Raw genomic sequence first — 86,976 nt, forward strand, 5'->3', positions numbered from 1 at the left:
GAGCCCGCCCGGCCAAGGTACTGGCAGCGTAGAAGTGGGCGTGGTCGACGTGAACGGCAACCCCTCCGACACCACGGAGCTTGAGTACGAAGACACCACGGCCCCCGAAGCGCCGGTTGTTGGCATCACCGACAACGGTGACGGCACCCTGACCATTGCCGGCAGCGGCGAGCCAGGCGCGACCGTGAACGTGACGTTCCCGGATGGCAGCACTGGCAGCGTGGTGGTGGATGCCTCGGGCAACTACAGCATCGACAGCCCGGCGGGTGTAGGCCAGCCGAATGGCGACGTCGTGGTCACCCTCACCGACGGTACCGGCAACCTCTCCGAAGAGACGGTTGTGGTGTATGAAGACACCAGTGCTCCAGAAGCCCCGGTTGTCGGTATCACCGACAACGGTGATGGCACCCTGACCATTGCCGGCAGCGGCGAGCCAGGTGCGACCGTGAACGTGACGTTCCCGGATGGCAGCACTGGCAGCGTGGTGGTGAATGCCGAGGGCGACTACAGCATCGACAGCCCGGCGGGCGTGAGCCAGCCGAACGGTGAAGTTGTGGTTAGTGCCACTGACATCAATGGCAACCATTCTGAAAACACTGTGGTTGCGTATGACGACACCCGCGTTCCAGAGGCCCCGGTTGTCGGCATCACCGACAACGGTGACGGCACCCTGACCATTTCCGGTCGCGGTGAGCCAGGCGCGACCGTGAACGTGACGCTCCCGGATGGCTCCTTTTGGGATGGCGCCCTCTTCGGCATAGTGGTGGATGCTGCAGGCAACTACAGCTTCACCAGCCCGGAGGGTAAGATCCAGCCGAATGGCGAAATCGTGGTCAATGTTACTGACGTTAACGGCAACCTCTCCGAAAACACCGTGGAGGTTTATGTCGATAGCATCAAGCCTGCCGCTCCAACGGTCTTGTTCACCAACAACGGGGACGGCACGATCACGATAACCGCCTACGGCGAGCCAGGCGCGACCGTGAACGTGACGTTCCCGGATGGCAGCACCGGCAGCGTGGGTCCTTCGGGCGGCTACACCCTCACCAGCCCGGCCGGTGTTCCCCAGCCGGAAGGTAACCTGGTGGTCAGCTTGACCGACATCAACGGCAATACCTCGGATGACACCGTGGTGTTTGTCGACATCGTCGCCCCAGACGCACCGGCCTTCAACGCACTGGCAGGCATCCTTGATCATGGCTCACCTGTGTTGAGCGGTATGGCAGAGGCGGGCGCAACGATTATCATCTACGACAACGGCTCGGAAATCGACCGCGTTATAGTGGCTGAAGATGGCAGTTGGTCGTACACGCCATCACCTGCGTTGAGTGATGGTGTACATCAGTTGTCCGTTGAAGCGGTAGATGGAGCGGGTAACGTTTCTGTGCGGACGGAGCAACTGATCGAGGTCGACTCCACTGCACCCACGCAGACGGCTTCGATCACCTTCATGACCAAGGACAGTGGTTCCGTTCGCACTGATTTTAATACCCACGATGGCAGTGCCGGACGCCTGATACAGGGCAAGCTGAGCGCAGCACTGAGTGGACATGAAAGGCTGCAGATGTCCACTGATGGTGGTGCCACATGGGTGGATGCGGTGGTGAACGGTCTGGACTGGGTACTGCAGGACCTCAACAGTCATGCCGGGAACTGGTCAATTCAGACGCGCGTAGTGGACAGTTTTGGACGCGAAGGCGTAACGACGTCAACCGCTGTGACTGTGGATGCTACTGCTCCTACTGCGCCGACCACGCTTACTAGGCAGGGCGGTGATTTATATCCCACCTACCAGTACATTACTGTGGACGGCTTGGCCGACCCTAGCGTCAGAGTGGGCGATAAGGTGGTGCTCGTGGGCGACACTTTCCGTCTCGAGCATATCGTGACGTCTGCAGAGAAGACTGCGGGCAAAGTAAATATCGACGTCCTGCAGTCTTCAAAGTATTCCGTACAGATTGTGGACATATTCGGCAACGCCTCGGCTTTCAAACATACTGCCGAGACTTCCTCGCTAATGACAAACTTTGAAATTGATGCCAAAGCAAAAGTTGTCGTTAATGGTCCGACGGCGCTCAGTATCGGCATTGTGACATCGAGCGAGGGCTATGTCGGTGTCGGGGCACGCTACGGCGTGACGCCAGGAGGAGGAGCGACGGGCCTCTATTTCGGCAGCTCTCTTTCATCGTCCAATACCGGTTGGGCAGAAATCACGTTGGCACGCTACGCTACCAGGATTTATTTCCCCAATTCTTTACAAGGCCTCCCGGGAAGCGGCACCTCCGTCAGGCTTGAGTACTATGATACGGAAGGCGTTATGCGATACTCCTTCTCCCCCACTACTGGCGCCTCCACTCCCCCCACGTTTGACACGGGTGGAGTAGGTGCGCCGATTGCTTCCATTAAAATAATCTCAACAGCCGAATTTCAGGGCTTCAACATCGTGTCCATGGTATTCAACTGGGCTCCGCGGGGGGATGAGAATCCGATTGAGAACATCCTCAGTGATGTGGGCTATCAAGGCACTGCGGCTGACGACACGTTCAATATCTCGTTTGTTGATGGCTTCACCGGTTCGGTGGATGGCAACGGTGGGACCGATGTTCTGCAGATCAAGGGCGCCCTGCAGACATTTGATCTGACCGCGCTTGGCAACAAGATGAGCTCCGTCGAGGTGATCGACATCACCGGTACGGGTGACAACACGCTCAAGCTGTCATTGGGTGATGTACTGGGGCAGGGCAGCATGGACCTGTTCCATGCCAGTGGCGATGTCCAGATGATGGTCAAAGGCAACGCGGGTGATGTGGTTATGCTCGATGATCTGCTGCCCAATGGCATGGATCCAGGTGATTGGGCCAATACTGGGTCGGTGGATGTAGGGGGCGTAACCTACGCCAGCTACCAGCACTCTACGATGGATGCAGAGCTGTTGGTTCAGCAGGGGGTGACGGTGAATCTGGTCTGATACCTGTCATTGATTTGCCAATGCTGTAGCAATTGACCGCGGGTAGATTCCCTGCTCGCGGTCATAAGATGTTCCCCACACCCTGCGAGGGCTAGTCTTTCGCAGGGTGTTTTATTTGGAGGGGCGGAAGCATGAACAAGCCTGCACTTCGTTGCATTCCCGTCGCCAGGCCTCAATGATCACCTTGGAGTGCGGTAAACTAGTGAACCAGTGCTCCTTCAGGCATTCATCACGAAGCGTCCATTAAACGATTCAATGTAAGCTTTTTGGTTGAATTTTCCTGGTTCAATTAGAGATAGCTGCACACCACATGATGGACCCGTGTCTGCATAGCGCGGCCACAGAACTCCTTGCCGTTATCTGTGCGGAGGGTTTTGGGCGGGCCACGTGACATAGCGAGGCGATAAGGATACGTGTCGAAGAGTGCTCACCAATCGCTCGCTCCGGCAAGATGGCGACAGCCTCATGGTTGGCATCATCCACTACGGTTAGACTATTGATGACCCGCCCCTTAGCCGTGCGATCAAACACAAAGTCCATCGATCATACTGAATTAGCAGTTTGTGAACGGCCCAGTGGTTGCCGATCCGCAGTCGGTATCTTCTTGCGTTTGCGCCTCTTTACCTGCAGGCGAGCATCGGCATAAAGACGTTCAACCCGCTTGTTGTTGACCTGTTCGCCTGCCTGCCGCAGCTTCAGATAGATCATCGCTGCACCAAAGCGACGATACCGATGTGCCAGCGCTACGATGTGAATCGCCCCGGCTTTCGTTTTTACACACTCTGGGCCGTTAGCTGCCTGTTGTGAGCGGCTGAAAACGATTGTTGCCCTTCGCCATTGGCAGCAACCGCCGATTGCTACCTGTGTGAGAGGTTGTGAATGGCGCTCAAGTCGAGCACGTCAGCTACGAGGCTGTGCATGATGGCAACACGACGAAAGGGGAACCGGGAAGGGAAATTGTGTAAGCAGACGTGGGGCAAGTGCCTTGCTGGGCAACAAAACTAACCCCCTGGTGCGCAGTAAGGGACAGGTCCCGCCCGAGGCGTGGGGGCTATTCTCAAGCCGAATCCTAGCATGAGCATGAGGGCAGGCCAAAGGGATCAGCCGCTATCGATAGCCAGCGCCCATTGCTGCCGGTGGCGATGGTCAAAAACGGCCAGTGACATCCTGCATGGCGGCCGCTTCTGCTTGGTGTCGTAAAGGTTTGGCAGTGGCTCCGGACTCGGATTTCACATAATGGCGTGTAAAAAAACGTTTTCACCAGTCAATGACAGGCAGTTTGGACAAGCCGATTTTTCGGAAGAATCGGTCGGTTGCTGCCGACGGTGATCCCAGAACCCTAGGTCAGCAAGAAGCAAGGTCATTGAGCTCAAGCTCAACACGCTTCAAAAGCGCGGATACATCTTCCCCCTCCAATAAGTAACTTTTTGCCAAAAGAGTAATAGGATGGATGCCTAAGGCCTTCGCGAGATCTTCAACCTTTTCGATTGAAGGGCTTTTCTTCCCATTCTCAACCTCACTTACATACGCTTGGCTGGGGGCTAGCGTCTCCTGCGACAGCCCCATGCGCAGTCGACTTTTTCTTAGCGCTAATCCAAACGCGATCTTCCGTTCCATTTGTACAACTCACAAAAGGAACGATGAAGCCGGTCAAGCACGGAAAGGACTATATTCGATAGCGATATTATGACGACGGAGGTGCATCGTGTTCCGCACTTATGACTGGGCTGAGGCCATTTCAGTCCCTTTTTTTGAGGATGATTTTCGCGTTTGGACATATGTCGAGTACGACGTCGGCGGGGTTTGGTTTCACGTCCAGATCGAGGAACGTGAATGCACAAGATGGCGTCGTTTCAATCTCATGATCAGCGGTGAATTCGCTTTGCGGTCTTTGATTGCACGACAGTCTGAACATCTAGCAGTAGTCGACGTTCAGCTAGTTAGCTCTAGTGAGGTCAACAACAGCGGGCGACTACTGATGGAGCCACTAGTGAAAGCTGAACGACTGTTCCAAAAAAGTAAGAATGGCATTCTTTACGAGGTCGACAGTGGTAAGTGCTACCTAGTAGGCGATCCAACTATTGATCCAGCTCGGTCTGATGGCTATGACCTGATTTTTGATTCATCCATGTGTCTAGGTTCTCAGTTTTCCGACCACAAAAAATAGTGTAAATACAAGGCGAAATTAGATTTTATTGTCCGTAAATCGTCTATATCGGGTAGAACGTCCAAAAAACTAGCTTTATGCACAATTATGAAAAAATTCATAATTTGGCTCGAGAGACGTCTGAGGCGGCAAAAGGCAGGGTGTGCAGGGCGTGGGGGAAACAGTATGGATAAAAAATATCCCCATGACCTCTTGGTCCATCAGGACAATTGAATCGCCGCGGATAGCCGCCTCCCTGCCGAAAGCACTTTTTCAGTTATAGGCTTCAACAACTCTAAACAGCTCATAGATTCTCCAGGGAGCGTCCTCCAATCTAATATGCAACGCTCACAAAGCCTAGACCACGAACGAGCATTTTTATTTGACCGGAAGTGTGCGTTTCTCCGCCAGTCGCGTTGCGTTCGTCCACCGAACAAACCGGATAAAATCGCCGGCGATCAATGATGATGGGTGACCATGTGCAGTTGCGCAGCTTGCGAATTCGACCTATTTCTGCCGCTTTCTTGATGGCAGGTCCACTACTTCAAGGTTGCTTAATTTAGCCTTGAGTACACGGTTCTCGTCCAAAAGCACTTCATTGACGAACCTGAGCTTGACGACTTTGGCCCGCAATTGCTCGATATCATGACGGTGGGCTACGGACTCTTGCGGTACGCAATTAAGTCTTGTTGTTCACATCACGCATGGCGCGACTGGAGCGATCTTGAACCTCTCGGATATGCGGAAAAACCACCTTGGTTTGGTTGGGGGGGGGCTTTTTTTGCATTGATTGACACGCTAAAGCGCTTTCATGTCAGGTCATCGTGACAACGTGTCAATGCATTGTGACAAATGGGGTCGGGCATCAGGCTCTTGCCGGGTCCGGCCAAGGCTTCCAGGTATTCGATAATCAGCGTCGAGTCGATCAACACCTCACCGTCGTCCAGCACCAGGGTGGGCGCCTTGACCACCGGGTTGATCTGCTGGAATTGCTCGAAATGCCGAAACACCGAGACCGGCTGGTGTTCCAGGTCTATCCCCAAGCATTTGGCAGAAATGGCGACGCGCCGCACATAGGGCGAATCCAGCATGCCGATCAGCTTCATTTAACCGCTCCTCCTTCAGATGTCCGTTTCAGGACGGACTACCTTAGCTGAGGTTCAGCGACCTGCAACTGGCGCCGGGCTAATCCTCGAAGCCGACTTGTTCGTGAATCTCATCGACCTTCAATTCAAGGCGATAGGCCACGGCGATAAACAGCGCCTGGCATAAACACAGTGTGGCACTCAGGGAACGGAAGGCAAACGAGCTGCCTTCGTTGACCAGCAGCACCGTGTTGGCGCGCTTGGCCAAGGGCGAGAGGTTGCTGTCGGTGATGATCAGGGTTTTCGCCTGATTGTGTTGGGCAATACGCAGGCAGTGCTGGGTTTCCTTGCCATAGGGCGTGAAGCTGATGGCGATCACCAGGTCATTGGCGCGCACGCTGCGCATCTGCTCGCGGTAGCTGCCGCCGAGCCCCGAGACCAGATGAATGCGCTTGTTGGTGTGTTGCAGGTTGTAGACCAGGTAATCGGCCACCGCGAACGAACGGCGCACCCCGACCACGTAGATGTTGTCGGCATTCACCACCAGGTCGACAGCCTTGTCGAAGGCCTGGTCATCGAGTTCCAGCCCCAGCCGTTCAATGCCTGACAGGGTCGCATTGATGCACTCGCGCGCCAGGTCGCCGCCGCTGGCCTTCTGCGACTTGTTGGCAATCATGCTGCGAATGCGCTGCTGGTAGTTCTGCACCGGCGTGGTCTTGTGGGTATAGGCCTCGCGGAACAGTGCCTGCATTTCGCTGAAGCCGCTGAAGCCGAAACGCTGGGAAAACCGCACGATCGCCGACGGGTGCACTTCGCACTCGCGGGCGATGTCGCTGATGCGGTCGACCATGATCCGGTCGCTCTGCTGGCTCATGTAGCTGGCGATGCGCTTGAGCTGGCGCGGCAGGCTTTCGTATTCGTTGGTGATCAGTTGCAGCAGACGCTCGGCGTTGATCGGAGGGCTGGCGAGATCGCTGTCGGGCGTGCTCTCGGTCGTCGCCGGCTGATCGGTGCGGGTCATAAGGAATCCTTCTGGCTTGTTCTTATAGGGACGACAGAAAGCGTCATCCCCTGACAATAGGTTGGCTGTGCGCAGTCTACAGGGTAGGCCGGAAAAAAATCTTGAGCTTGCGGTCAGTACGAGGTGTGCTGAAACGATGCACTGCCCCTGGAGCACCTGTGGCCAAGTTTATTGGAAAAAATATTCCACGTAAAAATTATTTGGAATAATTATTGATTGTTCGGCCCCGGACGTTTTAGTCTGCATCCCACCAAGAGTGTTCGGCGCGGCCATCGCCCCGAACGCAGGCTGATAAAAATAACAGGAGCCAGCATGGGCCAGACTCGTTTTGCCAGTGGGCGTCAATTGGATCTGATTTGCCTGGGGCGCCTAGGCGTCGACCTCTATGCACAGCAAGTCGGCGCGCGGCTGGAGGATGTGAGCAGCTTCGCCAAATACCTCGGCGGATCGTCTGCCAACATCGCTTTCGGCACCGCTCGGCTGGGCCTTAAATCGGCGATGCTGAGCCGGGTAGGGGACGACCACATGGGCCGCTTCCTGGTTGAATCCCTGACCCGCGAAGGTTGCGATGTCCGCGGCATCAAGGTCGATCCAGAGCGCCTGACCGCCATGGTCTTGCTGGGTCTCAAGGATCGCGAAACCTTTCCCTTGGTCTTCTACCGCGAAAACTGCGCCGACATGGCGCTGCGGGCCGAAGACATCAGCGAATCTTTCATTGCTTCCAGCAAAGCCTTGCTGATCACCGGCACCCATTTCTCCACCGACGGCGTCTACAAGGCGAGCATCCAGGCGCTGGATTACGCCGAGAAGCACAACGTCAAACGGGTGCTGGACATCGACTATCGCCCGGTACTGTGGGGCCTGGCTGGCAAGGCCGACGGCGAAACCCGTTTCGTCGCCGACCAGAACGTCAGCCTGCATGTGCAGAAAATCCTTCCGCGTTTCGACCTGATCGTCGGCACGGAAGAAGAGTTCCTGATTGCCGGTGGCTCCGAAGATTTGCTCACCGCGCTGCGTAATGTGCGGCGCCTGAGCGCGGCGACCCTGGTGGTCAAGCTCGGCCCGCAAGGTTGCACGGTGATTCACGGAGCGATCCCGGACCGTCTTGAAGACGGCGCCATTTACCCCGGCGTCCGGGTGGAAGTGTTGAACGTGCTGGGGGCCGGCGATGCCTTCATGTCGGGCTTCCTTGCCGGTTGGCTGGAGGACGCGAGCGACGAGCGCTGCTGCCAGTTGGCCAATGCCTGTGGCGGCCTGGTGGTGTCGCGCCATGCCTGCGCGCCGGCGATGCCGACCCGCGCCGAACTCGACTATCTATTCAACAGCCCGGTGCCGATTACCCGGCCGGATCAAGATGCGGTGTTGCAGCGTCTGCATCAGGTCAGCGTGCCGCGCAAACAGTGGAAGCAGCTGTTCATCTTTGCGTTCGACCATCGCGGGCAACTGGTGGAGCTGGCGCACAAGGGCGGTCGCGACCTGAGCGCCATCGGCGAACTCAAGCAACTGTTTATCAAGGCTGTGGAACGGGTCGAAGCCGATTTGCGTGAGCAGGGTATCGAGGCCGATGTCGGGTTGCTGGCCGATCAACGCTTCGGCCAGGATTCGCTGAACGCCGCCACCGGTCGTGGCTGGTGGGTGGCGCGTCCGGTGGAAGTGCAGGGGTCGCGGCCATTGGCCTTCGAACATGGGCGCTCCATCGGCAGCAACCTGATTGCCTGGCCGCAGGAGCAAATCATCAAGTGCCTGGTGCAATTCCACCCCGACGACGAGCCGCTGCTGCGCCTGGAACAGGAAGCGCAGATCAAGGGTTTGTATCAGGCGTCCCAGGTCAGCGGTCATGAGTTGCTGCTGGAAATCATCCCGCCCAAGGATCATCCGTCGACCCATCCGGACGTGCTGTATCGCGCCCTCAAACGGCTCTACAACCTGGGCATCTACCCGGCGTGGTGGAAGATCGAAGCGCAGAGCGCCGAGGAGTGGAAGCAACTCGACGAGCTGATCCAGGAACGTGATCCGTACTGCCGAGGCGTGGTGTTGCTGGGGCTGAATGCACCGGCAGCGGCACTGGCCGAAGGGTTTCAACAGGCCAGCCAGAGCCAGACGTGCCGCGGGTTTGCAGTCGGCCGGACGATTTTCCAGGAGCCGAGCCGCGCGTGGATGGCCGGTGAAATCGACGATGAAGCGCTGATCCGTCAGGTGCAGGGCACGTTCGTTGAACTGATCGATGCCTGGCGCACGGCCCGGAGTTGAATATTTTCAATATGTGAACACTGAACCTGTGGGAGTGAGCCTGCTCGCGATAGCGGACAGACAGTCAATATTAAAGTCGCCTGACACACCGCTATCGCGAGCAGGCTCACTCCCACAGGGTTTCGCGCCGCATTCAATGGTTATGTAAAACAATAAAAGGTGCAGCCATGCCCGCTATTCGAATTGGCATCAACCCGATCTCCTGGAGCAACGACGACCTGCCGTCCCTCGGTGGCGAGACGCCGCTGAGCACCGCCCTGAGCGAAGGCAAGGAAATCGGCTACGAAGGTTTCGAACTCAACGGCAAATTCCCCAAGGACGCCAAAGGTGTCGGCGACGTACTGCGCCCTTATGACCTGGCGCTGGTGTCCGGCTGGTATTCCAGCCGTCTGGCCCGCCGCTCGGTGGCCGAAGAAATTGATGCCATTGGCAGCCATGTCGAGCTGCTGGCCAAAAACGGCGCCAAGGTGCTGGTGTACGGCGAAGTCGCCGACTCCATTCAAGGCCAGCGCATTCCGTTGGTGGAACGCCCGCGATTCCACACCGAACACGCCTGGCAGGAGTACGCCGACAAGCTCACCGAACTGGCGCGCTTCACCTTGTCCCAAGGTGTGCGCCTGGCCTACCACCATCACATGGGCGCCTACGTCGAATCCCCGGCCGACATCGACAAACTGATGGCGCTGACTGGCAGCGAAGTCGGTCTGCTGTTCGATTCGGGCCATTGCTACATGGGTGGCGGCGAACCGTTGCAGGTGCTGCGCAAACACATCGAACGCATCTGCCACGTGCATTTCAAGGACGTGCGCAAACCGGTGGTGCAACTGGCGCGCAACAACCTGTGGAGTTTCCCGGACTGCATCATCAACGGCACCTTCACTGTGCCCGGCGATGGTGACATCGATTTCGGCGCCTTGCTCGACGTGCTGCTGGCGGCCGGTTACCACGGCTGGCTGGTGGTCGAAGCGGAACAGGACCCGGCGGTGGCGCCCAGTTATGTCTACGCCAAAAAAGGCTACGACACCTTGCGTGCGCTGCTCGACGAGAGGATTGCGCGATGAGCCTGCTGGTCAAAAGCAACGCCCGTGGTCGGACCATGGTCGAGCTGGGCAAAGGTGAATTGGAATACGTCGGCTTCGCCGCTTATCGCTTGAGTCTGGGCGAGACCTTGCCGGTGTCGGCCGGTGATAAGGAACTGTGCCTGGTGCTGCTCAGTGGCCGGGTCAGCATCAAGGGTGAAGCGCCGGGGCAGGGGGCGTTCGACTGGGACAACATCGGCGATCGTCAGTCGGTATTCGAAGACAAATCACCCTTCGCGGCGTATTTGCCACCCGGCAGTCAGGCGCAAGTGGTCGCGCTCAGCGATGTGCAAATCGCTGTTTGCGCCGCGCCCGGTTCAACGAGCAATGGCCTCGGCCCACGGCTGATCAAACCCGACGCAATGAAGCGCAGCGTGCGCGGCAAAGGCGCCAACACCCGTTACGTCTGCGACATTCTGCCGGACACCGAGCCGGCCCATTCGCTGCTGGTGGTGGAAGTGCGCACGCCGTCCGGGCACTCGTCGAGCTACCCGCCGCACAAACACGACACTGACGATTTGCCGCACCAGAGTTTTCTCGAAGAAACCTATTACCACCAGATAAACCCGCCCCAGGGCTTCGTGTTCCAGCGGGTGTACACCGACGATCGCAGCATCGATCAGGCCATGGCCGTGGAAAACAGTGACCTCGTGGTTGTACCCAAAGGCTATCACCCGGTCAGCGTGCCGTATGGCTACGAGTCGTACTACCTGAACGTGATGGCCGGACCCAAACGCGTCTGGCAGTTCCATAACGATCCGCAGCACAGCTGGCTGCTTGACCTGTGAACTGAACGCCTGAATTCCAACTTCTGCACGGAGAACACGATCAATGAGCAACGCCCCGATCATCGGCCATTACATCCACGGTCAAGTGCAAGACATCAATAGCGAACGGTTCAGCAACGTCTTCAACCCGGCCACCGGCAGCATTCAGGCACGCGTCGGGCTGGCCAGCCAGAAGACCGTCGACGAAGCGGTCGCCTCGGCCCTGAAAGCCTTTCCGGCCTGGTCCGAACAATCGTCCCTGCGCCGTTCGCGGGTGATGTTCAAGTTCAAGGAATTGCTCGACCAACATCACGATGAGCTGGCAGAAATCATCAGTCGCGAACACGGCAAAGTGTTTTCCGACGCCAAGGGCGAAGTCACCCGGGGCATCGAAATCGTCGAGTACGCCTGCGGTGCGCCGAACCTGCTGAAAACCGAGTTCAGCGACAACATCGGCGGCGGCATCGATAACTGGAACCTGCGTCAGCCGCTGGGCGTGTGCGCTGGCGTGACGCCGTTCAACTTCCCGGTGATGGTGCCGCTGTGGATGATCCCGCTGGCGCTGATCACCGGTAACTGTTTCATCCTCAAGCCGTCCGAGCGCGACCCGTCCGCCAGTGTGCTGATGGCCCGTCTGTTGAGCGAAGCCGGGTTGCCGGACGGTGTGTTCAACGTGGTCCAGGGCGACAAGACTGCCGTCGACGCGTTGCTGCAACACCCGGACATCGAGGCGATTTCCTTTGTCGGCTCGACGCCGATTGCCGAGTACATCCACCAGCAAGCCACCTCCCGCGGCAAGCGTGTGCAGGCGCTGGGCGGGGCGAAGAATCACATGATCGTCATGCCGGATGCGGATCTGGATCAAGCGGCGGATGCCTTGATCGGCGCGGCTTACGGCTCGGCCGGCGAGCGCTGCATGGCGATTTCGATTGCCGTGGCGGTGGGCGATGTCGGCGATCAGTTGATTGCCAAACTGCTGCCGCGTATCGATCAACTGAAAGTCGGTAACGGCCTGAAGGGCGACAGCGACATGGGGCCGTTGGTGACGGCCGAGCACAAGGCCAAAGTCGAAGGTTTCATCGACGAAGGCGTGGCCCAGGGCGCGCAGCTGATTGTCGATGGTCGCAACTTCAAGGTGCCGGGCGCCGAAAACGGTTTCTTCGTCGGCGCGACACTGTTCGATAACGTCACGACCGAGATGAGCATCTACCAACAGGAAATTTTCGGCCCGGTGCTGGGCATCGTTCGGGTGCCGGACTTCGCCAGTGCCGTCGCGTTGATCAACGCCCATGAGTTCGGCAACGGCGTGTCCTGTTTCACCCGCGATGGCGGCATCGCCCGGGCCTTCGCCCGCACGATCAAGGTCGGCATGGTCGGCATCAACGTGCCGATTCCGGTGCCGATGGCCTGGCATTCTTTCGGCGGCTGGAAGCGCTCGCTGTTTGGCGATCACCACGCTTACGGCGAGGAAGGCATTCGCTTCTACAGCCGCTACAAAAGCGTGATGCAGCGCTGGCCCGACAGCATTGCCAAGGGCCCTGAATTCAGCATGCCGACGGCCAACTAATTCACCTGTGCGGAGAACAACAATAATGAGCAAGCCCCTGCGTTTCGCCCTGAACCGTATGGTCGCCCCACGTTTGTCCCTGCCCGCGTTCATCGAGCTGGCGGTGACCCTCAAGGCCGACGCCATCGAAATTCGCAACGACCTTAAAGGCGTCGAGATCGAAGACGGCACCGCCCCCGAGCGCGTCCGTGAGTTGTGCGCCGCCAAAGGCATCACGGTGCTGTCGATCAACGCGCTGTATCCGTTTGATGTGTGGAATGACGAGCGCCGTGCGCACGCCTTGAAGCTGGCCGCTTATGCCCGTGATTGCGGCGCCCGAGGGCTGGTCATGTGCCCGCTCAACGACCGTGCCGACCCGCGTACCGAGGCCGCACGTGCTTCGGGCCTGCGCACGGCGTTGACTGAACTGGCGCCGATCCTGCGCGATCACGGCATCCTCGGTTTCATCGAACCGCTGGGTTTCGAAGAGTGCTCGTTGCGGCGCAAACGCACGGCGGTCGACGCGATCAAGGCCATCGGTGGGCTGGATGTGTTCCGTCTGGTGCATGACACCTTTCACCATCACTTGGCCAGCGAACATGAATTCTTCCCCGAGCTGACCGGGCTGGTGCACATCTCCGGCGTCGAAGATGCCGAGGCGCCACTGGCGACAATCCGCGACGGCCATCGGGTGCTGGTGGGCGAGGGCGATATCCTCGGCAACGCGGCGCAGATCGAGACCTTGCTCGCTACTGGCTACAGCGGCTACCTGTCGTTCGAGCCGTTCGCCGACAGCGTCCATGGCCTGGCGGATATCCAGACGGCGATTGGCGCGAGTATGGATCACCTGCAGAAATCCCAAGGTTAATGGAGAACCCTGTGGGAGCGGGCTTGCCCGCGATGGCGGCAGCACATTCAACATTGATGTGTCAGGTAGATCGCTATCGCGGGCAAGTCGGGTCGCCGCACTGCCGCTCCCACAGTTGATCGCATTCAACAGCCCACACCGGATTTAGCTTCAAAGGAAGGTGCAAGCATGACCACAACACGACTGACCATGGCCCAGGCCCTGGTGAAATTCCTCGATAACCAGTACATCGAGGTCGATGGGGTTCAAAGCAAATTTGTCGCCGGGATCTTTACCATTTTCGGCCACGGTAATGTGCTGGGCCTGGGGCAAGCACTGGAGCAGGACAGCGGCGACCTGATCGTCCATCAGGGGCGCAACGAGCAAGGCATGGCCCACGCGGCCATCGGTTTCGCCAAGCAACACCTGCGGCGCAAGATCTACGCCTGCTCCTCATCGGTAGGCCCGGGCGCGGCAAACATGCTGACCGCCGCTGCGACGGCGACCGCTAACCGCATTCCCTTGCTGCTGTTGCCCGGCGACGTTTACGCCTGTCGCCAGCCAGACCCGGTGCTGCAACAGATCGAACAGTTCCACGACCTGAGCATCAGCACTAACGACGCGTTCAAGGCCGTGAGCAAATACTGGGACCGCATCAACCGTCCCGAGCAACTCATGACGGCGGCGATCCACGCCATGCGTGTGCTGACCGACCCTGCCGAAACCGGCGCGGTGACCCTGGCCTTGCCGCAAGATGTGCAAGCCGAGGCCTACGACTACCCCGATTATTTCCTGCAAAAACGCGTGCACCGCATCGAGCGTCGTCCGGCGACAGAAGCGATGCTCGGTGATGCGCTGGCGCTGTTCAAAGGCAAGCGCAAGCCGCTGATCATTTGCGGTGGCGGGGTCAGATATTCCGGTGCCAATGCGGCGTTGCAGGCGTTTGCCGAGCGCTTCGATATTCCCTTCGCCGAAACCCAGGCCGGCAAGAGTGCGGTGGTGTCCAGTCACCCGCTGAACATCGGCGGCATTGGCGAAACCGGTTGCCTGGCGGCGAATCTGTTGGCCAAAGACGCGGATCTGATCATCGGCATCGGCACCCGCTACAGCGATTTCACCACCGCGTCGAAATCCCTGTTCCAGCACCCCGACGTGCAATTTCTCAATCTGAACATCAGCCCCTGCGATGCCTTGAAACTCGACGGTGTGCAACTGCTGGCGGACGCCAGAGTCGGCTTGCAAGCCTTGGCTGAAGCCTTGGGCGATTATCGTTCTGCGTGGGGCGATCAACCGCGTCAGGCCAAGGCGCAACTGGACGAGGAAGTCGACCGCCTCTATCAGGTCGAATACCAGGGCAAAGACTTCATCCCGGAAATCAACGACCACATGGACCCGGCGGTGCTGCGCGAATTCATCGAGCTGACCGGTTCCTGCCTGACCCAGAGCCGCGTGCTCGGCGTGCTCAATGAGACCCTCGCCGATGACGCCGTGATCGTCGCCGCCGCCGGCAGCCTGCCCGGCGACTTGCAGCGCAGCTGGCGCAGCAAGGGCGTGAACACCTATCACGTCGAGTACGGCTATTCCTGCATGGGTTACGAGGTCAACGCCGCACTGGGCGTGAAACTCGCCGAGCCGGATCGCGAGGTCTATGCGCTGGTCGGCGATGGCTCTTACATGATGCTGCATTCGGAACTGGCGACCTCGATTCAGGAGCGACGCAAGATCAACGTGGTCCTGCTGGACAACATGACTTTCGGTTGCATCAACAATTTGCAGATGGAACACGGCATGGACAGCTTCGGCACCGAGTTCCGGTTCCGCAACCCGGAAACCGGCAAGCTCGACGGCGGGTTCGTGCCGGTGGATTTCGCCATGAGCGCGGCGGCTTATGGCTGCAAAACCTACAAAGTGCACACCGTTGAAGAGTTGCACGCCGCATTGGCCGATGCGCGATTGCAGACGGTGTCGACGCTGATCGATATCAAGGTCCTGCCCAAAACCATGATTCATGGCTACCTGTCGTGGTGGCGAGTCGGCGTGGCGCAAGTCTCCACCAGTGCCCGCACCGATGCGGTGGCCAAGACCCTGAATGAACGACTGGCAAAGGCCCGTCAGTACTGATTGCTCTACAAAAATTCCAACAGGAGAACAGACATGTCTTTGAAGCTTGGCGTCATCGGCACCGGGGCCATCGGCCAGGACCATATCCGTCGTTGCAGCCAGACCTTGCTTAATAGCCAGGTCGTTGCGGTGACCGACATCAACTTGCAGCAAGCCGCGAAGGTCGTGTCCGACCTGAAACTGACCGCCGAGGTCTATCCCGACGGCCACGCGCTGATCCAGGCGCCGGAGGTCGAAGCGATCCTCGTCACCTCCTGGGGCCCGAGCCACGAAGCGTTCGTGCTGGCGGCGATTGCGGCAGGTAAGCCGGTGTTCTGCGAGAAGCCGCTGGCGGTCACCGCTGAAGGCTGTCGGAAAATCGTCGAGGCCGAAGTGGCCCACGGCAAACGCCTGGTGCAGGTTGGTTTCATGCGCCCGTATGACGAGGGCTATCGAGCACTCAAAGCGGTGATCGACGGCGGGCAGATTGGTGAGCCGTTGATGTTGCACTGCGCGCACCGCAACCCGACCGTAGGGGAAAACTACAAGACCGACATGGCGATCACCGACACGCTGATCCATGAGCTGGATGTATTGCGCTGGTTGCTCGATGACGATTACGTCTCGGTGCAAGTGGTGTTCCCGCGCAAGAGCAGCAAGGCCCTCGCGCATTTGAAAGACCCACAGATCGTGCTGCTGGAAACCGCCAAGGGCACGCGCATCGATGTGGAGGTGTTCGTTAATTGCCAATACGGCTACGACATCCAGTGCGAAGTGGTGGGGGAGACCGGCATCGCCAAACTGCCGGAGCCGTCGCAGGTTCAGTTGCGCAGCGGGGCGAAGTTGTCCAACGCGATTCTGATGGACTGGAAGGATCGGTTTATTGCCGCGTACGACGTCGAGTTGCAAGCGTTCATCGATGGTGTGCGGGCCGGGCAGGTCGGTGGCCCGTCGGCGTGGGATGGCTTCGCCGCTGCCGTCGCAGCAGATGCGTGCATCGAAGCCCAGAACAGTGGCCAGATCGTCAAAGTCGCACTCCCTGACCGCCCACACTTCTACGGCTAACCCCCGGTAATGATCGTTCCCACGCTCTGCGTGGGAATGCAGCCCGGGACGCTCTGCGTCCCAAAAGCGGACGCAGAGCGTCCATTGATGCATTCCCACGCAGAGCGTGGGAACGATCATCAGGAGAACAATATGCGTATCGGACTTGTCGGTTACGGCCATGGCGGCCGGTTTTTCCATGCTCCGCTGATCAGCAGTTTGCCGGCGGCGACGTTCGTGGGTGTGGTCACCCGTTCAGCGGAGCGCCGACAGTTGCTGGCGGCCGAGTACCCTGGGGTGCCGGCGTTCGACAGCATCGGCCAACTGGTGGAGGCCGGGATCGATGTGCTGGTGGTGTCGACGCCACTCAAGGGCCGCCCGGCATTGGTGCTCGATGGCATTGAACACGGTTTAGCGGTGGTCAGCGACAAACCGTTTGCGGCCGATGCGCAACAGGCGCAAACCCTGATCACCATGGCCGAGCGCCAGGGCGTGCAGCTCAGCGTCTACCAGAACCGGCGCTGGGATTCGGACTTCCTGACTGTGCGCAAACTCATCGAATCCGGTGCGCTGGGCCAGGTGACCCGTTTCGAATCGCGGATCGAGCGTTACTCGCCGCAGGCGGTGAACAACGGCAGTGGCGGTGGTTTCCTGCGTGATCTCGGTAGCCATCTGGTGGATCAGGCGTTGCTGTTGTTCGGCCCGGTGACACGGGTCTACGCCGAACTGGATTACCTGGAAAAAGGCCAGGTTTTCGATAACGGCTTCTTTATGTCGCTGACCCACGCCAGTGGCGTCACCTCCCACCTGGGTGGCAGTTGCCTGCAAAACACCCCCGGCCCGCGCTTTCGGGTGACCGGCAGCCAAGGTTGTTACAGCGTCGATGGCCTGGACGGGCAAGAAGCATCGGCGCTCGCCGGGCTCTCGCCGAAAACCGAAGGTGAGCGCTGGGGCGTTGAAGAGCATCGCCGTTGGGGCTGGTTCGAGCAGGGCGAAGTGCGCGAGCGGGTTCCTTCCGAGCGCGGCTGCTGGAATCAGTTCTATTTACAGCTACAAACCGCGTTGCAGAGCGGTGGCCCACTGCCCGTGGATGCCCGTGATGCACTGGCGACCACCCGCGTGCTAGACGCTGCGCGACTGAGTGCCGAGCGGCATCAGGCGGTGGAATTGAGCCCGTTCAAGAGTCATGGAATAAAATTAGAATAAAATTCTAAAATGAGTTGATATAGAAATTATATTCTAATAGAGTCATTTCCAGCGACCTGCCTCGCCACCTGTTTCAACCCTTTTCCCGCTTGCCTGCTTACTGAAATCGTCACGCCTCATCCATAAAACCAACAAGAATGTGGAGAAAGACTTTTCATGAAGACCAAGATCCGCTTCGCCTCACTTGCCTTGTCCCTGATGTTCGCCAGTGGCGCGGCGCTTGCCGATATGAAGATCGGCGTCAGCATGTCCCAATTCGATGACACCTGGCTGACCTACCTGCGCGAATCCATGGACAAGAAAGCCAAGTCCTACCCAGAGGGCGTGCAGCTGCAATTCGAAGACGCCCGCAGCGACGTGGTCAAGCAGTTGAGCCAGGTCGAAAGCTTCATCAGCCAGAAGGTCGATGCCATCGTGGTCAACCCGGTGGATACCGCCGCCACCAAAAAAATCACAGAAGCCGCGGTCAAGGCCGGCATCCCGCTGGTCTACGTCAACCGCCGCCCCGATGACCTGAAGCTGCCCAAAGGCGTGGTCACTGTCGCCTCCAACGATCTGGAGGCCGGTGAAATGCAGATGCAGTACCTGGCCGACAAAATGGGCGGCAAGGGCGACATCGTGATTCTGCTGGGCGACCTCGCGAACAACTCCACCACCAACCGTACGAAGGGCGTCAAAGACGTTCTGGCCAAATACCCGAACATCAAGATCGAGCAAGAGCAGACTGGTATCTGGTTGCGGGACAAGGGCATGACCCTGGTCAACGACTGGCTGACCCAGGGCCGCAAGTTCGACGCGGTCATCGCCAACAACGACGAAATGGCCATTGGTGCTGCGATGGCCCTGCAACAGGCCGGCGTCGAGAAAGGCAGTGTGCTGATCGCCGGTGTCGACGGAACGCCGGACGGTCTGAATGCGATCAAGAAAGGCAACATGGCCGTCTCGGTGTTCCAGGATGCCAAGGGTCAGGCCGACGGTTCGATCGACACCGCTGTGAAAATGGCCAAAAACGAGCCGGTCGAACAGGCCGTGTGGGTGCCATACCGCTTGATCACCCCGCAAAACGTCGACACGTTCAAATAGCCCCGTCCGTTCAATAACAACAATAAACACGCAAGGTTGCGACCGCGACCTTGCTGATGGAGTACCTGATCATGTTCGCTTCAGCGACTGCTTCGAGCACCCCGTTGGTGGGTATCCAGCCAGCTGCAACACCTGTCGATGAGCCGTACCTGCTGGAGATCATCAACGTCAGCAAGGGATTTCCCGGTGTGGTGGCCTTGTCCGATGTACAGCTTCGGGTACGTCCCGGTTCCGTGCTGGCGCTGATGGGCGAAAACGGCGCGGGCAAATCCACCCTGATGAAAATCATTGCCGGCATCTATCAACCGGACGCCGGTGAATTACGCCTGCGCGGCAAACCGGTGGTTTTCGAAACGCCACTGGCTGCGCTCCAGGCCGGGATCGCGATGATCCACCAGGAACTCAACCTGATGCCACATATGAGCATCGCCGAGAACATCTGGATCGGCCGTGAGCAGCTCAACGGTTTCCACATGATCGACCACCGTGAAATGCACCGCTGCACAGCGAAACTGCTGGAACGCCTGCGGATCAATCTCGATCCAGAAGAGCTGGTCGGCAACCTGAGCATTGCCGAACGGCAGATGGTCGAGATCGCCAAGGCCGTGTCCTACGATTCCGACATCCTGATCATGGATGAACCGACCTCGGCCATCACCGACAAGGAAGTCGCGCATCTGTTCTCGATCATTGCCGACCTCAAGAGTCAGGGCAAAGGCATCATCTACATCACCCACAAAATGAACGAAGTGTTCAGCATTGCCGATGAAGTGGCGGTGTTTCGCGACGGCGCCTACATCGGCCTGCAACGGGCCGACAGCATGGACGGCGACAGCCTGATTTCGATGATGGTTGGCCGCGAGCTGAGCCAGTTGTTCCCGGTGCGTGAAAAACCGATCGGCGATCTGCTGCTGTCGGTGCGCGACCTGAAACTGGACGGCATTTTCAAGGATGTTTCCTTCGACCTGCACGCCGGCGAGATCCTCGGCATCGCCGGGCTGATGGGCTCAGGGCGGACCAACGTCGCCGAAGCGATTTTCGGCATCACCCCGAGCGACGGTGGCGAGATTCGCCTCGACGGCGAAGTGGTGCGCATCAGCGATCCGCACATGGCGATCGAGAAGGGCTTCGCGCTACTGACCGAAGATCGCAAGCTCAGCGGCCTGTTCCCGTGCCTGTCGGTGCTGGAGAACATGGAAATGGCGGTGTTGCCGCATTACGCCGGCCACGGTTTCATCCAGCAAAAAGCCTTGCGCGCCTTGTGCGAAGACATGTGCAAGAAGCTGCGGGTCAAAACCCCGTCGCTGGAGCAGTGCATCGACACGCTCTCTGGCGGTAATCAACAGAAAGCCTTGCTGGCGCGCTGGCTGATGACCAACCCACGAATCCTGATTCTCGACGAGCCGACTCGCGGTATCGACGTCGGCGCCAAGGCCGAGATCTACCGGCTCATTTCTTATCTCGCCAGCGAAGGCATGGCAGTGATCATGATTTCCTCGGAATTGCCGGAAGTGCTTGGCATGAGCGACCGGGTGATGGTCATGCACGAGGGCGACCTGATGGGCACCCTCGACCGCAGCGAAGCGACCCAGGAACGAGTGATGCAATTGGCCTCGGGTATGTCCGCAGTTCACTAAATCAAGGGTGGACGCAGTTTAGGGGTGAGTAGGGATTCTGTGGCCACAGCAAGCTCCCTCGCCACAGGGTATGTATTCGATGCCGGATTTTTTAGAAGGGTGAGTGTTTATGAACGCGATACTGGAAAACAAGCCAGCAACCGCACCGGTCAAGAGTCGCCGGCGCTTTCCAACCGAGTTGAGTATTTTCCTGGTGCTGATTGGCATCGGCCTGGTCTTTGAAGTGTTTGGCTGGATCGTGCGCGACCAGAGCTTCCTGATGAACTCCCAGCGTCTGGTGCTGATGATCCTGCAGGTGTCGATCATCGGTCTGCTGGCGATCGGCGTGACCCAGGTCATCATCACCACGGGTATCGACCTGTCTTCCGGCTCGGTGCTGGCACTGTCGGCGATGATCGCTGCCAGCCTGGCGCAGACGTCGGACTTCACCCGGGCGGTGTTCCCGTCGCTGACTGACTTGCCAGTGTGGATCCCGGTGATTGTCGGGCTCGGGGTAGGGCTGCTGGCGGGGGCGATCAACGGCAGCATCATTGCCATTACCGGTATCCCGCCGTTCATTGCCACCCTCGGCATGATGGTCTCGGCCCGTGGCCTCGCGCGTTACTACACCGAAGGTCAACCGGTGAGCATGCTCTCGGATTCCTACACGGCGATCGGACACGGCGCGATGCCGGTGATCATTTTCCTGGTGGTCGCGGTGATCTTTCACATCGCCCTGCGTTACACCAAGTATGGCAAGTACACCTACGCCATCGGCGGCAACATGCAGGCGGCGCGCACCTCGGGGATCAACGTCAAGCGGCATCTGGTGATCGTCTACAGCATCGCCGGTTTGCTGGCAGGCCTGGCGGGTGTGGTGGCATCGGCACGGGCCGCGACCGGGCAGGCCGGGATGGGCATGTCCTATGAACTGGACGCGATTGCCGCGGCAGTGATCGGCGGCACCAGCCTGGCCGGCGGAGTAGGGCGCATCACCGGCACGGTCATCGGCGCACTGATCCTTGGGGTCATGGCCAGCGGTTTCACCTTCGTCGGCGTCGATGCCTACATTCAGGACATCATCAAAGGCCTGATCATCGTGGTGGCTGTGGTCATCGATCAGTACCGCAACAAGCGCAAACTCAAGCGCTGAGCCTCAGACTAAAGCAGCCAACGCGCCACGCCTGACCCGCGTGGCGCAACCATTTGTCTTCTATATACAGCCGCTCGATTGAATTTCTTGCTATAAACGCACTCCGATAACCACCGCAAAGGCTGCCTTAGAGCACTTTCAGGGCTTTGTCGGACAAATTCGCTGTCTTTTCAGTTGCTGAGGCCTCAAGTCGGCCTTAGACTGCCGCCCCTCGTAAATTGAGTGCCGGGTGGCGCTTGGAATTAAACGGCGCCGTTCCGATGGCCGACCCAGGTCCGCCGGAACGCTCCCTAATTCGCCTTAATGCACGTTTTTTTATAGAGATATCAATGACAAAGGACAAGTTGCTGGCCATGCCGGCGGATGACTACATGAATGCCGAGCAACATGCTTTTTTCTTTGAGCTGTTGCAGAACATGAAAGTCGAAACCCATGAGCGCATCGAACAGAACCGCATCGCCATCGAAAGCCTGGACACTCCGGCCGATCCGGCCGACGCTGCTTCTGTTGAAGAAGAGCGCACCTGGCTGGTGAACGCGATCGATCGCGACCAGCGCATGCTGCCTCAGTTGGAACAGGCTCTGGAACGCATCAAGGAAGACAGCTTTGGCTGGTGCGACGACAGCGGCGAGGCCATTGGCCTGAAGCGCCTGCTGATCAGCCCGACCACCAAGTACTGCATCGAAGCTCAAGAGCGTCACGAACAGATCGACAAGCACCAGCGTCAGGCCTGATTTCGTAACGCCCCGCATCGCGGGCAAGCCTCACTCCTGTCAGGAGCAAGGCTGGCCCGCGATGCTTTTTTTCGTCTGTGAAAAACCCCCGCACTTCTATTGATCTGCTGCAATGCCCACTACTAAGGGACCATAGATAATGGCCTTGTAGTGGCGTTTAATGCCGATACAACAATCAGAATAATGGGTGACGAAGATGACGCGTGACGGATCTCTGGTTGCAGCATCGTCTGCACCCGTGCTTTTGCCGAAAAACCTTTGGTTGACGCCGACCCTGCAAAGCATCGCCCTGATGCTGTTGTTGTGCGGCATGACGCTGGGCGGCTGGTCGCTTTACCTTGGCCTGCCATTGGCCGTGCTGATTATCTGGCTACCTCGCTTGCGCTCGCGCGCCCTCCCTGAGGCAACCCCCGTCGACAGCGCCAGTGCAATTGCCGAGTTGACTCGCGATCTTTCCTACACCACCAGTCATAACGCGTTGTCTGCCGCCGGTGTGGCCTTTTCGGTCAAGCAACTGGCCGACAAACTGCAGTCGCAACTCGGTGCTGCAGCGCAAATTGTCAGCAACGCCGAAGTGATGATCGCGACCGAACAAGCCACCTCGACACTCAGCCGGGAAGCCCTCAGTGCGGCCAGTGAGGCTCATCGGAGCAGCGCGGCAGGGCGTACGGAGCTGATCGAGTCGATCGCCCGTATGCATCAACTCAGTCAGCGCGCCAGTAACAGCCGGGAACTGATCGAAGCTCTGAGCCTGCGCAGTGATGATATCCAGCGGGTCACCCTGGTGATCCAGTCCATCGCCAGCCAGACCAATCTGCTGGCATTGAACGCGGCTATCGAGGCGGCCCGGGCCGGCGAGCACGGTCGCGGATTTGCGGTGGTGGCCGATGAGGTTCGCGGTCTGGCCGCGCGCACGGCAACGGCTACTGGCGAAGTCGGGGACATGGTCGCTGATATTCAGCAACGCACCGCGCAAGTGGTGGAGCAGATCCGTCAACTGTCCAGCGACCTCGACACCGGGGTCGAGCAGGTCGAGCACACCGGTCAGCATCTGGAGAACATTGCGCGTCTGGCTGCCGGCGTCGAAAGCCAGGTGGGGGAAATCGCCAAAGGCGCCGACACCAACCGCGAACAACTCGATAGCCTGTTCCACGCCATCGAACAGATGCGCAGCGACCTGGCGATCAGCGATCAACAGACCCAACGCCTGGCCCAGGCCGCCGTGCAAATGGAAGGTCAGGCCGAAACCATCAGCGAACGCCTCGCCGAAGTCGGGCTGGATGACTATCACCAGCGGGTTTATGACCTGGCCCGCGAAGGCGCGAGTCAGATTGCGGCACGCTTTGAAGCGGATATCGACGAGGGCCGCGTGAGCCTCGATGACCTGTTCGACCGCAATTACCAAACCATTCCCGGCACCAGCCCGGCCAAATACCAGACCCGCTTCGATCGCTACGCCGATCAGGTCTTGCCGGCGATCCAGGAACCCTTGTTGCCGCGTCATGAAGGCCTGGTGTTCGCCATCGCCTGTACGCAGCAGGGTTATGTGCCGACCCACAACAAGGTCTTCAGCCAACCCCTGACTGGTGATGCCCAGGTCGATACCTTGCAGAACCGCACCAAACGCAAATTCGCCGACCGCACCGGGATCCGCTGCGGCAGCCATCAACAGGCAGTACTGCTGCAAACCTACACCCGCGACACCGGGGAACTGATGCACGACCTTTCGGTGCCGATCATGCTCAAGGGCCGGCATTGGGGTGGTTTGCGGTTGGGTTACAAGCCGGAAAGCCCTCGTTGATAGCCACCCACTGATCGTTCCCACGCGTGGGAACGATCAATACGCGCAAGCGTTGAGGAAACAGGCCGGCCCGTAGGCCGCCTCGCTTTTGCTTTTGCGATGCACGCCCCCTCGAGAGGCTGAGGGCAGGTTCTGCGCAGTGGGCTAACCCGGCCATGACCATTGTTACCGGTTGAACAACAAAGCTGTGCAGTTGCATTGCTGTTTCCTCACCGATGAACTCATTACCATGCCCACATAGTTAGGTTGCTAATGAAGTTCGAGAGGTCAGCATGCAAAGCAGAGTCGATGTCGCGGTCATGATAGGCAGCGGTGTGCCTGCCAGTTTGCGTTCGCTGGGCAAGAGCATCTGTTGGGTGGTGCTGCTTAATGGCGAGCGCCGCGGAACGGCATTCTCAAGTCGCGAAGAAGCGCAGGCGTGCAGGGCTGCCTGGTTGGCGCAACTGAACGCCAAAACACCCGACAGCCTGCATGGAATCAGAGGCTAATGGATCTGATGCATACGCAGGTTCAAATCGTCGACCACCCGCGCCCAATCCGCGTCTTCACGCAATTGTTCTTTCAGGAAGCCTGCTTGCTGCGGGGTCCAGAACTCGGCATCGATGAGTTTCTTGTCGTCGGCCAGGGGTGAATGGCTGGCAATGAAATCGTCGATGGCCTTCTCGCTGGAGTCCAGACCGAGTTGGTCGAACAAACCTTTCAAGTCGTGTGTAGGTGAATCCATCTTCATCTCCTTGAGAGTATTCAGTCGCATCGAGTGCGCAATCGGCAGTGCAGCGTCATTGCATCTGAGGGAACCGCGCGCCAAGAGTTCGATAGGGGTTTAGCAGCTTTCTGTGGATTTGCCACCGTGATAGCACTGGGCTATTGCCTGTCGGGGGGTCCACCGATTACGATGCCGTCGCGTTTTTGGCGTCACTGAGCCGCCATTCAAAGAGTTCGAACAAGGATGTAGGCGACACTCGGTCCCTCAGGTTTACCGCCGTTCAGTACTGAATTGCCCATCCCTTGCACGATTTTCTTTCGAGCCGACGCATCCCCGATCCCGCATGAAAAGGATGTATGCAGTGAAGCGTCTTGTTTATCTGATGGCCGTCGCGCTAGGCCTGTCGTTGACGGGTTGTGTGTCTTTCACCCCGCTGGGTCCCATCGGCGAACCCTTGAGCCCCGCGCCATCCACTCTTGATCGCAGTGCCGAGATCAGTGACGTGGTGATTTCCGCCCCCGAGCTGGACGATAAGGTGCGTGTCGCCGGTAGCCGGCAGTTGACCGAGCAGATCAGCACCTATGTCGATAAAAGCGATTACTTCAAGCGAATCGTAGTATTCCCGGCCAAGGCCGGTCAGGACGACGTGGTGCTCAAGTTCAACCTGACCTCGCTGGCAGGCAAACGCACCATGCATCCGGCTTATATTCCCGGTGCGCTGGTGACCTTGACCCTCTGGATCTGGGTTGACGGTCCGATCTACGTCGACAAATACGACCTCGCGGGCGAACTGGTCATCGAAGACCGTCAGGGCAAGCAACTGGCCAGGTCGGTCGAGCAGGTCAAGCTCGACAAGAATGTCGGCCTGTGGAACGCCGATTACCTCAATCCCCGCCTGGGCGGTACCCAGTTGCGTGAGTTGATCGCTCACTTGCTGGCGAGTGCTACCCCTCAATTGCGTACACCGTCAAAGGAATTGGCTGCACATGAATAAATACTTTTTGGTTTTGCTGTTGATGGTCAGCAGCGCCCTGACGGGCTGCATTTCCTACTCCCAGCATGACTTGCCACCGGTGGATCAATGGCCACCGACCCAGGCCAGGCAAGACAAGCCCAGTGCTTATCTGCACGTGACGACTCAGCAGCAGTTCAACGGTGAACTGTCGGGGGGCGTGGGCAATGCGGCGCTGGTGGAAAAGAACATGCTGGAAACCTTTAAGGAATCCGGACAGTTCAAAAACGTGACCACCGACAAAGTCGACTCGAATCTGTACGTCACGAGTACCTTGACCAACAACGAGCAGGGCAATATCGCCAGTGCCTGGCTGACGGGGTTCACGTTGTTCGTGATCCCGACGACGTTCAGCAATACCTTCACGCTGGAAACGGTGTTCAAGGATCAGGAAGGCAAGGTGCTGGGTAAAATCGTCAAACAGGAGAGCACTCGCACCTGGATGCAGATCCTGCTGATTGTCGGGTTGCCGTTCAATGAACGAGGGGACGTGTTGCTCAAGCATCTGACCCAAAGCACGCTGGATGAAGCGGTCAAGCGCAAGCTGATCTGATCATTTGTCGACATGAAGGCGTGCAATCTGTGCAAGGTTGGCACGCCGCAGACACCTCACGGGCCGGGGTGTCGATTCTGCCGGCGAGGCAGGCCCTGGTCTGCTACAGCACGCTGACGGTCATGAAAATCGCGCTGATCCAGCGCGGCTCCCGGACTTGTGCACCCCATCTCAGGCCTTCAAGGCCCCTTCATCGACGGCAACCTTCAGCGCCTTGGCGGCATCCTGGGCGGCAACGGCAGCGACGTCCGAGGTCTTGAACCAGCGATCCTTCTCGACCTGGTGATACGTCACGGTAGTCAGCGGTGGTTTGGCGCGCATGATAATGACTGCCTGGAATTCGCCTTCGACTTCTCTGGCTTCGCCCCGGATAAAAAATTCACCGATATCAAATTCCGTCACGTAGCAGCCTTCCCTTGAAAATATTCTGTTGTTTTGAGCGCAGCCCACCCTGGGGGCGGGTTTCATTGGTCGGGCAGTATGGCAGTAGTTGCATGCCGGCGGCTGAGATAAGTCGCCGGCATGACGAAGCGTCTATGGAAATGAACGTGGCGGGACCGTCAACCGCGTAACTCGAGCGAGCGGGCAAGGGCACAGGCGTCGTTATGATTGCCGCGGAAACCTCTGACGCGGCCGGTGGAAATTTCCTTGATATGAAAAAAGGCATTGCCGGCCAGAATGACCTGAAAGCGTGGCCGGGCAAGCTGTTCAGGGTAGTATTCATACGGTTGAAACATCCCGGGGGGCAGGGGCGTCGAGCTGTTCGTGTCAGGCGCCTGAGGGTAAGCAAAATGTGTCAGCGTGCACATATGAAGTCCTTTTCGTTGTTTTACCGACGTGCGTACGTGGTTTTGGGTAGTCTCGATGAGCATCGCTGCTCTAGAATCACCGTCAGTGTCTGGCGATCGATGTTCATCTAAAGCAATTTTTTGCTGGCGATATGTCGGAAAAGTGCTTTTGTTAAAGAGATTTTTCCCTAAGGTTGGTAGTCCCGTTTTTCTGGCCGTCGGAAGGGATTTTTCCTTCAACCTCTGACGAACGCCGGGCAAGACGACGTGAGTGTGGTTCCAGTAGTCTTCTCAAGCCTCGCGATGGATGAGCCCTCTGCTCGTTTCAGGATTTCAACCCGGGTCTTTTTGCGACACCTTCGGCATTGCCGCTTTTTTCTGCTGTGCGCTGTTTTCCTGCGTGCAGCATCATTTTCAAATGTGGGGATGTTTCCTTGGCAGTAAGTAATCTCGATATGCATGCTTTGTTCGTGCTGGGTGATTTGCGCGCAAAGCTGGTTAAACAGTTCCAGTCACGTTTTGTTTACATCACCGAACAGAACGCTGAAGGCATTTATATTGCCGAGATCGACACCGAAGAGGCGTTGGTGGTCGATGACAAACCAGGGCTTAAGCTCAAGGTCGGCGATCATTTCAGCGCCTCCGTATTGCCCAGTCGCGAAGGCGGCAAGCTGGACATCAAGTTCCGTGAAATCAAACTGACGGTGTACGGCCTGGGTGATTACGCGTTCGTCACCACCGCTGATGGCCACGGGATCGTATTCAAGGAAGGTCATGGCGTGGTGATGGTGTTCGCCGCTCACCAACAGTTGCAGGAAGGCCTGACCAAAACCTTGAAAGCCGTGACCGCCAAGGCTGCCAAGTGGCGCAAAGGGGAACTGGTGACCTTCAAGGCCAGCGAATAGTGACCCTGGCCCGCGTCGACTTCCACGAACTGCACCAGGCCCGTGCGCAAGCCGAAGCCCAGCGACTGTTCGACCAAAAGGCTGTTTTGCAAGGTGCATGGCTGGGTTGGGTGGCGTCACAGATCTATACGTTGCGTCCGGCGGAGTACGCCAGCATGGTACGAAGAGCGTTGGCGCACTTGCAGGAACTTTCCGAAAATTGATTGACCTCCCTCGAAAGCAGGAACCTCTACTACAGTCAGTTGACTGAGTATTCAGAGGCTTTGCGGTCTTCTGCCAGGCCATCCCGCTATTGCTGTGAACAGCACGAGGTGCAAAAGCATGAACGGATTTCGACGGTTGCTGGCCGCTACCCTGGCCACTTTCGGATTGTTGGTGTCACCCGTTCCGGGGTTCGCTGCCCAGGCGCCGATCCACTTCGCCGACCTGAACTGGGAAAGTGGCAGCCTGATCACCGATATCCTGCGGATTATCGTCGAGACGGGCTACGGGCTGCCGACCGATACCTTGCCGGGGACGACGATTACCCTGGAAACCGCACTGGCTAACAATGACATTCAGGTGATTGGCGAAGAATGGGCCGGTCGCAGTCCGGTCTGGGTCAAGGCTGAGGCCGAAGGCAAAGTCGCGAGTCTGGGCGATACGGTCAAGGGCGCCACCGAGGGTTGGTGGGTGCCCGAATACGTGATCAAAGGCGACCCGGCGAAAGGCATCAAGCCGCTGGCGCCGGACCTGCGCAGTGTCAGCGACCTGCCGAAATACAAGCACGTGTTCAGTGATCCGGAAACCCCGGGCAAGGGGCGCTTCCTCAACAGCCCGATCGGCTGGACGTCGGAAGTGGTCAACAAACAGAAACTCAAGGCGTATGGGCTGGACGACAGCTATGTGAATTTCCGCAGCGGTTCAGGAGCAGCGCTGGATGCGGAGATCAGTTCTTCGATTCGGCGCGGCAAACCGGTGCTGTTCTATTACTGGTCGCCAACCCCTTTGCTCGGCCGCTTCAAACTGATTCAGCTTGAAGAGCCGCCGTTCGACGCTGATGCCTGGAAAACCCTGACCGACGCCGACAACCCGAATCCGAAACCGACACGCTCGCTGCCCTCGAAATTGTCCATCGGTGTGTCGACGCCATTCCAGAAGCAGTATCCGCAGATCGCCGAGTTCTTCAGCAAGGTCGACTTGCCAATCGATTCATTGAACAAGGCGCTGGCCGAGATGAGCGAAAAGCACACTCCGCCACGTCAGGCGGCGCAGGCGTACATGAAGGCGCACCCGGACGTGTGGCAGGCCTGGGTGCCCAAGGATGTGGCCGACAAGGTGTCCGCAAAATTGAAGTAAAGGATGGGCCATGGCGACGCAAAGTCATCGATCAGCGCTGATGGCCGTGCGCCATTGCTGACGAATACCCTTACAAAATCGTTCAAGGAAGTTCATTGTGCTGCGACATTTCACGCTGGAAGTCCGAACATGAGCCTATTGATCGCGCAATGGATGGCTGCCATCTTCCTGTTGATCAGTCTGATCCACCTGTATTGGGCGGCGGGCGGCAAGTTGGGTAGCGAGGCGGCGGTCCCGCGAATATCCGCAGAGGACAGCGCGCAAGCCCGGCCGGCCTTCAAGCCTTCAGGCTTTGCCACGTTACTGGTGGCGGTCGGGTTGCTGCTGATTGCGATGCTGGTGTGCATGCGAGTCGGCCTGTATCTGCCGGCGGTGCATCACTGGTCGCTGCAATGGGTGATCAGCGCGATTGCAATGCTGATGTTCGCCAGGGCGATCGGCGACTCGCATCTGATGGGGTTCTTCAAGCAGGTGAAGGACTCGAAGTTTGCCCGACTCGACACCTGGGCTTATTCGCCGTTGTGCGTGGTGTTGGGGGCGGGGTTGTTGGCAGTCGCCTGGATTTGATCTGAGGTAATGCAAGATCAAAAGATCGCAGCCTCGTTTCACTCGACAGCTCCTACATAGGTTATGCATTCCTCTGTAGGAGCTGTCGAGTGAAACGAGGCTGCGATCTTTTTTCGCGTTTAACTCCCGCTCTCCGTGCGCCGACTGCTCACCTCGGCCGGCACATCATCCCCCGCCATACGCTTGCGAAACAGCGCCGCCCGCGCCAGCAACAGCGTGGTCACCGGCACCGTAATCGACAACAGAATCGGAATCAGCCAGGCATGCAGCACCGGCCCGGACTTGAGTGCCGAAAAATAAATGATCGAGGCCAGCGCCACGCACCAGGCGCCCAAGGTCGACGCCAGCGCCGGCGGGTGCATGCGCTGGAAGTAGTCCTTCATCCGCACCAGGCCAATGGCGCCGATCAGCGCAAACAGACTGCTGAGCACCAGCAGGATTGCCACCGGAATTTCAACCCACAGAGACAGTTCTGCGCTCATTCGATCACCTCGCCGCGCAGCAGGAATTTCGCCAGGGCAAACGAACCGACGAAGCCGAACAGCGCAATCAGCAGCGCCGCCTCGAAGTAAGTGTCACTGGCATAACGAATGCCCAGCGTAAGCATCATCAGCATCGCGATGATGTACAGATAATCCAGCGCCAGAACCCGGTCCTGGGCCGACGGCCCCTTGAACAGCCTGATCAGGGTCAGAATCATCGCCAGGGAAAAGAAGAACAGGCTCAGCAGGATTGCGTTCGACAGCAAGGCGCTCATTCGAAGATCTCCATCAAGGGGCGCTCGTAGGTCGCCTTGAAGTGCTGGATGAACAGCGCTTCGTCATCCAGATCGAAGACGTGCAGCAGCAGGATGCTTCGATCCAGCGCCAGTTCCGACCAGACCGTGCCGGGGACCACGGTGCAGATCATCGACAACGCGGCCAGGCCGTTGGCATCGCGCAGGTCCAGCGGCACCTTGATGAAGCGTGAGCGCGGTGGTCGGCGGCCGGCGTTGAGCACGCCCCAGGCCACGGCGACGTTGGACACCACCACATCGCGCCCGACCAGAAAGAACAAACGTACAATCACCTCCGGCCGACGAATGCGGATCGGTAGTGGTCGCAGTTTGCGCATCATCAACGGCGCGCAGAACCCCAGCACCGCGCCCAGCAGCAGATTGCCGGGACTCATCGACAGGTTCAGCACCAGCCACAACAACCACAGGGCCAGCGACAACCAGGGAGCAGGAAACAGACGCTTCATGGTGTCAGCTCCGCTACCGCGGCTTTGGCTTCCGGGCTTGGAATCGCACGGGTACCGAGCACCGCCATCACGTATTGCTGCGGGTTGTTCAAGGTTTGGGCGGCCGCCTGGGTGTAGCGCAGCAGCGGTTCAGCCTTGAAGGTCAGCGCAATGCTCAACCCCAGCAGCGCAATGATCGGCACGCATTCGAAACGTCGCAGCAACGGTGAAGGCCGCTCCTCGGGCGTCCAGAACCGCTGGATGCCCAAGCGCGAGAAGGCAATCAACGACGCCAGCCCGGACAGGATCAGCAACGCGAGCAAGCCCCACGCCGCGTTCGAGATCGGCTCATCGCTGCCATTGCCCAGGCCCAGCGGATTGAGCAGGGCGCTGAGCAAACCGAGCTTGCCGATGAATCCCGAGAGTGGCGGCATGCCGATGATCAGCAGCGAGCAGGCAATGAAGCTCAACCCGAGGAAAGCCATGGTCCAGGGAATCACCTGGCCGACCACGGCTTTCTGCTCGTCATCGAGGTTGATGCCTTTGGGCGGCTGCAAGGATTCCATCGGTCGCGGCAGATCGCCGTCATCGAACAACGGCATTTCATTGGCCGAACGCGAACGCTCGATCAACTCGGCCAACAGGAACAACGCGCTCAACGCCAGGGTCGAGCTGACCAGGTAGAACAGTGCCGCGCCGATCAGGTTCGGCTGGGCGAAACCGATGGCCGACAGCAGAATCCCGGCGGACACCAGAATGCTCAGGCTGGCCAGGCGCTCAAGCCGTTGTGCGGCGAGAATCGCCACGGCGGCGCAGACGATGGTCGCCATGCCGCCGTAGATCAGCCAGTCGCCGCCAAAGTACGCCGACGCGCCAGCCTGACCGGAGAACAGCAGGGTCCACAGACGCAGCAAGGTGTAGACGCCGACCTTGGTCATGATCGCGAACATCGCCGCTACCGGTGCGCTCGCTGCGGAATAGGCCGGCACCAGCCAGAAGTTCAGCGGCCACATCCCGGCCTTGGCCAGGAACGCCACGGCCAGAATCCCCGCGCCGGCATGCAACAGGCCGCGATCGGCTTCCGGCACCAGTGGAATTTTCAACGCCAGGTCGGCCATGTTCAGGGTGCCGGTGACGCCGTAGATCAGCGCCGCGCCGATCAAAAACAGCGACGAGGCCAGCAGGTTGATCGAGATGTAATGCAGTCCCGACGACACCCGCGACCGACCCGAACCGTGGAGCATCAGGCCGTAAGAGGCCGCCAGCAGCACTTCAAAAAACACAAACAGATTGAACAGGTCCCCCGTCAGGAACGCGCCGTACAGGCCCATCATCTGAATCTGGAACAGCGCGTGGAAACTCGAACCGGCGCCGTCCCAGCGGGCCATGGCGAACAGCAGGGCGCTGACGCCGATGATCCCGGTCAGCACCAGCATCAGCGCCGACAGCCGATCGACCACCAGCACGATACCGAACGGCACTTGCCAGTTGCCCGGCAGGTACACGCCGATGGAACCGGGGACGTCCGTCTCCTGAGTCCATTGCAGCAACAGCACGGCAATGCCCAACCCCACCAGGCTGGAAAACAGGTTGATCCTGGCCTTCAGCGGACGGTGCTTTTCGCCCAGCATCAGCATCAGGGCGGCGGTCAGCAGTGGCAGCAGAATCGGTGCAGCGATCAGGTGCGGCATCAGATTCATTCTTTAGGCTCCCGGCCATCCACATGGTCGGTACCGGTCAGGCCCCGGGAAGCGAGCAGCACCACCAGAAACAACGCGGTCATGGCGAAGCTGATCACGATGGCGGTCAGCACCAGTGCTTGCGGCAGCGGGTCGGTGTAGTGCAACAGATCCTGCGGGACGCCGTCCTTGATGTTCGGTTCCTTGCCGATGAACAGACTGCCCATGCTGAAGATGAACAGATTGACGCCGTAGGACAGCAGGCACAGGCCCATCACCACCTGAAACGTCCGTGGCCGCAGGATCAGCCAGACCCCGGACGCGGCCAGCACGCCGATGGCGATTGCGATGACTTCTTCCATCAGACGGTTCCTTGCATGGCGACGGATCGAGGCAGGGCAGCGGTCTTGTGACCCCGTACCGATTGGTGAGCGAGGGCGGTGAGGATCAACAGGGTCGAACCGACCACCACGGCGTACACGCCAATATCGAAGAACAGTGCACTGGCGATGTGAATGTTACCGAACACCGGCAGTTCGAAATGCCAGGTGTGGGTGGTCAGGAACGGATACCCGACGGCCATCGCCCCGAGCCCGGTGACCGTGGCAAACAGCAAGCCGGTGCCCATCCAGCGCAGCGGTCGCAGGCTCATTTGCGCTTCGACCCACTGGGTGCCGGCGACCATGTATTGCAGGATGAACGCCACCGACATTACCAGACCCGCGACAAAACCGCCGCCCGGTTGATTGTGGCCGCGCATGAACAGGTAGACCGACACCACGAACGCGATCGGCAGCAGCAGACGCACCAGCACCGCCGGCACCATCATGAACCCGAGCGCTGTATCGCTGGCGTGACGCGGGTTGACCAGATCGGTGACCACGTCCGGTGCCAGCAACCGCTGCTGGGCCGGTAACTGCAGGCTTTCTTTCGGAGGTCGGAAGCGTCGGAGCAGGGCGAATACGGTCAGGGCCACGGCCACCAGCACGGTAATTTCACCGAGGGTGTCGAAGCCGCGGAAGTCCACCAGCATCACGTTAACCACGTTGCTGCCGCCACCTTCGGGCAGGGCGCGGCTGAGGTAGAACGAGGAAATATCGTTCGGCGTTTGGCGCGTCAGCATCGCATAGGCCAGCAGCGCCATGCCGCCACCGACCACGGTCGACAGCAGCAAGTCGCGGATACGGCGAATGCGCGCCTTGCGCAGGGTGCTCGGCAGCGGCGAGACCTCTTCGATCCGGCGCGGTAGCCAGCGCAGTCCCAGGAGGATCAACACCGTGGTCACCACTTCCACGGCCAATTGCGTCAGCGCCAGGTCCGGCGCCGAGAACCAGACGAAAGTGATGCAGGTCATCAGGCCGCAGACGCTGACCATGGTCAGGGCCGCGAGACGGTGATACTTGGCCTGCCACGCCGCGCCGAGGGCGCAGGCAATCGCCAGCAGCCAGAGGGTCACGAACACGATCGAACCCGGAATCTTCGGCCGGTCGCCCCAGCTCAGGCTACTGTGGAGCATCGGGATCAACCCGGCCAACACGGCCGCGAACACCACCAGGAACAATTGGGTTTGCAGGCGCTTGGTGCTGATCCGCCGCTCGAGACGACGGGCCAGGCGCATCATGATCACCAGGCTGTGTTCGAACAGGCGCTTGCCGTTGAACCGGCCAATGACCGGCGGGTACTTGAAACGCCCGAGTTTGAGCTGATTGCGCAACAGCAGATAAAGCACGATGCCGCAGGACATGGCGATCAGGCTCATGATCATCGGCGCGTTCCAGCCGTGCCAGATCGCCAGGCTGTATTCAGGCAAGGTGCCGCCTACCACCGGCAGGGCCGCCGCGGCCAGCAACGGGCCGACCACCTGCGCCGGGAAAATTCCCACGACCAGGCAGGCGAACACCAAAAACTCCACCGGCGCGCGCATCCAGCGTGGCGGCTCGTGTGGGGTGTGCGGCAAGTCGGTGGCGGTCGGGCCGAAGAACACGTCGACGGTAAAGCGCAACGAGTAGGCAATGCTGAAAGTGCCGGCGATGGTCGCGACGATGGGCAGCGTCATCTCGATCCAAGCCGTGGCATTGATGAACACGGTTTCGGCGAAGAACATCTCTTTGGAGAGGAAGCCGTTGAGCAGCGGCACACCGGCCATCGAAGCGCTGGCGACCATGGCCAGGGTGGCGGTGAACGGGATCAGCTTGATCAGGCCGCTGAGCTTGCGAATGTCCCGGGTGCCACTTTCGTGGTCGATGATCCCGGCGGCCATGAACAGCGAGGCCTTGAACGTGGCGTGGTTGAGAATGTGAAACACCGCGGCCACGGCGGCCAACGGACTGTTCAGGCCCAGCAGCAGAGTGATCAGGCCCAGGTGACTGATGGTCGAGTAAGCCAGCAGTCCCTTGAGGTCGTTCTGGAACATCGCGCAGTACGCGCCGAGCAACAGGGTGCAGGCACCGGCGCCGCTGACGATGTAGAACCATTGTTCACTGCCCGACAGCGACGGCCAAAGCCGTGCGAGGAGAAATACCCCGGCCTTGACCATGGTCGCCGAGTGCAGATAGGCCGAGACCGGTGTCGGTGCCGACATGGCGTGGGGCAGCCAGAAGTGGAAAGGGAATTGTGCGCTTTTGCTGAGGGCGCCGATCAGGATCAGGGGCAGCAGAATAGGGTAGAGGGCGTGTGCGCGAATCAGATCGCCGGCGGCCAGGACCTTGTCCAGGTCATAGCTGCCGACCACATGGCCGAGCAGCATGACCCCCGCCAGCAAGCACAAACCGCCTGCGCCAGTGACCATCAGCGCCATGTAAGCACCGCGTCGTGCATCGGCGCGGTGGTGCCAGTAGCCGATCAACAGGAATGAAAAGAGGCTGGTCAACTCCCAGAAAAACACGATCTGGATCAGGTTGCCGGAGATCACCAGCCCGAGCATGGCGCCCATGAACGCCAGGAAAAACGCGAAGAAGCGCGGCACCGGATCGTCCGGCGACATGTAGTAGCGGGCGTACAACGAAACCAGAGTGCCGATGCCCAGCACCAGCATCGAGAATAGCCAGGCGAACCCGTCCATGCGTAGGACGAAGTTCAAGCCCAGGCTGGGCAGCCAGAAGAATTCTTCGCGGATCACGCCGCCATCGGCGATTTGCGGGTACAGCAGGGCGACCTGAACGGTGCCTATCAAGGCAACCAGGCCAGCCAACAAAGATTCGGTGTTACGCGCGTTGTGCGGCAGCAAGGCTGCCAGACAGCTGCCGATAAAAGGCAGAAGCAGTAGAACTATCAGGGACATAGGCTTCTAATCTGCGGAAGTTTGTGAAGCATCATACGTGCCAGTTCCCGGATCACCAAACGCCAAGCTGTCGCAGAATCCTACAAGGTAGACGGAAAAAGCCTGATTCCCGTTGTTTCCAAGGGGGGACTTTGATCGTTCCCACGCTCTGCGTGGGAATGCAGCCCAGGACGCTCCGCGTCCCTTCTAGAGCCGAACGCGGAGCGTCCGTTGAGGCATTCCCACGCAGAGCGTGGGAACGATCAATGCTCGGCTTCGCCTTCCGGGTCGCCCTCGGTCTCAGGCGTAACAGCCTTACCCTTGGTCTTCAACTCACTGACAATCACCGCCGCCACAATCAATCCCGCACCCACCAGCGCAATCGCCGGCAACCGCTCCCCGGCAATCCTTCCGACAATCCCGGCCCACACCGGCTCACCGGCATAGATCAGCGTTGCCCGGGTCGGCGAAACGCTCTTCTGCGCCCAGTTCATCGCCACTTGAATCGCCGCACTGGCTGCGCCCAACCCCAGTGCGCTGCATAACAGCAGCCATGAGAAATCCGGAATCATTTCCTGAGTCGGCACCACCATCAAAAACGCCAGCACCGAGGTGACCGCCAATTGCACCACCGTCACCCGTCGCACATCGACCTGGCCGGCATAGGTGCTGATCAGAATGATCTCCGCCGCAATCGCCACGGCGCTGATCAACGTGGCGATTTCGCCAGGGCTGAAATTGAACGAAGCGCCGGCCGGTCCCGACAGCAACATCAACCCGGTAAACGCCAACATGATCCCGATGCTCGGCATCAACCCCGGACGCCGTCCCAGCACCAGCCATTGCAGCAACGGGACGAAGGGCACGTACAACGCGGTAATAAACGCCGACTGGCTGCTGGGAATGCTCTGCAACCCGACGGTCTGCAAACCATAACCGAGCATGATTGCCACACCGATAAAGGCCCCGGCCTTGAGTTCGAACAGGGTCAGTTCCCGCAGGTGTCGCCAGGAAAACAGCGCAACAATGATTGCCGCTGCGGCAAAGCGCAGGCCGACGAAGAACATCGGCCCGCTGACCGTCATCGCATGCTGCACCAGCAAGAAGGTCCCGCCCCAGACCATGGTGATCAGCACCAGCACGCACTCGGCTTTGCTGAACCGCGAGAAACGGGAGGAAGTGTGAGGGGGATTCACCGACGTCATGACCTTGCGCGCTACCTGAGGGGGACGCACAATGCGCCGAATGTTGCGCAGTATACTGCCCAACCCCATTAAGTGAGCAATATAGTGCACAAAGATTCTACCCCGCGGGCTTCGGTCCTCCAGCACGTCAGCCAGAACGTTCGACGCTTGCGCCACGCCGCCGACATGAGCCAGGCGACGCTGGCGGAAAAGTCCGGGGTCAGCCGCCGGATGTTGGTGGCCATCGAGGCCGGCGAAAAGAACGTCAGCCTGACCACCCTCGACCGCGTGGCCGAAGCGCTGGATGTCGCATTCAGCGACCTGATCCAGGCCTCGGACGCACGCGATCCGAGTCGCATCAATGAAGTGGCCTGGGCCGGGAAAATTCCTGGCAGCAAAGCCGTTTTGTTATCCAAAGCCACGGCTGTCCGCGAAGTGGAACAGTGGGAATGGTGCCTGCAACCGGGGGAAATTTACCCATCGCAACCGGATGCCGAGGGTTGGAGTGAGCAGATCTTTGTGTTCGAAGGCTGCCTGACCCTGATGCTGGGTGATACACCCCATGAGATCGCTGCCGGCGAGTTCTACATGTTCGCCAGCAACCAGCCCCACGCCTATCGCAACGATGGGGCAGTGGCGGCGCGGTTTGTGCGTAATGTGGTGATTTGATCTGCGCTGATTCCACATCAAACATATATAGACCTGTTACTTCTTACAGTAGACGATTGGCTTTGGATCCAGACAATGATGAGTGCGCCGGCGGATGGCGGTCCACTCCTCAACATTGGGTTCACGTATGCCTATTCATCACAGAAAGCCGTCAGCGCTTTTACCTGCACCCGTGCTGCCGGTGGCCTGCGGCGACATGGTCTTTCTCGAAGATGTCTTAGCCGGCGCTCAGGTCAAGATTGTACTGAACCGGAGTGTTTATCCGGGCATCCAGGTGACCCTCGAATACAGCAATGGCGGCACTTCCAAAACATTAACGACCCCACTTACTGGAGATGGGGCATCATTTGTGATTCCTGCTTGCGCGTTTATTAACAGTTTTGGAATGCGGATTCGATATTGGGTCGACGATCCATTCCAACAAAGCGAAGTGCTCGATTTAGGCGTGTCGATGCGCTTGTGAGGCAGGCCTGGCTGTTGGCAGGGCAGCAGCGATTGATCGCTGCCGGCCACTTCTACAAGTTTGCCAGCAACAGCTCCGTGCCTATCGCAACGAGGGGGCGGCGTGGTTTGTGCGAAATGTGGTGATCTGATAGTTGGTAACCGTTCATCGGAAATGATGAGATGCCTGTTATTTATGACAGTAGACGTGTAGCGCGATTGCTCTTCAAATGGAGTTCAGCGCGCTGCTCACAGTTCTTGCCTGATGGGCAGAAGAACTTTTTCTAACGTCAACGGAAGGAAACTTAAAAATGGCATTGGAACGGCTTGAAATCCAAGAGGCTGTAGGAAAGGAAATCAAACTGACGAATGTTCCGGTTCAAGGCGCTACCGCACGCATTCCGCTTCCTCCATTTCCGGATCCTAATGGCAGTATCGAAGTGTTAATTGCTGACCAGGTTGTAGCCCAGCAACCCGTTGGGGAACCAGAAAGCGGTTTTTATAAAGTCCTGGTGCCAAGGAGCGGCTTACTGAATCACACAGGACTGAATAAGGCGTTTTCATACATCTTGTACAATGAAGATGGTAACGCCGGTTACTCTGAATCAACCAGGTATGACATCTTGCATTCTTGACGAGTTGCTCAAAAGCAGTTGTTCGACTTTGCTGATGATGTCGAACAATTGCTGTCATTAACGTTTAACTGGCCACAGTGAATCTGGAGTTTGTTTCGCGTGCTCTTGCAAATCGATTTAGTTGTTTGTGATAAAGAATTGACATAAGTAAAAATCAATTGGCACGACCTCTGTCTTGGCTCTTGGGTGTTCACCCGTCGCCGGGGGCGCGCCATGACAATTTCAGTCTCGCCCTCTCGCAGCGCCCACGTCATCCATTCTGACGCCGAAGCTATCGCCCACAGACGCCGAACGCAGAGGGTCTATACAAAGATTCGTCAGCGATATTTTCCTGTCCTACTTTGGTACTGCTTGACGAACCTTCCATGGCTTTGGCGCCTATGATCGTCCCGGAGACTTTCGAGATCGTCGCCCAGCTCAATCGCGCCGAGTCGGTGAGCTTCCTGATGGCCGAGCAAAACATTATTGTGGCGCTCAAATACGCATCGGCGGCATGACTTCCATTTAGGTAAACACTGAGCAGTGAGAACGCCATGACTGAAACCCAAAGCGGACTGGCCACCGACGCCATCCGCCATGCGGACATCCTGATCGTCGGCGGCGGCCTCAGCGGCGCGATGCTGGCGGCGCAGTTGCTGCGCCTGCCGGGCAAACGCCAGGTGCTGGTGATCGAACCCCGCGCCGAACTGGGACGGGGCGAGGCGTACAGCGCGGTCGAACTGGGCCATACGCTCAACGGCAATGCGGCGCGGATGAGCGTCGATCCGGACAACGCCGATGACCTGACCCAATGGCTCACCGAATACATCGCGGCCGGTGGTTGGCCGGAGTCTGACGAGCAACATGTGCCGGTCAGCGAATTGTTCCCGCCCCGGGGGATTTTCGGCCTGTATGTGCAGCAGCGGCTGGCCGAAGCGCAAGCGGTGGGGGCGTTGAACGGGTCAACGGTCGAGCATGTGCGGGCCGAGGTGGTTGACCTGCAGACCGGGGACGATTCTGTGTTGCTGACCTTGAGCGACGGGCAACACTTGCAGGGCGCATATGCGGTGTTGGCCACGGGGATGTTCCCCGCTGCGCGTACGCCACAGACCGAGTCCAGCGGCTTGAATGCGGCGGCACTTGATCCATGGGACGTCGCGGCCATGCAGCAACTCGATCCGCAGTCGACCGTACTGATCATCGGTTCGGGCCTGACCATGGTCGATGCCGTGGTGTCGCTGGAACAGGCCGGGCATCGCGGGCCGATCGAAGTGTTTTCGCGGCATGGTTTGCTGCCTCATGTACGTCGGCAGCCACCGGCCTGGGTGGATTTTCTCGCCGAGGATCAGAGCATTCGTACACCGCGACAGTTGATGCGCGAGCTGCGTCGGCATTGCCGGGACGCCATCGCTCAAGGCATCGACTGGCAGGCACCGCTCGACACCGTGCGCGCGCATATTGGCCGTTTGTGGAATCAGGCAACGGACGTGCAGCGTCGACAGTTCGTGCGGCATGTGCGGCCGTGGTGGGAAAGTCATCACCATCGCTCGCCGCCGTTGAGTGCCGAACTGGTGGCGCGGTTGCACAAGGAAGGGCGGTTGCGGATTCAGGCCGCGTCGTTCAAAGGGCTGGAGCCTTTCTCCGGCGGTGAAGTCAGCATCCGTATTCGGCGTCGAGGTGAAGCCGAAACTACCGTTGTCAGCGGCGCGGCGTTGATTAATTCCAGCGGCATCGAATACGACTGGCGACGCGTCGCCCGACCTCTGCCACAGCAACTGCTCGCCCGCGGACTTGTCCGGCCGGGGCCGTTGGCGCTGGGGATTGCGGCGGCAGTCGATGGCGCGGTGTTGGGCGCCGATGAGCAAGTCGCCAGCCGTCTGTTCGCCATGGGCCCACCGTTGCGTGGCATGTGGTGGGAAAGCACCGCAGTGACCGACGTCGCGAGCCAGGCCAAGGCACTCGCCGCTCGCCTGACAACAACGCCGTCCCTGTAGCAGCTGCCGAGCCTGCGAGGCTGCGTTCGAGCGCGCAGCGGTCGTAAACCTGAATGCACGATCCGGCTGAAAAAACGCATCACCTGATTCTGCGACCGCTGCGTCCGAACGCGGCCCGACTCGAACGCAGCCTCGCAGCCTCGGCAGCTGCTACGAATATCTCGAGCCTGTATTTCAACACTAAAGACAACAAACCCCGGGGAGATCGGATCTCCCCGGGGTTTGTTGTTTCAAGCGGCGCAAAGCCATTGATCAATAACGCTGATACTTCGAACCGAATTCAGGGCGGTTTTCAGCGACATAGAGTGTGCTCGCTTGGCTGTCTTTGTGATCAACACCGACGGCGTTCACGTTCAGTGTGGCCGGTTGGCTGACTTTGGCCGCTGCAACGACCTGCGGGGTGGCGTGTGGGGCGGCGATGGCGGAGGTGGCGCCAAGAACCGAAAGGGCGAAACCAAGACCGATGATGCTTTTCATGAAGTTGCTCCAGAGTGTGGGGAGAAGATGGGGGTCACTCTAGTGCTGGAGCTGCGCGATGAAAAAACACTCTGACGCATAGTTGTTATCGAGAGCGATGATTCATTGTCTGAACGCATTCCCACGCAAAGCGCGGGAATGATCATGGGGATCGCCAAGCTCAGCCAAAAGCCCTGGCAATCAATATCGTTGATATTTCGAGCCGAACTCGGCGCGGTTTTCCGCGACGACCACACCGCTGCGTACGGCGTTGTTCGGGCTGATTAGCGCCACACGTTCGCGCAGCTCTTGCAAACGGTCGGCACCGCCTTCGGCCACACGATTCTCGATCAGACGATCGGAACCGCCTTCAACCAACAGTTGTTTAACCTGGCCAGGGGACGCGGCATTGCCAGTGGTGGCAGAAGCCAGGCTCGACAGACCGAGACCACTAACCAGGGCCAGACCGAGTGCCAGGGACGAGACTTTCGAGAAGTTGAACATGGGTAATTCTCCGTGCGTTTAGTTTGAGTGGGTCGGTAGCTGTTGCTATCCGGTGATCACAGTTAAACGCTCGGGTGTATCGGTGATGTGTGCTCGAACACGCCGAAGTCGGTGTCTGCGTATCTGTCGCGGGTTCTTATACAGACGGATACAAAGCCCTATGAAAAAGTCTCCTCAGGTTTGCTTGGGGGAAGCTTCATGATTCTGCGCCCAGCAATTCCACCGGGTAGGAGAACACGTAGCCTTCGCTGCGCACGGTTTTGATGTAGGTGGATTCCCGTGAGTCATCCATCAGTCGCTGGCGCAGACGGCTCACCAGCAAATCGATCGAGCGGTCGAACAGGTCGGCGTCGCGACCCTGGGTCAGGTTGAGCAACTGGTCACGGCTGAGCACCCGTTGCGGGTGATCGAGGAACACCCGCAGCAGACGGTATTCGGCGCCACTGAGGGCCACCATCGTGTCGTCTTCGTCGAGCAAGTGCCGGGCGGTGGTGTCCAGGCGCCAGCGGCCGAAGCCCAGCAACCGGCCAGTCTCGGTGATCAGCAGGTTGGGCGGCAGCATCCGGGTACGGCGCAACACGGCGTTGATCCGCGCCAGCAGTTCACGGGCGGCGAAGGGTTTGGTCAGGTAGTCGTCGGCGCCCATTTCCAGGCCGAGGATGCGATCGGTTTCGTCGTCGCGTGCGGTGAGCATCAGGATCGGCGTGGCTTTGTGTTTGCCCGAGCGCAATTCGCGGCACAGCAGCAGGCCGTCATCGCCGGGCATCATGATGTCCAGCACGATCAGGTCCACCTGATTGGTTTCCAGAAAGCTGCGCATCTGCCGGCCATCGGCAATCACCGTGGTGCGCAGCCCGTTCTTTTTCAGGTAATTGCCGACCAGCTCGCGAATTTCCCGGTCGTCGTCGACGATCAGGATGTGGTCCACATGTTCCATCGCTCAGCCTCTTGTTGTTGGTTTTGTATCGCACTGTATCTGATGCCCCCGGAGACACCTTACGCCTTATTAATTCCGGTTCTACGACACATGGCAGATACCTCGGGCCGATTAAATGGGTTCCATCGAGACAAGATGACTTGCCTCACAACCACTGCCCATTGCCACCCAGAGGAAATCACCATGAACTGGAACGCACTGATTGCCGCCAGCTTCTTTGCAGTCCTGAACGTTGCAGCGTTTTCGGCCCAGGCCGATGTTCAAGCGCCGTCGCAAGAAACTTCTCACGGCACCCACCTGGATATCAAGAAAGTGATTTCCGTCGTCGATAACGGCGATGGCAATTGCGGCATTGTCGATGCCCGCCTGACCTATCTCGATTCCAGCGGTATGCAGAAAGCCCTCGATTACAGCAAATTCGCAGAGTGCGGCAATCAGGGCGGCTGATCTTTCTTCTACGCTGATCGCTGTCAAAGACGATGACCGCGCAGTCTGCTCATCAGCCCGTATTGGCTGACTCACATCGTCCAGAACAGCAGGTCAATGACTTCCAGGGAAACCACCATGAAGATGAATGTGTTGAGCAAAAAAAACGACTCGCGTCGTCGTTTCTTTGCCCCATCGGTCCTCGCTTTCGCGCTGATGCAGGCAGGTGCCTTTGGTGCTGCCCATGCGCAGGCCGCAACGCCAGAGCCAGTGTTGGCCAGCGCTGGCACCCTCAAGGCGGATTCGTTTGGCCCGCTGAAGCATGTCAACGCCGGATTGCTGAATGTGGCTTACGCCGAAGTCGGCCCCGCCGATGGTCCGGTGGTGATTCTTCTGCACGGTTGGCCTTACGACATTCACAGCTACAGCGAAGTGGCGCCCTTGTTGGCGGCCAAAGGCTACCGGGTGTTGATCCCGTATGCACGGGGCTACGGCGACACGCATTTCCTGTCCGACAAGACTGTTCGCAACGGCCAGCCCGCCGCGTTGGCCAGTGACGTCATCGACTTTATGGATGCGCTCAAGATCAACAAGGCGGTGCTCGGTGGCTACGACTGGGGCGCGCGCTCGGCGAACATCGTTTCGGCGCTCTGGCCGGAGCGGGTGGAGGCGTTGGTCTCGGTGAGCGGCTACCTCATCGGCAATCAGGCGGCCGGCAAGAATCCGTTGCCGCCCAAGGCCGAGCTGCAATGGTGGTACCAGTTCTACTTCGCGACCGAACGCGGCCAGGCCGGTTACGAAAAAAACCGCCACGACTTCGCCAGGTTGATCTGGGAGCTGGCCTCGCCGAAATGGACGTTCGACGACGCGACTTTCGACCGCAGCGCGGTGGCCCTGGACAACCCCGATCATGTGGCTATTACGATCTTCAACTATCGCTGGCGGTTGGGCATGGTTCAGGGCGAACCTCAATATGAAGCGCTGGAGCAGCGGCTGGCCAAGGCGCCGGTGATTACGGTGCCGACCATCACTATGGAAGGTGACGCCAACGGGGCGCCACATCCGGCAGCCGAGGATTATGCCAAGCGTTTCACCGGCAAATATGAATACCGACTCATCAACGGTGGTATCGGCCACAACTTGCCGCAGGAAGATCCGCAAGCCTTTGCCAAGGCGATCATTGATGCGGATCATCTATAAACCACTGTGGGAGCGAGCCTGCTCGCGAATGGCGGAGTGTCAGTCAACATCATGGTTGAATGACACACAGCTATCGCGAGCAGGCTCGCTCCCACAGGGTTGTTTGATGGTGCCTGTTACGCAACCACTTGATAACACGGCACATACGCCGCGCCACCTGGCAGCTTCATCCGGTGCTGGGCGACGAAGGCCTTGAGCAGCTGATCCAGCGGTTGCATGACAGCCACATCGCCACGGATCTGGTACGGCCCGTGTTCTTCGATCAGGCGGATGCCCTTGTCCTTTACGTTGCCGGCGACGATGCCGGAGAACGCGCGGCGCAGGTTGGCGGCCAGTTCGTGGGCCGGCAGGTTGCGGCTCAGTTTCAGGTTGGCCATGTTTTCGTGGGTTGGATCGAACGGGCGCTGGAAGCCTTCGTCGATCTTCAGCAGCCAGTTGAAATGGAACGCGTCATTGCGCTCGCGACGGAACTGTTTGACCGCTTTCAGGCCTTGAGTCATTTGACGTGCGACTTCAGCCGGGTCGTCGATGATGATCTCGTAGTGTTGCTTGGCGGCTTCACCCAGGGTGGCGCCGACAAACGCATCCAGTTGCTCCAGATACGGCGCAGCATGTTTCGGACCAGTGAGGACCACGGGGAAGGGCAGGCCGGCGTTGTCCGGGTGCATCAGGATGCCGAGCAAGTACAGGAACTCTTCGGCCGTGCCGGCGCCGCCCGGGAAAATGATGATGCCGTGGCCGACGCGAACGAAGGCTTCCAGGCGTTTTTCGATGTCCGGCAGGATCACCAGTTCGTTGACGATCGGGTTGGGCGCTTCGGCGGCGATGATGCCCGGCTCGGTCAGGCCGAGGTAGCGGCCGCCGTGGATTCGCTGTTTGGCGTGGGCGATGGTCGCGCCTTTCATCGGGCCTTTCATCACGCCAGGGCCGCAACCGGTGCAGATGTCGAGGCTGCGCAGGCCCAGTTCGTGGCCGACTTTCTTGGTGTATTTGTATTCTTCGGTGTTGATCGAGTGGCCGCCCCAGCACACCACGATCTTCGGCTCGACACCCGGCCGCAGGGTGCGGGCGTTGCGCAGCAGGTGGAACACGTAGTCGCTGATGCCCTGGGAGGTGCTCAGGTCGATGCGTTGGGCGTCGAGTTCGTTTTCGGTGTAGACAATGTCGCGCAGGGCGCTGAAGAGCATTTCCCGGGTGCTGGCAATCATTTCGCCATCGACGAAGGCGTCGGCCGGGGCGTTCAGCAGTTCGAGGCGTACGCCGCGGTCCTGCTGGTGAATGCGGATTTCGAAGTCCTTGTAGGCTTCGAGGATGGTTTTGGCGTTATCGACATGGGCGCCGGTATTGAGGATGGCCAGGGCGCACTGGCGGAATAAGGTGTAGGTGCTGCCGGATCCGGCTTCGCTCAGTTGCTGTACTTCACGTTGAGAAAGGGTTTCCAGGCTGCCTTTGGGGCTGACCGAGGCGTTGATTACTTGTCGTTGGGTCATTCAATGATCCTTAAAACGATGCCATTCATACAGATAACTGGCATCCGAATAGTATGTATCCATGAAAGAAGATGGCACGAACTGCGCTGTATCGCCATTTCCCCGTTTGACGATGAAAAGATGAAAAGGAGCCCCAGCATAGCTAAATCCCCTGCAGAGGCGATAATGCGCCGCAGCCTTTTTACCCACGCCCTCAAGGAACCCCGTCGCGATGTTCGAAATCCAGCCGCAGAACCCCGAACGCTATCGAAGCCAGACGCGACGCAGCACGATAATCATAGCCTTGATTTTCCTGGCCCTGGCGATGGTGTTGTCCACCACGGCGGTGGCGCTGTTCGGCGAACCCGGTGGCGACAATCTGCGCTTTAACGTCGGCGGCGTGTTTGTGTCGGTGCTGCTGATGGCCGCCCTGATGCGCGGCACCTTCTGGACCCAGCCATGGATGGCCCCGGCGGTTTATGGCTGGCAGCTCAAGCGCAGCCTGATGAGCATCACCAACGTCATGCATCAGGTGACGGCGGCGGTGGAGAAGGAAGATCCTACGGCCATGAAGCTGCTGCGTTTCTACCATCTGGGATTGAGTCAGATGCACGAGCTGGACGGCAACTCCAGTGATCACAGCCAATTGACCCGCGAGATGGATCAGCACAAGGCACGGATGGAAGTGCTGGGCATCGAGACTGATCAAACGCGATTGAATCCGGCCTGGATCGAGGCCGTGAAGCAGACGCCTCGGGATAAACCCTGATTCGTCGACAACCGCTGAACTGCTGAGCCGCAGGCTTGGCGAGCCGTAGGTGAGATTAGTTCTCGCGCAAATCAGCTTTCGGGTGTTTGATGAAGCATAGTTGCCTGGCACCAGGCAGCTCATACCCCGTCAGGGGGCATAAAAAGGGCGAACGGGAAGATTCGCCCTGTGATCAATATTTCAGGGAACGTCATGGGTCATCCGTCCGTCAACAATCGAATTGAACAATCCCGCCATGGTGTGCCTCGGGTCGCCGAGCAAGGCGGGGCCACACTCAAGGTTCGCTCTGCGGTGATTCTGCTGGTCGCGGTGTGCCTGTCCATGGCGGCTATCGTGATTTGGGAAGCCTGGAACTCGCGCCAGTACCATCTGCACGACAAAGAAGTGGCGATGTCCAACCTTGCCCAGACTTTGGCCTCGCAAGCGCAAGCGTCGATCAAGCAAGCCGATATGTTGCTGTTGACCCTGGTGGATCGCCTTGAAAACGATGGCATCGACCAGGCTCGGGTACCTCGACTGGAGCGTTTGCTCAAGGCCCAGCGCAGTGAGTTGAGCCAGCTCCATGGCTTGTTTGTCTACGGCGAAGACGGGCGCTGGATTGCCAACTCCAACGGTGCCGTCATGCCCGGTGCCAACAACGCCGATCGTGAGTATTTCACCTTCCACCGCAATCATCCCGACCGTGGCCCTCACATCGGTCCCTCGATCAAGAGCCGTTCGAGCGGTGAATGGATCATGACAGTGTCCCGTCGCGTCAATCATCCGGATGGCCGGTTTGCCGGCGTGGCGCTGGCAACGATTTATCTCAGTCATTTCCTCGGGCTCTACGACAGTATCGACATGGGGCAAAACGGCGTGATCAATCTGATCGCCGATGACGCCAGTATCGTCGTTCGCCGGCCGTTCAAAGAAACTGAAATCGGCATCAGCGTCGCCAAGGGACCGCTGTTTACGCAACTGTTGCCCAAGGGCAATTCCGGCACGGCGATGGTCCCGTCCTATGTGGATGGCGTCGAGCGGGTGGTCGGTTTTCGCAGGGTCGACGGTTATCCGCTGATCATCTATGCGGCGCTGAATAAAGATGAAGTCCTGGCCGCCTGGCGCAAGGAGGTACTGCTGAGTGCCGGGATCGTCTCGTTATTCCTGGGGTTTCTCGGGGTCCTCGGTTATCGCCTGATTCGCCTCATGAGGCAGCAGAATCACGTGCAGGGCGTATTGCTGGACGCGCAGGAAAAACTCATCGAGGTCAACCGCAGTCTTGAGTTGCTGGCGCTGGAGGACGCACTGACCGGACTGTCCAACCGGCGTCAGTTCGATCTGTTCATCCTCGCCGAAATGGGCCGCGCCAGACGCAACCAGACCCATCTCGCGCTGCTGATGATCGATGTCGATCACTTCAAGAGCTTCAATGATCTTTACGGCCATGTGGCCGGTGATGAGTGTTTACGCAACATCAGCACGATCATCAGGGACAACATCAAGCGCCCCGGCGATCTGGCTGCTCGCTATGGCGGTGAAGAATTTGCGGTGGTACTGCCCGGGACGGACTATGTGGGAGCGTTTCTGGTGGCGGAAAAAATCCGCCGCGCGGTTCATCTGGCCGGCATCCAGCACAGTGAAGGGGTTGAAGGCACGGTGACGGTCAGCCTGGGGGTCGCCGCTTACAATCCGGCGTCACAAGCCCAGCCCAGCGACCTGGTGGGGGCTGCCGACAAGGCGCTGTACGTGGCCAAGGCCAGCGGTCGGAACATGAGCGTCATTGCCAATTGAATTCAAACAAGGCTGCCAACGGCCCGGATGGCTTCCAGCCAGGTGCGACCTTCAATCGATAACATGATCCGAATCGGTTTCAGGCTGCGCGACGCAACTTCCACCGCTTGATCAACCGAAGGTAGACCAGCACGTTGATCACCAGCACGACGCTGCCCAATCCCAGCTGGATCGCCGGCGTCAGGCCCGCCGGGTAAATGACCGGCCACACGTAATGTTCGATGAAACCGCCGACATAACCGGTTTGCCCGGCTGCGTCGCGCATGAGGTTTTCCCACTGCGTCAGCGGGCAGGGCAAGTGGAAGACTTCCACCGACACGCCCCACACAGCCGCGGGCAGGTGCCACCAGGCCAGGGGGCGCCATTTGAGCACCAACAGCCCGCCGAACAGCACGAACAGAATGAACAACAGGTGGAACAGGACCAGCCCGTCGGCGGCGATTCGGTAAAGCATGTCGACTCCCTGGTGCGTTATGCGAATGGCTCCATGGTACTCGGGCGGGTCGCTGATGCTCTATCGATTGCTGCTGTTCGGCGCTGCGAGCACGCCTTTCGTCAATCGCGAAAATCAACGAACTCCGCACGCATCCTGCCGTTGTGCTTGGCCCTGTAGAGCAACTTGTCGACCTGCTCGACGAATTCCAGCGCCGTCGCGTGCGGCGTTGCGGTGGTGGTGCCGACACCCAGGCTCAGGCTCAGCCGCTTCGATACCGCAGAAAACTCATGGGGAATGTGCTGCTGGCGAATCAGAAGCAGGCATTTATTTGCCACCAGCCTTGCGGATTCGGCGTCGGTTTCCGGCAGCAGCCAGACGAACTCTTCACCGCCGATCCGCGCGATGAAATCTCGTGGCCGATTGGCCGCCAGGGACAAGGTCTGAGCGACGCGCCGCAAGCATTCGTCACCCTTGATGTGCCCGTAATGGTCGTTGAACTGTTTGAAGTAATCGATATCCAGGATCAGTAGCGACAGCGCTGATCCCGTGCGTTGAGCGCTGCTCCATTCGCGCTCCAGCACGGTGTCGAACATGCGCCGGTTGGCGATGCCGGTCAGCCCGTCCTGGAAGGAATATTCTTCGAGTTGCTTTTGCAGGCGGCTCAAGTGCTCTTCGGTTTTCTTGCGCTCACTGATGTCGAACATGAAACCCACCAGCGCTTCCACTTCACCGTCCTTGCGCACCACGTGCACCACATCGCGGATCCACACATAGTCACCGTCGCGGGTCAGCGCCCGATAGTCTGCCTCGTGATCCACACCCGCCCGCGATTGCGATACGCAGAACTCCACCACGTAGTCGCGATCATCCGGGTGCATGCGTTCGACCCAGTCATTGACCCCCACCCAACTGTCCTGTTTCCAGCCCAGCAGACGCTCGATCTGCGGACCGATGTAGCTGAAAGTCATGGTCTTCCAGTCGATCCGCCATGGTATTGCTTTGGTCGACTCAAGCAGGGTTTTGTAGACGTCGCTGTCGGTTTCGATTGAGCTCATGAGGGGGCCGGATCTCAAAGATGAAAAAACTGCGCCATCATGTTGCTACTACTGGAGTGAATCAAGCTTGTAGCCGATGAATGGAACAAGTTCGCGTACCAAGTGCGCAAGATCGTTCAAGCCAGCGGCCGCGACTGCTGGCACAGTCTGGGGTCTTTCCCTGGTTGTAGAGCGTTATGTCCAATTCACTCATGCCGCGCAGCGCCTTTCTTCGCGGCGCCGCGGCGATCATGCCGTTGTCCCTGGCCACCGCGCCCTGGGGCTTGCTGGCCGGCTCCATGGCCATCGAGGCCAACCTCACGCCCCTGCAAGGCCAGGGGCTGTCGAGCATCGTGTTTGCCGGGGCGGCGCAACTGGTGGCGATCGGCATGCTCAAGGGCGGTGCCGGGATCTTTTCGATTCTGCTGACCACGCTGCTGCTGACCTCCCAGCATTTGCTCTACGGGATGAGCATGCGTTCGGTGATTTCGCCGTTGCCTGGACGCTGGCGTGTGGGGCTGGGTTTTTTGCTCACTGATGAGCTGTTCGCCCTGACCAGTGCGCATGACAAACAACAGTTCAACCGCTGGTACGCGTTGGGTGTCGGCCTGACGTTCTACATCGCCTGGAACCTCTTCACCCTGGCCGGCATCGTGCTCGGCAGCAGCATTCCGGGGCTGGAACACCTGGGACTGGACTTCTCCATTGCCGCGACCTTTATCGCCCTGATCACCCCCGTGGTGCGGAACGTGCCGACCGTGGTGTGCGTGGCGGTGTCGTTGTTTTGCTCGGTGCTGTTCAGTTATTGGCAATGGGGCTCGGCGCTGGTGCTGTCGGGGTTGGCGGGCATGACCGCGGGCTTTATCTGCAACAAATTCTACGGTGGACGCACATGATGGTCTGGGCGGTGATTTTCGGCATGGGGTTGTTGGTGTTCCTCAACCGTTATGTGTTTCTGGAGCCGCGGCTGCCCGTGCGCTTGAGCAGCAATGCGCGGCAATTCCTGGGTTTTGCGGTGCCGGGCATGCTGACGGCGATCTGCGGGCCGATCGTGTTCATGCCGGACAAGCAGTTGAATCTGCAATGGGATAACCCGTACCTGCTCAGTTCGCTGGTGGCGGTGGGGTTGGTGCTTTACACCCGCAATACCTTGCTCAGCATGTTGTTGAGCATGGGGTTCTTCTTTTTGCTGCGTTGGTGGTTCTAAGTCGTCCTTGTCGAAACTGTTCTACGCTTAAAAGGGACCCCTACAGGAAGAGAGGTGAACATGGCTAATGATCCCAAGCGTCCAGACCCGGATGAAGAGGTGGATGACGAACCCACGGAAGAGGAGATTGAGCGGCAGCGGCGTTCGACGCCGGACTGGAAGCATCCCGACGATGGGAAAGAACTGTCGGATCGCGATCAGGAATGGCCGTTGAAGCCTTGACTGCGCAATACCTGCGTTCGGCCTCTGGGAAAGGGGCAAGCAGATCAAGATCAAAAGCCAAAGCCTGACGCGGTACCTGTGTGGGAGCCTGCTCGCGAAAAACGTCCGGACACCGCATTCATTCAGACAGCACACGTTATCGTTCACGTCTTTCGCGAGCAGGCTCGCTCCCACAGGATGCGCACTGGAACCAAACACTGTGTACCCTTATCCAACCTCGGCCCGCAGCGACCTGCGGACGACGAAGGATAAATGGGCAAAACATGAAACAGCTGTTCAAGGTTCTATCTGCACTCATCATCGCCACTGGGCTGGCGGGGTGCATCGCTTCTCCCATCGAAATGACGCCGCAGACCGAACAGCGTCTGAGTGAGCAACCGCCGATCCGTTTTCTGCTGACCTTCGACGACGGTCCCAGCGCCTCGAGTTTGTGGAATCCGACGATGACGGTGCTCGACAGTCTGGCCACCAACCCGGTGCAACCGAACCTTAAAGCGGTGTTCTTCGTGCAGACCGGTGCGCCACGTGCCGGCAACAGCGAAATCGGACGCGAGGTCATGCGCCGTGAACACGCAGACGGGCAGATTCTGGGCTTCCACTCGGCGACCCGCTCGCACACCAATCACAGATCCCTGAGCCCGGAAGAACTGGAGCAGTCACTGAGCAAAGGCGCCGCAGACATCGCCGCGATCACCGGCGCGCCGCCGACCCTGGTGCGCCCACCATTCTGGAGCTATGACAACCGGGTTTTCGCCGCCTATCAGCAGCACGGCATGCACCTATTGCTGACCGACCTGAGCGCCAATGACGGCAAGATCTGGGGCTTCAACGCCAGCCCCCAGCGGCGGGCCCACTTCTTGCGCACAATGTCCGAAGTGCGCGAACGCATCGCCCTTGGCGAATTACCGGTGGTGGACGGGGTGATTCCGGTGGTGGTGACCTTCCACGACCTCAATCGCTACACCGCCCGGCATACTCGCGAGTACCTGCAAATCCTCCTCGACAGCGCACGGGCTACCGGTGTGAAAACCGCAGAAAAGCCGTTTTACGACGACACGGCTGCGCTGCAACGGGCCGCCATGGCGCGTACGGTTCGCGACAGTTCAGAGCCGGTCAAATTACCCGGGCTCTGGAATTGGATCTGGGGTGCGGATTCTCACTGAAAGGTCGCCAAAATGAGAAACAGCTAACACTTATTTTGAGCATTGGCGGGCGCAGGATGGGGAAAGCCCATCTATGCTGAGCAAGTTGGATCCGATTAACCTGCCACGGAGGCGCCAGTCATGGTTTCAGTTCCTGAGCTTTGCCGCATTGTCGAGTCCGGTTTTCAACCGCTTTCCTGCGCCTGCACAGTGAATCCCGACGGAACGTTACGGATCAAAGTCTATGAACCCGCCACCGGGCGCATTGCTCTGTTGATTACCGGTGTATCGCCCGAACGACTGACCAGCGTTCGCGCTATCGCCAATCTGATTGGCGAGTTGCGCATCGAGATGCGCGCCGGTCGCCGGGCCTTCGCCGGCTGAAGCGGATCGCATCGCGGATCAGGCCCGCGGTTGCAGTTCATCGATCATCTGCAAGCAATGATTCAACCCCGGCGATACGTCGCCCACGCGCCTGCTGAGAATGATCGGCGAGGTCGCATTGTCTTCCAGCAGCGGCGTGAAACCGATGTCGTCGCGGTGCAGCAGTTGCACCGAGGCCGGCACCAGTGTGACGCCGATTCCCGCTCCCACCAGTCCGATGGCGGTTTGCAATTCGTTGGTCCATTGCGCCACATGAATGCTCACGCCATAGGATTCGAATAACGCGATGACGTGATCGGCATAGCTGGGCCGCGGGTTGCCGGGGTACAGCACAAAAGGTTCTTTCGCCAGTTCGCGAAGGCTGATCGGCCCGGCCAGTAAGGGGTGCCCGGCGGGCAGGGCGGCGACCAGTCGATCTTCAGTCAAAACCGTCTGGATGATCGCCGGATCATCGATGCGGATTCGGCCGAAACCAATGTCGATGCGCCCGGCCTTGAGCGCCTGCACTTGCTGCAGTGTGGTCATTTCCGAGAGCCCCAGTTCAAGCTCCAGGGGCTCGCCACTGCGCAAACGGCGAATCAGTTCCGGCAGCACGCCGTAGAGCGTCGACGGGGCAAAACCGATGCCCAGCCAGGTCTTTTCGCCCAGACCGATCCGCCGCGTGTTATCGCATACCTTGCTCAGTTGCTCGAGCAGGGCGGTGGAGTGCTCATGGAAAAACCGCCCGGCATCGGTCAGCTTCAGCGGCCGCCCGCGTTCCAGCAACAACACGCCCAGTTCATCCTCCAATTGCTGCATCTGCCGGCTCAGTGGCGGCTGGGCGATGTGCAGCAGTTCGGCGGCACGGGTGAAATTGAGGGTTTGAGCCAACACCTGAAAATACCGCAGGTGACGCAGTTCCATGGGGCCTCCAGTCGCAAGTCGGTTGCATACCTTAAAGGTATCAAGTCAGACCAATTCTATATTGGCTTCCCGAAAAAAGCCGTACCAGAATCGGTTCCAGAACTTTAAGAACCTGACAGGTATCGACATGCTTGCAACAGCCATTGAATCGATCGAGACGATCATCGTCGATCTGCCGACCATCCGCCCGCACAAGCTGGCGATGCACACCATGCAGAACCAGACCCTGGTGATCATTCGCGTGCGCTGCGCCGACGGCATTGAAGGCATTGGCGAATCCACCACCATCGGTGGCCTGGCCTACGGCAACGAAAGCCCTGAGAGCATCAAGACCAACATCGACAAACATTTCGCGCCGCTGTTGCTGAGCCAGAACAGCGCCAACGTGAATGCTGCGATGTTGCGTCTGGAGCGCAGCATCCGTGGCAACACGTTCGCTAAATCAGGTATCGAAACCGCCTTGCTCGACGCTCAGGGCAAACGCCTTGGGCTGTCGGTCAGCGAGTTGCTGGGCGGCCGCGTTCGCGATGCCCTGCCAGTGGCGTGGACCCTGGCCAGTGGGGACACCGGCAGGGACATCGCCGAAGCGGAGAAAATGCTCGACCTGCGACGCCATCGGATTTTCAAACTGAAAATCGGTGCCGGCGAAGTCAACCGCGACCTGGCTCACGTCATTGCAATCAAGAAAGCCTTGGGCGACCGCGCCAGCGTGCGGGTCGATGTCAATCAGGCCTGGGACGAAGCGGTCGCGCTGCGCGCCTGCCGGATCCTGGGAACCAACGGCATCGACTTGATCGAACAGCCGATCTCGCGCAATAACCGCTCCGGCATGGCGCGCCTGAATGCCATGAGCCCGGCGCCGATCATGGCCGACGAATCCATCGAGTGCGTGGAAGACGCCTTCAACCTGGCCCGTGAAGGCGCGGCCTCGGTGTTCGCCCTGAAAATCGCCAAGAACGGCGGCCCGCGCGCCGTGCTGCGAACTGCGGCCATCGCCGAAGCGGCCGGTATCGGTCTGTATGGCGGCACCATGCTCGAAGGCGGCGTCGGCACCCTGGCCTCGGCCCATGCTTTTGTCACGCTGAACAAACTGGCGTGGGACACCGAGCTGTTCGGTCCGCTGCTGCTGACTGAAGACATTCTCAGCGAGCCGCTGGTTTATCGCGATTTCGAGCTGCACGTGCCGAAAACGCCGGGGTTGGGCCTGAACCTCGATGAAGAACGTCTGGCGTTCTTCCGCCGAGACAAAACGTCTACTGCCATTCATCAAGCCTGAGGAGAGCATCATGCTGTTCCACGTAAAAATGACCGTGAACCTGCCGGTCGATATGAATCCCGAAGCAGCCGCGAAGCTGAAGGCTGACGAAAAGGCCCTGGCCCTGCGCCTGCAAGAGCAAGGCAAGTGGCGTCACCTGTGGCGCATCGCCGGACACTATGCCAATTACAGCGTTTTCGACGTCGACAGCGTGCAGGAGCTGCACGACCTGCTCATGCAATTGCCGTTGTTTCCGTACATGGCGATCGAGGTCGAGGCGCTGTGCCGGCATCCTTCTTCCATTCGCGAGGATGACCGCTGAACCCAGCCTGTTCAGTTCGCTACGCTAATAATTACAAGATGAGGAACCCACCAAAATGAACGTCAAGATTTCCCACACTGCCGGTGTCCAGAAGTTTCTCGAAGAGGCCAGCGGCCTGCATAACGAGGCCGGCGACCCGCGGGTCAAGGCGCTGGTCTACCGCATTCTGCGCGATTCGGTGAACATCATCGAAGACCTGGCCGTGACCCCGGAAGAATTCTGGAAAGCCGTCAACTACCTCAACGTGCTGGGCGCGCGTCAAGAGGCCGGGTTGGTGGTGGCCGGGCTCGGTCTCGAACACTACCTCGACCTGCTGATGGACGCCGAAGACGAGCAGGCCGGCAAGGCCGGCGGCACGCCGCGGACCATCGAAGGCCCGCTGTACGTGGCGGGTGCGCCGCTGTCGGAAGGCGAAGCGCGACTGGATGACGGCGTCGATCCGGGGGTGGTGCTGTTCATGCAGGGCCAGGTCAAGAACACCGCCGGCGAACCGTTGGCCGGTGCGGTGGTGGACGTCTGGCACGCCAACACTGGCGGCACTTACTCCTACTTCGATACCACTCAATCGGAGTTCAACCTGCGTCGTCGTATCGTCACCGATGCCGAGGGTCGTTATCGCTTTCGCAGCATCGTGCCGTCGGGCTATGGCTGCCCGCCGGACGGTCCGACCCAGCAACTGCTCGATCAACTGGGCCGTCATGGGCAACGGCCGGCGCACATTCACTTCTTCATTTCCGCGCCGGATCATCGTCACCTGACCACCCAGATCAACCTCGATGGCGATCAGTACCTGCACGACGATTTCGCCTATGCCACTCGCGATGAGCTGATTGCCAAAATCACCTTCAGTGACGATCCACAGCGCGCGGCGGCCCATGGTGTCAGCGGTCGTTTTGCCGAAATCGACTTCGATTTCACCTTGCAGACCACCGCGCAACCCGACGAGCAGCAACGCCACGAGCGGGTCCGCGCACTCGAGGACTGATATCCTCGAACAGCGGAACCGGGCCACGAGATAACCGACCGTTTATCTCGTGGTCTTCGGCGTTTCGATCATTGCCCTGGATTGGCCCGACGTAACCTATAACAACAATGAGAGTGCCCCGATGATGCAAGCGCAACTGTTGAGTCAGCGCAGCACCGTATTCGACCATGCCGACCCTTACGCGGTGTCGGGCTACGTCAATCAGCATGTCGGTAACCATTGCATTCTGATGCCCCGGGCCGGGCGACCGCTGGCCAGCCTCAATCACCGCAAGTTTGCCAGCCTCGACCTGTGCCGCATCAGCTATGGCGGCAGCGTGCGCGTCACGTCGGGTGCGCTGGAAAGCATCTATCACCTGCAAGTGTTGCTGCGCGGCAACTGCCTGTGGCGCGGTCATGGCCAGGAACACTACTTCGCGCCCGGCGAGCTGTTGCTGATCAATCCCGATGATCCGGTGGACCTGACGTATTCCGACGATTGCGAAAAATTCATCCTCAAAGTCCCCACCCCGTTGCTGGAATCCGTATGCGATGAGCAGCGCTGGCGGTACCCGGGGCAGGGCGTGCGGTTTCTGGAGAACCGTTACCAGCTCGATGAGCTGGAAGGCTTTGTCGGTCTGCTGGCGATGATTTGCCAGGAAGCCGAGGCCACCGAACAGATTCCCAAGGTGCAGGAGCACTACGCGCAGATCATCGTCAGCAAGATGCTCAGCCTGATGAAGACCAACGTCAGCCGGATCAGTCTCGGCTCACAGACGGCCACGTTCGAGGTGATTGCCGACTACATCGCCGGCCACCTCAAACAGGACATCGACAGCGAAGAACTGGCACGCCAGGCGCGGATGAGCCTGCGCTCGCTGTACGGATTGTTCGAACGCAACGCCGGCACCACGCCGAAAAACTACATCCGGCAAAAACGCCTCGAGCGCATCAACGCCTGCCTGAGCGACCCGACCTGCAACGTGCGCAATGTCACGGAAGTGGCGATGGATTACGGCTTCCTGCACCTGGGGCGGTTTTCCGACAGCTACCGCAAGCAGTTCGGCGAGTTGCCGTCGGACACCCTCAAACGCCGCCACTGACCTGGCAAACACCGCCCATCCCTGTGGGAGCATGGCTGCTGATCGTTCCCACGCTCCCGCGTGGGAATGCAGCCCGGGACGCTCTGCGTCCCAAAAGCGGACGCGGAGCGTCCCTTGAGGCATTCCCACGCAGAGCGTGGGAACGATCAAAAATCCTGCTGCACAAAACGGATACAGGTCTGCACCCAGCGGATAGTCCACCCCATCCCCCCGTCCTAGCATGGCCCTGCCTGAATAAAAACAATGGAGGCGGCGGCCATGTCCCTGCGACCCGAATACCTTCACTCCCTGCTCGAAGATGACAAAGAACAGGGTATCTATCGCTGTAAGCGCGAAATGTTTACTGACCCGCGGCTGTTCGATCTCGAGATGCAGCACATCTTCGAAGGCAACTGGCTGTACCTGGCCCACGAAAGCCAGATCCCCAACAAAAACGATTTCTACACCACCACCATGGGGCGCCAGTCGATCTTCATCGCGCGCAACAAGGACGGTGAACTCAATGCGTTCCTCAACGCCTGCAGCCATCGCGGCGCGACGCTGTGCCGGCACAAATCCGGCAACAAGAGTTCGTACACCTGCCCATTCCACGGCTGGACCTTCAACAACTCCGGCAAGCTGCTCAAGGTCAAGGATCCGGCCGAAGCGGGCTACCCGGCGAGCTTCAACTGCGAAGGCTCCCACGACCTGACCAAAGTCGCGCGTTTCGAGTCATATCGCGGTTTCCTGTTCGGCAGCCTCAAGGCCGATGTCGTGCCGCTGGTTGAACACCTGGGCGAGTCGGCAAAGATCATCGACATGATCGTCGACCAGTCCGCCGATGGCCTGGAAGTGCTGCGTGGTTCTTCCAGCTACATCTACGAAGGCAACTGGAAGCTCACCGCCGAAAACGGTGCCGACGGCTATCACGTCAGCTCCGTGCACTGGAATTACGCCGCTACCCAGAACCAGCGCAAGCAACGCGAGGCCGGCGATTGCAACCCGACCATGAGTGCCGGCAGTTGGGCCAAGCAGGGCGGTGGTTTCTATTCCTTCGACAAGGGCCACATGCTGCTCTGGACCCGTTGGGCCAACCCTGAAGATCGCCCGTTGTACGAGCGTCGCGATGAACTGGCCCAGGACTTCGGCAAGGCCCGCGCCGACTGGATGATCGAGAACTCGCGCAACCTGTGCCTGTACCCGAACGTGTACCTGATGGACCAGTTCAGTTCGCAGATCCGTATCGCCCGGCCGATCTCGGTCAACCGCACGGAAATCACCATTTACTGCATCGCCCCCAAAGGCGAAAGCGACCACGCCCGTTCGAGCCGGATTCGTCAGTACGAAGACTTCTTCAACGTCAGCGGCATGGCGACCCCGGACGACCTGGAAGAATTTCGTTCTTGCCAGACCAGTTATCAGGGCAGCGTGACCGCCTGGAACGACATGTCCCGTGGCGCCGAACACTGGATCGAAGGCGCCGATGAGGCGGCCAGGGAAATCGACCTGCATCCGCTGCTCAGCGGTGTGCGCACCGAAGACGAAGGCCTGTTCGTGCTGCAACACAAGTATTGGCAGCAGACCATGCTCAAGGCCTTGGCCGCCGAGCAGTCCGAACTGATTCCTGTGGAGGCCGTGCAATGACCATCACCTATGACGCCGTGCGTGATTTTCTCTACCGCGAAGCGCGCTACCTCGACGACCGGCAGTGGGACGAATGGCTGGAGTTGTACGCCCAGGATGCAACGTTCTGGATGCCGTCCTGGGACGACAACGACGAGCTGACCGAAGACCCGCAGCGGGAAATCTCGCTGATCTGGTACGGCAACCGCACCGGCCTGGAAGACCGCGTCTTCCGCATCAAGACCGAGCGTTCCAGCGCCACCATGCCGGACACCCGCACCTCGCACAACATCAGCAACATCGAGCTGCTGGAACAGGCCGACGGCATGTGCAAGGTGCGTTTCAACTGGCACACCCTGAGCTTTCGCTACAAGACCGTCGACAGCTATTTCGGCAGCAGTTTCTACACCCTCGATGTGCGCGGTGAAAACCCGCTGATCAAGGCCAAGAAAGTGATCCTGAAGAACGATTACGTTCGCCAGGTCATCGATGTCTACCACCTGTGAGGCAGCGGTCATGACTCATTCCATCGCATTCAATTTCGAAGACGGTGTCACCCGATTCATCGACGCCAATATCGGCGAAACCGTGGCCGATGCCGCGTATCGCCAGGGCATCAATATTCCACTGGATTGCCGCGACGGCGCTTGCGGCACCTGCAAATGCTTCGCCGAGGCCGGCCGTTATGATTTGGGCGAGGAATACATCGAAGATGCACTCAGCGCGGAAGAGGCCGAACAAGGTTTTGTCCTGACCTGCCAGATGCGCGCCCAGAGCGATTGCGTGGTGCGCGTGCCGACCTCATCGGAGGTGTGCCGCACCCGTCAGGCCAGTTACGACGCGACCATCAGTGCCGTGCGCCAGTTGTCCGACAGCACCATCGCGCTGTCGATCAAGGGCGAGGCCCTGAGCAAACTGGCGTTCCTGCCGGGGCAATACGTGAACCTGGGGATTCCCGGTAGCCAGCAGACCCGCGCCTATTCGTTCAGCTCGTTGCAGCGCGACGGCGAGGTCAGTTTCCTGATCCGCAACGTGCCCGGCGGCTTGATGAGCAGCTTCCTCACCGGCATGGCCAAGGCCGGCGACAGCATGAGCCTGGCGGGGCCGTTGGGCAGTTTCTATCTGCGCGACATTCGCCGTCCGTTGTTGCTGCTGGCCGGCGGTACGGGGCTGGCACCGTTCACGGCGATGCTGGAAAAAATCGCCGAGCAGGGCAGTGAGCATCCGCTGCATTTGATCTACGGCGTGACCAACGATTTCGATCTGGTGGAAATGGATCGACTCGAAGCCTTTGCCGCGCGAATCCCGAACTTCAGCTTCAGTGCCTGCGTCGCCAACCCGGAGAGTCAGCATCCGCTCAAGGGCTATGTGACCCAGCACATCGAGCCGCAGCATTTGAACGAAGGCGACGTCGATGTCTACCTGTGCGGCCCGCCGCCGATGGTCGAGGCGGTCAGCCAGTTCATCCGCGAAAAGGGCATCGCGCCGACAAACTTTTACTACGAGAAATTTGCCGCCAGCGCCGCATAAGCATCAGCACGACACCGTCTCTGTAGCAGCTGCCGAGCCTGCGAGGCTGCGTTCGGCTGCGAAGCAGTCGTAAAACCTGATGACACGGTGTTCCTGAAACACCGCATTGTTTGATCTCACGACTGCTTCGCAGCCGAACGCAGCCTCGCAGGCTCGACAGCTGCTACAGATAGCCGTTCCCTGCGAAATTGATTTTCGCATCGAGGTATTTATGAACAGATTCACAGATAAAGTCGCGCTGATTACCGGCGCAGCCCAAGGCATTGGTCGGCGCGTTGCCGAGCGCATGGCGGCGGAAGGTGCGCGGTTGATTCTGGTCGATCGCTCCGAACTGGTGTTCGATGTCCAGCAGCAATTGGGGCAGGGCAGCCAGGTGCTCGCGCTGACTGCCGATCTTGAGCAATACAGCGAATGCAGCCGAGTCATGCAAACTGCCGTCGAGCGTTTCGGGCGTCTGGATGTGCTGGTCAATAATGTGGGGGGGACGATCTGGGCCAAGCCTTTTGAGCATTACGAAGCGTCGCAGATCGAGGCCGAAGTGCGCCGCTCGCTATTCCCGACGCTGTGGTGCTGTCATGCCGCGCTGCCGTTCATGCTCGAGCAGGGCAGCGGCGCCATCGTCAATGTTTCGTCCATCGCCACGCGCAGTGTCAATCGCGTGCCGTACGGTGCGGCGAAGGGAGGGGTCAACGCGCTGACCGCTTGCCTGGCGTTCGAAACCGCCGGTCGCGGGATTCGGGTCAATGCCACCGCGCCCGGTGGCACTGAAGCGCCACCGCGGGTCATTCCGCGCAACAGCGCTGATCAGAGCGAACAAGAGAAGGTCTGGTATCAGCAGATAGTCGACCAGACGCTCGACAGCAGTTTGATGAAGCGCTATGGCACGCTGGATGAACAGGCAAGCGCAATTCTGTTTCTGGCCAGCGACGAAGCGTCTTACATTACCGGCATGATCATGCCGGTCGGTGGCGGCGACCTCGGTTGATTCACTTACAAGCGACGCTGAAACGCTTTGATGATTCTGAGCGTGGCGTTGCTGGTGTTCAGGTTCTGGACCGCGTCCAGCGGATACCAGATGCAATCGAAGATTTCGTTTTGTGGGCGGGCCTCATCCGCGTTCTCCACGGAGGCCTCGTAAACATGGTGTTGGGTGCTGGCCGTTTGCAATTCCATCAGGTACAGCATCCCAGCGACCCCAAGCCCGGTCTCTTCCTGGAGCTCTCGTGTGGCGGCGTCGGCAATGGCTTCACCACGTTCAACCTTTCCGCCGGGCAGCATCCACCGACTCCTTGGCTTGCGCACCAGGAGGATGTGTCGGTGCCGCTCGCAAATGACGGTCGCGCGTACTTTCATGTGTTACCCGATTGCTGTTTGTCATAAAACAGTCATAAAAATGCAATATTCGAGCCGAGGTGTCTGCCTCAATGGTTGGAGTGATGGACGAGGCTGGAAGTGCAATCGCGTTTCGAAATACTGGCGCGACGTCTGGTCGGCACTTCTTGAAGGGGCGGGTGTAAGGTATTCAAGTGAATCCAGGATCATCACTGCCGAAATGGAGGTGACTATGAGCGTTCCGATGCTGACCAAAATGCACATGAATGGTTATGACGTACTCAGCGTGAACAACGGCCCGTGGCGGGTGTGCACCAAAGGTGACCGGCTTGGAGCCTTTGGCAGTAAAGAGGAAGCACTGGCCTTTGCGGCCGCTCTTCCCGGCTACAAGGCCAGAGCAAGTCGGCCTGCACGCAGCCAGCAATCAGACAAATAGCACGCTTTAAGCCCTGGTTCGCCGGGGCTTTTCTTTGTGCACTTGATCCTTGCTCATGCCGGTCTCGCCCTTTGCAACCAGCGTTCGATCCCGATAGACACGCGATTCGGAGCTGCAGCCACCCAACGCCGCCAGTACAACGACCAGCGCGCCTGGAGGTTTGTGCATGGCAATGCTCTGCTATTGAGCTTTTGTTCGAGTGATGATCTTGGCCTTCACTTCCTCGGCATACCCCTTCAGTCGTTCTTCATCTCCCTGAAAAAGTTCGCACAGCTTCAGGATTGCTTGCGCATCCACGTCATTGCCAGTCAGGCGTAGCTGCTCTGCGATGCGTAAAAGCTCTACGGCTGACCATCTCAAATCCGACGCAAGCCCTTGCAGGTCACGCCGAAGTTCATTTTCAGATTCGTTAAGCCACATGATGACCTCCTGCCAATCTCCGCTACAAAATTTTAGTCCCATTTCCCGGGCCAGGGCGTTTTGTTCGTCTGGACCGTTGGTGCAACCTTCTGTCGGGAAGATGAACGCGAACCCGCAGATTTGATGTCGTAGTGAGGTAGTCAATTTTTGCTAGGGCGAGGCAACTTCAAATGACGGCGACTGATGAGTTTAGATTTCATGCCCATGAGCTGATCGTTGATCTGGACGCGGCCACCACGGAAATGATGAAACTGATTTCTGCACATCAGCTGAGCGGCCCGGAATGGGAGCGGGTCACTCAATGGCAGCACGAAGCGTATGAAAGATGGATGACTTATCTGAACGAGAGGTCATACCCGGAAAACGGCGATCACAACGCCCCTTGCTGAGTTCAGTGCAACGGATGGATGTCTGGACAGCGACACGCTACATTCCCCTTTTTTCGGGATAAGGAAGCGTCATGCGCAAATTGATTGGGGGAGTAGGGTTGGCGTTGCTGGCGGGCTGTTCATTGCCCGCGTCCCTGGTGCCGGGTGAACCCAACGTCAGCAAGTACAGCGACAAGGTGCCGAAAGACTATGCCGCATGCGTTCTGCCGGCGTGGCAGCGGGAGATACCCAATACGACCCAATCGGCGATTTCCAATGGCTACAGAGTCACCGCGCCGAGCATCATCACGGCCGACGAAATTGTCGATATCGTGAAATCCAAGGATGGCAGTCACGTATCGCTTTATCAGGGGCCGCCTTGGGCGAAATCCGGGGCGTTGCGTCAGGCAGTGCGTGATTGTCTTTAAGGTTTAGTCGGTGATATCGGTTGCCTGGATGATCGCGTCGGCGCTTGCCTGAGTGCTCGCATTGATTTTCTTTTCCCGACGATCGTTTATCCAGTTGTCCACCTGAGCATTGAATTGCGCCGGCGCTTTTCGTCCGACCTTTCTGGCGAGATCAAGAATGGTCTGCTGGGCGAGGGCGTCTTCCATGCGTTTCTGCGCGGTCATCATGACGGCATGCACCGAGCACTGACCCGCCAGCGCCCACGCTGGCGCGGAACCTTCGAACAAAGCGCAACGCCCCCGAATCTCTCGGCAATCGAAGATGAGTTTCTGGCCGTCGATGGCATTGACGATATCCAGAATGCTGATTTCGTCAGAAGGTCGGGCCAGCTTGAAGCCGCCGCGCACGCCTTCAGTGGCGACCACCAGTTTTGCCTTGGCCAGTTTGGTGAAGATTTTTGCCAGATAGTCCTGTGGTACGCCTTGCAGCTCGGCAAGGTCGCGCACGCTCGCCTCACGGGTGTCGCCGCTGCTGCCGACCAAAAAAACCAGGCAGTGAATGCCGTACTCAACGCCTGCGCTGTAAAGAGACATATCTATCTCCGACCAAAGTAGTCGCAAATGCTAACAGCGGGACGCGAGCAGGGCAACGCGTCCTGTCGCTTCTCCGTTATGCGTCGCGCGGCAGTTTTGCCTCTCGATAAGCCTTTTTCGGACAAATCGAACTTTTCGATACCAACCATCAGTAATTTCGTTTTGTGCCCTGTAACTAGGATCAATATAGTCGCCGTTGTCAGGTCCGCATTGGGAAGCAGCCGCTACCGAAGCGCGTGACCTTTAACGAATTCATCACTTGGTCTTTTCCCCGGAGTTAAAAATGAAACAACACATCCTGGTTATTGGCGCAGGTTTCGGTGGCATGTGGACGGCTTTGAGCGCCACGCGTCTGTTCGACATTCATGGCCACAACGACGTTGAAGTGACCGTTCTGGCTCCTCAGGCCGAGCTGCGAGTGCGTCCGCGCTTCTACGAGCCGAATGCGCACCAGTTGGCTGCACCGATTGGCGAACTGTTCGATGCGGTTGGCGTCCAGTTCATCAAGGGCTCTGCCGAAACCATCGACGTTGAGCAAAAACGGGTCGGCTACGTTGATGCGTCCGGCAACCAGCGGGTGTGCAACTACGACAAACTCGTTCTGGCGACCGGCAGCCGCCTGGCCTTGCCGAACACGCCAGGTGTGGCGGAACACGCCTTCGACGTGGATCAGATCGAACAGGCCATACGCCTGGAAAATCACCTCAAGTCCTTGGTCAATCTGCCAGAAAGCCAGGCTCGCAACACCGTAGTGGTGGCCGGCGGTGGCTTCACCGGGATTGAAACCGCGACTGAAATGCCTGCGCGGTTGCGTGCCATCCTGGGTGATCGCGCCGACATCGAAGTGATCATCGTTGATCGTGGCGAGAAAGTTGGCGGGTCCATGGGCGCCGAGATCGCCAAGTCGATCGTTGAAGCCAGTATTGAAACGGGCGTGACATGGCGCTTGAAATCGTCGGTCGTGGCTGTCGATGAAAATGGCGTGACCCTGACCGATGGCCAGCGCATCGATGCTAAAACGGTGGTCTGGACCACCGGTGTGCGCGCCAGCTCGTTGACCGAGCAGATTCCGGCCGAACGCGATCACCTCGGTCGTCTGCACGTCGACGCGCACTTGAAAGTCATTGGCCAGGAAGACATCTTCGCCACCGGCGACGTCGCCTACGCCGCCAGCGATGACATCGGCAACTTCGCATTGATGACTTGCCAGCACGCTATTTCGCTGGGTCGTCATGCCGGCAACAACGTTGCCGCACAGATTCTAGGCGTGGACCCGACTCCATACAGCCAGCCTAAATACGTGACCTGCCTGGATCTGGGCGCCTGGGGCGCCGTCTACACCGAGGGTTGGGACCGCCAGGTGAAGTTGGTCAAGGAGGAAGGCAAGGCGTTGAAGACCCAGATCAACACAATGTGGATCTACCCGCCCGCAGCTGATCGTGTCACTGCGCTGGCTTCTGCGGATCCGATGATTCCTGTTGCCTGAAATCTCGGCAGCGTTGCTTCGATAACGCTGTCTGTTTAAAAAAATCCCGCCAGGGTTTCCTGGGAGGGATTTTTTTTTGCGCCTTGAACGGTTGCGGTCGTGAAATTTAGTGTGTACTTTTTCATGAAATTAAAAGTATAAAAATTCACGAGGCTGTATGTTCCAGCAATCTTCCCGGCACGTCGCCAGCTATTACGCCCACACCTGCGCGGATCGCTTGGTGGCTCGAGCTGTTTTTGAGGGTGAGCAGGACACCGAGGTGTTGATCATCGGGGCCGGCTTCAGTGGATTGCACACAGCGTTGCGTCTGGCCCTGGCCGGTAAGCGCGTGACGTTGCTCGAAGCCAGTCGGGTCGCCTGGGCCGCCTCAGGGCGCAATGGCGGTCAGGCCATTCTCGGTTGGTCGTGTGACATGCCGCCGTTGGAGGCGGCGTTGGGTTATGAGCGTGCGCGCCGGTTATGGGACAGCATGCGTTGGGCTGCCCGGGAGTTGCGAGACTTGCCTGGCCGCCATGGTTTCGATTGTGACTATCGGCCTGGTCACCTGTGGACGTCGGTGATGCCGCGTCGGGTGAGTCTGCTGACAGAATGGCAACACGAGGCCAGCCACAAGTGGGGCCACGATAATTTGCAGTTCATTTCGCGCGAGGCGTTGCCTGATTGGGTCTCCAGTGAGCGCTATCAGGCGGGCCTGTTCGATCCTGAAGGCGGGCATTTGAATCCGCTGAAACTGGCGCTCGGCCTCGCCGCTGCGATTGAGCAGGCCGGTGGATGCATTCATGAGCAGAGCAAGGCGCTGAGTTATCGCGAAGAGGGCGGTCAGTATGTAGTTGCCACTGAGCGCGGGCAGATTCGCGCCGACGTGCTGGTGCTGGCGTGCAACGCCTACCTTGATCGGCTTGATCCGAAGCTGTCGAGTTGTGTGTTGCCGGTTGGCACTTATCAGGTGGCAACCGCGCCACTCTCAGAGCGACAGGCGACTGCGCTGATACCGAGCAATGTGTGCGTCACCGACAACCAGTTTGTCCTCGATTATTTCCGCCGTACGCCAGACAACCGCCTGCTGTTCGGCGGTGGATGCACTTACCTGGGCGGCATGCCGAAGGACATCGCCGCTGCGACACGGCCCTATCTGGAACGCGTGTTTCCCCAACTCAAGGGCGTAGAACTGGACTTCGCCTGGGGAGGGCACATCGATCTGACCCTCAAGCGCACGCCTGACATCGGTCGACGTGGCGACCTCTACTGGCTACAGGGTTACTCAGGGCATGGCGTGCTGCCGACGTTGGCCGGGGCGCGTGCTGTGTCCGATGCCATCCTTGGCCAGCCCGATGAGCTGGCGTTGTACCAGGGGTTGATCAACGGCCGCTTTCCCGGAGGGAAGTATTTGGCCGCACCGCTGGAAGCCATCGGCAAAGCCTGGTATCGCCTGCGCGACAGCCTTTGAAACATCAATTTCCGGAAACCTCCTGATGGACATGCAAGAAGAAATCTCGGCGCTGGCGATCCTGATCCAGGACCTGCGCAAACACAAAAAATACACGCTGAAAGACTTGGCGGACAAAATCGGTCGTTCGGTGGGGTTTCTCTCCCAAGTCGAGCGGGGGTTGTCGCGTCCCACGGTGGCGGACTTGACCGCCATCAGCGAAACCCTCGGCGTGCCGACCACCTATTTCTATAGCTTGCCCAAGCCCATGGCGTTGCCTTGGGTGACCCGTCCGGATGAGCGACGCACGTTGTATTACGCCGACGGGATCACCGACATCCTTGTCTCACCGAAGATGCGGGCGTCCTTCTCAATGCTTGAAAGCCAACTGGAGCCCGGCGCCAGCAGTGGTGACCGGCACATGAACGACAGCTCGGAGCAGGGTGGCTATGTCCTCGAAGGGGAACTGACGCTGTGGCTGGATGACGACAAACCGGTGACGTTGCGCACTGGCGACAGTTTCCAGCTGGCCAGTCACACACATTGCCGCTACGGCAACCTCTCGGATCGGCTCGCCCGGGTGCTTTGGGTTTACACCTGATAAAAACAACAAGGAACACTAATGATGGATGCTGTCTGCTCTGATCTGGTTGCTGAGGTTCGCGCGTTTCGCCAGCGCTTCCCGCAGGTGCGTTACGTTGACCTGATTTCCCTGGATATTCCCGGGCATTTTTATGGCAAGCGCTACCCGATAGAAATGCTCGAGAAGGTCGCCGCTGGCAGCGCGCTCAAGCTGCCGCAAAACTGCGTGTTGCTGGGTACGCAGGGCGGTCTGTTCACAATCGGTGACTACTGTTTCAACGACGGCGACCCGGATGCTCCCCGCCGCCTGGTGCCCGGTACGCTCAAGCCCGTGAGTTGGGAAAACCAACTGCTGGGGCAAATGCTGATTACCTCGAGCGGTACTGAGAAGCCTATCGTTTTCGAGCCGCGTGAGGTGTTGGCGCAGGTGCTTGAGCGTCTTGGCCGAAAAGGGATTTTCCCTGTGGTCGCGTTCGAACTGGAGTTCTATCTGTTCGATCGCCAGCTGCGTGACGGCTTGCCACAGTTCCCTCGCGATCAGCTGACTGACGATGCCGATGATCAGCCGAATATGCACATCGAACGGCTGTCGAGATTTTCACCGGTACTCGATGACATGGTCGAGACGGCGAGGGCCCAAGGCATTGATGCCACGGTGATCACTGCGGAGCTGGGCCCGGGCCAGTTCGAAATCAATTTCGGTCACCTTGACGATGGCCTGCGTGCGGCCGACTGGGCAGCCCTGTTCTGCCGCAGCACGCGGGGCGTGGCCCTCAAGCACAATCACCGCGCCAGCTTCATGGCAAAACCCTACTTGCAGCATCCCGGTAGCGGCATGCATGTGCATGTGAGCCTTTACGACGAGGCGGGAACCAACCTGTTGGCGGCAAACGATCAGCAGGCGCTGCGCCATGCAGTGGCCGGTTGCCTTGAGGTATTGCCGCATTGCATGCCGATCTTTGCACCGAATCACAACGCCATGCGGCGCTTGAGCGGCACGGTGAATGTGGCGACGCGCGCCAGTTGGGGCTTTGAAGATCGTGACGCCTGCCTGCGGGTGCCTGAGTCGGACGCGAAGAATCTGCGCATCGAACATCGCCTGGCGGGCGCGGATGCCAATCCATATCTGGTGTTGGCGGCGATTCTGGTCGGGCTGGAGCACGGGTTGGAAGTGGGTCGTGAACCGATTGCATCCCTCAACGAAGATCGTGGCAGCGGAGTCGACTTCCCGCTGGAGATGCTGGAGGCCGTGCGTGCAATGCAAAACAATGTGCAACTGCGCGAGGGTTTGGGGGCAGAGTTTGTGGATGTCTACTGCGAAAACAAGCGCCAGGACCATTTGGCATTCCTGCACGACATCAGCGCGCGGGAGTATCGCTGGTACCTCTAAGTCAGCCCTTGTTAAGGTGCGTCCATAAAAAATGTGTGGATATTGAATGAGTTAGAAGGTTTAGTAACTGGTTGGTGAGTCAAAATATCTTGTTACAGGCAGAAATATTAAGTAATATTCGCCCGCGTTCACCACCACGGTTTATGCATTTTGAGTCCCAGGCGTCCATCAGCTGCCTGGGATTTTTTTTGCCTGAAATTCGCGACAAATGTATATCCGCTACCGCGAAATGATCCCGTGATCGATCGCGTATTTGACCAGGGCCGCGGGTTTGTCGATGTTGAGTTTGCGCCGGATGCTCAGGCGATGGGTTTCTACCGTGCGAACGCTGATGTCCAGTTCACGGGCCATCTCCTTGTTGTTCAGCCCTTGAGCCATCTTGTACAACACCTGGCTCTCGCGCGGTGTCAGCTCGTTGTCGGTATTTTTATCGGCGATGAGCCGCTGGGCGATCTCGGCGCTGTAGAACGTGCCGCCACTGGCGATGGCTTCGATCGCCGCGATGATTTCCCGTGACGGTGAGTTCTTCAGGACATAGCCGCTGGCCCCCGCGCGAACGGACTCACTTACGTATTCGTTATTGTCGTACATGCTCAGCACCAGCACCTTGAGCGACGGGTACTGGCTGCGTAATACCCGGGTCAGCTCGAGCCCGTTCATGTCCCGCAGGCTGATGTCGACCAGCAACAGGTCCGGCTGGCAGCGCCCGACCATTTCAATGGCATCCGCGCCACTCTCGGCTTCGCCCACGACTTCCAGGGGAGGCATGACCGCCAGCAGCGCTTTGATCCCGTCGCGGACCAGGGCGTGATCGTCGACCAGTGCGACGCGGATCGGGTAGGGCAGGTTCATCGCGGGTATTCACTCTTGTTGTGGGGGCGAGTCAGTGTGTTGTACCGGGCGTTTTCATTGGCAGCCAAACGTCCAGCTCGCTTCTTCCCGGCATCGAGATCAGATCGAATCGTCCACCAAAATGCTCGACACGCTCACGGATATTACGCAGGCCAATGCCCGTATGACGACGTTCGACCTGGGCAACGTTGAAACCGATACCGTCATCGACCACCGTCAACCGAATTGAATCTTCGGACCCGTGCAGGGTAATGGAGACGTTTTTAGCTTGGGCGTGTCGTTCAATATTGGTCAGGCCTTCTTGCACGATGCGAAACAGCGAGACCGCTGCTCCATCGACCAGGTGGCAGTCGAATTCGTTGTCGTTAAAAGTCACCACCAGGCCGCTGCGTTGCTCGAATTCTGCGGCGAGTTGACCGATCGCCGCCGGCAGGCCCAGGGTGTCGAGCAGCGAGGAACGCAGGTCGTGGGAGAGGCTGCGAACCTCGCCAATCGCTTCGCCCAGGCGCTCCGTGGCGTCTCTTAGCGTACTCAAACCCTTGTCATGTGCTTGGCCATTCTCGAGCAGGTGGCTGGCCAGTTCGAACTGAAACTTGATCGAGACCAGTAACTGGCTGATGCCGTCGTGCAGTTCACGGGAAACCCGTGAGCGTTCTTCCTCTTGCAAGCTGACGATACGCTGGGTCAGGCGCTGCAGTTTTTTGTCGGCCAGACGATGCTCGCTGACGTTCAATGTCATGCCGCTGGCGAAGACAAACAGCACCGCCACGAGGGCCACTGCGGCAATCGCCAGCATGGTCTTGCGAATGCCCTGGGCCACTTCGTCACGCGCCTGCTGGGTCGCGCGCTCAACGTCTTCAAGGTAGATGCCGGTGCCGAGCATCCAGCCCCAACGATCCAGCATCACCACATAGGCGAGCTTGTCGGTCACCTGGCCGGAGGAGGGTTTGTTCCAGGCGTAGCGCTGAAAGCCTTCGCCCGATTGCGCACTTTTGAGCAATGCCTGGATCACCGGCAAACCGTGAGGGTCCTTCATGTCCCACAGGTATTTGCCTACCAGCTCGGACTGGCGCGCGTGCATCAGGCTGCGGCCTTCGTGGTCGTAGACGAAGAAGTAGCCATTGATGCCAAAGCTGAGCTTGCGCAGTTCTTCCAGCACTTTTTGCTGGGCGTGTTCGTCGCCGTGGCCGTCGTCGTACAGCGGTTCGATCAGGCTTTGCGCCATTTCGACGTAGTTCTTAAGTTCTGCGCGCTTGCTGGCCAGAATGCTGTCTTCGATCAGTTGCGCCTGTTGTTCACCCAGTTGCCGGTTCATGGAAATCACCAGCGCGCAGATGACGGCGATGGCCAGCATCAGCGGCAGAATCCCGAGCGCGACGATTTTGTGTTTGAGCTGCATCTGTGCTCCTGTCCGGACCGAGGGAAGGCGAAGGCCCGGCATCATATGCCAAAGATATGCGGGGCCAGTAGCGGTGCTGGACGGAATGACTTGTGGCTTGGATTTCTGTAGGAGCTGAGCTTGCTCGCGATGGCGGCCTGACAGCCGACCAATCTCTTTCAGGTGTACATATCCATTGCTGCGGTAACGGCGGCTTAGGGTTTCGCCCTTACGGCGAGTCCCTTTTGTCAAACGCCACAAAAGGAACCAAAAAGTCTCGCCCCGGCGTCCGGCCCCTCGCTTGGGCTCGGCGTTCCTTCGTTCCGGTGTTCATCTGGGGGCATCGCCTCCGGTCGGCTTCGCTTCGACCTCCTCTCGATGTGTTCGACTGCGTCGAACGGCGCTGCGCGCCTGCCCCCCAGATGAACACCTCCACTCAGCCTCCCGAAGGGGCGGGTGGATCAAGATCAAGAGCTGCAGGCGAGCTAACGCTCGGCCTGATGAGTGGTGAGGGGCGAAAGGCGAAAGGCGTACGCCGATCTCCTGTGGCAGCGAGCCTGCTCGCGATGGCGGCCTGACAGCCGACCAATCACTTCCTGCCAAACATCCAATCCCTGTGGGAGCTGGCTTGCCTGCGAAGGCGGCCTGACAGCCGACCAATTACTTGCAGGTGTACACCATTCCCCTGTGTGCGAGCCTGCTCGCGATGGCGGTATATCAGACGACATCAATCTTGAATGACAACTCGCATTCGCAACCAAGTCGAATCGCTGCGCCGTCGCTCCAACAAGAAGTCCACCGTCATCTACGTAGAACTACGTAGGCGCCACGTACGTAGTAACGCGGATTTATTTGTAGACGGCATGCGGGGATATTGGGCCAGCTCCGCACAGCGGACACAATTATAAAAATTACCGCCGCAGTCCATTGGCTGTCGGCAGGAGACACGCTATGCCCCGTCTGGCTAAACACCTCGCCTGGTTTGCCGTGGCTGTCCTGGGAGCGTTTGCGCTAAGTGTCGTGGCCCTGCGCCGCGGCGAAGCGATCAATGCCCTCTGGATCGTAGTCGCAGCAGTCGCTATCTATCTCGTTGCATACCGCTACTACAGCCTGTTCATCGCTACCAAAGTGATGCAACTCGACCCCAATCGTGCCACGCCCGCTGTCGTTAACAATGACGGTCTGGACTACGTGCCGACCAATAAACACGTGCTCTTCGGTCACCACTTCGCAGCCATTGCTGGTGCGGGGCCGCTGGTCGGTCCGGTGCTGGCGGCGCAGATGGGTTACCTGCCCGGTACGCTGTGGCTGATTGCCGGCGTGGTGCTGGCCGGTGCCGTTCAGGATTTCATGGTCCTGTTCATGTCCACCCGCCGCAACGGCCGTTCCCTCGGTGACATGGTCCGTGAAGAAATGGGCCGCATCCCCGGGACCATCGCGCTGTTTGGCTGCTTCCTGATCATGATCATCATCCTCGCGGTGCTGGCGCTGATCGTTGTGAAAGCCCTGGCCGAGAGCCCGTGGGGCATTTTCACGGTGATGGCGACCATCCCGATCGCGATGTTCATGGGCATTTACATGCGCTACATCCGCCCGGGCCGCATCGGTGAAATCTCCATCGTCGGTGTGCTGTTGCTGCTGGGTTCGATCTGGCTCGGCGGGCAGATTGCTGCTGATCCGGTCTGGGCCAAGGCCTTTACCTTTACCGGGATCCAGATCACCTGGATGCTGATCGGCTACGGTTTCGTCGCCGCGGTATTGCCGGTGTGGCTGATTCTGGCGCCGCGGGACTACCTGTCGACCTTCCTGAAAATCGGCACCATCGTGGCCCTGGCGATCGGCATCCTGATCACCATGCCCGACCTGAAAATGCCGGCACTCACCCAGTTCGTCGACGGCACCGGGCCGGTGTGGAAGGGCGGTCTGTTCCCGTTCCTGTTCATCACCATCGCCTGTGGTGCGGTTTCCGGTTTCCACGCACTGATTGCTTCCGGCACCACGCCGAAGTTGCTGGCCAGTGAAGGCCATGCCCGTTACATCGGTTACGGCGGCATGCTGATGGAATCCTTCGTTGCCATCATGGCCATGGTCGCCGCGTCGGTGATCGAGCCGGGCGTGTACTTCGCCATGAACAGCCCGGCGGCGCTTGTCGGCTCTGATGCTGTTACGGTTGCTCAGACCGTCAGCAGCTGGGGCTTTGCAATCACCCCGGAAGCGCTGCAAGCGGTCGCCAGGGACATCGGTGAAACCACCATCCTGGCCCGTGCCGGCGGTGCGCCGACCCTGGCGGTCGGTATCGCGCAGATCCTGCACCAGCTTCTGCCGGGTGAAAACACCATGGCGTTCTGGTACCACTTCGCGATCCTGTTTGAGGCGCTGTTCATCCTGACGGCTGTAGACGCCGGTACCCGTGCCGGTCGCTTCATGCTGCAGGACTTGCTCGGTTCCTTCGTGCCAGCGCTGAAACGCACCGAATCCTGGACCGCCAACCTGATCGCCACCGCCGGTTGTGTGGCGATGTGGGGTTACTTGTTGTACCAGGGCGTGATCGATCCGCTGGGTGGCATCAATACCTTGTGGCCGCTGTTCGGTATTTCCAACCAGATGCTGGCCGGTATCGCGCTGATGTTGGCGACTGTCGTGCTGATCAAAATGAAACGCCAGCGCTACGTCTGGGTCACCATGCTGCCGGCTGTGTGGCTGCTGATCTGCACCACCACGGCAGGTTTCATCAAGCTGTTCGACGCCAACCCGGCGATCGGTTTCCTGGCCTTGGCCAAGAAGTACAGCGATGCCCTGGCCAACGGTCAAATTCTCGCTCCGGCGAAGAGCATCGACCAGATGCAACACGTGATCTACAACGCCTACACCAACGCAACGCTGACGGCGCTGTTCTTGCTGGTGGTCTTCAGCATCCTGTTCTTTGCACTCAAGGTCGGTATTGCCGCCTGGGGCAGCAAGGAACGTACGGACAAAGAAGCGCCATTCCAGGCACTACCGGATGCTTGATCGAGGAGTGCAGCATGTTCAATGACCTGAGTCGCCTAGGTAAATACCTCGGTCAGGCCGCGCGCCTGATGGTCGGAATGCCCGACTACGACACCTACGTCGAGCACATGCAAACCAAACACCCGGACAAACCGGTGATGAGTTATGAGGTGTTCTTTCGGGAACGCCAGGAAGCGCGTTACGGAAGCAAGGCTGGACCGAAGTGCTGTTGATGGACGGTGGCAGTAATGCCACCTGAATCGCTAATAAAGAACCCGGCTGATGAAGCCGGGTTTTTTTTGAGTGGCCGATCCGTGTTGAGTCAGCTTGCGGGAATGGTTTCGAGCGTTTCGAGATCCAGCAGGGTGAAATAACCACGGTCCGGCCTCCAGCCCCCCGTATCGATGTGAATCACATTGCCAAGGCTGACGGGCATATAAAGCGGCGTATGCCCCACGACCAGTGCGCGCAGGCCTTCGACGCCATGGGTCTCCTGCTGATCGAGCCGCCGTCGTGACCACATGCAGAAGTGCTGCACCTCCTGCAGACGCCTGTTGCTTTCCGGCGACTCCAGTTCCTTTCGCAATTGCTGCCATGACGGAAATGGACAATCGGCATGCACGATGCCGATCAGGCCGTAGGCTGTTTCGACTTCAATCGCGATAGGAAGCCTGGCGAACTGCGCCGCGAAGGCGTGCTTCTCGATCAGAGGGAGGTCCATGAACCATGAACCGCCGTTGTCGAGCCAGCTGTCGACGTCGCAGGTGTCGAAGTAAACCACGTAGTCGTCATGGTTGCCTCGCACCGGGTGGAACCATGCCTTGCCCAGCCAATCGAGGGCATCATGGCATTCCGGCCCACGGTCAATCAGATCGCCAACACTGAACAGGCGATCTACCAGGTGGTTGAACCCGGCGGCATCCAGAGCATCCTGCAACCGAGTGAAATGGCCATGAATATCCCCGACCGCGAAATCCCGGCCGGCAACGTTTGCAGCGAAGCGCTTGACGCGTGACATCTCTAAATTTTCGAGCATGGGAATGCCACTCCGGCAGCTCCCCAACGGGCTAGTCAAGTGAGTTTAGGCCAATAAGTGGTACCCGACCTTACCGCGCCGGCAAGCGGACCTTTTCCGCTTGCCCGACAAGCTGGCCGGATCAAACTTTGTCAGAGCAAATAAGCCGTTGCTTGCCCGAAAGGGTTGTCCTGCACGCTGGCGATAAGGTGCAGAGGCATGTGTTGCGCATCCAGGGTTGGAACTTCGAAAGTCTCCACAATCTGGGTGTGGCGCTCACTCGGCCCGGTCGACGCTTCGACAAGAGCCTTGGCCATTCTCGCGTGGTTCGCTGCGATTTCGTTGAGAGTTGACACGTTACATCTCCCGGTGACTGACCAAGCGCATCGCTGGCGTCCTAAGCGTTAAGTAAGTGCTGTCGCGTCAGAATTACGTCGTTCTGGGGCAGCTACGACCGTCTTGTGCAAACCTTGAGCCAGCATTGTCAAAAAAATCGCGCTGCGTTTCTGATGCGACGAATGGTGGTGGCGGGGCTTTAACGGGATATTTCCTGAGCCTATAAGGCGGGGGAAAAAGGTGATTAGACGTGCAGAAGTAGTTTTGCTAAAAAAATAGTGCATGGTCGCTGTTGACGCGCCAATGCATCTCCATTCTGTTAGATGGAAATCGCCCAACATTGAGCTGGGCAACGATCAATGAGTCTGATGCCGATACAGGGATAAGTAACTGCGACTTTGGCCAACTGCTCGCGCACAGGCATTGGGCTCATTGATCCCCTTTTTTTCCACAGAAAGTCACCCCTTTCAGGACAAGGAAGTAATCATGTGGATTTTGAAAGAAGCGGTGAATCAATCCATTTTCCGCCAATGGCTGATCGCTGCTTCTATCGGCCTTTTTGTGGCGGGCGGTGTACAGGCTCAAACCTCGACACAGGCGAACCAGGAGATAAAGGGCTTGCTGGATTTTGTGGAGCGCAGCGAGTGCAAGTTCGTGCGCAACGGCAGTGAGTACCCTGGACCCGAGGCTCGGGCACATCTCGAAAAGAAGCTGAATTATCTCGAAGGCAAGAACCTGGTGAGCAGCGCAGAAGACTTCATCGATCTTGCTGCCACTAAAAGCAGCATGTCTGGCAAAGCCTATGAAGTGCGGTGCGCAACTGGCGTTCAGCCGACGAGCACCTGGCTGAAGACGGAGCTACAGAGACATCGTCAGCTTCATTGAGCCTATTCCCTGAAACGGATATGTACCCAAACCTTAAGCGGTGTCGGCAACCTGACCTGTCACAGCGGCGGGCTACAGAGGTCAGCCAGTGGCGCCAATGTAGCCCGGTCCTCTGCGAATACAGGCGACTGATCAGTTAGCGCCGATGCAACCCATGCCCTGGACCTGGTAATCCAGCACGTGTTTGCGACCCTGATGGTCGAGGTATATCAGCTGCGCGGGGACGATGCCGCAATCCTGCGTGATGATGTTGCTGGACAGGTCTTTGGCGATATCCAGGTGGACGAAGAAACCGGTCTTGTCGTGAATGACAGGTTCGGCGGTCTGGGTATCGGCAACGGCCGAACTCGTGGCGAGGAGAGCAGCAAACCCGAGGATTAACATTTTCATGATGACTTCCTCTATTCAGGGGCGGGTTGGCTGCCGATGGGTTGCCTGGCAGTGAAGCCAGGTCAGCCAGTCGATCCGCACAATCGACCCACGGTTGAATGTCAATTCTGTAATGAAACGGCGCCGAAATGACGGGGGGCGACCGGCGGCTTCAAGGCATGTGGCTCGATGGCAGCTCGATGGTGGTCGCGCTCCTGCCTGCCATATGTCGGGAGCGAGGAACGTCACTCATGAAAAAACTTCGAAACGAAGACTGTCTTTGGGAGTTTGAGCATGAGTGATGATCAAAAGAGCGAAGCCCTGGCGGCTTGGTATCAGCTGCTGAAAGTGCCCGAAATCCGGATGGATGCCGAAGAGCAATATGACCAGTTGCTCAAGGCAGCCGATGAGATGGAGCGCACCGGGCTCATCAACAGCGTTGAATGGCGCAAGCTGGTTCAAGAGGCGAGCGCTGCTTTTGCCAATGCGACAGAAGGGTTGGGGCGCGGAACGTAGGGGTCAAATCCTGATGGTCAAACTTCGCCTGCTGGCCGTTCGGCCTGTTGGGCAAACCACTGCATGATCAGCGAGCAGGCGGGATGAGCAGCCGCAGATGGCTGAAGGTTCAAGGCGTAAATGCCGCGGGTCTTCAAGGGGTGGCCGAACGGAACGACGAGCACGCCTCGTTCCAGTGATTCGCCTGCCAGGGTCAGGTCAGTCATGGCGACGCCCAACCCTCGCGCCGCCGCATCGAGCGCCAACTCGTCGAGGTTGAAGGGGATATGGCGGTAGTCCTCCAGTGACTGGCCGTCATTGGCGTGCAGCCACTGGCCCCAGTCATGCTTGTCCGCCGAGCGATGCAACAGTGGGAAACGCATAAGATCGGCCACCGATTCCAACGGCTGGGTCGTGCTGCCCAGGCCAGGGGCGCACACCGGCACCAGCGCCTCTTCGAACAAGGTCAGGCAGTCAGGATCGCGGGACGGCTCGGGCAGATAGAGGATGTAGGCGTCGCTGTCGATGGCCGGTTCCACCACTTCCGTGGCCACGGTTTCGATCGACAGCGAAACCTGCGGATGACTTCGATAGAACTCGCTCAACTTTGGCAGCAACCATCGAACCGCCAGCGATACATGCATGCGGATGCGGAAGGGGCGTTTTTGCGGTGTCAGCCGATCTTCCAGGGTTTTCAGTTGCGCCAGGATACTTCGGGCGGTCGCAAGCACCTGTTCGCCTTCCGGTGTCAGCCGAACACTGCGGCTGTTCCTGACGAACATCGGCAAGTCGAAGTGGCTCTCCAACTGCTGGATTTTTCGACTCACTGCGCTTTGGGTCAGACAGAGCTTTTGCGCCGCTTGCGTGAAGCTGCCCGAGCCTGCGACCTCGACCAGCGCCTGCAAGGCCTGGAGAGAAGGAACGTGGTGAATTTTATCCATGCGCTTTTTGAATGGCTCGATGAGTTTATAACGTTGGTTGTATCACTACAGGCCTTATAGATTCTAGCTCTAGCCAGCGCCGGCCGGAAAGACTCATGCGATGACGTCATGTGCGGCGCTTGCGGAACTACAGGCAGACGAGGTGATGCATGACCAATGTATGTGGCTGGATTGCGCAGGCGGGGAGTTCTCCCGCTCGCGATGCTCTCAAAGGCACGCAAAAAGCCGATTGGCTGATTGTCGGTGCCGGTATCACCGGGCTGTGCGCCGCTCACACACTCGCTGAAATGCACCCGCAGGCGCGGATCGTGATTGTCGACAGGCAGCGGGCCGCGCAGGGCGCTTCGGCGCGCAATTCGGGCTTCGTGGTCGGGCATGAACATCCCTCCAAGGATGAGTTGATCGGCAACCCGGGGTTTGCTGGTTTTGAAGTCGATACCTCGATTTCACGTGCCGCCAGTGACGAAGTGCGTCAGCGCATCGCTCATCTGGGCATCGAATGTGAATTCAGGGAATCGGGCTACTTCTTCGCTGTCAACGATCCCGGCAAGTTGACCGACGTCGCGGCCAAGCTGGCGACGCTACGTGCTGTCGGCGCCTCTGCGGATTTTCTGGAAGGTGAACCGCTGAGCAAAAAACTGGGCACCGCGCATTACCAGGCCGCGATCTGGTGCGGCAATGGCAACGCGCTGCTGCAACCGGCGAAATATGTGAAGGGCCTGCTGGATACGCTGCCAGCTAACGTGACCCTGTTCGAAAACACCGATATCACTGGCCTGGAGCGTTTGGGCAAAGGGCGTATTCGCGCCAATGGTGCCGATGGAAGCATCGAGGCCAGGCAAGTCCTGGTGTGCCTGAACGCGTTCATTCCGCGCTCAGGGATAGAGGACAGCGGGACGTTCCCGATGGAACTCAGCGCCAGCCTGACACGGCCGCTCAGCGACGCCGAGTTCACGTCCATCGGCGCGGTTGAGCCTTGGGGCGTGCTGTCCACCCGGCCATTGGGCGCTACGGTGCGACTGACTCCAGACCGCCGCGTGATGATCCGCAACACCGCGGAATACCGTTCCCGGGATATATCCGACAGTGAGCTGCTGCACCGTCGCAAACACCATGTGCTGGGCTTGCAACGCCGTTTTCCATTCTTGAACGAGCAGGACATTCAATACACCTGGACCGGACACTTGAGCGCTTCGCGCACCGGGCAACCGTATTTTTCAAAGGTCGACGAAGGGGTGTTTGCGGTGGCCGGCTGCAATGGTTCGGGCGTCGCACGCGGCACCCTTTGGGGGCGCTTGCTCGCCGAACTGGCATCCGGTGACAGCTCGCCCATCCTCGAATCGGTGATGCGCAGGGCCCAACCGGGGTGGCTGCCGCCGCGCCCCTTTCTCGATATCGGTGCCATGCTTCGAATGCGCGTGGAGGCGATCAGGGCCAAAACAGAAATCTAGAACACCCGGCGATCAAACAATAAAAACTCATCCAACACACGGTGATTGAACATGCGCGTCAATAACATTTCCCTGATGGTCGTGCTCACGACGTTGTCGGCAGCCACCTACGCTGACGAAGTCGTCAATATTTCAAACTGGAACGGCTACATTGCCGACGACACCTTGACCACGTTCACCAGGGAATCGGGGATCAAGGCAACGTACGACATTCACGACAGCAACGAAGTGCTGGAATCCAAGTTGATGACTGGCAACACCGGCTATGACGTGGTGAGCCCTTCAAACCATTTTCTGTCCCGGTTGATCAAAGCCGGGGCGGTGCAGAAACTCGATAAAAGCCAGCTGCCGAACTGGAAAAACCTCGATCCGGCGCTGATGAAAAAACTCGAGGTCAATGATCCGGGCAACCAGTACGGTTATCCGTATATGTGGGGCACGGCGGGTATCGGCTACAACGTCGAGAAGATCAAGGCGATCTTCGGCAACACCGATGTCACCCATTCGTGGAATCTGTTTTTTGATGAAAACAACATCAAGAAACTGAGCCAGTGCGGCGTGGCGATTATCGATAACCCTACGCAGATCCTGCCGATCACCCTGAATTACCTGGGGCTGCCGTCCCATAGTCACGAGCCGGCGGATTACAAGAAAGCCGAGCAGGCGCTGCTCAAGATCAGACCTTATGTCCAGTATTTCCACGCCTCCAAGTACATCAGCGACCTGGCGAACGGCAATGTCTGCGCGGTGATCGGTTTCAACGGCGACATCGTGCAGGCGGCCGCCAGCGCCAAGGAAGCCAACAACGGCATCGAAATCGCTTATTCGATCCCTGACGAAGGCTCGACACTGTGGTTCGACATGGTGGTCATGCCCAAGAGCGCGCCGCACGAAAAGAATGGCTACGCCTACATGAACTACCTGCTGACGCCGCAAGTCATTGCCAACATCAGCAACAGCATCCATTACGCCAACCCCAACCTGGCGGCGGACCAGTATGTTGTTCCTGCGGTGAAGCAGGACCTGGCGATTTATCCGCCGACAGGTGTGCTGGAAAAGTTGTTTACCGTAGAGGAACTCCCCGCGGCCATCGCACGGCTGACGACCCGCCTGTGGACCAAGTTGAAAACCAATACCTGATGATCAGGTGTAGGCCAATAACCGACCGCACAACACCACGCTGACCCATAACCCAATCGAAAACAGCGCCTGGATTTTTGCGATTCCAGGCGCTGCAGCACCCGTGTTCCACTGGGTGACCGAGCGGAAAATCCCGACGTGGAAAAGCGCAGCGTTGAGCCCGGCAGTAGCGATCAGGCATAGCTTCAGGATGAAGATGTCATTCGATGCGAAGTCGTGGGGATGGGCGGAAAACATCATCAGCCCGGCGGGCACGATCAACAGCAGGGCGAGGACGGACCAGGTCAGCAGGTGGCGAGCCAGGGCCGTTACTGCAATCTCTTTCGACAGCCCCAGGACCCGCAGATCGAACATCACGACAGAGCCGACCAGCACTGAAAATCCGATGATGTGAACCACCTCGACCATCGGATACAGCCACAGGTCACCGCGCATGGCCGCGCCAAGCTGCGAGTCGCCGACCCAGTCCAGCCAGCTGCCCGGACTCGATCCGGCGCTGGTATCACTGGCCTGCATCACCGCAACTCGGTGGTCTTGTCGCCGACCGTGATGCGTTCGGCGCGCATCTCATCGGGTTTGTTGCGATTCTGATAGCCGACCACACTGGCGGTGTTACCCACACTCAGCATCTCCCGGGAAAGGCCGCGGTTCTCCATGCGCGAGGGCGGTGCCAGGACGACGTTCCAGGTTTTGTCTGGTGTTTTGAGACGCACGAAGCCGTGCGGATGGGAGTAACCGGATTCTTCTATCGTGCCGTTCAGCTGCAGGGGATTGCTGGAGTCGTATTCACTCCAGCCGTGATGCGCGAACGCCGCCGTCGCAGCCAGTAACAGTGACAATCCAATGCTGCCGAGCATGCCTTTCATGACAAGTCTCCTGTTGCAGATCATTGATCAACGTGAGTCCTGACGTGTTTTCGCCACAGAGGTTTTTAGAATAGCCCGACATTTTTCAGCATTGCGCCGAGCAAATGTTTCTGAAGAAGTAGATGATTGAATATCAATAACTTGCTTCGGCTTGTTCTTCACAACAGGACACTCGACAGCCACCCCGCGACCCCGCAGCCGACCACTACCAGCCACGGCGGGAGTTTCCAGAACATCAATGCAACCAAAGCGATCAGTGCCAAACCGAAGTCCTGCGGCTTGAAAATGGCACTGGTCCAGACAGGCTGGTACAGCGCCGCCAACAACAAGCCGACCACCGCTGCATTGACGCCGGCCAGCGCGGCCTGTGTGCGCAAACTGCGGCGCAAGCGCTCCCAAAAAGGCAAGACCCCCACGATCAACAGAAAGGACGGCACAAAGATCGCCAACAAGCAGATCATGCCGCCGATCCAGCCCGACGGGGCGAGGTTCATCGAGGCGCCGAGGAACGCGGCGAAGGTGAACAAGGGGCCGGGAACGGCCTGCGCGGCACCATATCCGGCAAGAAAGGTTTCGTTGTCGACCCAGCCAGAAGGCACCACCTCGGCTTGCAGCAGTGGCAAAACAACGTGCCCCCCGCCGAATACCAGTGAGCCGGACCGGTAGAAAGCATCCACCATCGCCACGGTTTGACTGGGCAGCAACTGGGTCATGAGCGGCAAGCCAACCAGCAATGCCAGGAACAGCGACAGCCAGAGCGCCCCGGCCCGGGGGCTGATCGTGATTGGCAGTGGCTCGTGCCTGGCACTCTGATCGGGTTTGAACAACAGTAGGCCGGCCAGGCCCGCAGCGGCAATCACGCTGACCTGTCCCCAGGCGGACGGTTCAAGCAGGGCGACGCAGGCTGCAATCACCATGAGGGTGACTCGCAGCACGTCCGTGCACAGGTTGCGTGCCATGCCCCAGACCGCTTGCGCAACCACCGCGACAGCCACCACTTTGAGGCCGTGCAACGCGCCGGGCGCGAGGGCCGTGCCGTAATGGGAAATGCCCAGGGCAAACAGGATCAGTGCAATGGCCGAAGGCAGCGTGAAACCCGTCCAGGCGGCCAGCGCCCCACGATATCCCGCCCGAGACAGACCCAGCGCCATGCCGACCTGACTGCTGGCCGGACCCGGCAGGAATTGGCAGAGCGCAACCAGATCCGCATAGCTGCGCTCGGTCAGCCAGCGTCGTCGTGTGACGAACTCCTCACGGAAGTAACCCAGGTGTGCAATGGGCCCGCCGAAAGAAGTCAGCCCGAGGCGCAGGAAGATCAAAAACACCGACCACGCGCTGCTGCGGTCATCGGTATGAGGGTTGGTCATGTGTTCATCTTCCTGGTTCGAGCGAGTCCGTTTCATAGGCGAGTGACGATAGCGAATTCGTTAAATGCTGTCTCCCTAACCATGGCCTACGCTTATTGGCAGGCCAATGTGCATCGAGCAGGCTTTTCGCCCTGGTCGATTGCCCCGGCACCTATAAAAACAATGCAATCGGGAGACAACTTATGTCCGCTTTGTTCCGTCGATTCAGCCGCTGCATCGCAACGGCCGTTACCGCAGCTGCGCTCGCGACACCGGCCTTTGCGCTGGACACCGTCAAGTTCATGGCCCCGGGTTCCGTGGGGGGTGGCTATGACCAGACCGCCAGGGTCTTGGGCAAAGCCATGGTCGAGGCCAACACGGCCAAATCCACCACGTTCGAGAACAAGGGCGGAGCAGGGGGGACGTTGGGGCTGGCGCAGTTCGCCAACAGCACCAAGGGCGATCCGAATGCGCTGCTGGTTGTCGGCGCGATCATGGTCACTGCCATTGAACAGAACAAGCCGCAAATCACCTTGAAGGACGTGACGCCGATTGCCCGTCTGTTCACCGAATACAACGTGATTGCCGTGCGCAAGGAATCTGAATTCAAAACCCTGGAGGACTTGTTGAAAGTCTTCAAGGAAAAGCCGACCAGTATTTCCTGGGGCGGTGGCTCCAAGGGGTCGATCGATCACATCGGCATTGCCGAGTTGGCCGCGAAAATGGGTGTCCCGGTCAACAAGGTGAATTACGTCGCCTTCGCGGGTGGGGGTGAAGTCGTTGCTCAGGCATTGGGCGGTCAGATCAAGGTGATCACCGGTGGTTATGCCGAGCTTGGCCAATACATCAGGAACGGCCAGTTCCGAGTACTCGCCATCGGCGCGCCAGAACGCGTTGAAGGCATCGATGCGCCGACCCTCAAAGAGAAAGGCTACGACGTGACCATCGGCAACTGGCGAGGTGTTTACGGTGCCGCTGGCCTTACGCCCGAGCAGCGCAAGGAAGTGATCGACGCTGTCGTGGCCGCCAGCAACAGCAAAGTCTGGAAAGACAATATCGACACCAACAAATGGTCACCCAACGTCCTGACCGGCGATGAGTTCGGCAAATTCGTCGACGAAGAGCATGTGCGGCTGCGTGCGATGCTGGTCGAGGTCGGGCTGGTTTCGAAATGACCCAGCCTCGCGCAATCGTGCCGGTACAACTGGCGATCGGCGTGGGCGTGATTGCCATCAGCGCCGTGTTGGCGGTGGGCGCATTCCGGTTTCCGCCCGAGATGGGGTTCGTCATCCTGGGAGCCCACGTCTATCCGTACGGTGTCGCGGTGTTCCTGGGCGTGGTCGGGCTGTTGCTGTGTTATCAGGCCGTCACCGGTGGTTTTCGCGAGCTGGCAGACCACAGCGCCGAAGCTGCCCAAGCGCTGCCCGGCGGCAAAGCCGGCGCAGCCTGGGTGACCGCGGGGCTGGTGGGGGTGGCCGTGCTGATTAACCTCATCGGCTTCGTCTTGGCCGCCGGGCTGCTGTTTGCCTGTTCGGCGCGGGGGTTTGGCAGTCGTCGCCCGGTGAAGGACCTCGCCATCGGCATTGCCTTGACCCTGCCGATTTACTGGCTGTTCAACGCCGGGCTAGGGGTTTCCCTGCCGCCCCTTGTCAACGCCTGGATCTGATCCGGGCCGAAGGAGGTAAACAAGGTGGATACTCTCGCGAACCTGGCCATTGGTTTTTCCGCTGCGCTGACCCCGATCAATTTGATGTGGGGCTTTATCGGCTGTTTGCTCGGCACCGCCATCGGTGTCTTGCCGGGTATCGGGCCGGCGCTGACCGTTGCGCTGCTGCTGCCGATCACCGCCAAGGTCGATCCTACGGGGGCCTTGATCATGTTCGCCGGGATTTATTACGGCGCGCAGTTTGGTGGCTCGACCACTTCCATCCTGCTCAATACGCCCGGTGAATCGTCCTCCATGGTCACGGCCCTGGAAGGCAATCTCATGGCGCGCAACGGCCGGGCAGGACCGGCCCTGGCGACGGCTGCGATAGGCTCATTTGTGGCCGGCACCATCGCGACGGTGTTCCTGACGTTGTTTGCCCCGATTGTTGCCACGCTGGCGCTCAGGTTTGGTCCTGCCGAGTATTTCGCGATTCTGGTGCTGTCCTTCACCACGGTGTCTGCGGTACTCGGCGCTTCGATGCTGCGCGGTTTTGTTTCGCTCGGGATTGGGCTGACCATCGGCTTGATCGGCCTGGACTCGACCTCGGGCATTGCCCGTTACACCCTGGCGGTGCCGGAGTTGGTGGATGGCATCGAAGTCGTGCTCGTGGCGGTCGGTTTGTTTGCAGTAGGTGAGGCGTTGTACAGCCTGCTTTATCAGAAAGAAGAAGCGTCTGGCCGGCACCGTTTAACCTCGTTGTGGATGACGCGCGCTGACTGGAAACGCTCGGTTCCTGCCTGGTTGCGCGGCACGTTGATCGGCTTTCCATTCGGGTCGATTCCTGCGGGGGGCGCTGAGATTCCGACGTTCCTGTCCTATTCGGCAGAACGCAAACTGAGCAAATACCCGAAAGAGTTTGCGGGCAACAAGGGCAAGGGGGCGATCGAGGGGGTTGCCGGACCCGAGGCGGCCAACAACGCGAGCGCGACGGGTTCTTTGGTACCACTGCTGACGCTCGGCATTCCGACGTCCGCCACCGCGGCGATTCTGTTGGCCGCGTTCCAGAACTACAACCTGCAACCGGGGCCGATGCTCTTCCAGACGTCGGGAGAATTGGTCTGGACGCTGGTGGCTTCGCTGTATGTCGGCAACGTGATTTTGTTGGTGTTGAATCTTCCGTTGGTGGGGCTGTGGGTCAAGCTTCTGCAGATTCCCCGGCCGTACCTGAACGCGGGCATTCTGGTGTTTGCCACCATCGGGGTGTACGGCATGCGTCACTCTTCCTTCGATCTTTTGCTGATGTTGGCGATTGGGTGGGGCGGGGTCTTGATGCGTCGTTTCGACTTTCCCGTCGCGCCGGTGATCGTCGGCATGCTGCTGGGGCCGATGGCTGAAAAGCAGCTGCGCAATGCGTTATCGATCAGCGAAGGAGACTGGCTGGTGTTTGTGACGCAACCGATATCGGCGGCGTTCCTTGCGCTGACGCTGTTGGTGCTGTTGGTTCCGTATGTGCTGCATGCTCGCGGTATCAAGTTGCATGAGGATGATTGATTGCAGTGGCTGGTGCCGCCTGCCGGGTAGGCTGGCTGCATGGGTGTTCACCGAGGTCGGGGTACATATCCGTTTCCGCAGTCACGGCGGCTTAGGGTTCCGCCCTTACGGCGGGTCACTTGGAAAAGCCCCAAGTAACCAAGGGCTTTTGCCCCTTTCGTACGGTGGCTCGCCTAGGCTCGCCATACCCTCGCTCCGGTCCTGCTCCGTGGGCCCGCCGCCATCGGCCATCCATGGCCGGGGGCGGCTAACCCGGCATCCATG

90 protein-coding genes and 3 pseudogenes are annotated in these 86,976 nt (G+C 59.0%); 60 read left to right on the top strand and 33 right to left on the bottom strand.

The annotated features are described in order from the left end of the window. Positions 1-40 precede the first annotated feature (40 nt). Positions 41-2,968, top strand: a complete 2,928-nt coding sequence (locus tag AC3WP4_RS20900) for an Ig-like domain-containing protein (RefSeq protein ID WP_218219206.1) — start codon at positions 41-43, stop codon at positions 2,966-2,968. Between the two features lie 147 nt (positions 2,969-3,115). On the opposite strand, the pseudogene AC3WP4_RS20905 reads toward AC3WP4_RS20900, so the two are convergent. Further along, a pseudogene (locus AC3WP4_RS20905) lies at positions 3,116-3,718 on the bottom strand (DDE-type integrase/transposase/recombinase); the annotation flags it as partial. A 594-nt stretch (positions 3,719-4,312) separates the two neighbouring features. Further along, on the bottom strand, positions 4,313-4,585 hold the full coding sequence (locus tag AC3WP4_RS20910; RefSeq protein ID WP_102615965.1) for a helix-turn-helix domain-containing protein: 273 nt from the start codon (positions 4,583-4,585) through the stop codon (positions 4,313-4,315). 88 nt (positions 4,586-4,673) lie between these two features. Between AC3WP4_RS20910 and AC3WP4_RS20915 the strand changes: the two genes are divergently transcribed. Then, on the top strand, positions 4,674-5,135 hold the full coding sequence (locus AC3WP4_RS20915) for a hypothetical protein (RefSeq protein ID WP_102615964.1): 462 nt from the start codon (positions 4,674-4,676) through the stop codon (positions 5,133-5,135). Positions 5,136-5,971: 836 nt separating this feature from the next. Here AC3WP4_RS20915 and AC3WP4_RS20920 read toward each other — a convergent pair. Together AC3WP4_RS20920 and AC3WP4_RS20925 are read right to left on the bottom strand one after the other, a co-directional pair. Further along, a pseudogene (locus AC3WP4_RS20920) lies at positions 5,972-6,220 on the bottom strand (glutathione S-transferase N-terminal domain-containing protein); the annotation flags it as partial. Positions 6,221-6,299: 79 nt separating this feature from the next. After that, a complete protein-coding gene (locus AC3WP4_RS20925; protein ID WP_074875619.1) occupies positions 6,300-7,220 on the bottom strand; it encodes a MurR/RpiR family transcriptional regulator in 921 nt (306 codons plus the stop codon). Positions 7,221-7,532: 312 nt separating this feature from the next. On the opposite strand from AC3WP4_RS20925, the gene AC3WP4_RS20930 reads away from it, so the two are divergent. The 14 genes from AC3WP4_RS20930 to AC3WP4_RS20995 all read left to right on the top strand — a co-directional run bounded on the left by AC3WP4_RS20930 (position 7,533) and on the right by AC3WP4_RS20995 (position 24,934). Beyond that, entirely contained in the window at positions 7,533-9,470 is a 1,938-nt protein-coding gene (locus AC3WP4_RS20930) for a bifunctional 5-dehydro-2-deoxygluconokinase/5-dehydro-2-deoxyphosphogluconate aldolase (protein WP_102615963.1), read from the top strand. 167 nt (positions 9,471-9,637) lie between these two features. Continuing rightward, positions 9,638-10,531, top strand: a complete 894-nt coding sequence (iolE, locus tag AC3WP4_RS20935; RefSeq protein WP_102615962.1) for a myo-inosose-2 dehydratase — start codon at positions 9,638-9,640, stop codon at positions 10,529-10,531. Next, on the top strand, positions 10,528-11,337 hold the full coding sequence (iolB, locus tag AC3WP4_RS20940; RefSeq protein WP_102615961.1) for a 5-deoxy-glucuronate isomerase: 810 nt from the start codon (positions 10,528-10,530) through the stop codon (positions 11,335-11,337). The genes iolE and iolB overlap by 4 nt, the downstream gene beginning before the upstream one ends. A gap of 43 nt (positions 11,338-11,380) precedes the next feature. Further along, on the top strand, positions 11,381-12,883 hold the full coding sequence (locus AC3WP4_RS20945) for a CoA-acylating methylmalonate-semialdehyde dehydrogenase (protein WP_102615960.1): 1,503 nt from the start codon (positions 11,381-11,383) through the stop codon (positions 12,881-12,883). 25 nt (positions 12,884-12,908) lie between these two features. Beyond that, complete coding sequence (locus tag AC3WP4_RS20950; RefSeq protein WP_074875629.1) at positions 12,909-13,730, top strand: TIM barrel protein; 822 nt, start codon at positions 12,909-12,911, stop codon at positions 13,728-13,730. 168 nt (positions 13,731-13,898) lie between these two features. After that, a complete protein-coding gene (gene iolD / locus AC3WP4_RS20955; protein WP_102615959.1) occupies positions 13,899-15,830 on the top strand; it encodes a 3D-(3,5/4)-trihydroxycyclohexane-1,2-dione acylhydrolase (decyclizing) in 1,932 nt (643 codons plus the stop codon). A gap of 33 nt (positions 15,831-15,863) precedes the next feature. Continuing rightward, positions 15,864-16,874 carry a bifunctional inositol 2-dehydrogenase/D-chiro-inositol 1-dehydrogenase gene (gene iolG, locus AC3WP4_RS20960; protein ID WP_102615958.1) on the top strand — a complete coding sequence of 337 codons (1,011 nt, stop codon included), beginning with the start codon at positions 15,864-15,866 and terminating at the stop codon, positions 16,872-16,874. 132 nt (positions 16,875-17,006) lie between these two features. After that, on the top strand, positions 17,007-18,059 hold the full coding sequence (locus AC3WP4_RS20965) for a Gfo/Idh/MocA family protein (RefSeq protein WP_074875637.1): 1,053 nt from the start codon (positions 17,007-17,009) through the stop codon (positions 18,057-18,059). A gap of 156 nt (positions 18,060-18,215) precedes the next feature. Continuing rightward, positions 18,216-19,142 (top strand): sugar ABC transporter substrate-binding protein, encoded by a 927-nt coding sequence (locus AC3WP4_RS20970; protein WP_076030591.1) that lies wholly within the window; start codon positions 18,216-18,218, stop codon positions 19,140-19,142. A gap of 71 nt (positions 19,143-19,213) precedes the next feature. Then, positions 19,214-20,779, top strand: coding sequence for a sugar ABC transporter ATP-binding protein (locus AC3WP4_RS20975; protein ID WP_074875641.1), 1,566 nt, complete (start codon positions 19,214-19,216; stop codon positions 20,777-20,779). Between the two features lie 109 nt (positions 20,780-20,888). Beyond that, on the top strand, positions 20,889-21,911 hold the full coding sequence (locus AC3WP4_RS20980) for an ABC transporter permease (RefSeq protein ID WP_074875643.1): 1,023 nt from the start codon (positions 20,889-20,891) through the stop codon (positions 21,909-21,911). Between the two features lie 329 nt (positions 21,912-22,240). After that, positions 22,241-22,645 carry a TraR/DksA family transcriptional regulator gene (locus tag AC3WP4_RS20985; RefSeq protein ID WP_074875645.1) on the top strand — a complete coding sequence of 135 codons (405 nt, stop codon included), beginning with the start codon at positions 22,241-22,243 and terminating at the stop codon, positions 22,643-22,645. Between the two features lie 196 nt (positions 22,646-22,841). Continuing rightward, the gene (locus tag AC3WP4_RS20990; protein WP_074875647.1) at positions 22,842-24,446 is read left to right on the top strand and encodes a methyl-accepting chemotaxis protein; all 1,605 of its coding nucleotides are present in this window, start codon (positions 22,842-22,844) and stop codon (positions 24,444-24,446) included. A 272-nt stretch (positions 24,447-24,718) separates the two neighbouring features. Next, the gene (locus AC3WP4_RS20995) at positions 24,719-24,934 is read left to right on the top strand and encodes a hypothetical protein (protein WP_102615957.1); all 216 of its coding nucleotides are present in this window, start codon (positions 24,719-24,721) and stop codon (positions 24,932-24,934) included. Here AC3WP4_RS20995 and AC3WP4_RS21000 read toward each other — a convergent pair. Beyond that, complete coding sequence (locus AC3WP4_RS21000; protein WP_033057641.1) at positions 24,931-25,170, bottom strand: DUF2789 domain-containing protein; 240 nt, start codon at positions 25,168-25,170, stop codon at positions 24,931-24,933. The genes AC3WP4_RS20995 and AC3WP4_RS21000 overlap by 4 nt on opposite strands. A 343-nt stretch (positions 25,171-25,513) precedes the next feature. Between AC3WP4_RS21000 and AC3WP4_RS21005 the strand changes: the two genes are divergently transcribed. Both AC3WP4_RS21005 and AC3WP4_RS21010 read left to right on the top strand, forming a co-directional pair. Further along, positions 25,514-26,146: a hypothetical protein gene (locus AC3WP4_RS21005; protein WP_074880617.1), complete on the top strand. Its 633-nt coding sequence runs from the start codon at positions 25,514-25,516 to the stop codon at positions 26,144-26,146. Beyond that, positions 26,139-26,717, top strand: coding sequence for a YajG family lipoprotein (locus AC3WP4_RS21010; protein ID WP_074875651.1), 579 nt, complete (start codon positions 26,139-26,141; stop codon positions 26,715-26,717). Before AC3WP4_RS21005 ends, AC3WP4_RS21010 begins: the two co-directional genes overlap by 8 nt. A gap of 171 nt (positions 26,718-26,888) precedes the next feature. Here AC3WP4_RS21010 and AC3WP4_RS21015 read toward each other — a convergent pair whose 3' ends face one another. Together AC3WP4_RS21015 and AC3WP4_RS21020 are read right to left on the bottom strand one after the other, a co-directional pair. After that, the gene (locus tag AC3WP4_RS21015; RefSeq protein ID WP_008151675.1) at positions 26,889-27,119 is read right to left on the bottom strand and encodes a hypothetical protein; all 231 of its coding nucleotides are present in this window, start codon (positions 27,117-27,119) and stop codon (positions 26,889-26,891) included. A 158-nt stretch (positions 27,120-27,277) separates the two neighbouring features. Further along, positions 27,278-27,526 (bottom strand): hypothetical protein, encoded by a 249-nt coding sequence (locus tag AC3WP4_RS21020; protein WP_074875653.1) that lies wholly within the window; start codon positions 27,524-27,526, stop codon positions 27,278-27,280. 413 nt (positions 27,527-27,939) lie between these two features. On the opposite strand from AC3WP4_RS21020, the gene AC3WP4_RS21025 reads away from it, so the two are divergent. From AC3WP4_RS21025 to AC3WP4_RS21040, 4 genes are all read left to right on the top strand, one after another. Then, on the top strand, positions 27,940-28,410 hold the full coding sequence (locus AC3WP4_RS21025) for a hypothetical protein (RefSeq protein WP_076031578.1): 471 nt from the start codon (positions 27,940-27,942) through the stop codon (positions 28,408-28,410). Continuing rightward, positions 28,410-28,613 (top strand): hypothetical protein, encoded by a 204-nt coding sequence (locus AC3WP4_RS21030; RefSeq protein ID WP_074875655.1) that lies wholly within the window; start codon positions 28,410-28,412, stop codon positions 28,611-28,613. Before AC3WP4_RS21025 ends, AC3WP4_RS21030 begins: the two co-directional genes overlap by 1 nt. Before the next feature lie 118 nt (positions 28,614-28,731). Next, a complete protein-coding gene (locus AC3WP4_RS21035; protein WP_074875657.1) occupies positions 28,732-29,748 on the top strand; it encodes an ABC transporter substrate-binding protein in 1,017 nt (338 codons plus the stop codon). 129 nt (positions 29,749-29,877) lie between these two features. Continuing rightward, the gene (locus tag AC3WP4_RS21040) at positions 29,878-30,315 is read left to right on the top strand and encodes a DUF3995 domain-containing protein (RefSeq protein ID WP_074875659.1); all 438 of its coding nucleotides are present in this window, start codon (positions 29,878-29,880) and stop codon (positions 30,313-30,315) included. Positions 30,316-30,434: 119 nt separating this feature from the next. Here AC3WP4_RS21040 and AC3WP4_RS21045 read toward each other — a convergent pair whose 3' ends face one another. From AC3WP4_RS21045 to AC3WP4_RS21075, 7 genes are all read right to left on the bottom strand, one after another. Beyond that, positions 30,435-30,797, bottom strand: coding sequence for a Na+/H+ antiporter subunit G (locus tag AC3WP4_RS21045; protein WP_033057651.1), 363 nt, complete (start codon positions 30,795-30,797; stop codon positions 30,435-30,437). After that, entirely contained in the window at positions 30,794-31,072 is a 279-nt protein-coding gene (locus AC3WP4_RS21050) for a K+/H+ antiporter subunit F (protein ID WP_074875660.1), read from the bottom strand. The genes AC3WP4_RS21045 and AC3WP4_RS21050 overlap by 4 nt, the downstream gene beginning before the upstream one ends. Then, the gene (locus tag AC3WP4_RS21055) at positions 31,069-31,557 is read right to left on the bottom strand and encodes a Na+/H+ antiporter subunit E (RefSeq protein ID WP_102615956.1); all 489 of its coding nucleotides are present in this window, start codon (positions 31,555-31,557) and stop codon (positions 31,069-31,071) included. Before AC3WP4_RS21055 ends, AC3WP4_RS21050 begins: the two co-directional genes overlap by 4 nt. Further along, positions 31,554-33,236 carry a monovalent cation/H+ antiporter subunit D gene (locus AC3WP4_RS21060; protein WP_074875662.1) on the bottom strand — a complete coding sequence of 561 codons (1,683 nt, stop codon included), beginning with the start codon at positions 33,234-33,236 and terminating at the stop codon, positions 31,554-31,556. The genes AC3WP4_RS21055 and AC3WP4_RS21060 overlap by 4 nt, the downstream gene beginning before the upstream one ends. Next, the gene (locus AC3WP4_RS21065) at positions 33,233-33,577 is read right to left on the bottom strand and encodes a Na+/H+ antiporter subunit C (protein ID WP_007935994.1); all 345 of its coding nucleotides are present in this window, start codon (positions 33,575-33,577) and stop codon (positions 33,233-33,235) included. Before AC3WP4_RS21065 ends, AC3WP4_RS21060 begins: the two co-directional genes overlap by 4 nt. Then, positions 33,577-36,495 carry a monovalent cation/H+ antiporter subunit A gene (locus AC3WP4_RS21070; RefSeq protein WP_074875663.1) on the bottom strand — a complete coding sequence of 973 codons (2,919 nt, stop codon included), beginning with the start codon at positions 36,493-36,495 and terminating at the stop codon, positions 33,577-33,579. The genes AC3WP4_RS21065 and AC3WP4_RS21070 overlap by 1 nt, the downstream gene beginning before the upstream one ends. A gap of 242 nt (positions 36,496-36,737) precedes the next feature. Beyond that, a complete protein-coding gene (locus AC3WP4_RS21075; RefSeq protein WP_173860484.1) occupies positions 36,738-37,748 on the bottom strand; it encodes a DMT family transporter in 1,011 nt (336 codons plus the stop codon). Positions 37,749-37,763: 15 nt separating this feature from the next. Here AC3WP4_RS21075 and AC3WP4_RS21080 point away from each other — a divergent pair, with 15 nt between their 5' ends. The 5 genes and pseudogenes from AC3WP4_RS21080 to AC3WP4_RS21100 all read left to right on the top strand — a co-directional run bounded on the left by AC3WP4_RS21080 (position 37,764) and on the right by AC3WP4_RS21100 (position 41,376). Then, a complete protein-coding gene (locus AC3WP4_RS21080) occupies positions 37,764-38,327 on the top strand; it encodes a helix-turn-helix domain-containing protein (protein ID WP_102615954.1) in 564 nt (187 codons plus the stop codon). Positions 38,328-38,454: 127 nt separating this feature from the next. After that, entirely contained in the window at positions 38,455-38,790 is a 336-nt protein-coding gene (locus AC3WP4_RS21085) for a hypothetical protein (protein WP_146011591.1), read from the top strand. A gap of 289 nt (positions 38,791-39,079) precedes the next feature. Further along, positions 39,080-39,403, top strand: a complete 324-nt coding sequence (locus AC3WP4_RS21090; protein ID WP_102615952.1) for a hypothetical protein — start codon at positions 39,080-39,082, stop codon at positions 39,401-39,403. A gap of 320 nt (positions 39,404-39,723) precedes the next feature. After that, positions 39,724-39,897 (top strand): annotated as a pseudogene (locus AC3WP4_RS21095) (ABC transporter ATP-binding protein); the annotation flags it as partial. A gap of 39 nt (positions 39,898-39,936) precedes the next feature. Continuing rightward, the gene (locus tag AC3WP4_RS21100; RefSeq protein WP_102615951.1) at positions 39,937-41,376 is read left to right on the top strand and encodes an FAD/NAD(P)-binding protein; all 1,440 of its coding nucleotides are present in this window, start codon (positions 39,937-39,939) and stop codon (positions 41,374-41,376) included. Positions 41,377-41,628: 252 nt separating this feature from the next. Here AC3WP4_RS21100 and AC3WP4_RS21105 read toward each other — a convergent pair whose 3' ends face one another. The 3 genes from AC3WP4_RS21105 to AC3WP4_RS21115 form a co-directional block, all read right to left on the bottom strand. Next, on the bottom strand, positions 41,629-41,853 hold the full coding sequence (locus tag AC3WP4_RS21105) for a hypothetical protein (RefSeq protein WP_102615950.1): 225 nt from the start codon (positions 41,851-41,853) through the stop codon (positions 41,629-41,631). A gap of 180 nt (positions 41,854-42,033) precedes the next feature. Beyond that, entirely contained in the window at positions 42,034-42,336 is a 303-nt protein-coding gene (locus tag AC3WP4_RS21110; RefSeq protein ID WP_102615949.1) for a phage infection protein, read from the bottom strand. Between the two features lie 196 nt (positions 42,337-42,532). After that, on the bottom strand, positions 42,533-43,273 hold the full coding sequence (locus tag AC3WP4_RS21115; protein ID WP_102615948.1) for a response regulator: 741 nt from the start codon (positions 43,271-43,273) through the stop codon (positions 42,533-42,535). A 183-nt stretch (positions 43,274-43,456) separates the two neighbouring features. Between AC3WP4_RS21115 and AC3WP4_RS21120 the strand changes: the two genes are divergently transcribed. Further along, complete coding sequence (locus AC3WP4_RS21120) at positions 43,457-43,720, top strand: DUF2790 domain-containing protein (protein WP_074875677.1); 264 nt, start codon at positions 43,457-43,459, stop codon at positions 43,718-43,720. 117 nt (positions 43,721-43,837) lie between these two features. Next, complete coding sequence (locus AC3WP4_RS21125; protein ID WP_102615947.1) at positions 43,838-44,899, top strand: alpha/beta fold hydrolase; 1,062 nt, start codon at positions 43,838-43,840, stop codon at positions 44,897-44,899. Positions 44,900-45,015: 116 nt separating this feature from the next. On the opposite strand, the gene ppnN is transcribed toward AC3WP4_RS21125, so the two are convergent. Then, entirely contained in the window at positions 45,016-46,389 is a 1,374-nt protein-coding gene (gene ppnN, locus AC3WP4_RS21130; RefSeq protein ID WP_056744871.1) for a nucleotide 5'-monophosphate nucleosidase PpnN, read from the bottom strand. Positions 46,390-46,600: 211 nt separating this feature from the next. On the opposite strand from ppnN, the gene AC3WP4_RS21135 reads away from it, so the two are divergent. Further along, positions 46,601-47,137 carry a DUF3087 domain-containing protein gene (locus AC3WP4_RS21135; RefSeq protein WP_102615946.1) on the top strand — a complete coding sequence of 179 codons (537 nt, stop codon included), beginning with the start codon at positions 46,601-46,603 and terminating at the stop codon, positions 47,135-47,137. A 192-nt stretch (positions 47,138-47,329) separates the two neighbouring features. Then, complete coding sequence (locus AC3WP4_RS21140) at positions 47,330-48,907, top strand: sensor domain-containing diguanylate cyclase (protein WP_102615945.1); 1,578 nt, start codon at positions 47,330-47,332, stop codon at positions 48,905-48,907. A gap of 79 nt (positions 48,908-48,986) precedes the next feature. Here the strand turns inward: AC3WP4_RS21140 and AC3WP4_RS21145 are convergent, their stop codons facing one another. Next, positions 48,987-49,361, bottom strand: coding sequence for a DUF2784 domain-containing protein (locus AC3WP4_RS21145; protein WP_102615944.1), 375 nt, complete (start codon positions 49,359-49,361; stop codon positions 48,987-48,989). 101 nt (positions 49,362-49,462) lie between these two features. Further along, positions 49,463-50,398: a sensor domain-containing diguanylate cyclase gene (locus AC3WP4_RS21150; protein ID WP_074875689.1), complete on the bottom strand. Its 936-nt coding sequence runs from the start codon at positions 50,396-50,398 to the stop codon at positions 49,463-49,465. A 176-nt stretch (positions 50,399-50,574) separates the two neighbouring features. Here AC3WP4_RS21150 and AC3WP4_RS21155 point away from each other — a divergent pair, with 176 nt between their 5' ends. From AC3WP4_RS21155 to AC3WP4_RS21175, 5 genes are all read left to right on the top strand, one after another. Further along, entirely contained in the window at positions 50,575-51,273 is a 699-nt protein-coding gene (locus AC3WP4_RS21155) for an AzlC family ABC transporter permease (protein ID WP_008157336.1), read from the top strand. Beyond that, entirely contained in the window at positions 51,273-51,584 is a 312-nt protein-coding gene (locus tag AC3WP4_RS21160; protein ID WP_162842873.1) for an AzlD domain-containing protein, read from the top strand. The genes AC3WP4_RS21155 and AC3WP4_RS21160 overlap by 1 nt, the downstream gene beginning before the upstream one ends. 60 nt (positions 51,585-51,644) lie before the next feature. Continuing rightward, positions 51,645-51,806, top strand: coding sequence for a hypothetical protein (locus tag AC3WP4_RS21165; protein ID WP_162842857.1), 162 nt, complete (start codon positions 51,645-51,647; stop codon positions 51,804-51,806). Between the two features lie 263 nt (positions 51,807-52,069). Next, positions 52,070-52,969 carry a polysaccharide deacetylase family protein gene (locus AC3WP4_RS21170; protein ID WP_102615943.1) on the top strand — a complete coding sequence of 300 codons (900 nt, stop codon included), beginning with the start codon at positions 52,070-52,072 and terminating at the stop codon, positions 52,967-52,969. A gap of 120 nt (positions 52,970-53,089) precedes the next feature. Continuing rightward, on the top strand, positions 53,090-53,332 hold the full coding sequence (locus tag AC3WP4_RS21175) for a DUF1652 domain-containing protein (protein WP_074875697.1): 243 nt from the start codon (positions 53,090-53,092) through the stop codon (positions 53,330-53,332). 18 nt (positions 53,333-53,350) lie between these two features. On the opposite strand, the gene AC3WP4_RS21180 is transcribed toward AC3WP4_RS21175, so the two are convergent. Beyond that, positions 53,351-54,235 (bottom strand): LysR family transcriptional regulator, encoded by an 885-nt coding sequence (locus tag AC3WP4_RS21180; RefSeq protein ID WP_008154539.1) that lies wholly within the window; start codon positions 54,233-54,235, stop codon positions 53,351-53,353. Positions 54,236-54,362: 127 nt separating this feature from the next. On the opposite strand from AC3WP4_RS21180, the gene AC3WP4_RS21185 reads away from it, so the two are divergent. The 8 genes from AC3WP4_RS21185 (at position 54,363) to AC3WP4_RS21220 (ending at position 61,995) form a co-directional block, all read left to right on the top strand. Next, complete coding sequence (locus tag AC3WP4_RS21185) at positions 54,363-55,511, top strand: muconate cycloisomerase family protein (RefSeq protein WP_102615942.1); 1,149 nt, start codon at positions 54,363-54,365, stop codon at positions 55,509-55,511. A gap of 10 nt (positions 55,512-55,521) precedes the next feature. Further along, on the top strand, positions 55,522-55,812 hold the full coding sequence (gene catC, locus AC3WP4_RS21190) for a muconolactone Delta-isomerase (protein ID WP_074875701.1): 291 nt from the start codon (positions 55,522-55,524) through the stop codon (positions 55,810-55,812). Between the two features lie 55 nt (positions 55,813-55,867). Beyond that, complete coding sequence (gene catA / locus AC3WP4_RS21195; protein ID WP_074875703.1) at positions 55,868-56,797, top strand: catechol 1,2-dioxygenase; 930 nt, start codon at positions 55,868-55,870, stop codon at positions 56,795-56,797. Positions 56,798-56,918: 121 nt separating this feature from the next. Continuing rightward, entirely contained in the window at positions 56,919-57,878 is a 960-nt protein-coding gene (locus AC3WP4_RS21200) for an AraC family transcriptional regulator (RefSeq protein ID WP_056740468.1), read from the top strand. Positions 57,879-58,136: 258 nt separating this feature from the next. Continuing rightward, positions 58,137-59,501 carry a benzoate 1,2-dioxygenase large subunit gene (gene benA / locus AC3WP4_RS21205; protein WP_074875705.1) on the top strand — a complete coding sequence of 455 codons (1,365 nt, stop codon included), beginning with the start codon at positions 58,137-58,139 and terminating at the stop codon, positions 59,499-59,501. Beyond that, positions 59,498-59,986 carry a benzoate 1,2-dioxygenase small subunit gene (gene benB / locus AC3WP4_RS21210; protein WP_074875707.1) on the top strand — a complete coding sequence of 163 codons (489 nt, stop codon included), beginning with the start codon at positions 59,498-59,500 and terminating at the stop codon, positions 59,984-59,986. Before benA ends, benB begins: the two co-directional genes overlap by 4 nt. Positions 59,987-59,996: 10 nt before the next feature. Then, positions 59,997-61,010 (top strand): benzoate 1,2-dioxygenase electron transfer component BenC, encoded by a 1,014-nt coding sequence (gene benC, locus AC3WP4_RS21215; RefSeq protein ID WP_102615941.1) that lies wholly within the window; start codon positions 59,997-59,999, stop codon positions 61,008-61,010. A 211-nt stretch (positions 61,011-61,221) separates the two neighbouring features. Beyond that, a complete protein-coding gene (locus tag AC3WP4_RS21220; protein WP_102615940.1) occupies positions 61,222-61,995 on the top strand; it encodes a 1,6-dihydroxycyclohexa-2,4-diene-1-carboxylate dehydrogenase in 774 nt (257 codons plus the stop codon). A gap of 5 nt (positions 61,996-62,000) precedes the next feature. Here AC3WP4_RS21220 and AC3WP4_RS21225 read toward each other — a convergent pair whose 3' ends face one another. Then, positions 62,001-62,363 (bottom strand): NUDIX hydrolase, encoded by a 363-nt coding sequence (locus tag AC3WP4_RS21225; RefSeq protein WP_102615939.1) that lies wholly within the window; start codon positions 62,361-62,363, stop codon positions 62,001-62,003. A gap of 211 nt (positions 62,364-62,574) precedes the next feature. Between AC3WP4_RS21225 and AC3WP4_RS21230 the strand changes: the two genes are divergently transcribed. Next, complete coding sequence (locus AC3WP4_RS21230; RefSeq protein ID WP_102615938.1) at positions 62,575-62,778, top strand: DUF2188 domain-containing protein; 204 nt, start codon at positions 62,575-62,577, stop codon at positions 62,776-62,778. Between the two features lie 180 nt (positions 62,779-62,958). Here the strand turns inward: AC3WP4_RS21230 and AC3WP4_RS21235 are convergent, their stop codons facing one another. After that, positions 62,959-63,198, bottom strand: a complete 240-nt coding sequence (locus tag AC3WP4_RS21235) for a hypothetical protein (RefSeq protein WP_074875717.1) — start codon at positions 63,196-63,198, stop codon at positions 62,959-62,961. Between the two features lie 170 nt (positions 63,199-63,368). Here AC3WP4_RS21235 and AC3WP4_RS21240 point away from each other — a divergent pair, with 170 nt between their 5' ends. Together AC3WP4_RS21240 and AC3WP4_RS21245 are read left to right on the top strand one after the other, a co-directional pair. Next, positions 63,369-63,587 (top strand): hypothetical protein, encoded by a 219-nt coding sequence (locus tag AC3WP4_RS21240; protein ID WP_102615937.1) that lies wholly within the window; start codon positions 63,369-63,371, stop codon positions 63,585-63,587. Positions 63,588-63,658: 71 nt separating this feature from the next. Beyond that, positions 63,659-63,994 (top strand): hypothetical protein, encoded by a 336-nt coding sequence (locus tag AC3WP4_RS21245; RefSeq protein WP_074875721.1) that lies wholly within the window; start codon positions 63,659-63,661, stop codon positions 63,992-63,994. A gap of 3 nt (positions 63,995-63,997) precedes the next feature. On the opposite strand, the gene AC3WP4_RS21250 is transcribed toward AC3WP4_RS21245, so the two are convergent. Next, positions 63,998-64,567, bottom strand: a complete 570-nt coding sequence (locus AC3WP4_RS21250) for an RrF2 family transcriptional regulator (protein WP_102615936.1) — start codon at positions 64,565-64,567, stop codon at positions 63,998-64,000. A 283-nt stretch (positions 64,568-64,850) separates the two neighbouring features. Here AC3WP4_RS21250 and AC3WP4_RS21255 point away from each other — a divergent pair, with 283 nt between their 5' ends. The 4 genes from AC3WP4_RS21255 to AC3WP4_RS21270 all read left to right on the top strand — a co-directional run bounded on the left by AC3WP4_RS21255 (position 64,851) and on the right by AC3WP4_RS21270 (position 69,451). After that, on the top strand, positions 64,851-66,053 hold the full coding sequence (locus AC3WP4_RS21255) for an NAD(P)/FAD-dependent oxidoreductase (RefSeq protein WP_102615935.1): 1,203 nt from the start codon (positions 64,851-64,853) through the stop codon (positions 66,051-66,053). Between the two features lie 157 nt (positions 66,054-66,210). Beyond that, positions 66,211-67,500: an NAD(P)/FAD-dependent oxidoreductase gene (locus AC3WP4_RS21260; protein WP_102615934.1), complete on the top strand. Its 1,290-nt coding sequence runs from the start codon at positions 66,211-66,213 to the stop codon at positions 67,498-67,500. 25 nt (positions 67,501-67,525) lie between these two features. After that, positions 67,526-68,080, top strand: coding sequence for a helix-turn-helix domain-containing protein (locus tag AC3WP4_RS21265; protein ID WP_074875728.1), 555 nt, complete (start codon positions 67,526-67,528; stop codon positions 68,078-68,080). 24 nt (positions 68,081-68,104) lie between these two features. Then, a complete protein-coding gene (locus tag AC3WP4_RS21270) occupies positions 68,105-69,451 on the top strand; it encodes a glutamine synthetase family protein (RefSeq protein WP_102615933.1) in 1,347 nt (448 codons plus the stop codon). 219 nt (positions 69,452-69,670) lie between these two features. Here the strand turns inward: AC3WP4_RS21270 and AC3WP4_RS21275 are convergent, their stop codons facing one another. Both AC3WP4_RS21275 and AC3WP4_RS21280 read right to left on the bottom strand, forming a co-directional pair. After that, on the bottom strand, positions 69,671-70,303 hold the full coding sequence (locus AC3WP4_RS21275) for a response regulator (protein WP_008154581.1): 633 nt from the start codon (positions 70,301-70,303) through the stop codon (positions 69,671-69,673). A 31-nt stretch (positions 70,304-70,334) separates the two neighbouring features. Continuing rightward, complete coding sequence (locus AC3WP4_RS21280) at positions 70,335-71,702, bottom strand: cache domain-containing protein (RefSeq protein WP_074875732.1); 1,368 nt, start codon at positions 71,700-71,702, stop codon at positions 70,335-70,337. Between the two features lie 930 nt (positions 71,703-72,632). Between AC3WP4_RS21280 and AC3WP4_RS21285 the strand changes: the two genes are divergently transcribed. Together AC3WP4_RS21285 and AC3WP4_RS21290 are read left to right on the top strand one after the other, a co-directional pair. Then, positions 72,633-74,690, top strand: coding sequence for a carbon starvation CstA family protein (locus AC3WP4_RS21285; RefSeq protein ID WP_074875734.1), 2,058 nt, complete (start codon positions 72,633-72,635; stop codon positions 74,688-74,690). 14 nt (positions 74,691-74,704) lie between these two features. Continuing rightward, the gene (locus AC3WP4_RS21290) at positions 74,705-74,902 is read left to right on the top strand and encodes a YbdD/YjiX family protein (protein ID WP_007900300.1); all 198 of its coding nucleotides are present in this window, start codon (positions 74,705-74,707) and stop codon (positions 74,900-74,902) included. Positions 74,903-74,991: 89 nt separating this feature from the next. On the opposite strand, the gene AC3WP4_RS21295 is transcribed toward AC3WP4_RS21290, so the two are convergent. Both AC3WP4_RS21295 and AC3WP4_RS21300 read right to left on the bottom strand, forming a co-directional pair. Beyond that, positions 74,992-75,705: a metallophosphoesterase gene (locus tag AC3WP4_RS21295; protein WP_102615932.1), complete on the bottom strand. Its 714-nt coding sequence runs from the start codon at positions 75,703-75,705 to the stop codon at positions 74,992-74,994. Positions 75,706-75,836: 131 nt separating this feature from the next. Beyond that, a complete protein-coding gene (locus tag AC3WP4_RS21300; RefSeq protein WP_074875738.1) occupies positions 75,837-76,040 on the bottom strand; it encodes a hypothetical protein in 204 nt (67 codons plus the stop codon). A 466-nt stretch (positions 76,041-76,506) separates the two neighbouring features. Here AC3WP4_RS21300 and AC3WP4_RS21305 point away from each other — a divergent pair, with 466 nt between their 5' ends. After that, positions 76,507-76,905 carry a YfeK family protein gene (locus AC3WP4_RS21305; RefSeq protein ID WP_074875740.1) on the top strand — a complete coding sequence of 133 codons (399 nt, stop codon included), beginning with the start codon at positions 76,507-76,509 and terminating at the stop codon, positions 76,903-76,905. 132 nt (positions 76,906-77,037) lie between these two features. On the opposite strand, the gene AC3WP4_RS21310 is transcribed toward AC3WP4_RS21305, so the two are convergent. Continuing rightward, a complete protein-coding gene (locus AC3WP4_RS21310; RefSeq protein WP_074875742.1) occupies positions 77,038-77,295 on the bottom strand; it encodes a DUF2790 domain-containing protein in 258 nt (85 codons plus the stop codon). Between the two features lie 273 nt (positions 77,296-77,568). Between AC3WP4_RS21310 and AC3WP4_RS21315 the strand changes: the two genes are divergently transcribed. Continuing rightward, entirely contained in the window at positions 77,569-77,790 is a 222-nt protein-coding gene (locus AC3WP4_RS21315; protein WP_074875744.1) for a hypothetical protein, read from the top strand. 17 nt (positions 77,791-77,807) lie between these two features. On the opposite strand, the gene AC3WP4_RS21320 is transcribed toward AC3WP4_RS21315, so the two are convergent. Continuing rightward, complete coding sequence (locus tag AC3WP4_RS21320) at positions 77,808-78,710, bottom strand: LysR substrate-binding domain-containing protein (protein WP_102615931.1); 903 nt, start codon at positions 78,708-78,710, stop codon at positions 77,808-77,810. A gap of 149 nt (positions 78,711-78,859) precedes the next feature. On the opposite strand from AC3WP4_RS21320, the gene AC3WP4_RS21325 reads away from it, so the two are divergent. Together AC3WP4_RS21325 and AC3WP4_RS21330 are read left to right on the top strand one after the other, a co-directional pair. After that, positions 78,860-80,161, top strand: coding sequence for an NAD(P)/FAD-dependent oxidoreductase (locus AC3WP4_RS21325; protein WP_102615930.1), 1,302 nt, complete (start codon positions 78,860-78,862; stop codon positions 80,159-80,161). 51 nt (positions 80,162-80,212) lie between these two features. Continuing rightward, positions 80,213-81,301 (top strand): polyamine ABC transporter substrate-binding protein, encoded by a 1,089-nt coding sequence (locus AC3WP4_RS21330; protein WP_102615929.1) that lies wholly within the window; start codon positions 80,213-80,215, stop codon positions 81,299-81,301. 3 nt (positions 81,302-81,304) lie between these two features. Here the strand turns inward: AC3WP4_RS21330 and AC3WP4_RS21335 are convergent, their stop codons facing one another. The 3 genes from AC3WP4_RS21335 to chrA all read right to left on the bottom strand — a co-directional run bounded on the left by AC3WP4_RS21335 (position 81,305) and on the right by chrA (position 83,534). Next, complete coding sequence (locus AC3WP4_RS21335) at positions 81,305-81,817, bottom strand: DUF6644 family protein (protein WP_102615928.1); 513 nt, start codon at positions 81,815-81,817, stop codon at positions 81,305-81,307. Then, the gene (locus tag AC3WP4_RS21340) at positions 81,817-82,167 is read right to left on the bottom strand and encodes a DUF6152 family protein (RefSeq protein ID WP_074875754.1); all 351 of its coding nucleotides are present in this window, start codon (positions 82,165-82,167) and stop codon (positions 81,817-81,819) included. Before AC3WP4_RS21340 ends, AC3WP4_RS21335 begins: the two co-directional genes overlap by 1 nt. 158 nt (positions 82,168-82,325) lie before the next feature. Continuing rightward, a complete protein-coding gene (gene chrA / locus AC3WP4_RS21345) occupies positions 82,326-83,534 on the bottom strand; it encodes a chromate efflux transporter (RefSeq protein ID WP_102615927.1) in 1,209 nt (402 codons plus the stop codon). A gap of 182 nt (positions 83,535-83,716) precedes the next feature. Between chrA and AC3WP4_RS21350 the strand changes: the two genes are divergently transcribed. The 3 genes from AC3WP4_RS21350 to AC3WP4_RS21360 are packed head-to-tail and all read left to right on the top strand — an operon-like array spanning position 83,717 to position 86,712. Next, positions 83,717-84,688 carry a tripartite tricarboxylate transporter substrate binding protein gene (locus tag AC3WP4_RS21350; RefSeq protein ID WP_102615926.1) on the top strand — a complete coding sequence of 324 codons (972 nt, stop codon included), beginning with the start codon at positions 83,717-83,719 and terminating at the stop codon, positions 84,686-84,688. Further along, the gene (locus tag AC3WP4_RS21355) at positions 84,685-85,179 is read left to right on the top strand and encodes a tripartite tricarboxylate transporter TctB family protein (RefSeq protein ID WP_076027735.1); all 495 of its coding nucleotides are present in this window, start codon (positions 84,685-84,687) and stop codon (positions 85,177-85,179) included. The genes AC3WP4_RS21350 and AC3WP4_RS21355 overlap by 4 nt, the downstream gene beginning before the upstream one ends. A gap of 24 nt (positions 85,180-85,203) precedes the next feature. Continuing rightward, complete coding sequence (locus tag AC3WP4_RS21360) at positions 85,204-86,712, top strand: tripartite tricarboxylate transporter permease (protein ID WP_074875763.1); 1,509 nt, start codon at positions 85,204-85,206, stop codon at positions 86,710-86,712. Positions 86,713-86,976: the final 264 nt, after the last annotated feature.

Source organism: Pseudomonas sp. FW305-20, assembly GCF_058788075.1.

What these genes read in the sequence shown, in the direction of transcription:
- AC3WP4_RS21110 (WP_102615949.1), bottom strand. Translation starts at nt 42,336, where the DNA reads ATGTTCAACTTCTCGAAAGTCTCGTCCCTGGCACTCGGTCTGGCCCTG.
- chrA (WP_102615927.1), bottom strand. Translation starts at nt 83,534, where the DNA reads ATGACCAACCCTCATACCGATGACCGCAGCAGCGCGTGGTCGGTGTTT.
- AC3WP4_RS21165 (WP_162842857.1), top strand. Translation starts at nt 51,645, where the DNA reads ATGGCTAATGATCCCAAGCGTCCAGACCCGGATGAAGAGGTGGATGAC.
- AC3WP4_RS21185 (WP_102615942.1), top strand. Translation starts at nt 54,363, where the DNA reads ATGCTTGCAACAGCCATTGAATCGATCGAGACGATCATCGTCGATCTG.
- AC3WP4_RS21240 (WP_102615937.1), top strand. Translation starts at nt 63,369, where the DNA reads ATGACGGCGACTGATGAGTTTAGATTTCATGCCCATGAGCTGATCGTT.
- AC3WP4_RS21070 (WP_074875663.1), bottom strand. Translation starts at nt 36,495, where the DNA reads ATGTCCCTGATAGTTCTACTGCTTCTGCCTTTTATCGGCAGCTGTCTG.
- benB (WP_074875707.1), top strand. Translation starts at nt 59,498, where the DNA reads ATGACCATCACCTATGACGCCGTGCGTGATTTTCTCTACCGCGAAGCG.
- AC3WP4_RS21090 (WP_102615952.1), top strand. Translation starts at nt 39,080, where the DNA reads ATGGCATTGGAACGGCTTGAAATCCAAGAGGCTGTAGGAAAGGAAATC.
- AC3WP4_RS21175 (WP_074875697.1), top strand. Translation starts at nt 53,090, where the DNA reads ATGGTTTCAGTTCCTGAGCTTTGCCGCATTGTCGAGTCCGGTTTTCAA.
- AC3WP4_RS21275 (WP_008154581.1), bottom strand. Translation starts at nt 70,303, where the DNA reads ATGAACCTGCCCTACCCGATCCGCGTCGCACTGGTCGACGATCACGCC.
- AC3WP4_RS21145 (WP_102615944.1), bottom strand. Translation starts at nt 49,361, where the DNA reads ATGCTTTACCGAATCGCCGCCGACGGGCTGGTCCTGTTCCACCTGTTG.
- AC3WP4_RS21155 (WP_008157336.1), top strand. Translation starts at nt 50,575, where the DNA reads ATGTCCAATTCACTCATGCCGCGCAGCGCCTTTCTTCGCGGCGCCGCG.
- AC3WP4_RS21290 (WP_007900300.1), top strand. Translation starts at nt 74,705, where the DNA reads ATGTTCAATGACCTGAGTCGCCTAGGTAAATACCTCGGTCAGGCCGCG.
- AC3WP4_RS21280 (WP_074875732.1), bottom strand. Translation starts at nt 71,702, where the DNA reads ATGCAGCTCAAACACAAAATCGTCGCGCTCGGGATTCTGCCGCTGATG.
- AC3WP4_RS20975 (WP_074875641.1), top strand. Translation starts at nt 19,214, where the DNA reads ATGTTCGCTTCAGCGACTGCTTCGAGCACCCCGTTGGTGGGTATCCAG.
- AC3WP4_RS20925 (WP_074875619.1), bottom strand. Translation starts at nt 7,220, where the DNA reads ATGACCCGCACCGATCAGCCGGCGACGACCGAGAGCACGCCCGACAGC.
- AC3WP4_RS21355 (WP_076027735.1), top strand. Translation starts at nt 84,685, where the DNA reads ATGACCCAGCCTCGCGCAATCGTGCCGGTACAACTGGCGATCGGCGTG.
- AC3WP4_RS20995 (WP_102615957.1), top strand. Translation starts at nt 24,719, where the DNA reads ATGCAAAGCAGAGTCGATGTCGCGGTCATGATAGGCAGCGGTGTGCCT.
- AC3WP4_RS21035 (WP_074875657.1), top strand. Translation starts at nt 28,732, where the DNA reads ATGAACGGATTTCGACGGTTGCTGGCCGCTACCCTGGCCACTTTCGGA.
- AC3WP4_RS21225 (WP_102615939.1), bottom strand. Translation starts at nt 62,363, where the DNA reads ATGAAAGTACGCGCGACCGTCATTTGCGAGCGGCACCGACACATCCTC.
- AC3WP4_RS21270 (WP_102615933.1), top strand. Translation starts at nt 68,105, where the DNA reads ATGGATGCTGTCTGCTCTGATCTGGTTGCTGAGGTTCGCGCGTTTCGC.
- AC3WP4_RS21180 (WP_008154539.1), bottom strand. Translation starts at nt 54,235, where the DNA reads ATGGAACTGCGTCACCTGCGGTATTTTCAGGTGTTGGCTCAAACCCTC.
- AC3WP4_RS21040 (WP_074875659.1), top strand. Translation starts at nt 29,878, where the DNA reads ATGAGCCTATTGATCGCGCAATGGATGGCTGCCATCTTCCTGTTGATC.
- catC (WP_074875701.1), top strand. Translation starts at nt 55,522, where the DNA reads ATGCTGTTCCACGTAAAAATGACCGTGAACCTGCCGGTCGATATGAAT.
- AC3WP4_RS21340 (WP_074875754.1), bottom strand. Translation starts at nt 82,167, where the DNA reads ATGAAAGGCATGCTCGGCAGCATTGGATTGTCACTGTTACTGGCTGCG.
- AC3WP4_RS20910 (WP_102615965.1), bottom strand. Translation starts at nt 4,585, where the DNA reads ATGGAACGGAAGATCGCGTTTGGATTAGCGCTAAGAAAAAGTCGACTG.
- AC3WP4_RS21230 (WP_102615938.1), top strand. Translation starts at nt 62,575, where the DNA reads ATGAGCGTTCCGATGCTGACCAAAATGCACATGAATGGTTATGACGTA.
- AC3WP4_RS21235 (WP_074875717.1), bottom strand. Translation starts at nt 63,198, where the DNA reads ATGTGGCTTAACGAATCTGAAAATGAACTTCGGCGTGACCTGCAAGGG.
- AC3WP4_RS21085 (WP_146011591.1), top strand. Translation starts at nt 38,455, where the DNA reads ATGCCTATTCATCACAGAAAGCCGTCAGCGCTTTTACCTGCACCCGTG.
- AC3WP4_RS20965 (WP_074875637.1), top strand. Translation starts at nt 17,007, where the DNA reads ATGCGTATCGGACTTGTCGGTTACGGCCATGGCGGCCGGTTTTTCCAT.
- AC3WP4_RS21220 (WP_102615940.1), top strand. Translation starts at nt 61,222, where the DNA reads ATGAACAGATTCACAGATAAAGTCGCGCTGATTACCGGCGCAGCCCAA.
- AC3WP4_RS21045 (WP_033057651.1), bottom strand. Translation starts at nt 30,797, where the DNA reads ATGAGCGCAGAACTGTCTCTGTGGGTTGAAATTCCGGTGGCAATCCTG.
- AC3WP4_RS21250 (WP_102615936.1), bottom strand. Translation starts at nt 64,567, where the DNA reads ATGTCTCTTTACAGCGCAGGCGTTGAGTACGGCATTCACTGCCTGGTT.
- iolG (WP_102615958.1), top strand. Translation starts at nt 15,864, where the DNA reads ATGTCTTTGAAGCTTGGCGTCATCGGCACCGGGGCCATCGGCCAGGAC.
- AC3WP4_RS21135 (WP_102615946.1), top strand. Translation starts at nt 46,601, where the DNA reads ATGTTCGAAATCCAGCCGCAGAACCCCGAACGCTATCGAAGCCAGACG.
- AC3WP4_RS21315 (WP_074875744.1), top strand. Translation starts at nt 77,569, where the DNA reads ATGAGTGATGATCAAAAGAGCGAAGCCCTGGCGGCTTGGTATCAGCTG.
- AC3WP4_RS21260 (WP_102615934.1), top strand. Translation starts at nt 66,211, where the DNA reads ATGTTCCAGCAATCTTCCCGGCACGTCGCCAGCTATTACGCCCACACC.
- AC3WP4_RS21335 (WP_102615928.1), bottom strand. Translation starts at nt 81,817, where the DNA reads ATGCAGGCCAGTGATACCAGCGCCGGATCGAGTCCGGGCAGCTGGCTG.
- AC3WP4_RS21150 (WP_074875689.1), bottom strand. Translation starts at nt 50,398, where the DNA reads ATGAGCTCAATCGAAACCGACAGCGACGTCTACAAAACCCTGCTTGAG.
- AC3WP4_RS20985 (WP_074875645.1), top strand. Translation starts at nt 22,241, where the DNA reads ATGACAAAGGACAAGTTGCTGGCCATGCCGGCGGATGACTACATGAAT.
- AC3WP4_RS21125 (WP_102615947.1), top strand. Translation starts at nt 43,838, where the DNA reads ATGAAGATGAATGTGTTGAGCAAAAAAAACGACTCGCGTCGTCGTTTC.
- iolB (WP_102615961.1), top strand. Translation starts at nt 10,528, where the DNA reads ATGAGCCTGCTGGTCAAAAGCAACGCCCGTGGTCGGACCATGGTCGAG.
- AC3WP4_RS21310 (WP_074875742.1), bottom strand. Translation starts at nt 77,295, where the DNA reads ATGAAAATGTTAATCCTCGGGTTTGCTGCTCTCCTCGCCACGAGTTCG.
- AC3WP4_RS20930 (WP_102615963.1), top strand. Translation starts at nt 7,533, where the DNA reads ATGGGCCAGACTCGTTTTGCCAGTGGGCGTCAATTGGATCTGATTTGC.
- AC3WP4_RS21105 (WP_102615950.1), bottom strand. Translation starts at nt 41,853, where the DNA reads ATGAAAAGCATCATCGGTCTTGGTTTCGCCCTTTCGGTTCTTGGCGCC.
- AC3WP4_RS21295 (WP_102615932.1), bottom strand. Translation starts at nt 75,705, where the DNA reads ATGCTCGAAAATTTAGAGATGTCACGCGTCAAGCGCTTCGCTGCAAAC.
- AC3WP4_RS20980 (WP_074875643.1), top strand. Translation starts at nt 20,889, where the DNA reads ATGAACGCGATACTGGAAAACAAGCCAGCAACCGCACCGGTCAAGAGT.
- AC3WP4_RS20950 (WP_074875629.1), top strand. Translation starts at nt 12,909, where the DNA reads ATGAGCAAGCCCCTGCGTTTCGCCCTGAACCGTATGGTCGCCCCACGT.
- AC3WP4_RS21350 (WP_102615926.1), top strand. Translation starts at nt 83,717, where the DNA reads ATGTCCGCTTTGTTCCGTCGATTCAGCCGCTGCATCGCAACGGCCGTT.
- ppnN (WP_056744871.1), bottom strand. Translation starts at nt 46,389, where the DNA reads ATGACCCAACGACAAGTAATCAACGCCTCGGTCAGCCCCAAAGGCAGC.
- AC3WP4_RS21325 (WP_102615930.1), top strand. Translation starts at nt 78,860, where the DNA reads ATGACCAATGTATGTGGCTGGATTGCGCAGGCGGGGAGTTCTCCCGCT.
- AC3WP4_RS21115 (WP_102615948.1), bottom strand. Translation starts at nt 43,273, where the DNA reads ATGGAACATGTGGACCACATCCTGATCGTCGACGACGACCGGGAAATT.
- benC (WP_102615941.1), top strand. Translation starts at nt 59,997, where the DNA reads ATGACTCATTCCATCGCATTCAATTTCGAAGACGGTGTCACCCGATTC.
- AC3WP4_RS20970 (WP_076030591.1), top strand. Translation starts at nt 18,216, where the DNA reads ATGAAGACCAAGATCCGCTTCGCCTCACTTGCCTTGTCCCTGATGTTC.
- benA (WP_074875705.1), top strand. Translation starts at nt 58,137, where the DNA reads ATGTCCCTGCGACCCGAATACCTTCACTCCCTGCTCGAAGATGACAAA.
- AC3WP4_RS21245 (WP_074875721.1), top strand. Translation starts at nt 63,659, where the DNA reads ATGCGCAAATTGATTGGGGGAGTAGGGTTGGCGTTGCTGGCGGGCTGT.
- AC3WP4_RS21305 (WP_074875740.1), top strand. Translation starts at nt 76,507, where the DNA reads ATGTGGATTTTGAAAGAAGCGGTGAATCAATCCATTTTCCGCCAATGG.
- AC3WP4_RS21010 (WP_074875651.1), top strand. Translation starts at nt 26,139, where the DNA reads ATGAATAAATACTTTTTGGTTTTGCTGTTGATGGTCAGCAGCGCCCTG.
- AC3WP4_RS21100 (WP_102615951.1), top strand. Translation starts at nt 39,937, where the DNA reads ATGACTGAAACCCAAAGCGGACTGGCCACCGACGCCATCCGCCATGCG.
- AC3WP4_RS21200 (WP_056740468.1), top strand. Translation starts at nt 56,919, where the DNA reads ATGATGCAAGCGCAACTGTTGAGTCAGCGCAGCACCGTATTCGACCAT.
- AC3WP4_RS21160 (WP_162842873.1), top strand. Translation starts at nt 51,273, where the DNA reads ATGGTCTGGGCGGTGATTTTCGGCATGGGGTTGTTGGTGTTCCTCAAC.
- AC3WP4_RS21255 (WP_102615935.1), top strand. Translation starts at nt 64,851, where the DNA reads ATGAAACAACACATCCTGGTTATTGGCGCAGGTTTCGGTGGCATGTGG.
- AC3WP4_RS21020 (WP_074875653.1), bottom strand. Translation starts at nt 27,526, where the DNA reads ATGTGCACGCTGACACATTTTGCTTACCCTCAGGCGCCTGACACGAAC.
- AC3WP4_RS21000 (WP_033057641.1), bottom strand. Translation starts at nt 25,170, where the DNA reads ATGGATTCACCTACACACGACTTGAAAGGTTTGTTCGACCAACTCGGT.
- AC3WP4_RS21055 (WP_102615956.1), bottom strand. Translation starts at nt 31,557, where the DNA reads ATGAAGCGTCTGTTTCCTGCTCCCTGGTTGTCGCTGGCCCTGTGGTTG.
- AC3WP4_RS21065 (WP_007935994.1), bottom strand. Translation starts at nt 33,577, where the DNA reads ATGGAAGAAGTCATCGCAATCGCCATCGGCGTGCTGGCCGCGTCCGGG.
- AC3WP4_RS21265 (WP_074875728.1), top strand. Translation starts at nt 67,526, where the DNA reads ATGGACATGCAAGAAGAAATCTCGGCGCTGGCGATCCTGATCCAGGAC.
- AC3WP4_RS21330 (WP_102615929.1), top strand. Translation starts at nt 80,213, where the DNA reads ATGCGCGTCAATAACATTTCCCTGATGGTCGTGCTCACGACGTTGTCG.
- AC3WP4_RS21320 (WP_102615931.1), bottom strand. Translation starts at nt 78,710, where the DNA reads ATGGATAAAATTCACCACGTTCCTTCTCTCCAGGCCTTGCAGGCGCTG.
- iolE (WP_102615962.1), top strand. Translation starts at nt 9,638, where the DNA reads ATGCCCGCTATTCGAATTGGCATCAACCCGATCTCCTGGAGCAACGAC.
- AC3WP4_RS21075 (WP_173860484.1), bottom strand. Translation starts at nt 37,748, where the DNA reads ATGGGGTTGGGCAGTATACTGCGCAACATTCGGCGCATTGTGCGTCCC.
- AC3WP4_RS21285 (WP_074875734.1), top strand. Translation starts at nt 72,633, where the DNA reads ATGCCCCGTCTGGCTAAACACCTCGCCTGGTTTGCCGTGGCTGTCCTG.
- AC3WP4_RS20945 (WP_102615960.1), top strand. Translation starts at nt 11,381, where the DNA reads ATGAGCAACGCCCCGATCATCGGCCATTACATCCACGGTCAAGTGCAA.
- AC3WP4_RS21060 (WP_074875662.1), bottom strand. Translation starts at nt 33,236, where the DNA reads ATGAATCTGATGCCGCACCTGATCGCTGCACCGATTCTGCTGCCACTG.
- AC3WP4_RS21050 (WP_074875660.1), bottom strand. Translation starts at nt 31,072, where the DNA reads ATGAGCGCCTTGCTGTCGAACGCAATCCTGCTGAGCCTGTTCTTCTTT.
- AC3WP4_RS20990 (WP_074875647.1), top strand. Translation starts at nt 22,842, where the DNA reads ATGACGCGTGACGGATCTCTGGTTGCAGCATCGTCTGCACCCGTGCTT.
- AC3WP4_RS21120 (WP_074875677.1), top strand. Translation starts at nt 43,457, where the DNA reads ATGAACTGGAACGCACTGATTGCCGCCAGCTTCTTTGCAGTCCTGAAC.
- AC3WP4_RS21140 (WP_102615945.1), top strand. Translation starts at nt 47,330, where the DNA reads ATGGGTCATCCGTCCGTCAACAATCGAATTGAACAATCCCGCCATGGT.
- catA (WP_074875703.1), top strand. Translation starts at nt 55,868, where the DNA reads ATGAACGTCAAGATTTCCCACACTGCCGGTGTCCAGAAGTTTCTCGAA.
- iolD (WP_102615959.1), top strand. Translation starts at nt 13,899, where the DNA reads ATGACCACAACACGACTGACCATGGCCCAGGCCCTGGTGAAATTCCTC.
- AC3WP4_RS21170 (WP_102615943.1), top strand. Translation starts at nt 52,070, where the DNA reads ATGAAACAGCTGTTCAAGGTTCTATCTGCACTCATCATCGCCACTGGG.